This is a genomic window from Erythrobacter sp. NFXS35 (assembly GCF_040148725.1).
Classification (GTDB): Bacteria; Pseudomonadota; Alphaproteobacteria; order Sphingomonadales; family Sphingomonadaceae; genus Erythrobacter.
Genome location: NZ_JAGDEB010000002.1, coordinates 1 through 115,070, shown reverse-complemented (window position 1 = coordinate 115,070; position 115,070 = coordinate 1). Strand labels below are relative to the sequence as shown.

Sequence of the window (115,070 nt, the reverse complement as noted above, 5' to 3'; positions counted from 1 at the left end):
CGGGTCAACGCGCAGATGCAGTTCGACATGTATCACCACTACACGGTCGACGAACACACGATCCGCGCTATTGGGTTGTTGAGCCAGATCGAGCGCGGGCTGCTGTCCGGCGATCATCCGCGCGCCACCCGCGAATTTCCCAAGCTCGCCTCGCGCCGGGCGCTTTATGTGGCAGTGCTACTGCACGATATCGCCAAGGGGCGCGGCGGCGATCATTCGGTGCTGGGGGCGGATGTCGCGCATGAATTGTGCCCGCGTTTCGGGCTGGACGAAAAGGAAACCGATCTGGTCGCCTGGCTGGTGTTGCAACACCTGCTGATGAGCCGCACTGCGCAGAAACGCGACCTTACCGATCCCAAGACGATCGAGGATTTCGTGGCCGAGGTGCAAAGCCTGGAACGGCTGCGCAACCTTGCGATCCTGACCGCAGTCGATATCCGCGCAGTCGGTCCGGGGACGTGGAACAGCTGGAAGGGACAACTTCTGGGCGAGCTTTACGACTCCGCGCAGGAGCGGTTGCGGCTGGGCCACAAGGGCAAGGGCCGCCAACAGCGAGTCGCGGCAAAGAAAGACGCGGTCGCGCGCCTGCTGGGCGAACGCGATCATCTGGTCGACACGATCGGCGCGCTGCTGTCCGACGCCTACTGGATCGCCGAGCCCGAGGACATCATCGCCAGCAATCTGGTGCAATATGATGCGGCGCAGGCAGCGCAGGACCAGCTTTCGATCCATTGCGAGCCGGACGAGACCCGCGGCGCGACCCGCGTCAACGTCATCGCCGCCGATCATCCGGGCCTGTTCTATCGCATGGCGGGCGGCATCCACCTGGCAGGCGCGAACATCATCGACGCGCGCATCCACACGACCAGAAACGGCTTTGCGGTCGATAATTTTCTGGTGCAGGATCAGCACGGCCAACCGTTCCGCGAGGCCGCGCAGATCGCGCGCATCCAGAAAGGCATCCGCGACGCGCTGCTGGCCGAGATCGAACTGGTTCCCCGGCTCGCCGCGCGCCCGCTCGCCCATTCGCGCGCCCGTGCCTTTGATGTCGCGCCACGTGTGGGTTTCGACAATGATGCTTCCAACCACTTCACCGTGATTGAAGTGAGCGCGCGCGACCGTCCGGCCTTGCTCAACCGGCTGGCTCACGCACTCTACAAGGCGAACCTGATCGTGCATTCGGCGCATGTCACTGCCTACGGCGAAGCGGCGGCGGACACTTTCTATGTCACCGATTTGACCGCGGGGAAGATCAAGGCGCCCGAACGGCTCGCCGAAATAGAAGCCGCGCTGCTCGATGCCGCCAGCGACCAGCGGCAGCAACAGCTTGAAAAGGCGTGATTGCAAACCCCCGCAGATAAGAAAGCCGGGAAGGTGTGGCGAGCGTGCTTCATGCTTGCGCAAATGCCCTTTTCCGCTGTGGAGATAGGTTGCAATCGTGTGACTTATTGCTAGGGCGGCCAGCCTCAACTCAGGGAGAGTTAAAAGACATGACCACCGCATCCTCCATGCGGAGCCCATTCCGGCTCGGCAAAATCGCTCTTATGCTCGGCACCGCCGCGCTGACTCCGTTCGCCGCGAACGCCCAGGACGCCGAAGGCGAAGCGCCGCGAGAAGCACGCGCCAGTTCGCTCGACACCATGAACGAAATCCTCGTCACCGGCACCAAGACGCGTGACCCGGAAAACGTGCAGGATGTGCCGCTGGCCATCACCGCGTTCAATTCCGACACGCTGGAAGCCTACAAGATCCGTGACATCTCGGGCCTGTCGTTCCAGGCGCCGACGGTCAGCCTCGACCAGGTCGGCACCAGCCGCGGCACCGCCAACTTCACCATCCGCGGCCTCGGCATCAACTCCTCGATCCCCTCGATCGACCCGACCGTCGGCGTGTTCGTGGACGGTGTCTATCTCGGCATCAACGGCGGCGTGGTGTTCGACCTTTTCGACCTTGAAAGTGTGGAAATCCTGCGCGGCCCGCAGGGCGTGCTGTTCGGTCGCAATGTCACCGGCGGCGCGGTGGTGATCAACACCGGCAACCCGACCGAGGATTTCCGCGGCAAGTTCCGCGCGGCGGTCGACGGCCCGGCGCTCGACGGCGGTCGCGGCGGCCCCAACTACACTGCCAGCGGTGTGATCAGTGGCCCGATCATCGAAGACAAGCTGTTGTTCAAGGTCGGCGCGTATTACAACAAGGACGAAGGTTATTTCCGTAACCTCGCTTCGGAAACCCTGAATGTGCCGGAGAACCACGGGCGTGCGGACACCAAGATCCTGCGCGGGGCACTGGAAGCGCGGCTCGGCGATCTGACCCTGACCGGTAAGCTCGATTACTTCGAAAGCGATGGCGATGGCCCCTCGGCCCAGAACCGCGCGTTGTTCGACCGCAACAGCTTCGACATCGCGATCGACAATCCCGGCGGATACGACAACAAGATTTGGACCGGCTCGCTCACTGCGGAATGGGACATTGGCCCCGGCACGCTGACCAACGTGTTCGGCTGGCGCGATTATGATGCCACCACCGATGGCGATATCGACGCGACCCCGCTGTTTCTGTTCCACTCGACCACCGAGACCGCGCAGGAGCAGTTCTCGAACGAACTGCGCTACGCGATGTCGTTCGACCGGCTCGACCTGACCATCGGCGGGTTCTGGTTCGATCAGGACCTTGCCTATACCGAAGTGCGGCAAGTGCCCCCCGCAACCCCGCTGACGTTCTACGGCGGCGGGCGCCAGAACCACGAAGTGCTCGGCGTGTTCGCCAATGCGCAGTACGAACTGGTCGACAACCTCTCGGTTATCGCGGGGATTCGCTGGAACCAGGAAACCAAGGATGCCGACGTCACCTTCGTGCGGCCGCGTCCCGAATGTTCCGTTGTTCAGGGAACCTGCCCGACCACCGGCACCAACCCCTTCATTCCGACGGAGGGCAACGGCTTTTCCGACCGGATCCGGTTCCGCAACATCTCGCCCAAACTCGGCCTGCAATACGAATTTGCCGATAGTCAGGTTTATGGCCACTGGAGCCGGGGCTTCCGTTCGGGCGGTTACAATTTCCGCATCACCAACGTCCCCGTGTTCAATGCCGCCGTGGCGGCAACCGGCATGCTCGGCTTCGATGAAGAGCAGGTCGACAATTACGAGATCGGCGGCAAGTTCCAGACCGCTGACCGTTCCTTCACGCTGAACGCCGCGGCCTATGTGACCAAGATCGGCAATATGCAGCGCGAAGTGAACCTGGCCGATCCGGGGGCGGGCGTGGTGCAGAACATCCTCAACACCGCCGATGCCACCATCGTCGGCTTCGAAGCCGAAGCGCGGATGCGGGTGTCGGAAGCACTGGTGTTCACAGCCAATATCGGGATTACCGATGCCGAGTATGACGAAGTGCTGTTCGACATTTCGGGCGACGGGATGATCGACGACGCCGATCTGGCGCTGAGCCTGCCGCGCGTTCCCCCGATCACCGTGGGCGCTGGCCTGATCCACGAACTCGACCTCGGCAGCAGCAACATCCTCACGCGGATCAACTACCAGTACCGTGACGAGGCAGCCTATACCGACGACAACCTCGGCTGGCTGAATGCGCTGAGCAACCTCGAAGCCAACGTCACCTGGAACACTCCCGTCGATGGGCTTGCGCTGTCGATCTACGGGCGCAACCTGCTCGACGAAGTGCAGGAAGGCGGCGATACGCAGGTTCCGTTCGGCGGACCGAATTCGACCGGCGTGCGCCAGCCCTTCGCGCCGAACCCGACTGCGGGCACGTTCTCGCCGCTGATGCGCGGCCGGAACATCGGCATCGAGGCATTGTTCGAGTTCTGATTTTCGCACCCCCTACCGGGGGTGCGATTTCCTCGCTCATGCGACCTGAAGGTCGCGTCGCTGCGGGCGGCCGGTCGGCCTTGCGGTCGCTTTGCGACCGATGCTCGCCGCGAAAGATCAGGGGCGCTCCGGCAACGGGGCGCCCTTTTTCGTTCAGCTTTCGGCGGTCGCCAGCAGGAGCGCAATAGTGCTGTCGTCGAAGGCGACGAAGGCCCATTCGATGCTTGCAGTGGTGATCGGGTTCCAGCCGAAATACATGCGGTTAGTGACGATCTGCCGTGTGACGGAATCGAAGCAGGCCAGAAAATCCTCCCCCATCGCCAGCGCGTTATCCTCGCCCAACCAGAGCTGCTGCGCGAACACCATGTTGTGGGCGAAGGCGTCGACCAGCGCAGCGCGGGCGGAGCGCGGGCCTTCCATGCCCACCTCGGCATCGAGCAGTTCCCAGTTGCCGCCGATCGGCGTCAGGCCAAGGCTGGTGACGAAGGCGTCGGCGCAGGAGGCATGCAGCCCCGGCGGGGTCGTGAGCGCATCTGCCGCGATCCGCACCGTGCCTCCATCGGCGTTTAAGCGCAGGTGCCATCTGGCGCGGAACGCGTCGAGCCGGGCGAGCGTGTCGCCCAGCCCTTGCATCACGGGCGTCCGCCGAACAGCGCGGTGCCGACCCGCACATGGGTTGCGCCCAGCATCACCGCGGTCTTGTAATCGCCGCTCATTCCCATGCTGAGTCCGGTCAGCCCGTGATCGGCCGCCAGCTTCGCCAATAGCGCGAAGAACGGGGCGGCTTCGGTGTCGGCGGGCGGGATGCACATCAGCCCGGCGAGCGGGATATCGGCGGCGCGCACCCGATCGAGAAAACCGGGCAGGTCGGCCAGCGCGCAGCCGCCCTTCTGGTCCTCGTCGCCGATATTGACCTGCACGAAGCACGGCACCCGTCGTCCGGCTTTGTCCATCGCCTTGGCCAGCGCCTTCAGCAGACTGGGCCGGTCAAGCGAATGGATATAGTCGAACAGCGCCACCGCTTCGTCGGCCTTGTTCGATTGCAGCTGGCCGATCAGGTGAAGCTCGATATCGGGATATTCGGCGCGCAGATCGGGCCATTTGCCAGCTGCTTCCTGCACGCGGTTCTCGCCGAACACGCGCTGGCCCGCCTCGATCAGCGGCTGGATCGCCTCTGGCCCATGCGTCTTGCTGACCGCGATCAGCGTGACATCGGCTGGCTCGCGCCGCGCGGGCTTGCACACACGGGTGATGTTGCCGCGAACTTCAGCGAGGCGGGAGGCTGTACTATCCATACAGCGGCGCTATAGCGCCGGCATGGCGCAAGACCAGTCCGTACCCGACATCTGGCTGCTTTCGGATGAGCGCAACGATGCGGTGCTCGAACAGGCCATCGGGCGGTTGCCGCCGCAGTCGGGCTTTGTTTTCAGGCACTACCACCTGACCGCTGAGGCTCGCGCGGCCCGCTTCGCGCAGCTTATGCCAATTCTGCGAAGCGCCGGACATTGGGCGATACTCTCGGGCAGTGTCACGATGGCCGAAGCATGGGGGGCAGACGGGGTCTATGGCGCGTTGCGTGCCGCCGCGCCTGCCGGGCCGCGCTGGATCGCCACCGCGCACAATGCCGCCGAAATCGCCGATGCGAACAGATTTGGTGCGAACGCAGTGATGCTCTCACCAGTGTTCCCGACCCGCTCGCATCCAGGGGGCGACACCCTAGGCAGCGACCGCTTCCGCGAACTCGCAGCGCTGTCGGGAATCCCGGTCATCGCGCTTGGCGGCATGACGGCAGAGCGTGCCGAAGCCCTCGATTGGCGGCGCTGGGCCGCGATCGATGGGCTGAGCTAGCGCAAACGCCCCGTCGCACACGGCTTGACCGGAGTCTCCCGAGGATTCATGATGTGTTCCGCTCAGGAGACTCCCGCCATGGCCAGCCGCGCCGTCACGCCCCGTAAAGCTGCCGTTCGCAGCAAGACCGACGCCGAATGGCGCGCGGGGCTGCGGCGTTCGCTCCGGCGGCTGGCGCAGATGGTGGGCGCGGGCGTGCTGCTGGGGGCCACGGTGTTCCTCACGCTGGCGCTCGTGAGCTACACCCAGACCGATCCCAGCGCTTCCACCGCTGCCGATCCGGGGCAGGTCGCAAACTGGATGGGCGCGCCGGGCGCGTGGATGGCGGACCGGGTACTGCTGATGTTCGGCCTGCCCGCAGCGCTGCTTTTGCCGCTGCTCTACATTTCCGCGCGCAAATTGTGGCGCGATGTGGAGAACGGCGACGAAGCGGAAACGACTCCGTGGTGGCTACCCACCGGGTTGCTGCTGATCGCGATGACGCTGCTTTCGACTGTGCTGGCGCTCGCTTTCGAAGGGCCGGGCGGGACGCTTCCGGCGCAGGCCGGGGGGCTTGCCGGTTTGCTCGGCGCAGGCGCGATCGAAGCTGTGGCGGCACGTTTCGGCGGAGAGGCGCAAGGCTGGGTCATCCTCGGCACCGCGCTCGCCTGCCTTGCCATCGGAGTCGCGCTGCTCACCCGGATTTTCGCGATCGACTGGCGGCTGCTGCTGAGCCTGCCCGAATTTCTCGGCGGCGGCTCGCTGGCCGGACTGATGCGCCGCCTGCCGCTGATGGGCCGCGCATCTGCGCCCGCGCTGGCCTTCGCCGGTGACGAGGAGGATGACGACGACGACGCGGCACCCGCCCGCCCGCGCCGCGCCGCCAAGGGCGATGCCGCCATGCCGCCAAGCGCCGAGGCGCCGCGCCGTGCGCCCGAGATCAGCGACCCCTCCGCTCCGCCCAAGCGCGCGCTGCCGACGAAGACGGCGCAGAAGGACATGTTCGCCGCCTTCAACCTGCCCAGCCTCGATCTTTTGGCCGAACCGCCGGTGGACAAGGCACCCAAGCTCGACAGAATGGCGCTGGAACGCAACGCCCGTCTGCTCGAAAACGTGCTCGATGATTTCAACGTAAAGGGTGAGATCACCGCCGTACGCACCGGCCCGGTGGTGACCATGTACGAACTCGAACCCGCGCCCGGGATCAAGGCCAGTCGCGTCGTGGGCCTTGCCGAAGACATCGCCCGCAACATGAGCGCGATTTCCGCCCGCGTCTCGCCGATACCCGGGCGGACGGTGATGGGGATCGAACTTCCCAATCAGGATCGCCAGGTGGTGATGCTGAAGGAACTGGCCGCCTGCGCCGATTTCGCCGATGCCAAGGGCAGCCTGCCGATCATTCTGGGCAAGGATATAGCGGGCGAACCGATCATCGCCGATCTGGCCGCGATGCCGCACCTGCTGGTCGCGGGCACCACCGGTTCGGGCAAGTCGGTCGGGCTGAACGTGATCCTGCTCAGCCTGTTGTATCGCTTCACGCCCAGCGAGCTGCGCCTGATCCTGATCGATCCCAAGGTGCTCGAACTCAAGACCTATGACGATATTCCGCACCTGCTTTCGCCAGTGGTGACGGAACCGCACAAATCCGTGCGCGCGCTGAAATGGGCGGTCGAGGAGATGGAGCGGCGGTACCGGATGATGAGCGCGGTCAGCAGCCGCAATATCCATTCGTTCAACGAAAAGGTCAGCGCCGCGATCGCCAAGGGCAAGCCGCTGGGTCGCCGGGTGCAGACCGGGTTCGATCCCGAAACCGGCGAGCAGTTGTTCGAGGAAGAACAGCTCGATTACCAGCCACTGCCGCAGATCGTGCTGATCGTCGACGAACTGGCTGACCTAATGGTGACGATCGGCAAGGAAATCGAAGTGCTGATCCAGCGCCTGTCGCAAAAATCACGTGCGGCGGGCATCCACCTGATCATGGCGACCCAGCGCCCTTCGGTCGACGTCATCACCGGCGTGATCAAGGCCAACCTGCCCACCCGTATCAGCTTCAAGGTGACCAGCCGGATCGACAGCCGTACCATCCTCGGCGAACAGGGGGCGGAGCAATTGCTGGGCAAAGGCGACATGTTGTATAAGCCCAACACCGGTGCGATGGTGCGCGTTCACGGCCCGTTTGTCTCCGACGAGGAAGTCGAGGCGGTCGCCGATTTCTGGCGCTCGCAAGGTTCGCCCGAATATGTCGATGCCGTGACCGAGGAACCCGAGGACGGCGGCTTCGGCTTCGAGGACGACATGACCGCGTCCGACAATCCCGAAGAACGCAAATACCGGCAGGCGTGTCAGGTGGTGATCGAAAACCAGAAGGCGTCCGGCAGCTGGCTTCAGCGCCAGATGGGCGTGGGCTACAACACTGCGGCCAAGTGGATCGAGCGGATGGAGGAAGATGGCCTCGTCGGCCCCGCCAACCATGTCGGACGACGCGAGATCTACCGCGACCGGGACGGGAACCCGCTTTGATTTTCGCGCAGTGACGCGCGATGCAGACCACCCCCCCCGCCTCCCCACCCGGCCACCAATAGTACCACTATGCTGTGGTGGCCGGGTGGGGAGGCGGGGGGGTGGTCTGCGCCACCACAGGTGGCCGCCACAAGGATGCATTTTGGCAACGTCTCGAAACTGTAAATCGGGGGTAACGCCCCCGTCACGCATCCGTCGCCGCAGCGTCACCATCGACTGCCACGGGAAGGGCCTCTCTCCACCAAGAAGGGCTTTCCCGAATGCTCCGCACCCCGTTCACGCGCGTCTCGCTGATCGCGCTTACCGCCACGCTCGCCGCTGTCCCGCAGGCCGTTTTCGCCCAGGACGCCGTGGCTTCCGAGGCTGACGATCAGGCCTCAGGCAACCAGATCATCGTAACCGCGCAGAAGATCGAGCAGCGCGCGCTCGACGTGCCGATCACCATCTCGGCCACGACCGGCGAACGAATCCGTGAACTGGGCGTGACCGATCTGGACGAGCTGTCCTACTACACCCCCGGCCTGCTCATTCAGGAACAGAGCGCCAACAACCCCGGCATCGTGATCCGTGGCATCACGTCTGACAGCGGCTCCGCGCAGGAAGGCCCGCGCGTCACGCTCTATTACAACGGCGTCGATATTTCGCGGTCACGCGGCTCCTATCAGGCGATTTATGATCTGGAGCGGGTCGAAGTGATCAAGGGTCCGCAGGCGACCCTGTTCGGGACCGCTTCGGCAGTCGGCGCGATCAGCCTCGTTTCGGCCAAACCGCGCGAAGGGTTTTCGGGCGAACTGCGGGGCGGTTATGGTAATTTCAACCAGACCGTGCTGGGCGGTTTCATCAATATCGGCTCGGATGTCATCGCGGCACGCGTTGCCGGTGAATGGCGCACGCGCGACGGCTATGTCGAAAACCTCAGCGCCAATCAGGACGAGGAACTTTATGCGCAAGACCAGCTCGGCCTGCGCGCGTCGATCCGCTACACGCCGAGCGCCGACTTCACGCTCGATGTGATCGGCACCTACGATCAGCAGCGCAACGGCGGGACACCGTTCATCTCGGCGGCCTTCCCGGCTTCGGCGACTTCGCCCGGTGGTCCGGCCAACGCCTTTGTCGACGCCAATCTCGGCGGCAACCCGGCAGGCGCGGCGGCGCTCGGTAATGACCAGCTCGGCCTGAACCGCGAAGTCTACGACCTCAACATTACAGCTGAATACCAGTTCGCCGACGAATGGACGTTCACCACCGTCAACGGCTACCGCGAGTTCGACAGCCGCGAGGTATTCGATGCTGACGGCACGGCTGCGCCCTTCCTCGAATTCGCCGAGAATGCCGACGGCTGGCAGGTCAGCCACGAAGGGCGCTTTTCCTATTCCAGCGACAAGCTGCGCGCCAGTGCAGGCTGGAACCTATTCATCGAAGATGGCGGTCAGGCCGTGCCCTTCTCGACTGAGGAAGGCCTGTTTTTGCAATGCGCCGCCTTTACTCCGGTCGGGCAAGCTGTCGGCATCCCGCAGATCATTCCAGGCCTACCGTGCGTTGCAGCCGACGGCAGCGTGCCTGCGACGGCGGTGACAGCTCTTGCCACCGGCGGTGCGTTCTCGGCCATTCCCTATTCCTCAATGTTTGAAAACCAGGGCCGGAACGAAGCGTATTCGGTCTTCGCCGATGTCACCTGGATTCCGTTTGACGCGCTCGAACTGACCGCCGGTGTCCGGTTGTTGGATGAATACCGCCAGTCAAGTTTCTTCGCGGATGTCCCGGCACCGTTCCTGCCGAACGCCACGCCGGGTGCGCCGTTCACTCCGTCGCTTATCCCCGGACAGACCGACACCAACGGCCAGACCTTTACGGCCGATGCTTCGTTCCAGGCCGTTCTGCCACGCTTCAATGCGCTGTACCGGATCAGCGATGATGTGAACGTTTACGCCACCATTTCCAAGGGGCGCCGCTCACCCGTGGTGCAGCTTGGCGCACGGCCCGACGGAGCCGGTGTGGTCGCCAACCGCACCGATGTGGGCGAGGAAATCGTTTGGAACTACGAAGGCGGAATCAAGCTCGCCTCCGGCCCGATCTCGGCTTCGCTGGGCGTCTATTACCAGGTCTACGACGACTTTCAGGTCTCTGTGCCGGACCCGGATCGGCCGGGAACCTTCATTACCCGCAGCGCAGGCAGCGCCAGCAATCTGGGCGTTGAGGGAGAGCTGGCGGTCGACGTGGCAGAATGGTTCAACTTGTTCGGAAATTTCGGCTATATTGATGGCGGGATCGACGATGACCCGGCCAATGGCATCTTCGCAGGCGCGCGGTTCCGCCTCCAGCCTGAATTTCAGGCGTCCGGCGGCTTCACGATCGATGCGCCGGTCAGCGAAAGCGTGCGCTTTTTTGCAACGCCCAGCGTGACCTATCGCAGCCGGATCGTCTTCGAGCTTCCCTCCCAGTTGAGGCCTGTACCGCTCTCGCAGGACGCAGTAACGCTGGTGAATGCGCGCGCCGGGGTCAGCTTTGCCGATGACCGGTACGAGATCGCTGGCTTCATCCGCAATGCCTTCAATGAAGATTACCTGCTCGACGCGGGCAACACCGGAGGGGGCTTCGGCATACCGACCTTCATTCCGGCAGAACCGCAGTTCTACGGGGTCGAAGTCTCGGCACGCTTCTGATCCGGACCGTTAACGATGTTCACGGGGCGGGAGGCCGGTTGCGGCCTTCCGCCCCTGTTCGTTCGTGGCCCGCGATTATGGTTTATGGATCTGGTTAGGAATTCCTAAACGTTACTACCGTAGCCCTACGTGAATTAACGGGGGCTAACGCCATGAAATATTCCTTTCGCACGCTGTGCGCCCTGCTGGTCGCGGCGTCCGTTACCTTCGCGGCGCATCCGGCGATGGCACAGGAATCCGGCTGGCAGCTGGAACCCGATGCCCGGATCGAGGTGCAGACGGTTAGCGCCCAGACCACCACCCGCGACGATGATCTGGTGATCGATGGCGAGGCCATATCCGTCCGCGCCCGGGTTGGCGCGGCGCTGGAAAAGCGCGGTGTACGGCTGCGCATCGAAGCCGACCGGATCGAGGTCTTCCGACTGGGTGAGGAGCGGCGCGACTTTGCCCGGGACCGCTTTACCGCGACGGTTCAGACCGACATCGAGAAAGACTGGGAGCTGCAGCTTCAGGCCCGCCACTTCGACGACGCGATCTCGGTCGAGGCGATCGACACCGACGAATGGCAAGGCTCGGCGCGCCTGACGTGGGAGCCTGAACGCGCGCACCGGGTGCGGGTGCAAGGCACCTGGCGCGAACGCGAATATGCCAACGGCGCCGCCGCTGAAACCACCGGCGAGGGCGCCCGGATCGATGCGCAATATCGCCGCCGGTTCGGGCGCTATCACTACCTTGCCTTCGATCTGCGCACCGAAGCGATCCGTTCGGACGATGCACGGCGCGGTTACGAACGCGAATCCGCAGGCGTTGCCTATACCCGTCCGATCACGCCCGATCTGCGCGTGCGCCCTGCAATCGAAGTGATCCGTACCCGCTTCGACGGTCGGTTCGCCGATGATGGCGAACGCCGCCGCGACAGCCTGATCGTGCCCGAGGTGGAGCTGTTGTGGTGGCCCGACCGATGGCGGATCGAGGCCGAGGCCAAGTACATCTTTTCCGGCAGCAACGAACCCGTGCGCGAGCGCGAGGGTTACCGGCTGACGCTTTCGGTCGGGTATGCGTTCTAGGCTGATCTCAACCTTTCGGCAGTTCTGGGAACGAGCGACGCCGCAAATCCGGCACCCGATCTATATCGGGATTGTCGTGGGCCTGTGCATCGCTGCGCTGGTCGCATTGGGGTTTGCCAACACCGATACCTTCTTTTCGCTGCCATCGTCATTCAATGGCAAGTCCACGTCGGAAGCAGTGTGGGGGTTGAAGCCGTCCAACCTGCTGATGGTTCTGCCGCTGGGCGCATTCCTGGTGGTGCTGGCGCGCAGCTTTGTCGGCCTCAAGGCGTTCGGCCTGTTCACGCCGATGCTGATCGCCCTGGCGTTCCTGCAGATCGGCCCGATCATGGGGCCGGTGGTGCTGGTTTCATCGGTGGTGGTGGGCATGCTGGTTACGCCCACGCTCCTCAAATTGCGGATGACCCGTGTCGGGTTTCTCGGCGTGCTGATTTCGCTGATCGTGCTGGTGCTGGTTGCGCTGCAGATGCTGCTCGATACCAAGCTTCAGGTGGATGCCTTCCCGGTGATCGTTTGCGGCCTGTGCGTCGAACGGTGGTGGAAGCAATGGGGCAAGGATGGCGCAAAACCGGCGGCGAGGATGGCGCTGAATACCTTTATCCTGGCGGTCGTGATCGAATTCGTGATGGTCAGTGAATTCGCACTGGCGCTGATCGACGCGTCGCCGCTGCTGATGCCGGCGGCAACCGCGATCGCAATCGCGATCCTTGGCCGGTATCGCGGATTGCGGCTTTCGGAAATCGCCCGGTTCGCGCCGATCTGGCTGGAACGAAGGCGGAAAGCGAGAACGCTCGTGCTGCCAGACGATGTGGCCGAGGACCGGCGGCAGGGGTTGCCGGACAAGCGGCGTGTGCCCCAGCCCGCGACCGAGCGAGCGCCGCTCCGGCCCGCGGTTGCTGCAGCGGCCGAAGCTGCCCCGCCCCTTTCCGGCATGTGGGTCATCAGCTCGCGTGCCGAGCTCAAGCGTTTGGCCCGAAGGCGTGTCCCGCAAGCCAGCGCGAATGTAGTCCCCGATCGCGAGGCTCAGTTCGAGCCTCGCATCGCCGCGTCCGGCACCGGCTCTGCCGACTTCACGTCCGGTCGGCCACCAATCCACAATGCCTGGATCATCCGCACGGTAGAGGATGTTTGAGATGTTCATGAGCCTGACAAAGAAGTTCGGCAGAGGCGAGCGGCCGTTCAATCCGCTTGATGAAATCCTCGGCATCAACATGCGCAATGCCCTGATCGCGAAATATAATCCGCGCAGCGCGATCGAGCGGGCGCGCGACAAGGTGGCGGCCAAGGTGGCGCTGGAGGCGGCCGGGATCGCCTGCACCGGGACAGTGGCGGTGATCGACGACCATCAGAAGCTGGGCGAGTTCAAGCCGCTGCGCGACATGCCCGATGCCTGGGCGATCAAGCCTGCGCGCGGATCGCAAGGCGACGGCATTCTCCTCGCAGTCCGGCGGGAAGGCAACACCTGGTTCAAGGGATCGGGCGCCCCCCTGACCGAGGAAACGGTGATGCATCACATCCAGAAGGTCGTCGACGGCGGCTTTTCGGGCGATTCCGCGGCCGAGGACGCGGCGCTGATCGAACCGCTGATCATCGCCGACCCGGCGCTGGCCGGAATCGTACCCGAAGGCCTGCCGGATCTGCGCGTCATCAGTCTGCATTACACGCCGCTGATGGCGATGGTGCGGCTGCCGACCAACGAATCCGACGGAAAGGCGAACCTCCATCAGCGCGCGATCGGGGCGGGCATTTCGCTGGAAACCGGGCGCATAACGCGCGCGGTGGTAAAAGGCGAGGTCATTACCCATCACCCCGATACCGGCGTGCCGTTGATCGGATTCGAAATTCCGGGGTGGGAGCGCGTGCTCGAACTGGCATCGAAATGCGGGCCGGCGGTAGGCTTGGGCTATTGCGGGGCGGACATCGTGCTCGACGTCAATGACGGTCCACTGGTGATCGAGGTCAATGCCCACCCCGGAATCGAAATCCAGAACATCAATCAGGAGGGCTTGAAGGCACGGATCGCGGCTACGGGCGAGGACTTCCGTTAGGGCGCGGTCATGATCGCGGGCGGGGTGAAGGGCCGCTGATCCGGCGCATCGCGCTCGGCCCGTTCCTCCGGCGTGAGCGGGCGAAAGCGAATGGCAATCGGGGTGAAGCTGCCATTATCGCGCTGACGGATCGTCACTATCCCGCGCTGGTCGCGGTCCCGCAGTTGCAGATCGAGCGCGGCAGCGCGGTTCTGATCGAGATAGAGCCGCCCCCGTTCGAGACTGGAGATCCCGTAGATATGATCCGGATCGGCCTTGGCTGGGTGGGCGCATGAGGCAAGATCGGCCTCGGTCGCGACCGGGACAGCACGGTCGAGCCGCGGCGCATCCCCCGACAGGCACAGGAACGCCAGCCCGCTTTCCGTTCCGCTTTCGAGCGGCCAGTCATAGGTGAACTCGACATAATGTCCGCGCAGGAAATCGCGTGGGTCATAGCCTTGGATCGGCACCTCCCACGCGGTGCCTTGCCGGTAGGTATTGTCGCTCTGTGCCCATAGGCCGGCGAGGCCGAGCGCGGGGATCAGCACGGCGGCAAGGCGCGCGATTGCGTGCACGGGGCGGTTCATGTCTCTGCCTCCGGTCGCGGCGCGAAAGCCTTGGACACCCGCACAGCGGCCCATGCCACGCCAAGGATCAGCAGGCCCGAAAGGATCAGACCGAACCCGCTCGCCAACAGATCGCCCGCCAGTTCGAAGCTGAGGATGATGAGCCGCAAGGCGATCACCCCGACGCTTAACTGGAACACCCCGCGCCAGTGCGCCACCAGCGCGGCGGCGGCAATGCCGATCCATAGCGCCATGAACAGCAAGGCAACGGCAAGGGTGAGATCATCCGTGGCATGGGCAAGCGGCATCACGGCGCCTGCCCCGACCATTATCGCACCCGCCATCCGGCCAGACACATCCGGCCGCGCCAGCATGACGCCCAGCCCGGCGAGCGCCGCCACTGCGCCACGCAGCGCCATACCCACGCCTTCCGTCGACAATCCGCCCTCGCCGAAGCCGCCGGCACTCGCCAGCGCACAGGCGAAGGATGCGCCACCCACCGCATAGGCGAGCGCAAGCTGTTCGACCCGCCGCCAGAAATCGCCTCGAATGCTTCGGGCGCGCATGGCCGCTGCCAGCGGCGCGGCCAGCACCGGGAGCGCGCTCACCAGCGCCAGCCACAGATAGGCCGGATCGGTTCCGCCGCCGCCCGCCGATCCGAAGCCGGTATTTGCCCCGACATATTCCCACGCGCACCAGGTCATCCCGCCCATCACCGCCGCCGCCGTCAGCCACCCGCGCCCCATCAGGAGCAGCAGCGGCGCGAACAGCGCCAGCCACACGGCCAAGGGCTGCCAAAGCGGCGAGGACGTTTGATAAACCTGCCCGATATGCCCGAAGAAAGTGAGGCCCAGCGCAGCGGCAACGAACAGCAGCGCCTCGACCGCCCACGGGGATGCCGCCGCCAGCCGCTCCTCACGCCAGAACAGCGCGCCCAGCGCGGTGACGATCAGCGCGAAATGCACGGAAAGCCGCAGCTGGCCGGGGATGTCCTCCCAATTGGCGGCAACCACCGACACCAGCCCCAGCCCGATCGCCAGCGCGCCGATGCCGAATACTGCCCACAACGCCAGTGGGCGGGCGTGCTGCGCCTCGTAGGCGAGCAGCCGGTCGCGCGTGCCTGCATCAATCAGACCGGCGTCGTGCCATGCGGCGATTTTGCGGGCGCTCATGCGGGATGGCTACCGCGCAATGCCCCCGGCCGCAATCGGATGCTTACTCGGCGGCGAGATCCGCGCGCGTAAGGGTGATCTGCTCGGCGACCTTGCGGGCATTTTCCGCCATCGTCTCGGGCGGCATGGCGACCATGCCGATACGTGCCAGCGGTCCATCCTTGCCCCAGTTCTGAACCCATTCGTCCAGATAAGCGCCCAGACCGGGGATGGCGCGCATATGCGCCTTCTTTACATAAACATACAGCGGACGTGCGCCGGGATAGGCGAAGCTGGCAATGTTTTCGTAAGTCGGCTGGACGCCGTTCATCGGAAGCCCCTGCACCTTGTCCGCATTCTCGTCGAGATAGGAAAAGCCGAACACCCCGACCGCGCGCGGATTGCTTTCGATCTTCTGAACGATGAGGTTGTCCTGCTCGCCCTGATCGACATAGGCCCCGTCATCGCGCACTTCAGTGCAGATCTGGTTGTAGCGGTTCTCGTCGCTTTCCTTGAGCGCCTTCATTTCCGGGTTGGACGCGCAGCCGACTTCCAGCACCAGTTCCTTCAGCGCATCGCGCGTGCCCGAAGTGCTGGGCGGGCCGTAGACGAGAATCGGCTCGGCCGGCAGCGCGGGGTCGACATCGGCCCAGGTTTCGGCGGTTTGTTCGCGGCCATAAGGGCTGGCTGCCAGCGCTTCGTAGATCGTCTGCGGCGACAGGTTGAGCATGATGCCATTCCGCGCCGATGCAAAGGCAATCCCGTCCAGCCCCACCTGAAGCTCGATGATCTCCTCGACATTATTGGTGGCGCAACGATCAAACTCGCTTTCCTTCATCCGGCGCGATGCATTGACCATGTCGGGGGTGTTGGACCCCAGGCCTTTACAGAACAACTGGATACCATTGCCGGTGCCGGTGGATTCGATCAGCGGCGAGCGGAAATCGGTGTTCGAACGGGCGAAGTTTTCGGCTATCAGCTTGGCGAAGGGATACACTGTCGACGAGCCGACGGCGTGGACGGTATTGCGCGCACTGCCACCTCCACCGGTGCTGTCGCACGCGGTCAGGGTGAGGGCGGCGAGCGCCAGCGCAGCGCCGGTGCGGGCGAGGACGGAGAGACGACGGGTCATGGCATATCCTGGATTGGGGTAAAGCGTCCGCTAGAGCCGGTTCATGACAACCGCGTGACTCGCGCGGTTCTGCTCAACGGACGGCATTGTGCAGTTTGCGCAACTCCATGAGTTTCAATCAGAATCACTCCGAAATGGAGATAGTCCGCTTAACAGCATCGTAAGGGCTAGCGTGCTAGCAGCGCTGCCATGGCACGATTGCGCCTCACCTTATGGTCATGGATGGCTGCGGCGCTGCTTGCGCTGGGCCTTGCTGCGCCTGCTGCCGCCCATAATCGCGACCGGACGAGCTTTGAGCCGGATTGCCATGCCGTCTCCGGCGCGGACCGCACTGCCAGAGCGATGACAGGCCCCGCGGCGTGGAATTGCAGCGGCACCGGCTGGCAAGCCACCGCCCCGGTCGCCTGGCTACGGTTCGATATGGACAAGTGGAAGGGCACGCCCGCTCCGCGCCAGTTCTTTACCCGCACTTCGCGCCACGAACGGATTACCATCTACGCGCTCGACACCGATGGCACCTTGCGTTCGCGCAGCTTTGCGGAAACTGATGGCCGTCCGTTCGCCAGAGGGCCGGTATTCAGCTTGTCTCTGCCTCCGGTCACGTCCGAGACCGAGGCGGTGCTGGTGCGGATCGACAGTCCGCACTCGATCCCCTTGCTGACCGAGGCGGGGCTGGCGCGCCATCTCGACGATGCGGGGCGATCGGTCGAGGAGATGATGCTGTTGGCGATGGTGCTGGGGATGCTGGTGCTGCCGCTCTTGTTCGACGTCAGTTTCTACCTCGTACTGCGCGAACGTTTCGTCCTGTTCCATGCGGTGATGGTTGTGGCGATGATGGGCTACGTGCTGTTCGCTGGCGGCGTGATTACGGCGGTCGTGAGCCTGCCGGTGGCGTTCCTTGCGGTGATGGCGCCGCTGTGCTGGGCAATCGGATGCGGGGCGGCGCTTTTGTTCCTGAGCGAGTTTCTCGAACGCGGTGCATTGTCGCGCTCCATGCGGCGGATCACCTTCTGGGCGGGATGCTGGACGATTGCGGTGCCGGGGTTCTTAGCGCTGCAATTCCACGCGACGCAGGCCTTCGATGATGCCGCCTATTTCTTCACCATCACGCCTGCCGCGGTGGTGGTATCGGTCGCGCTGATCCATGCGATTCTGCGCGGCAGCCGTTCGGCCAAATTCGTGGCGGTCGCGTGGTTCCCGCTGATCCTGACCTCGCTTGAGCGCCTGAGCCGGGGCTTGGGCGTTTACGCAGGGCCTTCCAGCCTCGATTCGATGATGTTCGTCGCGACCGGGATGGAAGTGGTGGTGATCAGCCTTGCGATTGCCGACCGCTTCCTCGCGATCCGCAACGAGCGCGATGCCGCGCTGACCGAGGCGCGGATGCTGGAGCAGATCTCGACCCGCGATTCGCTCACCGGCCTGATGAACCGCCGCGCGATCGAGGCCCGCTTCGACGAGCTGCTGGCGCAGGGCTTCGATACCTTCGCGCTGGTCGATCTCGACCGGTTCAAGGCGATCAACGATCTGCACGGCCACCAAGTTGGCGACGCCGCGCTGATTGCCTGCGCCAACGCAATTCGCGCCGCCGGGGACCGGGATTCTATCGCGGTCAGGCTCGGCGGGGAGGAATTCGTGGTGCTGCTGCGCGGGGAACGCACGCTAGAACGGGCCGAGGCGATGCGGCAGGCCATTCCGATGCGCATCGCGAAGGATGTTCCGGGGCTGGAACTGCCGGTGACTGCCAGCATGGGGGTGATCATGCTGGCTCGGGCCGCGCGCCAGACCATGCAGTTCGCCGAATTCTACGCTCGTGCCGATGCGCTGATGTATGAGGCCAAGGCTTCGGGCCGCAACCGGCTCGCCTATGAACGACTGACGGTGTTCAGCGAGCCGCCCGCCGGGCGCAGGCGAACGCCGAGCGAGGGCAGGGCGGCATAATCAGGCGCGAAAGGGTGCGAGCACCTCGGGCCGCACCCGTGCGAGCCTGCCGGTTGCGCGATCGAGCATCGCCCACGTCGTCGCCGCACTGACGAGGCGTTTGCCAGCGCTGTCGGTGAATTCCACCCGGCGAAGCGATTTGGCACCCTGCGACGGGTCTTCGATCCAGGTGGTGGCGCTGACGGTTTCGCCCTCGGACACGTTGCCGCGATAATCGATCTCGTGCCGCACCACGACCCAGAAGAACGCCGTCCGGTCTTCCGGACGGGCGACGGCATCCCAGTGGGCGGTGGCCATGTCCTGAATCCACTGCACCCACACGGTGTTGTTGACGTGGCCGAGCGCGTCGATGTGATTGGGCGCTGCGGTAAAGGTGCGAGTGAAGCGACTAGTCACTTCTCCCCCTCCCGTTTGCGGCAGGGGGTCGGGGGGTGGGAGTGAAAAACCATCGCGCGTTTCATGCCCACCCCCGGCCACTCCCGCAAGCGGGAGGGGAGATATTCTACTTCGGGGCCATCCCCATCTGCCACAGGATGAAGGCGTATTCTTCTGCCGTTTCCTTCAGGGAATTCCAGCGGCCAGATTGCCCGCCGTGGCCTGCGCCCATGTTGGTCTTCATCAGCAGCAGGTTGTCGTCGGTCTTCACTTCGCGCAAGCGTGCAACCCACTTGGCCGGCTCCCAATAGGTCACCCGCGGATCGTTGAGGCCCGCGGTCACCAGCATCGGCGGATAATCCTTGGCCACCACCTGATCATAGGGCGAATACGACAGGATATAAGCGAACGCCGCCTTGTCTGTGATCGGATTGCCCCATTCCTGCCACTCGCCCGGCGTCAGCGGCAGCTTTTCGTTGAGCATCGTGCCCAGCACATCGACGAACGGCACATGCGCGACAATGGCGCCATATTGCGCAGGATCCTGATTGATGATCGCGCCCATCAACTCGCCGCCTGCCGACCCGCCGCTCGCGGTCACCATGCCTTCCGCCGTGTAGCCCTGCGCGATCAGCCCGCGCCCGGCGTCGACGAAATCGTTGAAGGTGTTCGTGCGTTCGAACAGTTTGCCCTGCAGATACCAGCGCCTTCCCAGATCATCTCCGCCGCGAATATGCGCAATGGCATAGGCAAACCCGCGATCCACAAGGCTGAGGCGCGAGGTCGAAAAGCCCGGCGGGATGGCATAGCCATAGGCGCCGTAGGCATAGAGATGCAGCGGCCCCGGCCCTTCGATCCCGGCCTTGGCGAGGATCTCCGCGCGATCTTTGCGCATCACCACGCTGACCGGCACCATCGTCCCATCGCGCGCCTGCACCGTCAGCCGCTCGGTGGTATAGAGGCTGGCGTCGTAACCACTGGGGATTTCCTGCGTCTTCAATGTCTCGAGCCCGCCGGTCGCCACGTCGTAGTCATACACCGTGCCGGGCGTCACCATGCTCTGATACGACAGCCGCAGCTTTTTCATGTCGTATTCGGGATTGTTCGAAAGCCCGGCAGAATAGCTCGCCTCGGGAAAGGCGATCGGCGTCACCTTGGCCGGATCGGCATATTGGCGCAGCTGGATCTGGTCGAGTCCGTTCAACCGCCCTTCGGTGACGAAGAAATTCTTGAACAGGTCGAAATCGGTAAGGTAGAAATCGTCCGAACCGGCGATCACTGTCTGCCAGTCGCCCGGCGTTTCCAGCGATGCCTTGGCCAAGCGGAAGTTGATGTGGTCGTCATTGGTCCACACCCACAATTCCCCGTCCCGCACGTCCACGGCGTATTCGACGCCCTTCTTGCGTGCCTTCACCAGTACGGGGGCCGCGGTTGGGGCAGCAGCAGGCACCAGCCGAACTTCGCTGGTCTCGTTGTCGCCGGTGGCAATGATCAGCCAGTCCTCCTGCGCGCTAAGCCCGGTGCCGACGCTGAAGCTCTGGTCCTCTTCCTCATATAGCGTCACGTCTTGGCTGGTCGGCGTGCCGATCACGTGCAGCTTGGCCTCCAGCGTGCGCCATTCCTCGGTCGCGGGGCTATAAACCAGCGCCGTATCATTCGCGACCCAGACCAGACCGCCACGCAGGTTGGTGAGTTCGTCGGGCAGATGCTCGCCGGTCTGCAGATCCTTGATCCGAGCGGTGTACCGCTCCGATCCATTGGTGTCGGTCGAATAGGCCAGATAGCGCCCGTTCTGGCTGACCGAAGCTGCGCCGAGGCTGAAATATTCCTGTCCCTCGGCAAGCGCGTTCTCGTCAATCAGCAATTGCGTCTCGCCGCCAGCCACCGGCTTGCGGTAATGCTTGCGGTATTGCGCGCCTTCCTCGAACTCGCTCCAGTAAAGATAATCGCCGTCCTTCTGCGGCACGGTGCTGTCGTCTTCCTTGATGCGGGCGCGCATCTCGGTGAACAGCGCCTCGGTCAGCGGAGCCTGTGCTGCCATGTGCGCTTCGAAATACGCGTTCTCCGCCTTGACGTGATCGAGCACATTGGGGTCGTCCACCACCGGATAGGATTTGTCGTAGAGCCAGTCATACGGGTCTTCGATGGTGATCCCGTGATGGGTGTACGAATGCGGGCGCTTGGGTGCGACCGGCGGCTGGATTGCACCAGTAGACTTGGGGGCAGGCGATGGGGCAGCGGCGGAAGATTTGGTCACGCGGGTGGAGTCCTCGACTTGGGCCGCCAGTGCGGCGGACGGGGCAAATGTGGTGGCGGCAAGCGCGCTGGCAAGCGCAAGCTGGCTGATCGGGCGAGGCATATGTCGGCGATCCCTGTGAAGCGTCCGGGTGGAAAGTCACGGCCTTTCGGCCTATGTCAGCCGTTCTAACCGGACATTCCCGCGCGGCAAGAGCCTGCGCCGACACCCGAGGATCGATACCATGCTGATGCAGACCCATGAAGCCCGCCTTGCCGCCCTGCGCGAAGAGTTGAAGCGGCGCGGCGTCGAAGGCTTCATCATCCCGATCAGCGATGAGCACATGAGCGAATATGTGGGCGATTATGCCCAGCGACTGAACTGGCTGACGGGCTTTGGCGGATCGGCCGGGTTTGCGGCGGTGACGCTCGATCACGCGGCGATCTTCGTCGATGGGCGCTACACCGTGCAGGTGCGCGATCAGGTCGACGGGCAGTTGTTCGATTACAAGAGCGTGCCCGGAGATAGTCTTGCCGGATGGCTCGCTGAAGTCTGCGAGAAGGGCGCACAGATCGCCTATGATCCCTGGCTGCACACCTGGGCCTGGGTCGAGGCGCTGGAACGTCAGGTCAACCCCAAGGGCATCACGCTGGTGCCCGCCGACAGCAATCCGATTGATGCGGTGTGGGCCGACCGGCCTGCAGCTTCGGCAGCAAAAGCAATCGTGCATGACGATGCGCTGGCGGGGCAATCATCGGCAGAAAAGCGCGCAGTTGTGGCCGATTGGCTCATTAGGGAGGGCCACGATGCGGTGGTGATTCCAGCGCTCGATTCGGTCGCATGGCTGCTCAACATCCGCGGGGCCGATGTGTCGCACACGCCCGTCGCGCTCAGCTATGTTATTGCGCACAAGGACGGCAGCGCCGAATTGTTCATCGCGCCGGAGAAGGTGACGCCGGAGTTGCTGCGTCATTTGGGCAATGCAGTGACGATCCGGGAGCGTAGCGCGTTCGAAGGTGCGCTGAGGGGCGAATTGTCCGGCAAGACGGTTGCGCTCGATCCCGATTTCGCGGTGGTCGGCATCGCGCAAGGATTGCGGGCAGGGGGCGCGAAGTTCGCCTTCAAGCAAGACCCGACAATCCTTGCCAAGGCGATCAAGAATTCCGCCGAGCAGCAGGGCCACCGTGATGCGCAGGCGCGCGACGGGGCAGCGGTTTCGCGGTTCCTGCGCTGGCTGGAAGTGGAAGCGCCCAAGGGCGGGGTGGACGAATTGGCCGCCGCCGCGCGCCTGCAGGCTTTCCGCGAGGAAGACGCTGGCCTGCGCGACCTTTCCTTCGACACCATCTCCGCCGCTGCCGGCCACGCGGCGCTGCCGCACTACAAAGTGGACGAAGACAGCAACATCCCGATCCCGCCCTCCTCGATCTATCTGGTCGATTCGGGCGGGCAGTATCCGGGCGGCACCACCGACATCACCCGCACGGTGTGGGTCGGGCCGGGAGAGCCTTCAGCAGAAATGCGCGACCGCTTCACCCGCGTGCTGAAAGGCCACATCCAGATCGACCGTGCGGTGTTCCCGCAAGGCACCTGCGGCGGGCAGCTCGATGTGCTGGCGCGGCAATATTTGTGGGAAGCGGGCGTCGATTACGCTCACGGCACCGGCCACGGAGTCGGCAGCTTCCTTGGCGTGCACGAAGGCCCGCAACGCATCGCCAAGCCGGGCGGCGGGCAGGCAGGCACCGCGCAGGAATTGTTCGCAGGCATGATCCTCTCGAACGAACCGGGCTATTACAAGGCCAATGCATTCGGCATTCGGATCGAGAACCTGGTGCTGGTGGAGGAGCGGCAGATCGAAAGCGCGGAAGGCCGCTATCTCGGGTTCGAGACGCTGACCTTCGTGCCGATTGATCGCAAGCTGATCGATCGCGGCCTTTTGAACGCCGACGAGATCGCATGGGTGGATAGCTACCACGCCAAGGTGCGCACGCTGCTCGCCCCGCAATTGACGGGCGATGATCTGGCATGGCTGGAGCGGGAGACAGCACCGCTTTGAGCACGCTTGTGCCGCGGCTTCTGTTCTTGTAATGTTCCTGAATAGGCGAGTCGCGCGGCGCGGCACGCGATTCGGGAGGACCAATCATGATCGGTTACGTTACAGTAGGCACCAATGATCTGCCGCGGGCGGCGGCTTTCTATGATGCGATTGCCGTGCATTTCGGCGTCGGACGGATGATGGACAATGATCAGTTCATTGCCTGGGGCGACATGGCATCGCCCAGCGCCGGGCTTGCTGCGACCAAGCCGTTCGACGATCAGCCCGCCAGTGTCGGCAACGGCACAATGGTCGCGCTGATGGTGGACAGCCCGGAAAAGGTGGACGCGGTCTACGCCACCGCGATAGCGCAAGGCGGCAGCGACGAAGGTGCGCCCGGCCCGCGCGGGGATGACGGATTCTATGCGGGCTATTTCCGCGATCTTGATGGCAACAAGCTGAACGTGTTTTGCATGGTCGCGCCGACCGGCTGACCGCAGCGGAGTCAGCGCATCAGCCCGCCGATCAGGTTGCGAACGAAGCGTCCGGCAATCGGCCCTGCCAGATCGGTGGCGATCGATCCGGCGGCAGACGTGATACCCGAGGCCATCGGGTTGGCGCGGCTTTTCCTGCCGAGAATGCTCGACGCGGCCATCCCTGCCGCGCCGCCCGCAGCGACCTTGACCCCGCGCGAGACCGCCTTGCTCCACAGGCTGGTGTGCTTGCGTGAACGCTTGCCGACTTCCTCCTCGCCCAGCTCCTCGACCTCCTCGGCGGTGGCGGCGGCATCGGCGGCCTTGGCGGCGAGCACTTCCTCGGCGCTTTCGCGGTCGATCCGCGTGTCATACTTGCCATCGAGCGGGCTGATCGACTGAATGATCGCGCGCTCCTTGGCGCTCACCGGACCGAGCCGCGAACGCGGCGGCTTGATGAGCGTGCGTTCGACGATCGTGGGCGCGCCGTCCTCGTCGAGGGTCGAGACCAGCGCTTCGCCCACTTTCAGTTCGGTAATCGCGGCCTCGACGTCGAGCTTCGGATTGATCCGGAACGTCTCCGCCGCTGCTCTGATCGCCCGCTGATCGCGCGGGGTGAAGGCGCGCAGGGCGTGCTGCACCCGGTTGCCCAGTTGTCCGGCGACTTCCTCGGGAATGTCGATCGGATTCTGGGTGACGAAGAACACCCCGACCCCCTTCGACCGGATCAGCCGCACCACCCGTTCGATGGTGTCCTGCAGCGCCTTGGGCGCATCGTCGAACAGCAGGTGCGCCTCATCGAAGAAGAACACCAGCTTGGGTTTTTCGGGATCGCCGACTTCGGGCAGGCTTTCGAACAGTTCGGCCAGCAGCCACAGCAGGAAGGTGGCGTACAGCTTGGGGCTGCGCATAAGCTTGTCGGCGGCGAGCACGTTGACGTACCCGCGTCCTTGATCGTCAAGCTTCAGGAAGTCGTCGATCTCAAGCGCGGGTTCGCCGAAGAAATTGTCCGCCCCTTGCGATTCGAAGCTGAGCAATTGCCGTTGGATCGACCCGACCGAAGGCTTGGTGACATTGCCGTATTTGCCCGAAAGTTCCGCCGCGTTCTCGTTCGCCCATTGCAGCATCGCCTGCAGATCGCCGAAATCGAGCAGCAGCAGCCCGTTCTCGTCGGCGTGGCGGAAGATGATCTGCAGCACCCCTTCCTGCGTCTCGTTCAGGTCGAGTAGGCGCGACAGCAGCAGCGGCCCCATCTCGGACACGGTGGTACGGATCGGGTGGCCCTGTTCGCCGTATAGATCCCAGAAGATCACCGGATTATCGGAATAGGCATAATCGCTCATGCCCAGTTCGGCGGCGCGCGATTCGAGCTTGTCGGCGTGCTTGAAGGTCGGCGAACCCGGCATGGCGATGCCCGACAGATCGCCCTTCACGTCAGCGACGAAGACCGGCACTCCGGCAGCCGAAAAGCTTTCCGCAAGGCCTTGCAGGGTCACGGTCTTGCCGGTTCCGGTCGCGCCCGCAATCAGCCCGTGGCGGTTTGCGCGATTAAGGCCGAGCGCCTGCCGCGATCCCGCCGCACCCAGACCCAGGAAGATTTCGGTTGCGCTGTCCGCCATTGCTTGCCCCTTGTCGTATCCCGATCGCCGCGATCGCCCTTCGTGCCGATGTGCAGGGGGTGGGCGCAGCGGTCAAGTTCTCGACTTGCGCGACATTTGCGGTATGGCTGGCGCGCATGGGCCAACCATCACCATTCGTGCTGCTCGACGATGCCCGCGCCGGGGAAATAGCTGCCGATGCGCTGCTTTACGAGGCTCCGCAGGCGCTGTTTGTGGCCACCTGTCCGGATGCGGTCGACAGCGTGCTTGCCGCCGCAGAGGCTGCGCGGCGGGACAGTGGCGGATCGCTGGCGGGCTATATAGCCTACGAAGCCGGGCTGGCGCTGGAGCCGAAGCTCGCCGATCTTGCTGCGGCGCGCTCTGGGGCGGCGGGGCCGCTGGTATGGCTCGGCCTGTTCGATGCGCCCCGGCGGATCGCGGCTGCCGATGTGCAGGGCTGGCTGGCTGACCGGGCCGAGGGGGCTGGTACCATCGGGCCGATGGAGCCGCAGCTGTCGGCTGGCGGTTATGCCGCCGCGTTCGAGCGGCTGCGCGAGGCGATCCATGCGGGCGATATCTATCAGGCGAACCTCACCTACCTGCTCGCCGGTTCGTATCGCGGCGATCCGGTGGGGCTTTACGCGGCGCTGCGCGATGGCAGCCGCGCCGGATATGGCGGACTGATCTTCGACGGGTCGCACTGGCTTTTGAGCTTTTCGCCCGAGTTGTTCGTCGCGCTCGACGGGGGCGATGCCAAGGTCAAGCCGATGAAGGGCACGCGGCCCCGCGCCGCCGACCCGGCGGTGGATCGCGCCATGGCCGAAGACCTTGCCGTCTCGGTCAAGGACCGGGCCGAAAACCTGATGATCGTCGACCTGATGCGCAATGATCTGTCGCGCGTGGCCGAGCCGGGCAGCGTGTGCGTGGATGCGCCCTTCGCGGTCGAAACCTATCCGACGGTGCACCAGATGGTGTCAACCGTGCGTGCGCGTCTTGAACCCGGCAAAGGCGCTATGGATCTGGTGCGCGCGCTGTTTCCATGCGGATCGATCACCGGCGCGCCCAAGATCCGGGCGATGGAATTGCTGGCGGATATCGAGCGTGATGCGCGCGGCCCCTATTGCGGCGCGATCGGGCGGATCGACAGCGATGGCAACGCTGCGTTCAATGTGGCAATCCGCACGCTGCGGCTCACGCCGGTCGAGAACGGGCAGGGCAACGCGGTGCTCGGCATCGGTTCGGCGATCGTGGCCGATAGCGATGCATTGTCCGAACGCCGCGAATGCGAGGTCAAGGCAGGCTTCCTCCGCCGCGCCGCGCCCGACCTGACAGCGCCGATGTGCGACCTGATCGAGACGATGCGGTTCGATCCCGAAAGCGGGATACCGCTGCTCGAACTGCATCTCGCCCGCATGAAGCGAAGCGGGGCAGAACTCGGCTTTGCGCTGGATCGCCATGCCTTGCGCAACCAGATTCAGGCGCTGTGTTTCGAACTGGATGTGCCAGCCAAGGTGCGCCTGCTGGTGGCGCGCAGCGGGGCGAGCGCGCTCGAAACCGGGCCGCTGCCTGCCGCCATGGCCGAGCCGGTGAAGGTGGCCGCGCTGCCCAATCCGCTCGATCCGTCCGACTGGCGGCTGGCGCACAAGACCTCCGATCGCGGCTTTTACGAGGATGCGCTCGCTGCCGCGCGGGCGATGGGCGCGGCCGAGGCTGTGCTGGTGCGGGCGGATGGGCTGGTGACAGAGGGCAGCTATACCAATATCTTTGCCGGCGGGCCGGACGGCGTGCTGCTGACTCCGCCCGCGGCCCTTGGCCTGCTGCCCGGAATTCTGCGCGAACATCTGATCGCCGAGGGCCGCGCGCGCGAGGCGGAATTGACGCTTGATGATCTCAACCAAGGCTTCTGGCTCGGCAATGCCCTGCGCGGGCTGATACGGGCAGAACTGATATGACACTCCCTATTCTTTACGAAGACGGCGAAGCACTGGTGATCGACAAGCCTGCGGGCCTGTCGGTCGATCGTCCCCGCAAGGGCGGACTGTGCCTCGATGACCACCTCGACGCGCTCAAGCTGGGCTTCCTGCGGCGGCCCGTGGCGGTGCACCGGCTCGACACCGATACGTCGGGCTGCCTGCTGCTGGCGCGCAATCCGAAGGCGCTGGCGCGGTTCAACAAGTCGTTTGAGGAGCGTCTGGTCGGCAAGACCTATCTGGCGATTCTGGCGGGCCGCCCGCCGGGGACGCAAGGCACGATCGAACTTGCGTTGTCCAAAATCAGCTCGGCGGAGAAAGGCTGGCGGATGATCGCGGCCAAGAAGGGCAAGACTGCCGTCTCGCACTGGGAGATGGTGGGCGAACTCGGCCCCCACAGCCTGATCCGCTTCCGCCCCGAAACGGGCCGAACCCATCAGCTGCGCGTTCATGCGCTGAGCGGCCTCGGCGCAGCCCTGCTGGGCGATCCTGTCTATGGCGGGGGCAATGCTCCGGGGGCGAAGCGGACGATGCTCCACGCCGAAAGCCTCACCGTCACGCGCCCCGGCAAGACCCCAATCGAAGCCCGCGCCGCCCTGCCTGCCGATTTCCGCGCGCTGGGGGCGCATGATGGATGACGGCGGTGATCAGGGGTCGCCAGAACCGCTGAGCGCCCGCGCCATCCGGCTGGCGCAGGAAAGCTTCCTCGCCGGATCGGGGCCGGGCGGGCAGAACGCCAACAAGGTCGCGACCGAGGTGGAACTGCGCGTGAATATCTATGCGCTGCGCCTGCCGCCGCCGGTCTTCACGCGGCTGCGCGCGCTGGCGGGGTCGAAGCTGGCGGGCAATGGCGATCTGATCGTCACCTCCAAGGCCCACCGCACGCAGGAGGCCAACCGCCAGGACGCCCGCGCTAAGCTGGCCGCACTGCTCGAGGACGCCCAGACCGAACCCAAGCGCCGCGCGAAAACCCGGCTCAACCGCGTGGGCAAGACCGCGCGGCTCAAGACCAAGAAAACCCGCGGCACGATCAAGGCCAATCGCGGCAAGCCGCGACCTTCGGACTGGTAGCGCCGTCTTTTCGCGCGCCTTGACTTTTTCCCGCGATTCGGCGAATGGCGCCAGCGTGAGCGGTGTGCCGGGCCTTCCGGGCGCGCCGCATTTGCTTTTTTGACGCCCGCGTTCGGCAATGCGTGGGCCAATCGATTTGACAGGAAACCGCCATGGCGAAGCCCACCACCGTGAAGATCCGCCTCGTCTCGAGCGAAGGCACTGGCTTCTTCTACGTGACCAAGAAGAACCCGCGCAACATCACCGAGAAGATGAGCTTCCGCAAGTACGATCCCGTCGCGCGCAAGCATGTCGAATTCAAGGAAGCCAAGATCAAGTAAGGCTTCTTTCGCGCCTGCCCGGCTGCCGCGGCGGGCGCGTTAATTCATCGACAGTTCAAGCCAGCAGCCTTAGGCGCGTTGGAATGATCAGAACCCCTATTCCGTTTCGCCCGTTGCTGCTTGGCCTTGGAGCCGGGGCGATGGCTTTCGGCCTTGCGCCCGCCTTGCCTGCCGCGCTTGCGCCGGCGCCGCTCGCCGCGCAACAGGCCACGAGCGACATCGATGCAGTGGTGAACGCCCTGCGCGCGATCAGCACGATGCGCGCCGATTTCAGTCAGACCGACCGGCAAGGCAATGTCATGTCCGGGGTGATGACGCTGAAGCGTCCGGGCAAGATCCGTTTCGATTACGGGAAGAACTCCGATTTCCTCGTCATCTCCAACGGCAAATCGCTCTACGTGGTCGATTACGAGGTTTCGCAGGTCGAACGCTGGCCGATCAAGAATTCGCCGCTCGGCGCGCTGTTCGATCCCGAGCGTGATGTGAAGCGTTTCGGCAAGCTGATTCCGACCGGCAACCGCGATGTCATAAGTGTCGAGGTGCGCGATCCCAAGAAGCCCGAGTTCGGGATGATCAACCTGATCTTCGTTCGCAACGCGTCGGCACCGGGCGGTTGGCAACTGACTCACTGGGTCGCGCTCGATGCGCAGAATCATCGTACCCGGGTGCAGTTGACGAATCAGCGCTATGGCCTGTCGGTGGCTGACAATACTTTCACTTTCCGCGATCCGCGCCGTTCATCTCGTCGTCCCGGCTGAACGACTGGGCCGCAACCGGTTGTAAGAAAGCGACAGAATCCGGCTGTTGTTCATGTTGGTGAAAGGCTGGAACGGCTAATCATTCTCAACAAGGCGGGCCGAAGGGCGGTTTCCCCCCTGTTGCCCACCCTTCCTAAGGGCCTGTCTTGTACAAGCGTGACGAACGCTAAACGGAACCCTCGACCCATCGCCCCCGGGTCGGGGGTTTTGTTTTTTTCAGGTTGGTGACGGACGCGCAATCGACCGGGCGCGCAGCGACCGCAAGGGCGCCAAACAGTCTGGGCGTCCCGCCGCGGCTTATGCCGCGACAGCCAAGCAGGCCGGATGGTCCGCGTCCGGCGCTAACAAAAAACGTTACTCCCAGCCCAAAGCCTTGCGGATGATGGAGTAGATCTCGTTCTGTTCGATCACGCCGCGCGCACGGTCTGCACCCGGCCCGGTCGCGAATAGCGCAACATCCTCGCCCGCGTGGGTTTCGCCCCCGGTGGGCACGGTCGCCTGTTGCTGTGCGGCGATGCCGGTTTCGGGCAACGTCCGCTCGCCGCGCAGCGCTCCGGGGCCATTGGCATAGCCCAGCGTCGTATAAGGCAAGCCATCCGCCGCCAGCACCGGCGTGCGCCCATCCCCGCCATCCTCGCCGCGCCCGGCGGGCGGCACCACCAGCCCGAGAATGTCGTTCCCGCGCTGCGGGTATCCGGCAATGGTGAACACGTGGCTGTGATCGGCGGTGACAAGGATCAGGGTTTCGTCAGGATCGGTCTGGTCGACTGCCCACTGCACCGCCCGCGCGAATTCCACTGCTTCCTCCAGCGCATAGCCTGCCTGTCCGCCGTGATGCGCGTGATCGATGCGCCCGCCTTCGACCATCAGGTAGAAGCCATCGGGATCGGCCTGCAACCGCGCGATCGCCTGCGCGGTCATGTCGGTCAGCGTGGGTTCGGGCGAATCCGGCCTGCGATCGGCCATGTAGGTCATGTGACTGGGGTTGAAGATGCCCAGCACCGGTGTGTCCATTGGTGCGGCGCGCAATTCGGCGGTGTCTTTCACCACCACGCCGCCGCTGCGTGCAGCCCATGCGGCTGGAAGGTCGGCATCCGCCTCACCGCGCCGTCCCCCCTTGTTCTTGCCATAGAACATCGCCGTGCCGCCGCCGAGCGCCACGTCGAAATTGGCCCCGGCCAGTTGCGCCGCGATGTCGGTGCAACCCTGGTCCTGCTGATCGGCGGGAATCGCGGCGTCGGCCTCCCAGTCGCGGTCGGCACTGCGCGCATAGACGCTCGCCGGGGTGGCATGGGTGAGCCGGGTGGTCGTAACGATGCCGAGCGCCAGCCCACGCCGCTTCACTTCCTCGCCCAGCAAAGGCAGCGGATGCGCCAGCGCGTCGGCGCACACGCCCTTTTCCGCCTCTGGACCGATGCCCAGCACGCCGATGCGGGTCTTCACGCCCGAATGCATCGCAGTCGCCGTGCCGGCGCTGTCGGGCACCTGCGCGTTGGTGTTGTAGGTCTTGACCAGCGCGACATTATCGAACTTCTCGAAGCTGAGGCTGTTTTCCTCGCCCGTCTCCCCGCGCTTTTGCGCTTCGTAGATGCGCGCGGCGGTGATGGTGGAAATGCCCATGCCATCGCCGATGAACAGGATGACGTTCTTGGCCATCGGCTCTGCGGGAGCATCTTCGGCAAGGGCCGGGAAAGCAGCGCCGGACAGCAGCAGGGCGGCGAAGAAGGTGCGGGTCATGGGGCGTCTCCGAAAGTGATGCCCCGCCCTATCGCGCCCCAATGCGTCGATAAAGTGAAAGCTAGAAAGACAGCGTTCTTGCCGTCCTAACGCTTCGCTACTTGAGGACTGGTTCACACCCCCCTAAGCCCGCGCGCATGATCTCTGTTGCTACCTGGAACATTAATTCCGCCCGCCTGCGCGTGGGCCTCATCGAAAAGCTGCTCACCGAGGCTGCGCCCGACATCCTGTGCCTGCAGGAAATCAAATGCGAGAGCCACCTGTTCCCGGCCGAGGCGCTGGCGGCGCTGGGCTACACCCATCAGGCGGTGAGCGGTCAAAAAGGCTACCACGGCGTCGCCACGGTCAGCCGCTTGCCCATCCGCGAAGTCACCCGCCACGATTGGCAGGACAATGGCGAGGCGCGGCACATCGGCGTGGAATTGCTGGGCAAGGATGTGTTGGTCGAGAACGTTTACGTCCCCGCCGGCGGCGACGTTCCCGATCGCGAAGTGAACAAGAAGTTCGGCCAGAAACTCGATTTCCTCGGGCGGATGACGCGCTGGGCGGACACTCTCGACCGGTCCACGCTGATCGTCGGCGATTTCAACATCGCCCCGCTGGAAAGCGACGTGTGGAGCCACAAGCAGCTGCTGAAGGTCGTCAGCCATACGCCGATCGAGGTCGAGACTTTGGGCAAGTTCCGCGACGCGCATGGCTGGGTCGATATCGGGCGCGAGCATGTGCCGCATCCGGAGCGCTATTACAGCTGGTGGAGTTATCGTAACCCGAACTGGCAGACCAACGACAAGGGGCGGCGGCTGGATCACATGTGGGCATCGCCAAGCCTCGCCCAGCAGGCGACCGCGCACCGCGTGCTGGAGGACGCGCGCGGGTGGACGCAACCGTCCGATCACGTGCCGCTGATCACGGAGTTCGACATCTGAGCACGCCGTCCCCTGAACGCCGCGCGGCGCAGGCGGTCGACGCGTTGCGCCACGGCTGGCCGCTGGCGTTCGATGGCGGGCCGGTGCTGCTGCCGGTCGAAACCGCCATCGCCAGCGGGGCGAGCGCCAGCCGGATGCTGATTTCCGCCGCGCGGGCGACGACGCTGAAACTCGCCAACCAGCGCGATGCTGCCGTCCCGCACGCTCCGGTGCTGATTACCGGCGGAGAGCCGTTCACCTTGCGCGATGCGCTGCCGATTGCCGACCCGGCGCTCGATTTGGGTAATCCGCTGAAAGGCCCGTTCAAGGCTGTTGCGCTCGATTGGGCCGACACCGCCGCCGCCGCGCTGGAACTGGCGCGAATTGCCGGGATCCTGCCCGCCTTTCTGGTTGATCCGGTGGAAGCGGGCGAGGCGGTGCCGGTCGCCGCAAGCGACCTGGACGCCTACGCCGACGCGGGCGCGCTCAAGATCGTCACCCGCGCCCACTTGCCCGTTTCGGCGTGCGAGGATGCCGAGATCGTCGCCTTCCGCTCCGCCGCCGACCTGCGCGAACACGTCGCGCTGATCATCGGCAAGCAGACGGGCGACCGCAAGCCGCTGGTGCGGCTCCATTCCGAATGCCTCACCGGCGACATCCTCGGCAGCCTCAAATGCGATTGCGGGCCGCAACTGGACGGCGCGCTGCACGCGATGGCGCATGAGGCGCGGGATAGCGGGGGCTGGGGCGTGCTGCTGTATATGCGGCAGGAAGGGCGCGGGATCGGGCTGATCAACAAGCTGCGCGCCTACCGCCTTCAGGATCAGGGGTTCGACACGGTCGAGGCCAACCAGCGATTGGGCCTGCCCGACGAAGCGCGCGATTTTCCGGTGGCGGCGCGGATGCTGGAATTGCTGGGGGCGGGCCAAATTCGGCTGCTGACCAACAACCCGGTCAAGGTGGCGGCGCTGGAAGCTGCAGGGATCGCGGTGAGCGAGCGCGTGCCGCACCAGCTCCCCGAAAACCCGCACAATGCCCGCTATCTGGCGACCAAGCGGGATCGCTCGGGGCATTTGCTGAGTTAGCGCGCCTCGTACTGCGCCAGCCCGTCGGCCAGCCGGTTGCCCTGCATCACGACCCGCTCGCCCGTCCAGTCGGCGAGGAATACGCTGTTGCGCTTCAGGCCGGGGACGAAGCGGGCCTCGTTGTTCTCGATCCTGAGGCCGTCGGATGGGTGCAGGATATCCTCTGCGCCCAGTGCGATGAAGGCCGAGTAGTTCTCCTTGTCGCGCCCCTGCACGAACCAGTTGTCGGCGATCCGTCCGCGCGATCCGGCGGGCAGGTCGATCATGTAATTGGTGGTGCGCCCGTTCGCATCGTCGAAACTGTTGCCCTCGATCGTCACTTCTGCGGCGCGCGCCTTCAGGTAATGGCCGCCGGTGCCACGTTCGAACCGGCTTTCGCGCACTGTCAGCGTGCCGATATCGCCGATATAGAGCGAATGCGCGCAGCCCGCGTCGTTCTCGCAGGTGCCAAGACCGCTGAAGGTCGAGCGGGTGATATAGACGCGCATCGCCGGATCGGCTGCGGTGAGGATGCCCTGCTGGCTGTTTGCGAACCGCGCATAGGCGACATTGAGGCTGCCTGCCTCCAGCCGGATGCCCGCGCCGTTGCCGTCGGACACATTGATGCCGCTGAAGGTCAGCCCGCGAATTTCGGCTCCGGTGCCGCGCAGCACCAGGGCCGCCTTGCCTTCGCAGGCTCTCCCGGCGAGCGTCACGGTGCCGGGCTCGGTAGCTTCATAGACGATGACCCCGGCTTCCTGCACCGCGCACTGCCGGTAGCTTCCCGGCGCAATGCGGATCGTCGCGCGGGTATTGCCCACGGCGTCCACTGCGGCCTGCAGGCTGGCATAGCTGCGCCCGGTCTCGGCCACGGTGAAGGCGGGTTCGCCGCTCTGGGCGAGCACGGCGGCAAATGGCAGGCCGAGGGCAGCAAGGGCGATTGCCGTGCGGAGGCGAAGACGGTTCATGCGGACAAGGCTAACAGGCATTGGTTAAGGCACCATTTGGCGCTTGGCCTTCGCCCCCAAGGTTGGCTACACCCCCTGCAATCGCGCCGGACGCATGACCGTCCGGTGCAGACTGGCGCAGAGGAGAGACTTACCATGAATACCCGCACCACTTTCGCCGCCCTGACCGCCGCCGCACTGATGCTGGCGGCCTGTGGCAGCGCCGACGACGCCTCGACCGAAGCGACCGCCGATACTGTGGAAATGCCCGCAGACGAGGCGCTGGAGGCGATCAGCGACGAGGCGGTGGCCGATCCCGATGCCACTGCCACTGACGCACCGGATGTCGACAGCGAGGCGGGCGCCGAAACAGAAGCCGCCGCTGAAGACGCCGCCGACGCTGCGGCCGCTGTGGCTGCCGAGGCTGCCGCCGCTGCCGAGCAGGCCAGCGAATAGGCGGACGAACCCGTGCGCCGTCTGCTGATCCTCGCCGCGCTCGTCCCCGCTCTCGCCGCGTGTGAGGGCGACGGGGTCGATGCGCCCGGCGGCGTGAGTCCCGGCGAGGCCGAGGCATTGGAGGATGCGGCGGATATGCTCGACGAGCGCCGCCTGCCGCCCGAGGCGCTCCCGCCCGAGGCCGCTCCAACTGGCGCGGTCCCTGCCGAAGCCGCGGGCGACGCTCCGGCGCAAAGCCGCCAGTGAATCGGCCCTGACCTTACCAGCCGGTGCTGCGGCACCGCCCGAAGGATTGTAATTGCCATGAATGCCCCCAGCGCGCTTTCCGCTCCCCTTAATGCCGGCATGGACGAGGAGGTGTTCGCGCAATTCGCCGAGCAGCTCACGCGCTATGTCCGCGAACGGCTGATCCCGGCCGAACCGCAAGTGATCGCCAATGATGCGATCCCGCCGGAAATCGTGGACGAGATGCGCGACATGGGCCTGTTCGGCCTCAGCGTGCCCGAAGAATACGGCGGCGCGGGGCTGAACATGACGCAATATGCGCGCGTGGTTAACATCATGGCCTATGCCGCGCCGGCCTATCGGTCGATCTTCTCGATCAATGTCGGCATGTTTTCGAGCGCGCTCAAGAACGGCGCGACCGAGGCCCAGAAGGCCGAATGGTATCCGAAGGTCGCCGAGGGCAAGATCGCGTGCTTCGGCCTGACCGAGCCGGGATCGGGCAGCGATTCCGCTGGTCTTCAGACGACGGCGGTGCCCGATCCGGACGGTAATGGCTGGATCTTGAACGGCACCAAACGCTACATCACCAACGCCCCCCACGCCGATGTCGCGCTGATCATGGCGCGCACCGAAAAGGAGGCGCTGCCCAAGAACGCGCATGTCTCCGCCTTTCTCGTCCCGATGAACGCAGCCGGTGTTTCAACCGGATCGCCCGACAAGAAGATGGGCCAGTCGGGATCGCACATTTCCGACATCATGCTGGATGATGTGCGCGTGCCGGGTGACGCGCTGCTCGGCGGGGAAACCGGCAAGGGCTTTGTCTTTGCGATGAAGAGCCTCGATAACGGGCGCATTTCTGTGGGCGCTGCGGCGACCGGCTATGCCCGCCGCGCGCTCGATTCGGCGCTGCGTTATGCCAATGAACGCAAGGCCTTCGGTGAACCGATCGCCAATTTCCAGCTGATCCAGGCGATGCTCGCCGACAGCGAGATCGAAATCTACGCCGCCGAAAGCATGATGGCCGATGTCACCGCGCGCGCTGACCGGGGGGAGAACATTCTGGTGAAGGCCGCCGCCTTCAAGGTGTTTGCTTCCGAGATGTGCGGCCGGGTGGTCGACCGGGTGGTGCAGGTCTACGGCGGCGCGGGCTATCTGGCCGAATATGACGCCGAACGGTTCTTCCGCGATGCGCGCATTTACCGCATTTACGAGGGCACCACGCAGATCCTCCAGCTACAGATCGCCAAGCACATGCTGCGCGAGTGGAAGGAGACTGCTTGAGGTGCGGATGCCCACCCCATTGCAGCTAGGTTCGCTGCGCTCACCAAGCTTCATTCCCCTCCCGCAAGCGGGAGGGGCGCGAGACTTGCCAGCTTGCTGGCTAGTCGCAGCGCGGTGGGCCTGAGCGACTGATGTACAACCTCCTCAACGACCTCTCGATCATCGAAGTTTCCAGCTTTGTCGCTTCGCCAACGGCGGGGCTGTATTGCGCGCAGATGGGGGCGGAGGTGATCCGCGTCGATCACACGGCGGGCGGGCTGGATTACAACCGCTACATGCTGACCAGCCAGGGGCGTTCGCTGAGCTGGGAGAACCTCAACCGCGCCAAGAAATCGGTCGCGCTCGATCTGCAATCGGGGGAAGGGCGCGAGTTGTGCGTCGAACTGGCGGCGAAAACCGGCCAGTGCATCACCAATCTGCCGGAACGCAGCTTCCTTGCCCATGCGGCGATGGCGGCGCGGCGGGCGGACATGATCAGCCTGCGCATCATGGGCTGGCACGATGGGCGCCAGGCGATGGACTTCACCGTCAACGCTGCCGCCGGATACCCGCTGATGTGCGGGCCGGAGGACTGGGACCCGGCTACGGCTCCTCCCGTCAATCAGGTGCTGCCCGCGTGGGACTTCATCACCGGGGCTTATAGCGCCTTCGCAATGCTCGCGGCGCTCCACCACCGGGGCCGCACGGGTGAAGGCAGCGAAGTGCGCGTGCCGCTGGGCAATGTCGCGATCGGCACGCTCGCTAATTCGGGGACGATGGCGGAAATGCTCTATCGCGGGGCCGACCGCGAGCGGCTGGGCAACGCGATCTGGGGCGCGTTCGGGCGGGATTTCCGCAGCCGCGACGGGTCACGCTTCATGGTCGCTGCGCTCACGCCCAAGCAGTGGAACGGGCTGGTCAAGGCGTTCGGTGTGGACGCGGGGATTGCCGCGCTCGAAGCCGAACTTGGCGTGCGCTTCGCCGACGGAGACACGCCGCGTTTTCAGCACCGGGCAGCGCTGTTCGCACTGTTCCAACAGGCGGCAGACGGCTTCGACTATGCCGATCTAGCCGCGCGCCTTGCGGCAGAAGGCTGCACCTTCGAGCGTTATCGCACCGCGCATGAGGCCGCGAATGACGCAGAACTGGTGGCAGGCAACCCGCTGTTCGGCCCGTCGCCCGCCAATCCCAGCGGCTTTGCCTATCCCGCCACCCGCAGCTTTGCGAACCTGCCGGGGCGTGAGGCGGGCGATCCCGCGCCTGCGCCCTACCTCGGCCAGCATTCCGAGGAAGTGCTGGCCGAGCGGCTGGGGCTGTCTTCGGGCGCGATCGGCAAGCTGGTCGATGCGGGCACGGTGGCGCTTTCCGACAAGAACAGATAACCCGGACGGAATTGAGAGACCTATGACCAGAAGAGCCGCCATCTGCACCCCGCTGCGCACCCCGGTGGGCAAGTTCCTTGGCGGGCTTTCCAGCTTGAACGCGGGAGAACTTGGCGCGGTGATCCTCGGCGCGTTGATGGACCGCAGCGGGATCGATCCCGCACGCGTTGACGATGTCGTGTTCTCGCAAGGCTACGGCAATGGCGAGGCCCCGGCTATCGGCCACTGGGCATGGCTCGCGGCGGGGCTGCCGATTGAAGTGCCCGGCTTCCAGCTCGACCGGCGCTGCGGATCGGGCGTGCAGGCAGTGGCGACGGCTGCGATGATGGTCGAGACCGGGATGGCCGATGTGGTCGTCGCGGGCGGTGTCGAGAGCATGTCGAACGTAGAACACTACACCCTCGCCGCGCGCGGGGGCGTGCGGATGGGCGACATGGTGCTGCATGATCGCCTCAGCCGGGGCCGGGTGATGAGCCAGCCGGTCGAGCGTTTCGGTGTCATCACCGGGATGATCGAGACAGCAGAGAACCTCGCCAAGGATTACGGCATCACCCGCGAGGCGGCGGACGCGTTTGCCGTGCGCAGCCATCGGAACGCGGCGCGCGCTTGGACCGAGGGGAAGTTTGCCGATCAGCTCGTCCCCGTCGCGATCCCTCAGCGGAAGGGGGATCCTGTCATATTCGACCACGACGAGGGCTACCGCACAGATGCCAGCATGGAGACGCTCGGCAAGCTTGCGCCCATCGACGCAAAGCGCGATCCGCAAGCGATCGTCACCGCGGGCAATGCCAGCCAGCAGAACGATGCGGCCGCCGCCTGTCTGGTGGTGGCGGAGGACAAGCTGGAGGAACTCGGGCTCACCCCGATGCTGTGGTTCGGCGGCTGGGCGGCGGCGGGCTGCGATCCTTCGCGCATGGGTATCGGCCCAGTGCCTGCAGTGGAGCGTCTGTTCGCGCGGCGCGGATATTCATGGGACGATATCGGGCTGGTCGAACTCAACGAAGCCTTCGCCCCGCAGGTGCTCGCCGTGCTGAAAGGCTGGGGCTGGAGCGAGGACGACTCCCGCCGCGAGATGCTCAACGTCAACGGATCGGGCATCAGCCTCGGCCATCCCATCGGCGCGACCGGCGGGCGCATCCTCGCCGACATGGCGCATGAAATGCACCGGCGCGATGTGCGCTACGGGCTGGAGACGATGTGCATCGGCGGCGGACAGGGGATCGCCGCGGTGTTCGAGCGAGCGGAATGAATTACGAGGCGTGGATCGGGCGCGAGAGCCGCGCGGCCGAACGGCTCGATCAAGGGCTGGCGATGCGCTGGCTCGCTACCTTCGACTTGGCCATGCCGCACCCGGCGATCATGCCACAGGGTATCCACTTCGCGCTGTGCCCGCCCGAGGCGCCAACCGCGAAGCTGGGCGAGGACGGCCACCCGGCGCGCGACGACAGTACCGACAGCTTCCTGCCACCCTTTCCCATGCCGCGCCGGATGTGGGCCTCCTCGACAATCGCCTTCAATTCCCCCATCGCCATCGGCGCAGTAATCGAGCGCACCAGCCGGGTTGCTTCGGTGAGCGAGAAGGAAGGCGGATCGGGCCGGCTCGCCTTTGTCGATGTCGAGCACCATACCCGTGCCAACGGCACGCTGGCGGTGGTCGAGACGCAGACGCTGGTCTATCGCGAGGCGGCTGCCTGCGATGCACCGCTCAGCCCGCCGCCGCTCAGCGGGGGTCGCTTCGATCATGCGGGCTGGGATGCTCAGCGCACCATCAATCCCGATCCGCGCCTGCTGTTCCGCTATTCGGCGCTGACCTTCAACACGCACCGCATCCATTACGATGCGCCCTATGCGCACGACGTCGAGCGGTATCGCGGGCTTGTCGTCCATGGGCCGCTGATTGCGAGCCTGCTGCTGCAACTCGCCGCCAGCGAACTGGGCGAGAACCGCTTGCGCTCCTTCGCATTCCGCGGCCTGTCCCCTGCTGTCGCAGGCGAACCGCTGCATCTGGCGATGCGCAAGAGCGAGGAGGGGTATGATCTCGCCGCATTCGCGGATGACGGGCGGCAGGTGACGCAGGCGAGCGCGGCGCTTTAGTCGGTCGGATAATCCGCAATCGGCTTCAGCACGCCATAGCTTTCCTTTGCAGGCTCGCGCCCCAGATCGGGGAAATCAATGCCAGGCGGTTCCTCATGCGTATCGGGAATCCGTCCCAGCAGGTCGCGGATGAGCGTCAGTCGTCCGCGCTTCTGGTCGTTGAAGTCCACCAGCGTCCACGGTGCATGGGGCGTATGGGTTGCCGCCAGCATCGCTTCGCGCGCGGCAGTATAATCATCATACTTCTCGCGCGCGGCAAGATCGATCGGTGACAGTTTCCAGCGCTTCAGCGGATCGTCGAGCCGTTCGCGCAGGCGCGCTTCCTGCTGGTCCTGATCGGTCGCCAGCCAGTATTTGAACAGCAATATGCCATCGTCCACCAGCAGCTTCTCGAACACCGGGACCTGTTCGAGGAACGCTGTGACCTGCGCTGCGCTGGCGTAACCCATCACCTTTTCCACCCCGGCGCGGTTGTACCATGACCGATCGAACAGCACGATTTCGCCCGCGCACGGCAAGTGAGCGACATAGCGTTGAAAATACCACTGGGTCAGTTCGGCTTCGGTCGGTTTGGACAGGGCGACTGTGCGGCACTGGCGCGGATTGAGCTTGGCGCGCACTGCGCTGATCGCGCCGCCCTTTCCCGCGGTGTCGCGCCCTTCGAAGACCACCACCACCCGCGCGCCGGTCGCCCTGACCCAGCGAGCCATGCTGACCAGGTCATGCGTCAGCGGTTCGAGCGCATCATGATATTCACCGCGCTTCATGCCCATTTCCGCCCTCTCCGATTTGTCCTTGCAGCGCGCTGGTGATAGTATCATCTGTAACGATATGGCCACGCTCGCACACCCTGACCCCGACTTCACTACATTGCCCGAAATGTCGGGCGATGTCTTTACCGCGCCGCTCGCAAAGCCCGCCCATGTCGGCGAGGACTGGCTGGAGCCGAAGCAGACCGACTATACCGCCGAGGACCACGCGGTATGGAACGAGCTGTTCGCCCGCCAGATGGAGGTGCTGCCCGGTCGCGCCGCAAGCGCCTTCATGGCGGGTCTGGAAAAGCTCGATCTGGGGCGCGGCGGCATTCCCGAATTCGGTGCGCTGTCCGAAGAGCTCGGTGCGCTCACCGGGTGGAGCGTGGTGCCGGTGCCGATGCTGATTCCCGATCACGTCTTTTTCTGGCACCTCGCCAACCGGCGCTTCCCGGCGGGCAATTTCATTCGCACCCGCGAAACCTTCGACTACATCCAGGAACCCGACGTGTTCCACGATGTGTTCGGCCATGTCCCGATGCTGACCGATCCGGTCTATGCCGATTATATGCAGGAATATGGCCGCGCCGGGTGGAAGGCGATGCGTTACAACCGCCTGAAGGCGCTGGGCGCGCTCTACTGGTACACGGTCGAATTCGGGCTGATCGAGGAGAGCGACGGTATCCGGGCTTATGGCGCGGGCATCCTGTCGGGCCCCACAGAGGCGCGGTTCGCAGTCGAAGCGCAAAGTCCCAACCGGATCGTGCTCAACGTCGACCGCGTGATGCGCACCGATTATGTCATCAGTGATCTCCAGCCGACCTATTTCGTCATTCCCAGCTTTGAAGATCTGTACCGCCAGACGGTGGAGCGCGATTTCGACCGGTTGTACCGCAGCCTTCCGGCGGGCTTCACCTATGCCAACTCGGCGGTGATCGATGTCGACAATGTGCTGCACCGCGGGACGCAGGAATACCACCTGCGCGGCGGGCGCGGCAGCGGGGCGGCGGCGGTTTAGGACTTTGATGATCTAGGCATCGCCAGCTTTGGCTGCACTGCACTGCACTGTGGGCTTGGGGGCTGAACCCGTCAGGCTTCTGCCTTCCGCCGCAGAACCGCGTGGTAAAGCACCAGCGCGACCGCAGTCGCTGCCAGCGCAACGCCAAGGCCGAGGAACGAGAGGCTGCCCAGCATCGTTCCGCCATTGGCTATGACCCCTGCAACCAGCGATACCGTCACGCCGCCCGCGATCTGACGCAAGATTGCGCCCGGTGCTTCGGTGCGTGCGATGATCGAGGCCAGCCAGCCCAGCGTCACGCCCAACATGATCAGCACCAGCAACGCCATCTTCGCTTGAGTCTCCACGGAGTGCGGGCGTGTACCGCCCTGTTCGACTCCCAAACCCCCCTGTGCGCCGGTGGTTCCTGAGCAATGCAGGTCAGCGCAGCATCAGCCACGCAATCGCCGCCCCGCCCACCACGATCCGGTAGTAGCCGAAAGGTGCGAAACCGAAGCGGCCGACATAGGTTACGAAGGCGCGGATCACGACCAGTGCGGTCAGGAAGGCGGCGATCAGACCCAGCGCGATTTCGCCCCAGCCGATCAACCCGCCGCCCGCCAGCAGCTTTTCCGGTTCCGATGCGATCTTGACCGTGGCCGCGCCCAGCATGGTCGGGACGGCGAGGAAGAAGCTGAACTCCGCTGCCGTCTTGCGGCCCACGCCCATCGCCAGTGCGCCGAGGATGGTCGCGCCCGAACGGCTGGTGCCGGGGATCATCGCGAGGCATTGGATGAACCCGATGCCGATCACCTTGGCGAGCGGAATGTCGGCCACGCCGCTGTCCGCACCAGGGCGCACGTTCTTCTCGAGCCCGATCATCGCGATCCCGCCAACGAGCAGCGCCCAGGCGACCACCAACGGGCTTTCCAGCATCACGTCGATCTGGTCTTTCACCGACAGGCCGATGACGGCTGCCGGGATGAAGGCGACCAGCAGGTTGCGCACAAACCGCACCGCCACCTGCTCCCACTTGAGCAGGCCGATGAACATGCCCCACAGGTAGCGGAAATAGGTCACCACCACGGCGAGGATCGCGCCCAGCTGGATGACGATGTTGAACTGCGCCCACTGCGCGGCATCATAGCCGAACAGCTCGCTGGCGAGGATCAGATGCCCTGTCGATGATACGGGGAGGAACTCGGTCAGCCCTTCGAGGATGCCGAGCAGGATCGCCACAATGGTTTCGCTCATGGCCGAGGCGCTTTGACGAGCCGTGCGGCAGTGTCAAACCAAAAGGCCCGCTCCTTTGTGCAGGAGCGGGCCTCCGGGTGGTTTTACCAGATGCGCACGCGCTCTTCCGGGGGCAGATACAGCGCATCGCCGGGCTTTACGTCGAAGGCTTCGTACCATTCGTCCAGATTGCGGACGACGCCGTTGACCCGGTATTCCTCGGGGCTGTGGCTGTCGGTGCGCAGGCGGTTGCGGTAGTTTTCCTCGCGCTGCGCGGAGCGCCACACTTGCGCCCAGGCAAGGAAGAAGCGCTGGTCGCCGGTCAGGCCGTCGATCACGGGCACATCCTTGCCCTTGGTTGCGATCTTGTAAGCGCGGTAGGCCATCGAAAGCCCGCCGACATCCCCGATATTCTCGCCGAGGGTCAGGCGGCCATTGACGCAAGTATCGCCGTTATCGAGCGGGCAGAACGCATTGTATTGCGCCACCAGCCGATCGCCCAGCGCATCGAATGCCTTGCGGTCCTCATCCGTCCACCAGTTGCGCAAGGCGCCGGTGGCGTCGGACTTCGAACCCTGATCGTCAAACCCGTGGCCGATCTCGTGCCCAATAACCCCGCCGATTGCGCCGTAATTCACCGCGATATCGTTGGAGAGCGCGAAGAACGGCTGTTGCAGGATGCCGGCCGGGAACACGATCTCGTTCTTGGTGGAGTTGTAATAGGCGTTCACGGTCTGCGGCAGCATGAACCATTCGGTCCGGTCGATCGGCTGGCCCAGTTTCGCGACATTGTCGGCCAGACCCCACTTGGCTGCGGCCATGCGGTTGGCGATCGGATCGCCCGGTGTGATGGCGAGCCCTTCATAGGTTTCCAAGTTGGGGCGGTAGCCGATCTTGGGGTCGAAACTGTCGAGCTTGGCGCGCGCCTGCGTCTTGGTTTCTTCGCCCATCCAGTCGATCTCGGCGAGCGATTCGCGCAGCGCGATCCGCAGGTTCGCGACCAGTTCGTCCATCGCCGCCTTGTTCTCGGGCGGGAAGTACCGCTCGACATAGGCCTTGCCGATCAATTCGCCCAGCAGGCCTTCGGATTCGCCGATGGCACGCTTCCAGCGTGGGCGCTGTTCGGGCGTGCCGCGCAGGGTCTTGCCGTAGAACGCGAAGCTGGCTTCGTCGAAGCGTTTGGGCAGCACGGCCGCGTTGTTGGACAGGAGTTCGACCGCCATCCACGCCTGCAAGGTAGCCACCGGGGTTTCGCTCAGCAGCGCAAACATCCCCGGCAGACCGGTGCCGATCTTCGCCAGCGTCGCATCATCCAGCCCCAGCGCTTCGATCTCCTCTGCCGTCGGCGGCATCAGGCTGACGACGAAGCCGGGGCTGTCCTCAATCCCGATTGCGGCGAGCATCGCAGGCACCGGCACCTTGCCTCCGATTGCGGCGAGTTCATCGGCGGTCAGCAGGTTATAGGTGAGGTCGCGGTTGCGCCGCACGGTGCGATCCCATGCGACGGTGCGGGCGATCCGGTCTTCGAAGGCATAAACCGCTTCGGCGGCAGCCGCCGGGTCCTGATAGCCCGCCTCGCTCAAAATGAACGTCAGAAATTCCTTGTACTTCGCCTGGATGCTGCGGCCTTTTTCGCTGTCGTCGAGATAGTAATCGCGGTCCGGCAGGCCCAGTCCGCCGAACCCGACCGAAGCGATGTGGCGATCGGGCTGCTTGGCATCCACGCTCACGCCGCCGCTGACCGGGCTGGGAAGGCCCGGCTCGGCCCACAGCATGGCGAGATCATCGAGACTGGTCGCGCTGAAGATCCTGTCGAGATACGGCTGCGCAGGCGCAATCCCTGCCGCTTCAATGGCGGCGGTATCGAGATAGGATTTGTAGGCGTTGACGATCCGCGCTTCATCCGCGCTCAGGCTGGCCGCATCCTTGGCCAGCAATTCATCCATCAGCGCCTTGACGTCGGCGGTGCTTTTCTCGCCGAGCAGGGTGAAGGCGCCGATTCGGCTGAATTCGGACGGCAGCGGGTTGGCCGCGATCCACGGCCCGTTGACATAGGCGTTGAAATCGTCACCCGGCTTCACGTCGGCGGCGAGCAGATCGGGGTCCACGCCCCACTCGCCGAAGCTCATTGTAGGGAGCGCGGATGCAGTGTCTTCGCTGTCGTCCAGCAGCAATTCGATACCGGCTGCGTGACCGTGGGTATCGTCACCGGCGATAGCAGGCGAAGTCAGCGCGAGCGCGAACAGGCTGGCGCCCAAGAAGGCGGCGGTCTTTTGGATCATGTATGAAGTCCCTGAAAAACTGGTGCAGGCTTTAGATAGTGTCACATTAACGCCGCATCAGGCCACAGGTTGCCGTTTATCCGGCGAAAGCGACATTTCGTCGAAAAACGGGCGGGTTCAGGCCGCCGCGTCGGCGAATTGCAGCCGGGCGAGCCGCGCATAAAGGCCGCCCGCCTTGCTCAAGGCATCATGCGTGCCCTGTTCGACGATCCGGCCGTCCTCCAGCACCACAATCCGGTCTGCCGCGCGCACCGTGGCGAGGCGGTGGGCGATCACCAGCGTGGTGCGCTGCGCCATCAGCTTTTCGAGCGCCTGCTGCACCAGCTGTTCGCTTTCGGCATCCAGCGCGCTGGTCGCTTCGTCGAGCAGCAGGATCGGGGCATCGCGCAGCAGCGCGCGGGCAATGGCGACGCGCTGTTGCTGCCCGCCCGAAAGCTGCGTTCCGCCTTCACCCAGATAGGTATCGAGGCCTTGCGGCAGCGCCTTGATGAAGCTTTCGGCGTTGGCGGCGCGCGCCGCGTCCCAGATCTGTTCGTCGGTGGCGTCCCACTTGCCATAGCGCAGGTTGTCACGGGCATTGGCGCTGAACAGCACCCCGTCCTGCGGCACCAGCGCGAGGCGCGCGCGGATATCGCCGGGATCGGCGCTGGTCAGCGGCACGCCGTCCAATCGAATGGTGCCGACCTGCGGATCGTAGAACCGTTCGACCAGCTGGAAAATCGTGCTTTTGCCCGCGCCCGAAGGACCGACGATGGCGACCGTCTCGCCCGGTTCGATCTCGAGCGTGAAATCCTTCAGCGCCGCCACCTCTGGCCGCGCCGGATAGCGGAAGGTGACATTGCGGAAGCTGAGGCTGCCGCGCGCCGGTTCGGGCAGGCGTTCGGGCCGTGCAGGGGCTGCGATTTCGGGCCGGGATTCGAGCAGTTCGGCCAGCCGGCTCGCCGCGCCCGCCCCGCGCAGAAGATCGCCGTAAACCTCGGTGAGCGAACCCAACGCGCCTGCCACGAGAATCCCGACGAAGACGAAAAAGCCCATATCCCCTGGTGTAATCGTGCCTTGATTTACCGCCAGCGCGCCGCGCCACATTGCCAGCGTGATCGCCCCGAACACCAGCAGGATCACCACCGATGTCATCGCCGCGCGCAAGATGATGCGCTTCCGGGCAACCGCGAAGGTTTCCTCCACCACGCCCGCAAATCGCTCGCTTTCGCGCCGCTCCTGCCCGAAGCTCTGCACGATTTTCATCGCCGCCAGCACTTCGGTCACATAGGCACCGACATCCGCGATCCGATCCTGACTGGTTCGCGAAACTGTACGGATCTTGCGCCCGAAAAACACGATTGGCGCAATAACCAGCGGAATGCCGATCAGCAATCCGAGCGTCAGCGAAGGCGCAATAAAGATCAGCAACCCGATCCCGCCGATCGCGGTTAGCGAATTGCGCAGCGCGACGGAAATGGTGGTGCCGACCACGTTCTCGATGATCGCGGTATCGCTCGTCATCCGGCTGGATATTTCTTTGGGGCTGTTGACCTCGTAGAAACCGGGCGAAAGCCGCAGCAGGTTGTGCTGCACCTTCAGGCGGATATCGGCCACCACGCGCTCACCAAGCCAGCTGACGAAATAGAACCGCAGCGCCGTGCCGATGCCGAGGATCACCACGATCATCAGCAGGTACTGGAAGGCGTGTCCGATGCCATCGGGGGTCGCGCCACCACCGAATGCCTCGTCGATAATGACCTTGAACCGCCACGGAATCGCCAGCGTTGCCGCCGATGTGATCACCAACGCCAGCAGCGCCAAAGCGATCTGGCGCGGGTAATGTTTCGCTGCGCCGAATACCATCTGCAAGGGCGCCAGCGAGCGCGAACGCGGCGCGTCTTCGTCCACCGCAACCGCCACATCGACCACAACTTCCGGCAGGGCAGACGGCTCACTGCCGCTATCGGGCTGGTCTTCGGAAGGTCCGCGCGTCTGAGGTTCGCCATGCATATCCGCGCCGCCCTAGCCTTAACGCAGGCGAATTTCACGTGCAAAAATCGGTACGGTGCTGCGCTGTCCCCTGCGCGGTGGCCCTGCGGCTGGCCCGCAGTGGCGCAATTGTGCATTGCACAATAGGGCGCAAAGGGCCATCTGAGGCACCAAGCGCCCCGCCAAGCGGCGCAAATTGTTCGCGATGCCGGAGGGCCACACGATGCTTTACCACGCCTATGAACTGCAGCGCAGCTGGATGAACAGCGCCAGCGCGCTCGCCTCGATCAGCTCGGGCATGCTGTCGAACCCCGCCAATCCGCTCGGTTACATGGGCATGGGGCCGATGGTTGCCAACGCGCTGGAAGTGTTCGCCCATGCGACCGCGCATTACGGCAAGCCCGCGTTCGGGATCGAAACCGTCGAAATCGGCGGCAAGACCCATGCGGTTACCGAAACCACCGCGTTGAAGCGTCCATTCGGCGATCTGCTGCGCTTCCGCGTCGAAGGCACCCCTGAAGATCGCCCGCGCCTGTTGATCGTCGCGCCGATGAGCGGCCATTACGCCACCCTGCTGCGCGGCACGGTGGAACGGATGCTGGAAAGCTGCGAGGTGTTCGTCACCGATTGGGCCGATGCCAAGATGGTGCCGACTGATGCAGGCAATTTCGATCTCGACGAATATATCGATTACCTGATCGAATTCGCCGAACACATCCATGGGGAAGCAGGCGGTCAGCGCATCCACATGATGGCAGTGTGCCAGCCAAGCGTGCCCGCCTTCGCCGCGACCGCGCTGATGAACCTGCACAACTCGCCCGCAACGCCTGCAACGCTGACGATGATGGGCGGGCCGATCGACACCCGCGAATGTCCCACCGCGGTCAACAACATGGCGATGCAGCGCCCGATCGAATGGTTCCGCCAGAGCGTAATCGCGACGGTGCCTGCGAAATATGCAGGTGCGGGCCGCCGCGTCTATCCCGGCTTCATGCAGCTTAACGCGTTCATGAGCATGAACCTGTCTAGCCACATGATGAGCCATTACGAGATGTACAAACACCTCACCGTTGGCGACGATGCGAGCGCGCAGGCGACGAAGGATTTCTACGACGAATATCGTAGCGTGTGCGACATGACGGCGGAGTTCTACCTCCAGACCGTGGAAGAAGTGTTCCAGAAGCATTCGATCCCTAAAGCCGAGTTCCGCCACAAGGGCGAACTGGTCGACATCAAGCAGATCACCGATACCGCGCTGCTCGCCATCGAAGGCGAGCGAGACGATATCTCGGGCCTCGGCCAGACCAAGGCGGCGCTCAAGCTGACGCCGAAACTGCCCGCAGCGAAGAAACGCTATTACATGGCCGAAGGCGCCGGACATTACGGCATCTTCAACGGCAGCCGTTGGCGCACCAAGGTCGCGCCGGTGGTGGAAGAATGGATTGCCGCCCATTCGGGCTAACGGGGTTGGCGGGGTGTCCCGCTGAGCGCATCCGGTGCTGCCGGGCGTCCAGCAGGGCTGCAATCGCGCCGAGTTGCCGCTCCGCGCTTTTCATCCGGGCGAATGCCGGATATCCCGCCGTTCGAGAACGCATGATCAGGGCCGGATACCCGCCCGGTTCCGCGCCGCCTGCGGTGCGCGCCCGATCACGAAGAAATCACCTGAAGGTTGTTCGATGCCAATGATGCTGCGCCTGTCTGTCTGTGTCTCCGTCCTGGCGCTGTCTCTGCCCTTGGGCGCGCCGCTCGCCGCGGAGGAGCAATCGCCGGAGCAGGAGCCGGCCGAAGCCGAAACCAAGCCCGAGATCATCGTGACCGGACGCGGGCTGGAGCCCGCATTGTCGAGCGGGATCTATGCGACCACCATCATTGAACGCGAGACGATCGTCTCCAGCCCCTCGGGCCGGATCGAGGATGTGCTGCGCAATGTCGCCGGCTTCCAGCAATTTCGCCGTTCGGATAGCCGTTCATCGAACCCCAGCGCGCAAGGCGTCACCCTGCGCGCATTGGGCGGCAACGCCACCAGCCGCGCGCTGGTGCTGCTCGACGGGGTGCCGCTGGCCGATCCGTTCTTCGGCTACATCCCGCTGTCGGCGGTTCCGCCCGAAACGCTGGGCCAGATCAGGGTGACGCGCGGCGGCGGCTCGGGTCCGTTCGGTGCGGGCGCGCTGGCGGGCACGATTGAGCTGGACAGCGCCGACCCGTCCGCGACCGGGCCATTCCTCGGCAGCGCCGCCATCAACGACCGCGCCGAAACCGAAGCGAGCGGCGTGCTGACCCAGCGGCTCGGCAGCGGCTTTGCCGTAGCGAGCGGGCGCTGGGACCGCGGGCAGGGGTTCTTCACCACGCCCGAGGATCAGCGCGTCCCCGCCACCGCCCGCGCCGGGTTCGACAGCTGGAACGCCGCCCTGCGCGGGGTCGCTCCTCTGACCGGCGATGTGGAATTGCAGGCGCGCGTCGCCGCCTTCCGCGATACCCGCACGCTGCGCTTCGAAGGCGCGGATTCGCTCAGCGAAGGGCAGGAGGCCAGCTTGCGCATCGTCGGGCGCGGCGAGTGGCAGTTCGATGCGCTTGCCTATGTGCAGGCGCGCGACTTCGGCAATGTGGTGATCTCCTCCACCCGCTTCACCCCGGTGCTCGACCAGCGCCGCACGCCGTCGACCGGGATCGGCGGCAAGTTCGAACTGCGCCCGCCGCTGCTCGAAGGGCACGACATCCGCATCGGTGCCGATTACCGCCGCGCCGACGGGGAGCTGCAGGAGGACGCGATCAGCGCCTTCACCGGCAGCATCACCGAACGCCGCCGCGCGGGAGGGGCGACCGAGAACCTCGGCCTGTTCATCGAGGACGACTGGCAGATCGGCCCGCTGATCGTCAACGGCGGCCTGCGCGCCGACCGCACCAGCATCACCGATGGCTTCTACCGCGCGGTCGATCCGGCAGGCGCGGTGGTCAGCGAGATCATCGCCCCCGACCGCGCCGACTGGACGCTCAGCTGGCGGGCAGGCGCGCTGTTCTACGCCACCCGGCGGCTCGACCTGCGCGTGGCGGCCTATACCGGGCTGCGCCTGCCGACCCTGAACGAGCTGTACCGCCCCTTCGTGGTGTTCCCGGTGGTGACGCAGGCCAATGCCGCGCTGGAGAACGAGCGGCTGGAGGGCATCGAGGTCGGCTTCGACTGGCAGCCGGTCAACGCCGTGGTGTTCTCCCTCACCGCCTTCGATAACGCGGTCGAGAACGCCATTGCCAACGTCACCATCGCCCCCAACCTGCGCCAGCGGCAGAACCTGCCCGCGATCGAGGCGCGCGGGATCGAGGCGAGCGTCGCGGCAAAGGTCGGCGCGGTCAGCCTCGATGGCGCACTCGCCTGGACCGATGCCGAAGTGCGAGGGCAGGGCGCTTCGCTCGATCTCGACGGCAACCGCCCCACGCAAACCCCCGAATTTGCCGCTACGCTCACCCTCGGCTGGCAGCCCGTCGCCGGTTGGCAGGTGGCAGGCACGCTACGCCATGTTTCCGCCCAGTTCGAGGACGATCTGGAAAGCGACGTGCTGCCCGCTGCGACCACGCTGGATGCCTTCCTGGCCGCGCCGCTCGTCGACAAGCTGTCACTCGTGCTGCGGGGCGAGAACCTGACCGACGAGACGATCGTGACCCGCAATCAGGGCGGTTCGATCGACCTCGGCGTGCCGCGCACCGTGTGGCTGGGCCTGCGCTACGGCTTTTGAGGCAGCGCGTTACGATTGCGCCGCTTCTTCGGCGGGCTGGGTGACCGGCGGGCGGAACGGGAACAGCCATTGCTCCCTGATCGACAGCCGTTTGCGATCGTCCTGCCCGACCACCTCGGATTCGCCTTCGCGGTAGGTGCCGAACACTCGGTCCCACAGGATCACGCTGTTGCCGTAATTGCAGCGCGTATCCTCGTAACTCAGCGCAGTGTGATGCAGGCTGTGGTTGCGGATGGTGGTGAAGACAAACCCGAACCAGATCGGCGGATCGGCGCGGACATTGGCGTGGGCATAGGTGGCGATCACGCCGAGGCTGCTGAACGCCGCGAACAGCGCATTGAGATCGACATCGAGCAGCGCGATCACGCTCAGCCCGATCAGGAACAGTTCGATCGGATTGCCGATGAACCCCTTCATCGCGTTCAGCTGCGTGATGTGGTGATGCGGCGCATGGGTCAGCCACAGCGGATGCCAGTTATGCATCGCGCGGTGCATCCAGTACTGGCCGAATTCGAACACCAGCATCACGATTCCGACCTGCACCAGGAACGGCAGTTCTGCCAGCCACGGGGTCGCGATGCCGAGCGACTGCTTCAACTCCATCATCGGTTCGTTCACCAGCAGTTCGCTCAGCGTGCCGATCACGCCGTAACCGAAGGCGACGTAGAAGACATCTGTCGCGAGTTCCTTGCCGGTGATGCGCCAGCTTTCGTGGCGTTCGAACACCAGTTCGAGCAGTTGCACGAAGGCGAGCACGGCAAGACCGACGACGATGATCGTCCACGGCGCTGCGACCCAGCTTTCCGGCGCGAACGCCCAGAAGGCGAGCACTGCGGCGATGGTCACAGGCGGCAGCAGGTTGATGAGGCGCTGTTTCATCGGACGTTCCTTGTCAGAAGGCTTGCCCTTGTCAGAAGGCTTGCGACCATCCCTAGTATTGCACGACCTACCCTATCCATACGCATCTTGCCCACCGGGTCGAGAAGGGGCCGGGTTCCGGCGCCCAGAGCCGTTCATCTGCGGGCCTGTTGGAGACACATGAGACACTGTCCAGAAGCGTAAAAACCGCCCTCGCCAAAGCGCCTTTCGGCGGGCTGACGGTCATGGGACGGAAGGGGCCGATCGATCATGCCAATGAACCTGCCGCCGCCCGGCAAGGTAGGAAAGCGGAGTTTGCCCGCTAGCCGAAAAGCGCGTACGCCGCGGCGGGAAGGGGCGGCACCGCAACAAAACCTGCCGTTCAGTAAACGACGCCATTCGAGGAAGTTGGGTTGATCTGGCACCGGTGGTCAGATCTTGACGAAAAAGCATTCAACACTGATAATTTTGTCTAGCGGTAGTAGGATGCGGACCGTTGGCGCCTAATGGGTGCTGCTCTTGCGAGCGGCTTCGGATTTCCCGTGACAGCGGCTGAGAGGGGTTCAACCGTATCATGTACGGTCGGAGAAAACTGATGAAAATTCCGCTGTTAGTTCTCTCTGCGATAGCTTGCGCCTCATGTGAAAGTGACGAGGTAACGGGGAGGCCGGTAGAAACCGATGACAAGACTTACTCTGAACATCTAAAATTCGACCATTATGAAGCATGCTCCCACGCAGAAAAACTTTATCCTGATTATGATTTGTTATCGGATCGTTCCGCTAAAGCTTATTTGAAGTACCGTTACGAAGGTGAACGAGTTGGCGCGTTCCTAGCGTACAACGAATATTACTGCGCACTTCTGAACAGAAATCTTCAGCAAGGAGCGGAGAGATGCGTTGTCTTTACTCCTGCTTCGGTTGGGTTGGGTGGCTCAGTGAAGTTTTGTATAGATAAGGAGGGAGTGATAACTGAGTTTTTTCAAGCTGCTTAGTAGCTGCAAAAGGAGGAGCGCTCCGTGATCGACGTTCCTGTTTTGGCTTTGCGGACAGTGCTTTTAGCAGCGGTCTTCACCTTTCTCTTCTGGGACCGAAAATCGGCAAAGTAGGTTCTTGAAGGCATCGGATGCGGTTTCATGTCCGCTTCCCACCCACTTTCCGCCATTCGCCGCCATCAGCCCCTCCCCCAGAAGCCGCCGTTTGCCTGCAAGGCCGGTGTGGCAGGCGGGTGACCTTTGGGCCGCAACCTTCGATTTCCCAGGCCCTGATTGCACAGCCTTCGGCGTGATCGCGCCGACTTTGCCCGGTAATTGGGTTGCTGCGTGCGACGCCTGGCCACATCTCACTTGATGCAGGTTGTGGTGCGCGCATCGGGACTGCGGCCTATTGCAGCCTGCATTGCAGGAGAACAGCCGTATGGCCCAGCCCCGCCACCACCCCGGCGCGCTTGAGCCGGGGACACGCTTTCCGGATTATGTCTTTCCCGATCACACCGGGGTGAAGCGGCGATTGTCCGATCTGCAGAGCGACCAGACGATGGTGGTGGTACTCACCCGCGGCGCATTCTGCCCGAAGGACCGGCAGCATTTCCAGGAACTGGTGCGCTTTCACCCGCAGCTGGTGGTCGGCTTCACGCATATCGTTGCGATCACAACCGACGATTGGCACACCGCCAACAATATGCGCCAGCAGCTGGGCGCGCACTTTCCGTTCCTGCTCGACGAGGAACGGCAGGTGCAGCGCGATTTCGGGATCGCGGAATATACCGATACCGAACATGACGTGATGATCCCGCACACGCTGGTGCTGAAGCCGGGGCTGGAAATCCAGTCGGTCTACAATGGCTATTATTACTGGGGCCGCCCGTCGATGGCCGATCTGCACCGCGACCTGCGCGAGGCGACCCGCGCCATACGCGGCGACTGGGATCTGACGAAGCGGGACCTGCGCGAGGCCTGGGACCGCGGCGAGAAGGATCGTTTCTGGCCCTATGGCAGCAAGAGCATGGAGCAGACCCTCGTCGAAATGGCCGGGGCGGTCGATCAATATGCCGGCCGCGCGGGAGACTGAGGAGGAACGCGCCATGTCGATCCCCCGCCTCGCCGCGTTCGACAGCACGCTCGCCTTCAAGCGTGAAGGTTACGCGTTCGTCGGCAACCGCTGCCGCGAAATCGGCGCCGATGCCTTTCGCACCCGCATCATGCTGCGCGAGGTGGTGTGCATGCGCGGCGCGGAGGCTGCCGCGCAGTTCTACGATGGCGAGCACTTCACCCGCAGCGGCGCCATGCCGCCCACCACTCTGCGGCTGTTGCAGGACAAGGGCAGCGTGCAGTCGCTCGACGGGCTGCATCACCGCGCGCGCAAGGCGATGTTACTGTCGCTGCTGACCGGGCCTGCGGTGGCGGCGATCACCGATCGGTTCGAGGCGGCGTGGCACGATGCGCTGCCGGGCTGGTGCGCGCGGCCTTCGGTGGTGCTGCATGACGAGATGCAGCAATTGCTGTGCAAGGCGGCCTGTGATTGGGCCGGGGTGCCGGTGCGGGGCCGCGCGCTGGCCCGCCGCACCGAGGAAATGGCGGCGATGATCGGTTCTGCCGGGGCGATCGGCCCCAGCGTGCTGGGCGCGCTGATGCTGCGGCAGCGGTCGGAAATCTGGGCGCGGCGTGCGGTCCTGACAGCGCGCGAGCGCCGCGAAACCGCCACGCCGGTGGGGGTGCTGGCCCATCATCGCGATCCCGGCGGCAATCTGCTCGATCCCGAGGCGGCAGCGGTGGAACTGCTCAATCTGGTGCGCCCGACAGTGGCGATTGCGCGCTTCATCACCTTCGCCGCGCTGGCGCTGCATCAGCATACGGACGCCGCGCAGTGGCTGGCGGAGGACCCGGAAGCGCGCGCGCCCGCCTTTGCCGACGAGGTCCGGCGCTTCTATCCCTTCTTCCCGGTAATCGGCGGGACGGTGCGCCGGCCGTTCGCATGGCACGGCCACACCTTCGCGCAAGACGACTGGGTGCTGCTCGGCCTCCACGCGACCAACCACGATCCCGCCTTGTGGGATGATCCGCACGCCTTCCGGCCGCAGCGTTTCATTGCTGCCGATCCGTCGTCCTTCGCGCTGGTGCCGCAGGGAGCGGGCGATCACGCCGCGGATCACCGATGTCCGGGCGAATGGTTCACGATCGCGCTGATCGCCCGCGCGGCCGTGCTGCTGGGCAAGGCGACATGGGGCGTACCCCGGCAGGACCTGTCAATCCCGCTCAACCGGTTTCCGACACTGCCCGGGCGAGGGATGGAAGTCGTCTTCGCCTAAGGGCCGGTTTCAGGATCACAGCGCCGAGGGAAACAGGTCGTCCGGCCCTTGCGCCTCCGGTTCGGCTTCGGCCAACGGTTCGAGTGCGCGGGTTGTGTCGAACCAGCAGAAGGCGTCGAATTGCCGGCTCGGCGCGCATTCGACATAGTGGCTCCAGCGCTCGGTCTCGGGCCGGTAGATCACTCCGATGAAGCGTTCGAGCCACGTCTCGGCAAAGCGTTCGGCGAGCGCGGCGTCAGCGCCGAAATCGAGCAGGAAGCGCTCCGCGCCGCTATCGTGGCAATGGCGTTCGAAACTGTCGGCGCGCGAGGGCAGAACGCGCTTGGTCTCGCGCGGGCCGTCCCAATCGCTTGCGGCGGTGACGGTTCCGGTATGCGTGCCGAAGCCGATCAGCGCGGCATCATCGCCCCACCGCTCACGCGCAAGCTGGCCGAGATTGAGTTCGCCGCGCGTGCGTCCCATTCCGGTTGCGCGGGCATCGCCGATATGGCTGTTATGCGCCCAGACCACCGCCTTGGCGCCGTCTCCGCGCGCTTCCAGCAGGTGTTCGAGCGTGTCGGCCATGTGCCGGTCGCGCAGGTTCCAGCTGTCCGACCCGCCGCGATACATCGCGCGGTAATATTGCTCTGCCGAGGCGACCAGGCGGGCGTTCATCGCCGCATCGAAGGCATCCCCGTCTTGCGCTAGCGCACGGCCGAGCATAACGCGGCATTGCTGGATCACCGGCTCCTCGCACGCGGCATAGCCTGCTGCCATCGCCGCGTGGCCATAGCTTGCCGGGTCCTCCTGCCAATGCGCAAGGCAGCCATAACGCTCGCGCGCGGCGGCGGCGGCATCGGGCGCATGCGCGTCGAGATGGGCGAGCACCGCTTCGATCGATGCGGCCATGTTGTAGAGGTCGAGGCCATGGAAGCCGACCTGCCGATCCTCTGGCCGCGGCGCGTTGATCCGTTGCAGCGCCACCAGCAGGTCCGGCATCACCGTGTTGCGCCACATCCAGGTGGGAAAGCGACGGAAGGGCGGGCTCTCTGTTGCGCGCGGCGGCTGGCCGCGGATGAAGCGGTCGTAATGGGCGGCATCGGGCCAGTCCGCCTCGACTGCGACGATGGTGAAACCATGGTGTTCGACCAGATGCCGGGTGATCGCCGTGCGTGCGGCGTAGAATTCATGGGTTCCGTGACTGGACTCGCCCAGCATCACCACGCGCCGGTCGGCAAAGCGGTCGAAGGCTTCGGCGAAACCCGATGTGCCGGGCTGGGGAAGGTGGATCGCGGCACTTGCGATCATTCCGGACAAGGATTGCTCCTCCTCTTTGCCCCCGTCAGACGTATTCTGCGTCATATCGGGGCCGACCATGCCGGATAGCAGCGGAACGAAGCGCACCGGGGTGATCGCCTGCGCCTCCCAGCTCTCCTCACCCGTCCGGGTGATGACGGTGAGTTGCTGCTCGCGCTGGTCGCCCAGCGGCAGCACCAGTCTGCCGCCGTGCGCCAACTGGCGCAGCAGCGCCTCGGGCGCTCGCTGCGCCTGCGCTGCCACGAGAATGGCATCGAACGGCGCTTCCGCTGGCAGGCCCTCCATTCCGTCGCCCGCGATGATGGTGCAGTTGCCGTATCCCAGCGCCCTCACCCGCTCGCGGGCTTCCGATGCAAGGTCGGCGTGGCGCTCGATCGCGAAGACCTCTTTGACGAGGCGCGAAAGGATTGCTGCGGCATAACCGGAGCCCGCCCCCACCTCCAGCACCCGCATCTCCGGATCGAGCATCGCGGCCGCGATCATCCGCGCGACGATATAGGGCTGCGAAATGGTCTGCCCCGATCCGATCGGCAGCGCGCGGTCTTCGTAAGCCTGGTCCTCGCGCGCAGCGGACACGAAAGCTTCGCGCGGCACCTCGGCGAAGGCGGCGAGGATGCGCGGGTCAGCGATCCCGCGACGGCGGAGCTGCCGTTCGATCATGTCCTTGCGCTGGCGGGTCATGCTCATCATGCGGCGGGCAGTCTGCGCGCTGCATGACCGGGCGCACCAACGCAGGCTGGCATCCACCGTTAGGGCCGATCAGGCCGATTGGTTCGCCGCAACAAGCAAAACGGCGCGGGAGTTGTCTCCCGCGCCGTGCCAATTACTTGCCGAGGCGCGCTATTCTCAAAAGACTTCGAACAGGCCGGCTGCGCCCATGCCGCCGCCGACGCACATGGTGACGACGACGTATTTCGCGCCGCGACGCTTGCCTTCGATCAGCGCGTGGCCGGTGCAGCGTGCGCCGGTCATGCCGTAGGGGTGGCCGATCGAGATCGAGCCGCCGTTGACGTTGAGAATGTCGTTATCGATGCCGAGCTTGTCGCGGCAGTAGAGCACCTGCACCGCGAACGCCTCGTTCAGTTCCCACAGGCCGATGTCGTCCATTTTCAGGCCGGTCTGCTTCAGCAGCTTGGGAATCGCGAAGACGGGGCCGATGCCCATTTCATCGGGCTCGGTACCCGCGACCGCCATGCCGACATAGCGGCCGAGCGGCTGAAGGCCCTTTTGCTCCGCCAGCTTCGCTTCCATCAGCACGCTGGCCGACGAACCATCCGACAGCTGCGAGGCGTTACCGGCGGTGATGGTCATGCCCGGACCCATGACCGGCTGAAGGCTTTGCAGCCCTTCCAGAGTGGTGGAGGGGCGGTTGCCTTCGTCCTTGGTCAGGGTGAATTCGTGCTGCGAGACTTCCTTCGTCTCCTTGTCCATCACGTTCATGGTGGTGGTGACGGACACGATTTCGTCGTCGAACTTGCCCGCTTCCTGTGCGGCCGCGGTGCGCATCTGCGATTGCAGGGCGTATTCGTCCATTGCCTCCCGGCGGATATTGTACCGCTTGGCGACGGTTTCCGCCGTGCCGAGCATCGGCATGTACACATCCTTGTGCATCGCGATCAGCGAACGGTCGGGCGCGACGCGCATTTCCGGCGTCTGCACCATCGAAATGGAGTCCTGACCGCCGCCGACGACGATATCCATGTTGTCGACGATGATCTGCTTGGCCGCGGTGGCAATTGCCATCAGGCCGGACGAACACTGGCGGTCGATGGTCTGGGCGGCGACGCCCACCGGGCAACCGGCGCGCAGGGCGACCTGACGTGCGATGTTGCCGGCCTGCGTGCCCTGGGTCAGCACCGTTCCCCACACGACATCGTCGATGGAGCCTGCTTCGATGCCTGCCCGCTCGATTGCGGGGGCAAGGCTGTAGGCGCCGAGCGTGGCGCCCGGCGTGGCGTTAAAGGCGCCCTTGTAAGCGCGCCCGATCGGCGTGCGGGCGGTGGAAACGATGACGGCGTCACGTGCCATGATAGGGGTATCCTTTATTCAGAGGGAGTGAGCCCCCGCGCAGGCGGGGGCCTCGTGAGGGGTGCGCTGGCCCGACTGAGATTCCCGCTTTCGCGGGAACTCACCAATCAGCTTAAACGAAGAACAGCGTCATCCATTCGCAAATCAGGGCGGGCTTGTCCTCGCCTTCGATTTCGATCGTGATCTCGACCGTCTGCTGCCACTGACCGGGGCGCTTTTCGGCCATTTCGAGCAGCTTCCAATGGCCGCGGATGCGCTTGCCCGAACGGACGGGAGCGATGAAGCGGGTCTTGTTGCCGCCGTAGTTGACCGCCATCTTGATCCCGTCGACGCGCGGCATGTCGCTGTTCGCGCTGAGATAGGGGATCATCGACAGCGTCAGAAAACCATGCGCGATCGTCCCGCCGAACGGGGTCATCTTGGCGGCTTCTTCATTGACGTGGATGAACTGGTGATCACCGGTCGCCTCGGCGAACTGGTTGATGCGTTCCTGGCTCATTTCGGCCCATTCGCTGGTGCCGATATTCTCGCCGACCTTGGCGGCCAATTCCTGCGGGGTCATAGGGCTCCTCCTTTTATGTCGAACGGCGGATATCCCGTGCCCGCCGCGCCTCTGTTGCGGGGGCTTCATGGCGCAACAATGGGGGCAGCGCAACGGCCCAGGTTGCCAGCGGGCTATGCCGCTACGGCACCGCGTATCTTGCTGACGATCGCGTCGCGGCGGCGGGCGCTGCGCTCGTGCGATTGCAGCGCCGAATCGATCCGCGCGCAATAGGAATTGAGCCCGATCTGTAGCCCCACCAGCATCAGCATCACCGGCTGGTAGGCGATCCCCTGGAACAGCGCGCCGACGATATAGATCAGCGCGCCCATCTGCAGCGCGGCGGCAAAGGGCGCGATCCACGCCTCCTCCTCGCCTTTCGCGTCCTTCCAGCGGCGATAGATCCGCTCCATCTGCCACAGCCCGAGGCCGTGCAGCACAAGCCAGATCAGCAGCCCCGGCCAGCCCTGTTCGCCCAGCACCTCGAAGATCGCGGAGTGGAAGGCGCGGCCTTCGTCCACCACTTGCTTGTATTCGACCGTGGTGGTGTTCCCGGCGACTTCCTTGACCGGCATGATATAGGCAAAGCGATTGCCGCGATAGGAATCGAACCCGCCGCCCAGCGGCTTTTCGGCGACATAATCCAGCGTCCATTCCCACACCGCCACGCGGGTCGATGCGCTTTCGTCGCCGCCCGGTTCGGCCAAAGTCGCCATGCGATCATAATAGCTTTGCGGCAGGAACGGCAGCGCGGCGAGGCCCAGCACCCCGGCCCCGGCGATGAACAGCATCCTCTTGCGCGTGTAGCGCAGCAGCAGCACGCCGAGCGCCGCGATGCAGAGCAGCCCGGTGCGCGCTTCGGTGCCGATGGGGACGAGCAGGCACGCAAAGGTCAGCGCCACGGCGAAGGCCGTCACCAGCCAGTGCGGACGAAACACCGTGCCATGGCGCGTGAACCACCAGATCATCGGGATCAGCCCGATCGCGACCGTGGCGAGGGTCGAGCTTTCATAGATGCCGCTGTTGTCGTTGACGAAGAACTTGAGGTTTTCATACCCGCCGCCGCCCAGCACGGTCTTAAGGCCGGTGCCGATCACGATGGTCGCCACCGCCAGCACCAGCATCAGCGCCAGCGCCTCGATCCGGGCGCGGGTGGTGAGGGTGAAGGGCAGGAATATCGCGAACAGCAGCGCCTTCCACACCCAGTCCCACTTGGTCGCGGCTTCCTCGGGGAAATCGGCATTGCCGGTGGTCCACCAGCAATAGGCCAGCAGCGCCAGCATCAGCCCTTGCCGAACGGAAAATCGCGCGCCTTCCTTGCGGTCCAGCACCAGCCATCCGCCGAACGCCGCGGCAAAGGCGATCAGCGATACCGGCAGGCTGGTGATCAGCGAATAGCCGATCCGTTGCGGGGCGAGGATGTCGATATAGACATACAGCAGCACCCACAGGAACGGTCGCTTCAGCCCCAGCAGCAGGAGGTAAAAGATAAAGGCGAGGAAAATCAGATCCAGCATCAGGCACTGGCGTCCCCGGCGTCATGCCCCTTGCCGCGTGCCCGGCGCGCGGCGTTCCGTCCCGCTGCGGTGGCAGCCTTGCGGCTTTCTTCCGCGTCGCCCTTGATCTGCGCCAGCAGCGGATCATCGTCCAGATCCTGCCGCATCACCAGCCGCAGCAGTGCAATCGCCATGAGGCCATGGCCGAGAGCAAGCGCGAAATAATCGATCATGGAAGGCTGGCTCCAAACCGCGGGCGGATAGCCAGCTTTACCGTCCGCCGGTTGACGGCGCGTTAAGCACGCCTGCGCTAGGCCACTGACCGATGACCCGCATTCTCCATGTCCTCGATCACTCGCTCCCGCTGCACAGCGGTTACACCTTCCGCACGCGTGCGATCCTGAAGGCACAGGAAGCTCACGGGCTGGAGGTGCGCGGGATCACCGGGCAGCGCCACAACCTGGAAGCGCCGCATGATTGCTCGCCCGAGGAAGCCGACGGGCTGATCTTTCACCGCACGCCGGGGCTGCCCGAAGGCCCGCCCCCGCTGCGCGAATTGGGCGAGGTTTCCGCGATGAACAGCGCGATCCATGCGCTGGCGCAAAGCTGGCGGCCCGACATCATCCACGCCCATTCGCCCGCCCTGTGCGGAGCCGCCGCCCAGCGCGCGGCTCGCGCACTCGGCATTCCGTTCGTCTACGAAATCCGCGCCTTCTGGGAAGATGCGGCGGTCGGCAACCTGTCGGGGACTGAGGGCAATCTGAGATACCGCCTCACCCGCGCGCTGGAAACGCGGGTGGTGCGGCAGGCGGACGCGGTGTTCACCATTTGCCAGGGCTTGCGCGATGACCTGATCGCCCGCGGCATCGCGCCTGACCGCATCGCAATCATGCCCAACGGGGTCGATCTGTCGCTGTTCGGCGATCCGCCGCTGCGCGATGATGCGCTGGCGGCGCAGCTTGGGCTTGCGCCGGATGTCCCGGTGATTGGCTATATCGGCAGCTTCTACGCCTACGAAGGGGTCGACGATCTGATCGCCGCCATGCCCTTGCTGCGAAAGACCCATCCCGATGCGCGGCTGCTGCTGGTCGGTGCGGGGCCGATGGACGCCGCATGGCGCGCCGCCGCTGCCGCTTTGCCCGAACCCGAAGCCGTGATGTTCACCGGTCGCGTGCCGCATGGCGAGGTGGAGCGTTATTACTCGCTGGTCGATATCCTCGCCTATCCGCGCAAATCCCAGCGGCTCACCGATCTGGTCACCCCGCTGAAGCCGCTGGAAGCGATGGCGCAGCGCAAGCTCGTTGCTGCCAGCAGCGTGGGCGGCCACCGCGAACTGATTACAGATGGCGATACCGGCGCGCTGTTCGCGCCCGACGATCCCGCCGCTTGCGCCGCCGCGCTGGCCCGGCTGATCGGCGCGCGCGGCACGTGGGACGCGACCAAGGCACGCGCCGCCGCGCATGTCCGCGCCCGTCACGACTGGTTCGCCAATGCGCGCAATTATCTGTCTGTTTACCATCTCTTGCTAGGCGGAGATCGTGCCAACCCGCTCGGTTTCGACTGCGGCGGAGCAGGGCATTATCGGAAAACAGGATAACAGGCCCATGGCAGGCGAGCGGCAGGACATTGCAGGCAAGCGCAAGCGCGGCGGGAAGGATCGTGGCAAGACACAGCGCTTGCCGCTGCCAGCCCATCGCTTGTTCGTGCCGCTGCTCGGTGTGTGGGGCGCCGCGCTCGGCGGGCTTACGACTTTGGTGCTCCCGCGGCCGATGGTGTTCGATGCTGCCTTCGTGCTCGGGCTGGGAGCTTTGGGCGCGCTTGCGCCTTTCGTGCTTGCCGCCACCGCCGCGCTGTTTCTGGGCGCGGTCATGCTGATGCTGGCGCGCGCGCTGGCACGCAAGGCGGTGCGGCCGGCCGATACGCCCTCGCTCGCGGCGATGGCGATGCGCCATGTGCGAACCATCGACCCGGCGACTGAACTCGGCAGCGGCAGTCTTGACGAACCGGTCGTAACGCAGCCCTTCGCGGCGCGCAGGCGGCAGGCCAAATCCGTGGAGGACCCCCCACAAAGCGATCTTCCCGCGCCCCGCGCGCTCGATCTCGGCGAATTCGCCGCGCTGGCCGGACGCAATGGGGTGTGGGTGGAGGAACCCGCGACCGAGACGTTCGAAGCGGAACACCCGGACCACCCGGAACAGGCGGAAGAGGCGGCGCAACCCGCCCCCGATCCCTATTCCGACCCCGCCAACGAACGTGAGGCTGCGCCTGCACCTGTGCGCGCTGTCAGCCCGTCAGCGATCGAACGCCTGCGCGCGGTGCCGCCCAGCGAACTCAGCCTGGTTCACATGGTCGAGCGATTCGCTGCCGCCATGCATGAACACAAGGCCGCAGAGGCCCTGAAGGGCGACCGCGCCGATCTGTCCGGGCGCGACGCGGCGCTCGCCGAAGCGTTGAAGGCGCTGGCGGTGCTCAGCCACGATGCGCGCGAGAACACGCAGAGCGAGCCGCTGCGCACGGCGATCAGCCGGTTGCAGGAACTGCGCGGCGCGGCCTAGACGCCGCATAAACGGCGCAAATCATGCAAGTCGCGTCGTTGCATGATGCGGAGCGCGCAATCTAACGATAGTCTGGCTAGGCCCGTCGGAAATATTGCTTCGCGCAAACCCATTGCCAAATCCGCTTCCTGTCGGCATTAGGGGGCCGAAACCGGGCACCAGCGGCCGCCCGCGGCCATGCCTGCCCATATGACCTGCCGGTGAGCGCGCGTCGACTTGCGAGCATCATAGCGCGCAAAGCGCGTTTGTCGGCATCTGACAGATCGGACCTTTGCCATGGGATACCCCGTCTCCCAGGGTCTCTATGACCCCCGTAACGAACACGACGCCTGCGGTGTGGGCATGGTCGCGCATATCAAGGGCGAGAAAAGCCACGCGATCATCACGCAAGCGCTGGAGATCCTCGAAAAGCTGGATCACCGCGGCGCGGTCGGTTCCGATCCGTTGCTGGGTGACGGGGCCGGGATTCTCGTCCAGATTCCCGATCCGCTGATCCGCCGCTGGGCCATCGAAAACGGCCATGATCTGCCCGCACCTGGCGATTACGCGGTGGCGATGTATTTCCTGCCGCAGGATGATGCCGCGCGCGATTTCCTGAAAGCGCGGATGGAAACCTTCACCGCCAAGGAAGGCCAGCGCTTCATCGGCTGGCGCAATGTGCCGACGATGATGGATGGCCTCGGCGCGGCGGTAGTCGCCTCGATGCCGGTGATCCAGATGGCGGTGATTGCGCGCGGGGCCAACTGCGCCGATCAGGACGCGTTCGAACGCAAGCTGCTGACCATCCGCAAGCAGGTGCAGAACCCGCTGGCGAGCCTCGCCGAAAAGCACGGCCTGCCGGACCTCGCCGAAAGCTATATTCCCAGCTTCTCCACCCGCACCATCGTGTACAAGGGGCTGCTGCTGGCGACGCAGGTGGGCAGTTTCTACGACGATCTGCGCGATCCCGAATGCGTTTCCGCGCTCGGCCTCGTCCACCAGCGGTTCAGCACCAACACCTTCCCCAGCTGGCGGCTGGCGCATCCCTTCCGGCTGATCGCGCATAATGGTGAGATCAACACCGTGCGCGGCAACGTCAACTGGATGAACGCGCGCCGCCGCACGATGGAGAGCGAGCTGCTCGGCCCCGATCTCGACAAGATGTGGCCGATCATCCCGCATGGGCAATCGGACACCGCGTGCCTCGACAACGCATTGGAACTGTTGATCGCGGGCGGATACAGCCTTGCCCATGCGATGATGATCCTGATCCCCGAAGCATGGGCGGGCAACCCGCTGATGGATCCGGACCGGCGCGCGTTTTACGAATATCACGCCGCACTGATGGAGCCGTGGGACGGCCCGGCGGCGGTGTGCTTTACGGATGGCCGCCAGATCGGCGCGACGCTGGACCGCAACGGCCTGCGTCCGGCGCGCTTCTGCGTGACCAAGGACGATATCGTGTGTCTCGCGTCCGAAAGCGGCGTGCTGCCGTTTGCGGAAAGCGATATCGTGCGCAAGTGGCGGCTGCAGCCGGGCAAGATGCTGCTGATCGATCTGGAACAGGGCCGCATCATCGAGGATGACGAGCTGAAGGCCGATCTTTCCGGCGCGCAGCCCTATGCCAGGTGGCTCGATCAGGCGCAGTACAAGCTGGAAGACATCACCGACATCATCCCCGAACTCAGCGCGATCCCCGCGGAGGATACCACCCTGCTGCAGCGCCAGCAGGCGTTCGGTTACACGCAGGAGGATATCGCCCGTTTCCTCGAACCGATGGCGACCGACGGCGACGATCCGATCGGGTCGATGGGCACCGATACGCCGATTGCGGTGCTGTCGAACCGGGCGCGGCTGCTGTACGATTATTTCAAGCAGAACTTCGCGCAGGTCACCAACCCGCCGATCGATCCGATCCGCGAGGAACTGGTGATGAGCCTGACCAGCATGATCGGCCCGCGTCCCAACCTGCTGGGCCGCGATGCCGGCACGCACAAGCGGCTGGAGGTGCATCAGCCGATCCTGACCAATGATGATCTGGCCAAGATCCGCTCGGTCGAAGAGGCGCTGGACGGCGCGTTCCGCTGCGCCACCATCGATATCACATGGGATGCCGCCACGGGGGCTGACGGCCTCGAAATGGCGATCAAGGAAATGTGCTGGGCCGCGACCGAGGCGGTGCTGCAGGATCACAATATCCTGATCCTGTCCGACCGTGCGCAAAGCGAGGGCCGGGTGCCGATGCCCGCGCTGCTCGCCACCGCCGCCGTGCATCATCACCTTGTCCGGCAAGGTCTGCGGATGCAGACCGGCCTTGTGGTCGAAACCGGAGAAGCGCGCGAAGTGCATCACTTCTGCGTGCTGGCAGGCTACGGCGCGGAAGCGATCAACCCCTATCTCGCGTTCGAAACGCTCGAAGCGCTGCGGGTGAAGCGCCACGCCGAGCTGTCGCCTGAAAAGGTGCAGCAGAACTACATCAAAGGCGTGGGCAAGGGCATCCGCAAGGTCATGTCGAAGATGGGCATTTCGACCTATCAGTCCTATTGCGGCGCGCAGATCTTCGATGCCGTCGGGTTGTCGACCGCCTTCGTGGAGAAGTTCTTCACCGGCACCGCCACCACCATCGAAGGCATCGGCCTGATCGAAGTCGCCGAGGAAGCACTGCGCCGCCACGAACAGGCTTACGGCGACAACCCGATCTATGACGGGATGCTGGATGTCGGCGGGATCTACCAGTACCGGCTGCGCGGCGAGGAACACGCCTGGACCCCGGAAAACGTGGCGCAGTTGCAGCACGCCGTGCGCGGCAACAACCCGAAGAACTACGCCGAATTCGCCGCCAGCATCAACGAACAGTCCGAACGGCTGCTGACGATCCGCGGGCTGCTCGAATTCCGCAAGGCCGACCAGCCGATCCCGCTGGACGAGGTCGAACCGGCGGTGGCAATCGTGAAGCGCTTTTCGACCGGGGCGATGAGCCTCGGCTCGATCAGCCACGAAGCGCATTCGACCATGGCAATCGCGATGAACCGCATCGGCGGGCGTTCGAACACCGGCGAAGGCGGGGAGGAACCGTTCCGCTTCACTCCGATGGCCAATGGCGATTCGATGCGCAGCCGGATCAAGCAGGTCGCGTCCGGACGGTTCGGGGTGACGACCGAATATCTCGTCAATTCGGACGATATCCAGATCAAGATGGCGCAGGGCGCAAAGCCCGGCGAAGGCGGCCAGCTGCCCGGACACAAGGTCGACAAGCGCATCGGCGCGGTGCGGCACTCGACGCCGGGCGTGGGCCTGATCTCGCCCCCGCCGCATCATGACATCTATTCTATCGAAGACCTCGCCCAGCTGATCCACGATCTGAAAAACGTGAACCCGGTCGCGCGGATCTCCGTGAAGCTGGTGTCCGAAGTCGGCGTCGGCACGGTCGCGGCGGGCGTTTCGAAAGCGCGCGCGGATCATGTCACCATCGCAGGCTATGACGGCGGGACCGGCGCTTCGCCGCTCACTTCGCTGACGCACGCAGGGTCTCCGTGGGAAATCGGTCTGGCCGAAACCCAGCAGACTTTGCTGCTCAATGACCTGCGTGAACGGATCGCGGTGCAGGTCGACGGGGGCCTGCGCACCGGGCGCGATGTCGCCATCGGCGCGCTGCTGGGCGCGGACGAGTTCGGCTTTGCCACCGCGCCGCTGATCGCCGCAGGCTGCATCATGATGCGCAAGTGCCACCTCAACACCTGCCCCGTGGGCGTCGCCACGCAGGACCCGGTGCTGCGCGCACGCTTCACCGGTCAGCCGGAACACGTGGTCAATTACATGTTCTTCGTTGCCGAGGAACTGCGGCAGATCATGGCCGAGATGGGCTTCCGCACGGTCGAGGAAATGGTCGGCCGGGTCGACCGGCTCGACACCCGGCGGATGGAACGGCACTGGAAGGCGCGCGGTATCGAGCTCGGCCGTATCCTCCACCGCGTTGAGATGAAGGATGGTGCGTCCTTGCGCAACATCGCGGTGCAGGATCACGGCCTCGAAGCGGCGCTGGACAATGCGCTTATCGCTGATTGCCGCACCGCTATCGACAGCGGCGCACCCGTGCAGATCACCCGCGAGGTTCGCAATGTCCACCGGACGGTCGGCGCGATGCTTTCGGGCGAAATCGCCAAGGCGCACGGGCACGAAGGCCTGCCAACCGATTCCATCCGCATCAATCTCACCGGCGTGGCCGGGCAAAGCTTCGGCGCGTGGCTGGCCCACGGGGTAACGCTCGATCTGGTCGGCGATGCCAACGACTATGTCGGCAAGGGGTTGTCGGGGGGTCGTATCATCGTGCGCCAACCCGAAGCCGCACCGCGTGCGTCCCACGAAAACATCATCGTCGGCAACACCGTGCTGTACGGTGCGATTGCGGGTGAGGCGTATTTCAACGGCGTCGCGGGCGAACGGTTCGCGGTGCGCAATTCGGGCGCCATTGCGGTGGTCGAAGGCACCGGGGATCACGGATGCGAATACATGACCGGCGGTGTGGTGGTGGTGCTCGGCAAGACCGGGCGCAATTTCGCCGCCGGCATGAGCGGCGGGGTCGCGTATGTCTATGATCCCGAAGGCGCGTTCGCCAATCTGGTCAACCATGCGCAGGTCGATCTGTTGCCGGTATCGGCAGGCGTGGACGCCGAAGAAGGGACAGGCCGCCCGGCCCAGCGCCCGCGCAGCGTCAATGACTTCGGCATGGGCGACATGCTGCGGCACGATGCCGAGCGGCTGCGCATTCTGGTCGAACGCCATCAGCTCCACACCGGCAGCGCGCTGGCGGGAGCATTGCTGGCGGACTGGGACGCCGCGCTGGGATGTTTCGTCAAGGTCATGCCGCGCGACTACGCTGCCGCGCTGAAACGGCTCGAAGCGGAACGGATCGAAGCGGCAAGCGTCGCAGCGGAATAAGATTTCAGGAACGAGAATAAAGATATGGGCAAGGAAACCGGATTTCTCGAGCTGGATCGCCGCGAGCGCGATTACCTCGATCCGCAGGAACGGCTGAAGAACTACCGCGAATTCGTCGTCCAGCCGGATGAGGGCACGCTGGCGGGTCAGGCCTCGCGCTGCATGAATTGCGGCATCCCCTATTGTCACACGGGCTGTCCGGTGAACAACCTGATCCCGGACTGGAACCACCTCGTCTACGAGGCGGACTGGAAGCGTGCGCTCGCCATGCTCCACACCACCAACAACTTCCCTGAATTCACCGGCCGTATCTGCCCCGCCCCGTGCGAAGCGGCGTGCACATTGAACATCGTCGACCAGCCGGTGACGATCAAGTCGATCGAATGCGCGATCATCGACCGTGGGTGGAAAGAAGGCTGGGTCACCCCGCAGGTGCCTACGAAGAAGACCGGCAAATCGGTCGCGGTGGTCGGCTCCGGCCCCGCCGGTCTGGCAGCCGCCCAGCAATTGGCGCGCGCCGGGCACAGCGTCACCGTGTTTGAAAAGTCCGACCGCGTCGGCGGGTTGCTGCGTTACGGCATTCCCGACTTCAAGATGGAAAAGCACCTCATCAACCGGCGCGCCCAGCAGATGGAAGCCGAAGGGGTGACGTTCAAAACCTCCAAGGAGGTCGGCGTCGACATCTCGTTCAAGTCCTTGCAGGAGAATTTCGACGCGGTGGTGCTGGCAGGCGGCGCGGAAGATGCGCGCCCGCTGGCGATCCCCGGCGCGGAAATGAACGGCGTGCGGCTGGCGATGGAATTCCTGACCCAGCAGAACAAGCGCGTTGCGGGTGATGATGAACTCCGCGCCGCCCCGCGCGGCAGTCTGACCGCCACCGGCAAGCATGTCGTTGTGCTGGGCGGCGGCGATACCGGCAGCGACTGCGTCGGCACTTCGAACCGGCAGGGCGCGAAAAGCGTCACGCAGCTGGAAATCATGCCCAAGCCGCCGGAAAAGGAAGACAAGGCGCTGACCTGGCCCGACTGGCCGATGAAGCTGCGCACCTCATCCAGCCACCAGGAAGGCGTGGAGCGCGATTGGGCGGTGCTGGCAAAGCGCGTGCTGGGCGACGGCGAGAAGGTCACCGGCCTCGAATGTGTGCGGGTTGAGTGGGTCAGCGGCCAGATGCAGGAAATGGCGGGCAGCGAGTTCACCATCCCCGCCGATCTGATCCTGCTGGCGATGGGCTTTGTCGGGCCGAAAAAGGCCGGCCTGCTCGAACAGGCGGGCGTGGATCTGTCCGAACGCGGCAATGTCGCCGCCGATACCGATCGCTACGCCACCAGCGTCCCGGGCGTATTCGCCTGCGGCGACATGCGGCGCGGGCAGAGCCTCGTCGTCTGGGCGATCCGCGAAGGCCGCCAAGCGGCGCGCGCGGTGGATGAAGCGCTGATGGGGGCAAGCGAACTGCCGCGTTGAGGGGGAAGGTCTGCTTTTGCCAACAACCCGCACGAAGCTGCCGTTCGGCTCTCGACCCCAAAGTTGACGTGCCTCCCACTTCGAATGAGTAGATGGCACTGGTTATTTTGGGGCCGCCACCCCCTGCTTCTTGAATGCTTGATCCAATCGTGATGTATGATCGGTTTGCGCTTCGGAGGGAGGGCAGCGTGGCGGACGTTCGACACCAACTGCTCCGCAAGGAGCTCATTCTCAGCGAGAGCAAGTTTCTCCGGTTGACCGCTGTGGCGCTGTTTTATTTTACCCAAGGTATTCCGCAGGGCCTCTTCTACTTTGCGCTGCCAGCATGGCTTGCGGCCACAGGCGCATCTGCCGCAGCCATAGCCTCTGTGGTCGCAGCAGCCGCACTTCCGCATACGCTGAAATTCGCGACGGGCTTTATTCTCGATCGTTATACATACCTCCCGATGGGGCGCCGGCGCGCCTGGATAATCGGGGCGCAATTGGCGCTGACCGGCACTTTCGTGATCGGGGCGATCATCTCGCCGGATAGTGGAAACATCGCGATCCTCTCGGCTGTCGCGTTCGCATCGTCGCTCAGCTACTCCTTTCAGGATGTCGGCATCGACAGCTTGGCTATCGACCTCATGGAGGACGACGAGCGGGCCAAAGCAGCAGGTCTGATGTTCGGGTCTGCGACGGTTGGGATTTCCCTCATGACCTGGTCCGGGGGACTGTTGCTTGAAAGTTTTGGTAGCGCGGCGGCCTTCGCTGTCGCTGCTTTTGGCACATCCGTGGCGCTGGTATTCGGCATTACTGTCCGCGAGAGACCGGGAGAGAAGCGCGTTCCATGGTCGGCCGGCAGCGCCCATCCGCGGAACGAGGCAATTCAGGTGGAGGCGTGGTGGCCGCTTCTGCGCGATGCTTTTCGCGTGCTCCTCGCCCCCGTCAGTCTGGTGTTCGTTGTCATTCTTGTCGCGCGCGGAATCCCGGCAGGGCTGACCGAAACCCTGCATCCGCTGATCGCGATCCGGGACGCTGGCTGGCAAATGAGCTCGTTCACCAATCTTGTGTCGATCGCCCAGCTTACTGCTGCATTTGCGGCATTGTTTGTCTTCGGTTGGATCGTCGACTTGATTAGTCCCCAACGTGCGCTAATCGCCGGCGCAATCCTTTACATCATACTCTTCGCAGGGATCACCATCGCTCGTCCTCTATGGGGGAACAGCGCGCTGCTAATCGTGTATATTCTCTCCTACGATCTTGTGACGCTCTTTTTCACTGTTGCCCTGATTGCTCTTGCGATGCGCATTTGCACTCCAGCGGTCGCTGCAGCCCAGTTCTCGGTTTACATGGCTGCCGGGAACATGGGGCGCCCGATTGGCGCTGCGCTGATGGGATCGATCGGCGAGGAAAACGCGATCAAGGGATTCATGATCCTTGCGGCTTTGTTTCTGCTGGCGCTGATCATTGCACTCGTCCGCCGCTTCCCGAACAACCGATCTGAGCAAAACCTCGGAAGCGAAGAGAAATAGCAGCTGGCTTCACGGCAGCGATATGAGGTCAGCTAACCACCCAACTTCGGTCATTCGACCGTGACCGTGCGCGCCCCAGAAGCGGACCTTGCGCTTTCCTACCCGTGCAAAAACCGGCAGCACTGCGCGCATGTCCTGCGATTTCCCCCTCCGCTGCCGTCCGACAAGGCCGCACGGTGCGGCAGGTTTTCGGTTCCTGGACAGTGTCTCATGTGTTTCCTAGCCGCGCCGCGCCCAGGCGGCAGACCTGCCTTGCGCCGGCGATGCTGCGTCAGTCGTCCACCCGCTCGATATCCGCGCCGACCAGTTGGAGCTTCTCCTCCAGCCGCTCGTAACCGCGGTCGAGGTGGTAGAGCCGCCGAACCGTCGTTTCACCTTCTGCGGCGAGTGCGGCGATGACGAGGCTCATCGAGGCGCGCAGATCGGTCGCCATCACTTCCGCGCCGGTCAGCCGTTCGACGCCGCGAACGATCGCGGTGCGCCCTTCGGTGGCGATGTCCGCCCCCATGCGCGCCAGTTCCGGCACGTGCATGAAGCGGTTTTCGAAGATCGTCTCTTTCAGCACGCTGGTGCCTTCGGCCTTGGCCAGCAGTGCCATCAGCTGCGCCTGCATGTCGGTGGCAAGGCCGGGATAGGGCGCAGTGGTGAGGTTGGTCGCCTTCAGCGCGCCATTGGCATGCACGTCGATACCCTTGGCATCCCACGTCACGTCGACGCCGATGGCCTGCAGCGCATGAATGGTCGCCATCATCTCGTGCGCGCGTGCGCCTTCCAGCCGCACTTCGCCGCCGGTGATCGCGGCGGCGCAGGCGTAGGAGCCCGCCTCGATCCGGTCGGGCATGACGCGGTAGGTTGCGCCGTGCAGCCGCTTCACGCCGTGGATGGTGAGATCGGACGTGCCGATGCCTTCGATCTCAGCCCCCATCGCGGCGAGCATGTTGCACAGATCGACAATCTCCGGCTCGCGTGCGGCGTTGAACAAGCGGCTGGTGCCCTTGGCGAGCACGGCGGCCATCAGTGCATTCTCGGTCGCACCGACGCTGACCACGGGGAAATCGAAGTCCCCGCCGGGCATCCCGCCATCGGGCTGGTAGGCTTTCACATAGCCCTGCGCCAATTCGATATGCGCGCCGAACGCTTCCAAGGCCTTCAGGTGCAGGTCGATCGGTCGGTTGCCGATCGCGCAGCCGCCCGGCATCGATACCGTCGCTTCGCCGCTGCGCGCCAGCATCGGGCCGAGCACCAGGATCGAGGCGCGCATCTTGCGCACCAGATCATAGGGCGCGACGTTGGAGGTGATCCGCGTCGCTTCCATGCTCATCACCCGGCCGAAATCCTCCGGGCGCGTGCCCTGAATCGAGGTGGTCACGCCGAACTGGTTCATCAGGTGCTGAAACCCGTCGATGTCCGCCAGTCGCGGCAGGTTGCGCAGCGTCAGCGGTTCCTCGGTCAGCAGCGCGCAGGGGATCAGGGTGAGCGCGGCGTTCTTGGCGCCGGAAATCGGGATCGAGCCGGAAAGGCGATTGCCGCCGCGAATGAGAAGTTTGTCCATGCCCGCAGCCTTAGCGAAAAGTGCCCTGCGTGCAACTCGCTGGCGGGCGACCGATGCTGCCTGAGCCGATCAGCGATTGACCTAGGTTATAGCGCAAGGCACGGGGACAGCGGACGCGAGGTACCGACAAGAACCAAACGAGGGCGCTGAATGTCTCCCAAGCCAATCCGTAAAGCCGTGTTCCCCGTCGCCGGTCTCGGCACGCGATTCCTGCCCGCCACCAAGGTGGTGCCCAAGGAACTGCTGCCGGTGGTCGACCGCCCGCTGATCCAGTATGCGGTGGACGAAGCGCGCGAGGCGGGGATCGAACAGATGATCTTCGTCACCGGACGCGGCAAGACCGGCATCGTCGAACATTTCGACATCGCCTTCGAACTCGAACAGACGATGTCCGAGCGCGGCAAGGATCTGAGCGTGCTCGATTGCACCCGCGCCACCCCCGGTGATGTGATCGCGGTGCGCCAGCAGGTGCCCTTGGGCCTTGGCCATGCGATCTGGTGCGCGCGCGCGATCGTCGGTGACGAGCCGTTCGCGATCTTCCTGCCCGATGAATTGATGGTGGCGCGCGAAGGCGGCACCGGCTGTATGAAGCAGATGGTCGAGGCGTATAACGACGTGGGCGGCAATCTGATCTCGGTGCTCGAAGTGCCGATGGAGCAGGTGTCGAGCTACGGCGTGATCGAACCGGGCGCCGCGTCGGGCGCGCTGACTGAAGTGCGCGGGCTGGTGGAAAAGCCTGCAGCTGCTGATGCGCCGTCGAACAAGATCGTCTCGGGCCGCTATATCCTCCAGCCCGAAGTGATGCGGGTGCTGGAAACTCAGGGCAAGGGTGCGGGCGGCGAGATCCAGCTGACCGACGCGATGGCGAAGATGATCGGCACCCAGCCGTTCCACGCCGTCACCTTCGATGGCAACCGCTATGACTGCGGCAGCAAGGTCGGTTTTGTCGAGGCGACCTTGGCGCTGGCGCTGGCGCGGCCCGACATGGGCGAGGAAGTGCGCGCGATTGCGCTGAACCTGCTGAAGTAGGATTGCGGGGGCAGCGTTCCCGCCGCCCCCTTGCGTCGCTTACTCCGCCGCCTCGCCAGCGGGCACATCATCCGCGTCATTGTCGCGGGCGATGGACTTTTGCGGTGCTGACTTGACCGCAGCGGCAGGCGGAGCCGGTTCAGCGACTGTCTCAGCCGCGCCCTTGACCAGCCCGGACAGCGACGATCCGTCCAGCCCCAGCTCCTTCATCAGCCCGTCGAGCACCGGCGCCTGCGCGCGGTAGGCGAGCGCGGCGGCCACCGCGTCGCTGGCGAGATTGCCCGATCCGCCGCCAGAACCGCCGCCAGACCCGCCCGCGTCGTTCGCCGCGCGCCCGCCATTTGTGAGCCCGTCGACCTGCACGATCTTGATCGAGTCGATCGCCTCCATCGGCTTGGCGCTTTCGCGGATGACCTCGGGCAGCACCTTGAGCAGCGCCAGCTTGGTCTGCAGGCTGATCTGGTCGTTCGAGAGGATATTGGCCGCCTCGTTGATTGCCCGCTGGCCCGCTGCTTCGACTTCGAACCGCACCCGCGACGCTTCGGCGCGCAGCTTTTCGGCCTCGGCGTCGCCTTCTGCGCTGCGCCGCACCGCTTCGGCGCGGTTGAGCGCGGCGTCGCGTTCGGCCTCGGCATCGACGCGAATCTTGATCGCGTCGCGCTCGGCCTGCTTGGCGGCTTCGATCAGTTCGATCTTCTTCTGACGCTCGGCAATTTCGCTTTCGCGCGCGGTTGCGACCCGCTCCTCGGCTTCGACCGCCTTAGCGCGGGCATCATCGGCCTCGGCCTTGGCCTGGCTTTCCTCGCGGGACTTGTTCTGCACCGCGATCTGCTGTTCCTGCCGGGCGATTTCGAGTGCGCGCTGCTGATCGATGCGGGCCTCTTCGACCAGGCGATCGGCCTCGATCTGCTGGGCATCGACCTGCTTCTTGGCCTCAATTCGCGCGGCATCGGCTTCGCGGTTGCGTTCGGCCTGCTCGCGGGCGATTTCGGCGGTCTGGCCTGCGCGCCGCACTTCGACTTCGCGTTCCTGCTCCAGACGCGCATATTCCTGATCGCGCGCGATTTCGAAGCTCTTCTGGCTGGCTTCGAGGTTCTTGGTTTCGATTTGAACGCGGGTGTCCTGTTCGATATCGTTGCGCAGCTTCTTGCGTGCTTCGATCTGCTCGGTCAGCTTGGTCAGACCTTCGGCGTCAAACGCGTTGTTGGCGTTGAAGTGTTCGATGCTGGTCTGGTCGAGCCCGGTGAGCGACACCGATTCCAGTTCCAGCCCGTTCATGGCGAGATCGTTCGAGGAGACCTGCTGCACCTTCTGCACGAAGTCGGCGCGCTGTTCGTGCAACTCGTTCATGGTCATGCCCGCCGCGACCGATCGCAGCGCGTCGACGAACTTGCCTTCGACGAGATCCTTCAGCAGTTCGGGCTGCATCGTGCGCTGACCCAAGGTTTGCGCTGCCATCGCAATCGCTTCGGCATCGGGGCGCACGCGAACATAGAACTCCGCCTTCACGTCGATCCTGAGCCGGTCGAGCGTGATCAGCGCCTCGGTATCCTTGCGCACCACCGACAGCACCAGCGTGTTCATGTTGACCGGCATGGTTTCGTGGAACACCGGGAACACCAGCGCCCCGCCGTTCATCACCACCTTCTCGCCGCCCATGCCGGTCCGCACGAAGGCGGTTTCCTTCGATGCGCGGCGGTACAGCCTGACGAGAAACGCGACAAAAATGACGAAGACCAGCAACAGGGCTCCCCCGCCTGCTGCATATGTGATCAAATCAACGGATCCGGTCACATCCCCGGTCGTGGTCAAAGCCATGTGCGTTCCCCTTTAAGTGCCAAGCCCGAGCAACGGGCTTTCGTAATGCACGCCGAAGAAGGTCTGCCCTTCGCGGCGCACCAGCAGGACAGTGTCGCCTGCGTTCAATTCGAGCGTCTGGTCATGCGGTTCGACCATGACGAAATGGGCCTGCCCGTGCCGGTCGATCACCTTGGCACGTGCGGGCGATCCGGCGCGGGCGGTGCCGATCTGGATTTCGGCGTCGCGCCGCACCAGATCATCCAGTCCGACGGCGGTGGTTTCATCCTGCGGCATGATCGCGGCGAGCGGACGCACGGCAATGCCGTTGAGTGGCAGTGCGGCCGCCCCCGCCAGCAACGCGGCCCATCCGGCGGAAAGCGGCGCGCCCAGCACACCTGTCAGCACGGCCTGGCCGATCACGCCGACAGTGGCGAAGGTGAACAGCAGCATCGCCAGCCAGATCAGCAGCGGCACCCGGCCCAGACCCAGCAGCGTGGTCAACGCCTCGCCGAACCCGCCAACTTCCAGCCCGTCGGGCGCGTCGAATTCGCCCGCGCCCTCGACCACTTCGGACACGCCGGTGAGTTGCAGCAACGCAATCACCGCCAGCGCCCCGAACGCGATCAGGAACGGCAGGTTGTGCGGCTCAAGCAAGGTCATGCCGCCGACCCGGATTGTTCAAGGCGAATGAGAATCCCCATGCCCTGAAAACTAGGACAAACTGCGACGGGACAACAGGAAAATCGGATCAACCGGGTTCGATTTTCAGGCAGGCGTCACCCGCAACGGCAAGCTTTTCAATCCGCCGACAAAGGTGCTGCTCGCCCGCTTGGCCTCTCCCGCCGGTTCGACGGCCGCCACCCGGTCGAGCAGCGCTTCGAACAATATCCGCATCTCCAGCCGCGCCAGGTGCAGGCCGAGGCATTGGTGCGCCCCTGCTCCAAACGCCAGATGCCGGTTGGGCGACCGGGCCGCGTCGAAGCGGCGCGGGTCGGGGAATTGCGCGGGGTCGTGGTTGGCGGCGACGTAGTTTATCATCAGCCAGTCGCCCTTCTTGATGGCCTGCCCGCCGAGTTCCACATCCTCGGCCGCCGTGCGCATGAAGTGCTGCACCGGGGTGGTCCAGCGGATCGCTTCCTCGACAATGCCGGGAAGCAGTGAACGGTCGGCGCGGACGCGGGCGAACTGCTCCGGATCAACGCTGAGCGCCTGCATCGCGCCCGCCGTGCTGGCGCTGGTCGTGTCGTGTCCCGCGGTGGCGACAATGATGTAATATCCCGCCATGTCGCGCGGGGGGAGCGGCTGCCCATCGACAAGCGCGTTGGCGATCACGCTGGCGACATCGCCTGTGGGGTTGCGGCGGCGGGCTTCGGCTAGCTGCGCGAAGTAACCCTCGAAGGTTTTCACCGCCCCGGCGACGATCTGCACCACCTGTTCGGGCGTCATCTTGTCCATGCCGCTGCCCGACAGATCCTTGTCCTGCCCCCCGAACAATTGCTGGGTGAGCATCTGCATCCGCGGTTCGTCCTCGGGCGGGACGCCGAGGATCTGCATCACCACGCGCAAGGGATAGGGGCCGGAGACGAGCTTGACGAAATCGACTTCCGGCCCGGCCGCGATCATCCGGTCAACCGTCGCCGCCGCCAGTGCGCGCAGTTCGCCTTCGAGCCGCGCAAGGTTCCTCGGCATGAACCATTCCTGCGTCAGCTTGCGATATTTGGGGTGGATCGGCGCGTCGAACACCACCAGCGAATCGACCAGCATGTTCGATCCGGTCGCCGCGCGGCTGAACGCGATCGCCTGATTGAAGCTGAAAACCACCGGGCGCGGGTTGTTGAGGAAGGCGGCGTTGTCCTTCGAAATCCGCATCACGTCGTCGTACCGGGTGACGAGCCAGAACGGATCGAACAGACCCGGCGTATCCGGCTGCACCTTCGCCACCGGTGTGTTGGCGCGGATGTGGTCGAAGGTATCGAGCAGCCCGTCCCATGCGGCATAGGCATGCGGATCGATCACGCGGCGCGCCAGATCGCCGGGCAGCACCGCCTCACCGCTCACGCTGCGTCCGCCCCTTCGCGGGCCCTGGCGGCAAATTCGTCACGCAATTCGCGCTTGTAGAGCTTGCCATTGGCCTCGCGCGGCAATTCGGGGCGGAAATCGAACAGCTTGGGCATCTTGATCTTGGAGAGGCTCACGCTGAGGAAATCGCGCAGTTCCGCCTCCAGTGCAGGCCCCGCATCTGCCATGTCCTTGGGCTGCACCACCGCGACCACCTTTTCGCCCAGATCAGGGCAAGGCGCGCCGATCACGGCGGCATCCATCACCTTGGGGTGGGTGACGAGCAGGTTCTCGATCTCCTGCGGGTAGATGTTGACGCCCCCGCTGATGATCATGTGGCTCTTGCGATCGGTCAGGAACAGGAACCCGTCTTCGTCCAGATGCCCGATATCGCCCAGCGTCATCCAGCCTTGCGGGTGCATGGCCTCGGCGGTCTTGGCCGGATCATTGTGGTAGGTCGGCAGCAGGGTATTCTCGAAATAGACCAGACCATCTGCGCCGGGCGGCAGTTCCTCTCCTTCCGGCCCGCAGATATGCAGGGTGCCGTAGATCGCCTTGCCGACGGTGCCGGGGTGGGTGAGCCAGTCTTGGGACTTCACCATGGTCATGCCGATGCTTTCGCTGCCCGCGTAATATTCGTTCACGATTGGCCCCCACCATTCGATCATTTCGCGCTTGATCGGCACCGGGCACGGCGCAGCGGCGTGGAGCGCGCGTTGGTGGCTGGACAGGTCGTAGCGGGTGCGCACCGCCGGATCGAGCTTGAGGAAGCGCACGAAATGGGTCGGCACCCACTGGCTGTCGGTGACCTTGTAACGTTCGATCGCCTTGAGCGCTTCCTCGGGATCGAACTTCTCCATCATCACGATCGTTCCGCCGAGGCGGTGGACGACCGAGCACCAGCCAATCGGCGCGGCGTGGTAGAGCGGGGCAGGGGACAGATAGATCATCGAACCATCGGTCGGCATGCCTGCGCCCATGATCGCAAGGCCCACCAGCGGCACCATCGCCTGCGGATCGGGGTCTTCGGGCGGCGCGGGGCGGATGCCCTTGGGCCGCCCGGTGGTGCCGGATGAGTAGAGCATCACCATCCCGGCGCTCTCGTCGGCAATCGGGTCGGCAGGCTGCGCGGCGAGCGCGGCGGTGAAGTCTTCTGCGTCGCCTGCATCCATCACCAGCACCGTCAGGCCGGGGCAGGCGGCGCGGATATCGCCCAGCACGCCTTCGAAATACCGCGAGGTAATCAGCAGCTTCACCTGCGCATCGCGGATGATATAGGCGGCTTCAGGCGCGGTCAGGCGCGAGGAGATCGGCACCAGCATCGTGCCCGCGCGTTGCGAACCCCAGATGAGCGTGAAATATTCGATCCGGTTTTCCAGCAGCACGGCAAATGCATCGCCCGGACCGATGCCGTGGGCGCGCAGCAGGTGGGCAAAGCGGTTCGATTCCGCGTCCATTTCGCCATAGGTGATCTGCTTGCCCGATCCGGTCATGATGACAGCGGGACGATCGGGGCTGTGCGCGGCGTGCGCCGTCGGGTGCAACGACATAGTCTCTCTCCCATGCGGCGGCGCTTTCAAATGCGGCCTGCCGTTTCTCTCTCAGTCAGGGAAACTAGCGGGAGAGAGGCGGCTCGCAAGCAAAAACAGTATGGGAATTGCTACCGATTGCGGGTGGGGAGATGGCATGGGCGCCGGGCAAGAAAAAAGGCGGCGGGTAAACCCGCCGCCATGTTCGGACACCCTCTCCAATGTCCGGCTCGCTTACAGCGAGCAATCTCTTGGGCTTGCGCCTTCGCCTTATTCGCCACCTTGGCCAGTCAGCCGGGCATCGCGGGCGTAAGCAAGCTGTGCTTCGCTTTCTACCATATACGGAATCGGACTGACTGCAAGCCCGTCAATGCGGACTTCGTAATGGAGGTGCGGGCCGGTCGAACGGCCGGTCGATCCGACGTAACCGATCAGGTCGCCCTTCTTCACATTGTCGCCCGCTGCCACTGCAAGCCGCGACAGGTGGGCATAGCGCGTTTCCATGTCGGCGCCGTGATCGATGCTGATGTAGAGGCCATAGCTGGAAAACCAGTCGGCGCGGCCGATGATGCCGTCAGCCGTGGCATAGACCGGGGTGCCGGTCGGCGCAGCGAGATCGATGCCGTTGTGGCGGCGACGCCCGCCGAGCACCGGATGGGTGCGCATTCCGTAACCGCTGGTCAGCTGCGCGCCTTCGAGCGGCATCCGCGACGGAACAGAAACGGTCGGCGCGATGAAGGGCGCGGAATAGGCGGTTTCGGCCATGCTACCAGCCGTGGGGCTGGTGCGCTCGATCGCGGTCCAGTTTGTGAACAGCGACTTGAACCGATGATCGCCATTGGCCAGCGCATCGGCTTGGCTTTCGCGCACCGGCTCGACAATGTCGGCGCTGGCGGTGGCGGAGTTGGCAGTGTTCGCAAAAGCAGGAACAGAACCGGCGGCGGTCAGCAAGAATGCAGCGCAGCACTGGGCGGCGAGCTTCGACATTTGGCGCGCGGCAAATTTCATAGTGACCCGGGTCCCGATTTTCGGCTTTTGCCGCTGGAATTCGAAGCACGTCTTGTGCGCGCCTTTGTTGAGCCGTGGTTATGCGGGTGAGTCGTTAATGCGCAATCTCTGCATAGAATCCCCGCGACAAACCGGCTGCAAGACGCGCCGAGTCGTTGAATGGCGGCTTAATTGTCCCGTGAAAGTGCTGTTTTACGAGGCTCTGCCATAGGGATTCGGGATTCGACCGCGCCATTTCGGCACAGCGCAAAAAGTGCTTGGTGCCCACACCGACGTGGCGGATTTCGTCGTCAAGAATACGTATCAGGATTTTCGCGCCGCCGGAATCGCCGCTCGCCTGCACCCGTTCGATGGTGGCCGGGGTCACGTCGAGTCCGCGCGCCTCCAGCACCATCGGCACCACCGCTAGCCGGGCGGCGACATCGCCCTTGGTGTCATGCGCCGCCTCCCACAGCCCCCCATGGGCCGGGAGCGCGCCGTAATGGCTGCCAAGGCTTTCCAGCTTGCGGGCGAGCAGCGCGAAATGCATGGCCTCGTCCGCTGCCACGCCGAGAAAGTCGCCGACGAATTCCTCGCCCATCGCCGCGCCGAATCGCCCCGCCATATCGAGCGCGAGGTCGATCGCGACGAATTCGATATGCGCCAGAGCGTGCCACAGGGCGAGCCGCCCGCTTTCCGAGCTGCCCTTGCGGCGCTTGGGCATGTGACCCGGAGCGAGCAATTCGGGTGCGTCCGGCCATGCAGGCTGATTCGGCATGGCGACATCGAACCGCCACGCCAGCGCGCCTTTGCGCCAATCGCGCGCGACCTGCCGCGCGGCAAAGCATTTGGCGCGCGGTTCTGCGGTCAGCAGTGCGGTGCGGATAGCCGATACGACGCTGTTCATGCGGGACGTCAGAGCGCCTTGGCGGCAGCAAGCACGTTCTCGGCGTGGCCTTTCACCTTCACCTTTTCCCAGACCTGCGCGATCTTGCCGGCTTCATCCACCAGATAGGTGGTGCGGACCATGCCCATGTAAGTCTTGCCGTACATCTGCTTTTCCGCCCACACGCCGAGCGCATCGGACAATCCGCCTTCTTCCGGGTCGCTGGCGAGCGGGGCTGTAAGGCCATGCTTGGCGATGAACTTGGCGTGCTTCTTCGCCGGATCCTTGCTCACGCCGAGCAGCTTGGTGCCCGCCGCCGCGAACTGATCCTGCAAGGCGGAGAAGTCCTTGTTCTCGGTGGTGCAGCCGGGGGTGTCGTCCTTGGGATAGAAGAAGATCACCAGCTTGTGCCCTCGGAAATCCGATGGCTTCACCTGTCCGCCATCGGGGGTTTCCATTGCGATGTCGGGGATCGGGTCGCCCACTTTCGGAAAGTCGCTCATCATCTTGCCTCCTGTTCGCTGTCGAGAATGTCCGTCCCGAGGATTTGTTTCCATGCCTGCGCGATCCTCTGCCGCGCCGCGCTGAACGCCTGCAACAGGCCTTCGTAGGTTTCGCACCGGCACGCCCGCGCCAGCGCCCGCGCGCCGCCGGCGGGCGGTTCGCGGCCATCGGGAGCAAGCAGCCGTCCGGCCACCAGCATCCGGCTCATCAGGTCATAGGGCGCAGCAATATCGTCCGGCAGCAGTCCGGCGGTAACCAGTCCTTTGATCGCCACCGCCAGATCGGGGTCGAGCGCTTCCGGCACATTCTCGCCGAGCGGGATGCCATCGGCGGTCACGCCTTTCAATTGCAGGTAGTGCACCAGGAATTCGCAATCGACCAGGCCGCCGCGCAGCAGCTTGGCATCTACCGGTCCGCCGGGGTGTTTGTGCCGCGCCATCTCGGCTCGCATCGCCAGCACCGCCTCGCGCAGCACCGCCTTGTCGCGCGGGGCGTGGAGCACGTCGGTCAGCACGCCTTCCAGTTCGCGCCGCGCCGCGTCCGAACCGAACAGCACCCGCGCGCGGGCGAGCGCCATATGTTCCCATGTCCACGCAGCCTCGCGCTGATACTTGCCGAAAGCCTCGCAACTGACCGCCAGCGGGCCTTGGCTGCCCTGCGGCCGCAGCCGCGTGTCGACTTCATATAGCGCGCCTTGCGCGGTCGGCACCGAGAGCGCGGCGCTGACCCGGCTGGCAAGGCGGTTGTAGTAGACCGTCGCCCCCAAGGGGCGCGGCCCGTCCGATTTCGCGGCGAAATCGCCGGTGAACAGGTAGACGATGTCGAGATCGGACGCATGGGTCAGCGCTCCGCCGCCGAGCCGCCCGAGGCCGAGCACCACCAGTTCGCTGCCGGGCACGCGTCCGTGCTTGGCAACGAATTCGGCGATCGTCCCCTGCGTCGCCAGCCGCAGCGCCGCCTCGGCGGTGCGCGACAGGGCGCTGGCGATATCGAGCGGATCGGCCAGCCCTTCGATCAGCTGGATGCCGAGTGCAAATCGGATTTCGCCGGTTACCACCCGGATCGCGTCCAGCAGCGCCTCATAATCGTCGCGCATCGCTGCGCCGTGCATCCTTGCGGCGAGATCGGGGATGGAACCGGGAAGCTCGCGTGCGCCGCGATCGAGCAGCGTGTCGAGCAGTTCGGGCTTGCGCGCCAATTCGTCCGACAGCACCGGGGCAAGCGTGAGCGCCGCGACCAGCCGGTCGATCAGATGGGGACGGGCGACCAGCAGGCGGAAGGTGGTGATCGCGGACGGGACGCTTTCGAGGATGCGTTCCCAGCGGGTGATCGCGCGCAGCGGATCGTCGCTCGCCGCAATCGCTTCCAGCAGTGCGGGACGCAGGCGCTTCCACGCCGCCACCGCTTGCGGCGAACGGATCGAAGGTTGGCGCCCGTCGCTCCAGGTTTCGATCCGTTCGGCGAGCGCCTCCGGCTCCTCGAAACCGAGCGCGCCAAGCTGCTGCGCAAGATCGCTGGCTTGCGCTACGGGCGCGGGCGATGGCTCGGGAGCGGCGATCAGTTCGTCGTATATGCGGGCAGTGTGCGCTGTCAGTTCGGTCAGTTCCGCCACCAGCGCCGCGCCATCGGCCAGCCCGTCCAGCTGCGCGACATTGTCCAGCGCCTCGCCATCGGGCAGCGAATGCGTCTGGCGATCATGCACCATCTGCAATCGGTGTTCGAGCTGTCGCAGCCGGTCATACGAGTCGCCCAGCACAGCGGCGTTTTCCGCGCTGATGCAACCGGAAGCGGCCAGCGCATCGAGCGCCCCGCGTGTTCCGCGCACGCGCAGCGAGGTGTCGCGTCCGCCGTGAATCAACTGGTGGGTCTGGGCGTAGAACTCGATCTCGCGGATGCCGCCGCGCCCGCGTTTCAGATCGAAGCCGGGGCCGGGCGTAGGCGGGCCTTCATGGCTGTCGCGAATCCGCTGTGTCAGCGTGCGAATTTCCTCGATCGCGCCGAAATCGAGCTGGCTGCGCCACACGAACGGGCGGATCGCGGCAAGGAAATCCTCGCCTGCGGCAATATCCCCGGCCGCGGCGCGGGCGCGGGTGAAGGCGGCGCGCTCCCACGCCAGCGCCTGCCCCTGATAGTGCTTCATGGCTGTGCCGACCGGAACGCTGAGCGGGCTGATCTCGCTCGCCGGTCGCAATCGGAGATCGACCCGCAGCGCATAGCCATCATCGGTATTGGCCGAGAGCAGGTTCACGATCTTTCGCGCATAGCGCTGCGCCGCCTCGCCCGGATCGTCGCTGGCGCGGCGCGGCAGGCGTTCGCGATCATAGAGGAAGATCGGGTCGATATCCGAGGAGTAATTGAGCTCGCCCGCTCCCTGCTTGCCCAATGCCAGCGCGATGAACCCCGCTGCATTGCCCGCATCGCAGCGCTCGGCAATTGCGGCGTGGATTGCCCGGTCGAGAGCGCGGTCGGCAAACCCTGTGAGTTCCGCCACCACCCGGCTGAGCGGAAATGCGCCCGCCAGATCGCCCACCGCTACCGCCGCCGCCAGCGCCAGCCGTTCCCGCCGCAGCGCGATTTCGACGTCGGAATGCTGGCCCTGGGTGCGCGCCCATGCCAGCGCCGCCTCGCCATCTCCTGCCGCCAGCAGTTCGGTCAGTTCCGGCTGGCGATCGAGCGCACGGGCAAGGAACGGCGCATGCCCACGGGCGCGGTGCAGCGCGTTGTCCCAATCGGGGTTGCCACAGTCTTGGCTGGTCGTCTGTCCCATCGCCTGCCTCTCTGGCGGCGCGCGGGCCTCCTCGCAAGGGCGCAAACTTGCGCGCCGCCCCGCGCTCTGCAATTGAGGCGCGAATTGGCTGAAGACACCGGCAAGGGATCATTGAAATGACGAAACGGTTTGCGGCTTTGGGCGCAGTTGTAGCGGGCGCCTTGGCGCTGGCGGCCTGCGAAGCGATCCCCGGCATGGGCGGGGACGAAGCCGCGCTCGACATTCCCGAAGTGGAGCCGGTCGCCATCTCCGAAGACACCATGAAGGATGTCACCCGCATCCTTTCCAGCGACGCATTCGAAGGGCGGATGCCTGGCACCATCGGCGAGGAAAAGACCATCGCTTTGCTGACCGAGCGGTTCGCGGCTGCAGGGCTGAAGCCGGGCAACGGCGATTCCTGGCTGCAGGAAGTCCCGCTGATCGAGATCACCGGCAAGAACTTCGCTCCGCTAACGATCACCAATGGCGACACCGATCTGGTCTATGACTTCGGCGATGAATGGGTCGGCGTGACTTATCGCGAGGATGCGAAAACAACGCTCGCCAACAGCGAGTTGGTGTTCGTCGGCTATGGCATCAACGCGCCCGAGCGCGGCTGGAACGACTACGAAAGCGTCGATGTGAAGGGCAAGACGGTGGTGATCCTCGTCAACGATCCCGACTGGCAGACCGAAGGACTGGACGGCCCGTTCGGCGGCAAGGCAATGACCTATTACGGCCGCTGGACCTACAAGTATGAAGAGGCCGCAAGACAGGGTGCTGCGGGCGCGCTGATCGTGCATGACACCGCGCCTGCCAGCTATGGCTGGAACGTGGTCGAAAGTTCGTGGTCGGGCGCGCAGGCCTATGCCCAGCGCGGCGACAATGCGCCGCCGCTGACGCAGATGAACGGCTGGGTCCAGAAGGATGTCGCCCGCGAGATTCTGCAGGCCGCCGGTCAGGATCTCGACGCGCTCAGCGAAGCCGCCAAGCAGAAGGGGTTTGAGGCCGTGCCGCTGGGCATGACCGCATCGACCAGCTTCGAAAGCGATTTCCGCAGCTTCACCTCGAACAACATCATCGGCATCCTGCCCGGCAGCGAGGCGCCGGACGAATATGTACTCCACACCGCCCATTGGGATCACCTCGGTCGCTGCACGCCTGCGCCCGACGGGGACGACATCTGCAACGGCGCGGTCGACAATGCCACCGGCACCGCCGCGCTGGTGGCGCTGGCCGAAGCCCACGCCAAGGCTGGACCGCCGCGCCGCAGCCTGGTGTTCCTCGCCGTGACGGCGGAGGAGTCGGGCCTGCTCGGCGCCTATTACTACGCCGCGAACCCGGTCTATCCGCTCGACAGGACAGTGGGCGGGATCAACATGGATGCGTTTCAGGTTGCTGGCCCGGCCAAGGATGTGACCGTGGTCGGCCCGGGCAAATCGCAACTCGACCGCTTCCTCGATGCAGCGCTCAAGGCCGATGGCCGTGTGGCGACCGCCAATCCCAAGCCGGAAGCAGGCTATTACTACCGTTCGGACCACTTCGCCTTCGCCAAGGAGGGCGTGCCAATGCTCTATATCGACGGGGGCGAGGATCTGGTCGAAGGCGGGCGCGCAGCCGGGGCAGCTGTTGCGGCGGACTACACCGAGAACCGCTATCACGGGCCGAAGGACGAATATGACCCGAACTGGGACTGGTCGGGTGTGATGGCCGATCTGCAACTGTTCTACCGCATCGGCCGCAGCATGGCGATGAGCACCAGCTGGCCGAACTGGAACGAAGGCGACGAGTTCCGGGGCGTGCGCGACGAGGCTTGCGCCGCGTCCGAGGCCGGTTGCTGATCGCATCATGAGCGCGTTGATGCCGCCCGAATGGGCACCGCAGGACTGGCTGTGGATCGGCTTTCCGCATCTGGCCGAGGAGTGGCCGGGCTGGCTGGAACCGGCGCAGGAGCAGATGGCGGCGTTCGCCAATGCGGTGGCGGAAAGCGGGCAGGCGGTGCGGCTGCTGGTGCGCGACGAAGCTAACGCAGCGCGCGCCCGCCAGCTTGTCAGCGGGAAGGTCACGCTCGAACGGCGGGTCTATGGCGATGTCTGGCTGCGCGATACCGGGCCGTTGGTGGTGTTCGAGAACGGTGCGCGCACCGCGCGGCGGTTCGGGTTCAACGGCTGGGGCGGGAAGTATCTGATGCCGGGCGATCAGGCAATCGGCGCAGAACTGGCAGATGATGCGGGGCTTGCCGTCAGCGCTTCGCCGATGATCCTCGAAGGCGGCGCCGTGGACGGCGACGGCACCGGAGTGGTCGCCACGACCGAACAATGCCTGCTCAACCCGAACCGCAATCCGGCGATGAGCCGCGCCGATATCGAAGCGGAACTCGCGGCGACGCTCGGTTTTACCCGCGTGCTGTGGCTCGGCGATGGCCTCATCAACGATCACACCGATGGCCATGTCGATAACCTCGCGCGGTTCGTCGCGCCGAACAGGCTGGTGGTGCCGCAAGCTAAGGGTGCGGACGATCCCAACGCCGCCATCTACGCCGATGCCGCGGCGCGGGCCGAGGCGTTCGGGGTCGAGGTGGTGCGCATCCCCTCGCCCGGACGGACCCTGCGCGACGGGATCATCGAACCGGCCAGCTATGTGAACTTCGCCATCACCTCGCATCTTGTGGTGGTGCCGACCTTCGGCAGCCCCCACGATGAAGCAGGCGTTGCTGCTATCGCCGCGCTGTTCCCCGACCGCGCAACCATCGGCCTGCCGGGCGAGGCGGTGCTGGCGGGCGGCGGCGGGTTCCACTGTGCCAGCCAGCAGATGCCCGCCGCGCTGCGCGCCGCTTAACCTTTCGTTAGCAACTTGGGGCGATGGTGCGGCGCATGAACCGTGCGATCGCCTTTGCCATCCCCGTCGTCCGCTCAGCCGCTGGCTCCAGCCGGGCCGACCTGCTCGACCGCGCGCGTGGCATGATCGTGATCGGCTGTGCGGCGGCACTGATCCTCGCGCGCCAACCGCTGCCGTTCTGACCTAGAACAATCGCACCAGCGCGCCTAAAGCCGCGCCGCCCAGCACCAACCCAATCGCTGCCCGCCACACCGGATCGCTGATCCGGCCCGAAACCGCGAGGCCCAGGCGGTTGCCGATCAGGATGACCGGCAGTAGCAGCACCGCGAACACGGCCATGTCCATCCGCAGGATGTCGAGCCAAGCGGCGCTCGCCAGCCCCGCTCCGGCTGCGATGGTGAAGATCAGCAGCATCGAAGCCTTGATGGTGATGCGCGGCAGCGCGCGGCCCGCATAATAGGGAACCACCGGCGGCCCGGGCATTCCGGCATAGCCGGTCATCAACCCGCTCAGCACGCCGACACTGCCGGTGACGATCCGCCCAGGCATGCCCGATCCGCGACGGGGCAACAGGATCGCGAGGAAGGCGCTGAACGCGATCAGCGCGATAACCAGCCGCGCGACATCCGCCCCGGTCGCCGCCAGCGCCAGCAATCCGAGCGGGGTGGTGACGATCACGATTGCGCCGATCACCCAGGCACTGCGCTCGGCTTCGCGCACCAGCATCCGCACTTCGGTTGCCCCGATCAGCAGCGACAGCGCATTGCCCAGCACCACCGCCTCGACCGGCGGCAGCGCCAACGCGAGGATCGGCACCAGCAGGATCGCCATGCCGAAGCCGGTCAGCCCGCGCACAAAGGACGCGCTCAGCGCCGCGGCGAGCGCGACCGCGATCTGCAGCGCGGTAAACCCGCCGATCAGTTCCATGCGCCCGCTATGCTTCCTGCCTGAGATGCAAGAGCGGGTAGGGGCGTCCGCGATCGTCGCACGGACTGCGCCCGGTTTCGATGAAGCCGCGCGCGAGGTAGAACGACAAGGCATTGTCGGCCTGAAGGTTCGCATCGACCGACAGAGGCTGGCCGACCGCGGCACGGGCGTGGCGTAGAAGCGCTGTCCCGACCCCGCGCCCGTGGTTGGGCGCAGCGACGAAAAGCGCTTCCACCTTCGCGCCGTCGCGGATCAGAAAGCCGAGCGGAGTTCCGCTATCGTCGCAGGCGAGCACCATCGGCACGTGAGGCAGAAACGCCGCGACCTCGGCTTCGATCGTCGCCCGGTCTTCTGCCGACAGAAAACCGTGCGTTGCATCCACCGCCGAACACCAGACCGCGAGCGCAGCATCCGCGTCGGCAGGGGTCGCTTCGCGCAAGATCATGATGCGAGATCGGGCGGCATGCCCACTGCGCGCAGCATCGCGATAGCATCGGTCAGGCTCATCACCTTCTGATGCTCCGCGCCGAGCGTGCGAACCGCAACAGTGCCTTCCTCGGCCTCGCGCTTGCCGACCACCAGCAGGTGCGGAACCTTTGCCAAGGAATGTTCGCGCACCTTGTAGTTGATTTTCTCGTTGCGCAGATCGGTTTCGACCCGGATGCCCGCCGCCTTCAATTGCGCCTCTACCTCATGGGCGTAACCATCGGCCTCCGACACAATCGTCGCGACCACCGCCTGCACCGGAGCGAGCCACGCGGGCATGCGCCCAGCGAAATGTTCGATCAGGATGCCGATAAAGCGCTCGTAGGAACCGAAGATCGCGCGGTGCAGCATGACCGGACGGTGCTTGTCACCATCCTCGCCGATGTAATGCGCATCGAGCCGTTCGGGCAGCACCCGGTCGGACTGGATCGTGCCGACCTGCCAGGTGCGCCCGATCGCGTCGGTCAGGTGCCATTCGAGCTTGGGCGCATAGAACGCGCCTTCGCCGGGGAGTTCCTCCCATTCGAGGCCGTTCGCGGTCAACGCATCGCGCAGTTCCTGTTCGGCCTTGTCCCAATCGGCGTCAGAACCGAACCGCTGATCGGGGCGCAGCGCCAGCTTGATGTCATAGGTGAAGCCGAAGTCGCGATAGACCGAATCCGCCAGCGCAAGGAAGTCCTGCACTTCGGCCACGACTTGCGCTTCGGTGCAGAAGATATGCGCATCGTCCTGCGTGAACTGGCGCACCCGCATGAGGCCATGCAGCGCGCCGTGGGGTTCATTGCGGTGGCAACAGCCCATCTCGCCCAGCCGGATCGGCAGGTCGCGGTAGGACGTAATGCCCTGCTTGAACACGAGCACGTGCGCCGGGCAGTTCATCGGCTTCAGCGCCATCCATTCGGCCTCGCCGCTGATGACCGGGCCGTCGTCATCGACGTTCGGCACCTCGTCGGGGATCACGAACATGTTTTCGCGGTACTTGCCCCAGTGGCCCGATTGCTCCCACTGGCGCGCGTCCATCACCTGCGGGGTCTTGATCTCGCGGTAGCCTGCACCATCCATCTTGCGGCGCATATAGGCTTCCAGTTCGCGCCAGATGCGGTAGCCCTTGGGGTGCCAGAACACGCTCCCATGGGCTTCTTCCTGCAAGTGGAACAGGTCCATCTCGCGCCCCAGCTTGCGGTGGTCGCGCTTGGCGGCTTCCTCCAGCCGGGTGAGGTGGGCGTTCAGCTGCTTCTTGTTGAGCCAGCCGGTGCCGTAGATGCGCGTCAGCTGCGCATTGTTCTGATCCCCGCGCCAATAGGCCCCGGCGACCCGCATCAGCTTGAACGCATCGGGATCGAGTTTCCCCGTCGAAGGCAGGTGCGGGCCGCGGCACATGTCCATCCACGCGTTTTCACCATCCGGTCCGTTTGGATCGCCCGACCAGTAGACTGTCAAATCCTCGAAGTCAGGAAGTGCGTGCGCCCATTCGGCCTTGAAGGTCTCGCCGAGCGCCTCCCACCGCGAAATCAGCTCTTCGCGCGTCCATTCCTCGCGGATCAATGGCTTATCGGCGCGAATGATCTCGCGCATCTTTTCCTCGATGGCCGGAAGATCGTCCATGCTGAACGGCGCACGGCTGTCGGGCGCTTTGACGTCGTAATAAAAGCCGTCGTCGGTCGAGGGGCCGAAGGTGATCTGCGTGCCGGGGAACAATGCCTGCACCGCTTCGGCCAGCACGTGCGCGTAATCGTGCCGCGCGAGTTCGAGCGCGTCGGCTTCGTCCCGCGCCGTCACCAGCGCGAGGTTCGCGTCGCCTTCGAAGGGCCGGGTCAGGTCGCGCAGTTCGCCATCGACGCGCGCGGCGAGCGCGGCTTTGGCAAGGCCGGGGCCAATCGCAGCGGCAATGTCCGCGGGGGTGGAACCGGGAGGCACTTCGCGCACCGATCCATCGGGCAGGCTGATCTTGAGCAGTTCGGTCATCGTCGCACATCCGTCTCGTTTGGGCGCGCCTTAAGGCAAAGGAAGGCGCACCGGAAGAGCGGTGTTGAACGTGTCGGTCAGGGGAGAACACCGCGCCGCCCCGAACCGGGCGGCGGGCACTGCGCTTAACGCACGGCCCTCCGCCCCCGGATAGTCCGGGTGGTGGTGGCAATGGTGGTCAGCAGTTTGGCCATGCCGGGCGAAATACGCGCCCTACAGGGTGTTGTCACGCGCAAGTTGATGAAACCCCTTCGGCAAGGACGGTTTCGACGCGCAAAATGGAAAGCGAGCTTGACAAGATGGCTCCAGAATGACAAGTATGCTTTCCATAAGTGAAAGGAAGCTTGTCTTATGGCCAACATCGTCAAAGCCCTCGTGTGGGCCGCCGCCATCCTGATCGTCGCCCTGTTGAAGTCGCGCGGGATGATCGCGGAGGATACAGCAAAGCTGTTCATGTTCCTGCTGCCGATCCTCGCTGTGCTGTCGCTGCGTGATTCGCGCTCGGGCACGTGCAGCCGGAAAACCGCATCGTGACCGGCGACACCGCAAATCCGGGCGTGATGGGCCGCGGGCTGCTGTTCTGGGGCGGGCTGATGCTGGCCAGTTATCTCGTCGTAGCCGCGCTCGGCACGACCGGCGCGGTGGACGGCGCGGCGCTGAACATATTGGTGATCCTGCCCTTTGCCCTCGTCATGCCGATGATCGCCGCCGCCAACCGCAGGAGCGAGGCGCGAGCGGCAGGCTGCGGGGCGAAGGGAGAAGCCCAGCGCCGTTACATGAAGCGAGTCGCGGTGTTCACCTTCCTCTATCTGGTCGTGCTGGGGATCATGACCTTTGCCATCAAGCAAGGCGATGTTCACCCCGTCCTGCGAACCTTCCTTGCGCTGTTGCCGGGGCTCGCCGTGGTCGGCATCTTCTGGTCGGTCGGACGCCTGATCGTCGAGGAGCAGGACGAATTCCTGCGGATGCTGGTGATCCGCCAGTCGCTGATCGCCACCGGCTTTGCGATGTGTGCAGCGTCGGTCTGGGGCTTTCTCGAATCCGCCGAAGTCGTGCAGCATCTTGACGCCTATTGGTGGGCGGTGGCGTGGTTCTTCGGCCTCGGCCTCGGCGCAGCGGCAAACCGGCTGCGTTACGGCACCTGGGGTGCGGTGTGATGAAGACGGTTTCTCCCGCCATGAAGCGCTATATGCAGCGACTTGCCGTGTGCATGGTGATTTATGTGGTGCTGATTTTCGCCGTCGGCTTCCTGTTCCGCCTCGCACCCCCCCAAGGGCCGCTGGCATGGGCCGCGGCGGTGCTGCCTGCATTGCCGATCCTTGGCGTCTTCTGGGCGATTTTCCGCCTGCTGATCGAGGAAACCGATGAATTCATGCGAATGATGCTGGTGCGACAGACGCTGATTGCGACCGCGTTCTGCCTGTCGGTGATGACCGTCTGGGAATTCCTCCAGAATTATGACGTTTTGCCCGATGGCACCGGCGGATTCGGCACCGCATTCGTCTGGTTTGTCGGCCTCGGGCTTGGCGCAATCTGGAATACGCTGGCGCTGCGGCGCGAGGCTGGTGAGGAATGAACAACCGCCTCAAGGTGCTGCGCGCCGAACGTGACTGGTCGCAGCAGGATCTCGCCGACCGGCTGGGTGTCAGTCGTCAGAGCGTCAACGCGATCGAGAAGGGCCGCTACGATCCCTCACTCCCGCTGGCCTTCACCATCGCCGATTTGTTCGGTCTGCCGATCGAGGCAATTTTTCTGAGAGACGGAGAACCCGCATGAACCTCGCCCGCCCGTTGTTCGCCGCGCTTGCTGCGCTGATCCTGCCCTGCGCCGCGCTGGCCGAAGGCGCGCCCGCGCCCTGCCCGCCGTTCGAGGTGGTCGGAAACGGCTCCGATCTGGTGCTGGTCCCGGGCCTCGGCTCCGCGCCCGCGGTGTGGGACGGGGTGCGTGACAGCCTCGCCAGGGATTACCGCCTGCATCTCGTCCACATCGCAGGCTTTGCCGGGCGCGCGGCGGAGGGCGATCCCGCAACGCTGATCGAGCGCACCAAGGCCGAGGTGATCCGCCACCTCGATTGCCAAAAGGTCGCCAGCGCCGCCTATGCCGGACATTCGATGGGCGGGTTTCTGGGGCTTGCGCTTGCTGCCGACCACCCGGACCGAATCGCGCGCGTGGTGGTGGTGGATTCGCTGCCGTTCTTCCCGCTGATCTTCAACCCCGCCGCCACTGCCGAACTGGCGGCCCCGCAGGCGGCCGGGATGCGCGCGCAAATCGCAGCGCAGGACGATGCCGCCTTCGCTGCGAGCCAGCGCATGGGCGTGCAATCCCTCGTGCGCGATCCGGCCTATCACGCGCAGGTGGTGGACTGGTCAGTCACCAGCGACCGGGCAACGTTTGCCGGCGCGATCCATGCCTTGATGACCACCGATCTGCGTCCCCGGCTGGGTGAGATCGCCGCACCGGTCACGGTGCTGGCAGCCGCCAATCGGTTTGCACCGCGCGAGCGGGTCGAACCGCTCTATCGCTCCGCCTATGCAGGCTTGCCAAACGCCGACATCACCCTGATCGAGGACAGCTACCACTTTATCATGTTCGATCAGCCTGCAGCCTTTGAAACCGCGTTACGGGCCGGGCTGGCCGATTAGATCGCGAGCGTTCCGCTGCCCTTCTCCGTGGTGATCCGCTTGGTCCCGGCCAGCCTGGTCGAGCGTTGCTTGACGTTGCCGGTGAAGCGGTACTCGGTCACCGCGCGGGTCGGGGTGAGATCGACCACCATATACCCGCGCTGCGACGTGTCGGCCCATTTGAGCTGGTCGTTCTCCGCCACCAGTGCGCCTGCCAACGTGTCCGGCTTGAGGAACGACAAGTAGCTTTCGAACCCCGGCGAGGTCACCGAGCATACGCCGAGTTCCACGCCCACCTTCGCGCCTTCGTGCGCGAGGTCAAAAGCCCAGCCATTGTGGGTGTCGCCTGCCAGCACCAGCAGGTTGGCATCGGCGGCGAGCGCGGCTGCGAACACCCGGTCGCGCGCCGCAGGATAGCCGTCCCACGCGTCCATGTTGAGCGGCAGACCGGCGGCACTCGCCAAGGTCGCCGCCATCAGGCGCTGGCGGATATAATCGGGCAAGCCGTCGCCCAACTGGCCGGCGAGTGCCTGCGGGCTTTTGAGCTGGCCGATCAGCACCTGCTGCACCAGCACCTGCCACGCGGTGCCGGCGGTGGCGGAGGCGACGAGGCCATCAGCCAGCCAGTCTTCCTGTGCCTGCCCCAGCAGTTGGCGCTCCGGATCGGCCCAGTCGCCATTCTTGAATTTCGCCAGCGCCGCCATCGCGGCTTGCGGATCGTTCTGCCCTTCCAGCACCTTGCCCAGATCGAGCTGTTCGTCACGCCCTTCGAGCCTTGTGTCTAGCCGGAACAGAGTGGCGAGATCCCCGATCTGGTAGGCGGCATAGGGTTCATCCGAAACCGGCATCCATTCGCGGTACACCCGCTTGGCGATGTCCTTGCGCACCTGCCATTCGCCTTCGGTATCGCTCTGGTGGTTCTGCGCCCCGTCCTTCCAGCTGTCATTCGCGCTTTCGTGATCGTCCCACACTGCGATCATCGGCAGCACCTGATGCAGGCGCTGGCAATCGGGGTCGGCGCGGTAGGTGGCGTAGCGCAGGCGGTAGTCGGTGAGCGTCACGATCTCGCTGGCCGGGGCCAGCATCCGCCCGCCATTGGCCTGTGCGGGATCGGGATAGGTGCCCGCGCCATATTCGTAGATGTAATCGCCCAGATGCACGGCGAGATCCGCGTCGTTCGCCTCGGCTGCGTGGCCATAGGCGTTGAACCAGCCGAACCCGTAATTGGAGCAGGAAAACACTGCCAGCTTGACTGACTGGGTGCCCGCTTCGGGCAGGGTGCGGGTGCGGCCGATAGGCGATGCGGTGCCATTGGGCGCGACGAAGCGGTAGAAATACCAGCGTCCCGGCGCGAGGCCCGCGGCGATCCCCTTGGCGCACCAGTCGCGGCTGTCGCTGGCGCGGACGCTGCCTTCGGCGACGGTGGCCGAAAAATCCTCGCTTGCGCTGACCTGCCATGCAAGGTCGACCGCCTGATCGGCGACATAGCGCGTCCACAGCAGCACGCTGTTTGCGCTCGGCTCACCGCTGGCGACCCCGTGTGTGAAGCCGCTGCCGAAGCTGCGCGCGGCGAGCGGCGTCGCCGCCAGCGCCGCCGAAGCGCCTGCCAGAGTGAACAAGCCGCGGCGGGTGAGCGCGGAAGGCGAAGCAGCCGGAAGGCCGGCGAGCGGATCGGTTTTCATCATGGTTGCGCGCTTATCCCTGAACCGTTGCGGTGCTGTGACAGTGCTTGCACAGGCCCGCTTTCGCAAGGCATGGTGGGCGGCATGAGCGAAGTTATGCATCACACGCTGTACGATGGCCGCCGCATCGCCTTCCGCTACACCCATGGGACCGGTCCGCCGCTGGTGTTCCTGCCCGGCTACATGTCCGACATGGATGGCAGCAAGGCGACCGCGCTGTTCGCCGAGGCCCAGGCGAAAGGCCGCGCCTGCCTGCTGATGGATTATTCGGGCTGCGGACAGAGTGCCGGGGACTTCGCCGACGGCACGCTGTCGCGCTGGCGGGACGAGGTGCTGGCGCTGATCGAAAGCTATGCGTTCGGGCCCGTGCTGCTGGTGGGTTCGTCGATGGGCGGCTGGCTGATGCTGCTGGTGGCCGAGCGAATGGGTGGTCGGCTGGCAGGCATGATCGGCATCGCGCCCGCACCCGATTTCACCCGCTGGGGCTACACCGAAGCCCAGCGTGCGCAGCTGGCGGCGGGCGAGACCGTGTTCGAGCCGAACCCCTACGGCCCCGAACCGACGCCAACCTATGCGAAGTTTTTTGCCGATGCCGAATGCCATGTTCGGCTGGAGGGTGAAATCGACCTCGCCTGCCCGGTGCACCTGCTCCACGGGAAGTGCGATGACGATGTGCCGTGGGAGGTCAGCCTGCGCCTCAAACAGGCGCTGCGTTCGGACGACGTACAGGTGAGCCTGATAGAGGACGGCGATCACCGCCTGTCGCGCCCCGCCGACATCGAACTGCTCAAGGCCGTTGTGGCCGGATTTTACGGATAGACCGCAATATGTCCCTGCTTCTCGCCATGCTGCTACAGGTCGGCCCCGATCCTACGGGCGGGGGGATGCAGGGCGATGATCTGGTGCGCGACCGTCCGCCGCGTCCCGCTGCCGAGGAACCCGCCGAACCCGAAATGCTCAACCCCACCAGCGCGTGGCTGGTATCCTGTCTCGACCAGTTGGCGAGCGACCCGGCCCGCGCGCACACCACCGCGCAGATCCGCCGCAGCGAGACCACCGGGCCTGACCGCGTGCTGGCCAATCACTGCCTCGGCACGGCGGCGACCGAGCTGGGCCTGTGGGACGATGCCCGCGCCGCCTTTATCTCCGCGCGCGCCGAGACGCCCGCAGATGAAGCGCGCACCCGCGCCCGGTTCGCGTTGATGGCCGGCAATGCGGCCTTGGCGAGCGGGGATGCGGAAGGCGCGCTCGATCTGCTGGGGCAGGCGGCGGATGATGCGCGCGCTGCGCAATCCGCGCCGATGCAGGCGCTGGCCGCGATCGACCGCGCGCGTGTGCTGGTGACGCTGGGCCGCGGTGACGAGGCGCTGGCGGCGCTCGATACCGCGACCACGCTGGCACCCGACCGCAGCGAAGGCTGGCTGCTCAAGGCGACGTTGCTGCGGCGGCTTGAACGGCTGGCGGAGGCGCAAGCCGCGATCGAACAGGCGGCAGGGCTCGCGCCGACCAATCCTGAAATCGGACTGGAGGCGGGGGTCATCGCGGTGCTGGCGGGGCGCGAGGACGCCGCGCGGCAAAGCTGGCAATCGGTGATCGACCTTGCACCCGAAAGCCCGGTCGCTGCGACGGCGCGGGATTATCTCGCTCAGCTCTCCCCGCTGGAAACGGCGCCGGAATCTGTACCTGCGCCTGCGCCTGCGCCGGAACCCGAAACTCAATCCCAACCGGAGCCGCGCTGATGACCGATTTTGCCGTGCTCGATCTGGTGCCCGTACGCGAGGGCGGGACACTGGCCGAGGCGTTCGCCGCCGCCACCGATCTCGCCCGCGCCGCCGAAGCTGCGGGAGCCAAGCGGTTCTGGGTGGCGGAACATCACGCGATGGACGGGATCGCGGGCGGGGCGACATCGGTCGTGCTGGCCCACATCGGCAATGCCACCAGCCGCATCCGCATCGGTTCGGGCGGGATCATGCTGCCCAATCACACCCCGTTCCAGATCGCCGAACAATTTGGCACGCTGGACGCGCTGTTTCCCGGCCGGATCGATCTGGGGCTGGGCCGCGCTCCCGGCGCCGGGCCGGAATTGCAGCGCGCGCTGCGCAAGAATCTCAACCAGGCCGCCGAATACTTCCCGCAGGACGTGGTCGAACTGCGCGCCTTGCTGACCGGCGACATCGACCTGCCGATCCACGCCACGCCGGGGCTGGGCGCGCAGGTGGAATTGTGGATGCTGGGGTCGAGCCTGTTCGGCGCGCAATTGGCCGCCAAGCTGGGCCTGCCCTACGCCTTCGCCGCGCACTTCGCGCCCGATCACCTCGACGCGGCGCTGGCGGTTTACCGCCGCGATTTCCAGCCGTCCGCTGCGCTGGATAAACCGAATGTGATGGTGGCGATGAACGTGTTCGCGGCCGATACCGAGGCCGATGCCCGCCTGCTTGCATCGAGCCAGCAGCAAAGCTTCGTGCGGCTGCGCACCGGCAATCCCGGCAAGCTGCCGCCGCCGGTGGCGGATTACAGCGATACCCTGCCTGCTCCAGCGCAGGCGATGCTCGCCCATCTGGGACAAGCGGCGGCAGTCGGCACGCCCGCGCAGGTGCGCCAATCCATCGCCGAGTTCGTCCAGCGCACCGGCGCCGACGAGATCATGCTGTGCGGCGCAACCTATGACCCGGCGGCGCGCATTCGCTCGCTCGAACTTACGCTGGACGCCTGCGAAAACGCGCTGGCCGGATAATATCGGGTTATCATCGCGCTTGCGCGGGGTGGGGGGAAAGGCGTATCGCGCCGAACACGATAACAACAACCCGACATAATATTATTGCTCGATATCAATGCCGGAAAAGCAGGATGGCGGGAGCCGCTGATGGGACCGAAGACCGCTGGCAAAACGCCGGAACACAAGTTGCAGACTGCGCTTCAGGCGCATCTCCAAGCTTCGCTGCTGCCGGGCGATGGCCCGTTCGAAAAGGCGGCCTTGAGCGAGGCGGCGGATTATCTGCTTGCCGCCGCACACACCCGCCCGACCAGCGCGCCGATGGTGCAGATCGCATCGGCCAGCGGCGAACGACGCCGCCTGCGCATCGCGGTAATCAATGACGATATGCCGTTTCTGGTCGATTCGGTCGCGTCCACCATCGCCGCGCAGGGGCTGGCGATCGACCGGCTGCTGCACCCGGTGGTGGCGGTCACGCGCGACGCGGACGGCGCGATTGCCGCGATCGGCAAGCCCGGCGGGACGGTGACTGGCGGCACCGCCGCACCCGGATCGAACGAATCGCTGATCTATGTCGAAACCCCGCGGGTCGACGCCCGCCAGCGCCGCGAATTGCGCGAAGCCCTGCAGGCGACCCTGGCCGATGTGCATGCCGCCGTCGCCGATTGGCCGCTGATGCAGGCCGCCATGACCACGGACGCTGCGCTTGCCGCCGCGCACGATCAGGAGGCGGCCGCGCTGCTCGGCTGGCTCAATGGCGGGATGCTGACCCAGCTCGGCCATCTCACCCGCCACCGCGACGGACGCGAGGAGGCGGTGCTCGGTATCTGCCGCGGTTCTGCGCGCGAATTGCTGGCCGAAGCCTCGATTGCGCGGGCGTTCGAATGGTTCGACGGCGAAGATGCCGCCGGCAACCCGCGCACACTGCTGGTGATCAAGTCCAACGTGCAGTCCCGCGTTCACCGTGTCAGCCCGCTCGACCTGTTCATCGTGCCGCTGCGCGACGATCGGGGGAAGGTCACCGCGCTTTCGATCCATGCCGGATTGTGGACCAGTGCCGCGTTGAGCGCCCGCCCCAGCGAAGTCCCGGTGCTGCGCCAGACGCTGGCCGAACTGACCGGCAAGCTCGGCTTCGACCGCGCGGGACATAATGGCAAGGCGCTGGTGCATGCCTTCACCAGCCTGCCCAACGACCTGCTGATCGCCTTCGGGCGGACGCGGGTGACGGAACTCGCCACCACCAAGATGGCGCTGATCGACCGTCCGCGCCCGCGTGTGGTGATGGTGCAATCGACGCTGGAGCGGCACGTCTTCGCCTTCGTCTGGCTGCCGCGTGATCAGCTTTCCACCGATGTCCGGATGCAGATTCAGGCGATGCTGCTGGACGCGCCGGGTGCGGGGTTGCTCGACTGGAGCCTCGAAGTCGAAGGCAGCACGCTGGCGCTGCTGCGGTTTCTAATCGATGTGCGCGGCTGCGACAGTCTGGCCGATCCGGCGAAAATCGAAGCGCAGTTGGTCGATCTGCTGCGCGGCTGGAACGAGGCGGTCGCGACCCATCTGGCCCATGGCGAAGACACAGGCCGCGCCGCCGCCATCGCCGCTCGCTATGCCCCCGCCTTCCCGACCGCCTATCGTCTAGCCTACGGTGCGGCCGAGGCCGCGCGTGACATCGGGCGGCTGCGCACACTGGCGCTGACCGAGAGCGAGGATCCCGCCGCCGCCGCCCGGCCTGACCGCGCGACACGGCTCTACCGTCTCGGCAGCGATGCCGCCGATAGTCTGCGGCTCAAGATCTATTGCGGGCGCGGCGGGTTGGCCTTGTCCGATGCCGTTCCGGCGCTGGAGAATTTCGGCTTTCGGGTCGACGCCGAACTGCCGACCTTGTTGACCGATCCTGCATTGGGGTCGATCCACGATTTCATCCTGACCGTCCCTGCCGGGATGGATGCGGCCGCGCTGCTCGACCGGGCGGGGCTGATTGAGCAGGCCATGGCCGACGTGCTCAACGCCGCAGCCGAGGACGATCCGTTCAACCGGCTGGTCGCTGCCACCGGGCTCGCCCCGCGCAGCGCAAACTGGCTGCGCGCAATCTATCGCTATCTGCGCCAGACCGGGGTCAGCTACACCATCTACACCGTGGTCGATGCACTGGTGGCGGCCCCGCAGGCGACGCGCGCGATGATCGATCTGTTCGCCGCGCGCCACGATCCGGCCTTCATCGGCGACCGCGAGGAAGCAATCGCCGCTGCGCAGGGCGCCTATGCCCGCGGCCTGTCCAAAGTCACCGCGATCAATGATGACCGGCTGCTGCGGCGCTATCGTGCGGTGATCGACGCGATCCTGCGGACCAACGCCTTTGCACCCGCTGCCGCCGAAGCGCTGGCCTTCAAGATCGACAGCCATTGTGTGCCCGGCCTGCCCAAGCCACTGCCGTGGCGCGAAATCTTCGTCTATTCGCGCCGGGTCGAGGGTATCCACCTGCGCTCGGGCGCGGTGGCGCGCGGCGGGCTTCGCTGGTCCGACCGGCGCGACGATTTCCGCACCGAAGTGCTCGGCCTGATGAAGGCCCAGCGGGTCAAGAACGCGGTGATCGTGCCGACGGGCGCGAAGGGCGGGTTCTATCCCAAGCAGCTGCCCTCGCCCGCATTGGACCGCGAAGGCTGGGCCGCCGAAGGGCGCGCCAGTTACGAGGTGTTCATCCGCACCTTGCTGTCGATCACCGACAATATCGTCGATGGCCGAGTGGTGCATCCGACCTGCGTGCAGGTGCGCGACGGGGAAGACCCCTATTTCGTGGTCGCCGCCGACAAGGGCACTGCGACCTTCTCCGACATCGCCAACGGGATCGCGCAAAGCCGCGACTTCTGGCTCGACGATGCCTTCGCGAGCGGCGGATCGAACGGATATGACCACAAGGCAATGGGCATCACCGCGCGCGGCGCGTGGGTCAGCGTCCAGCGCCATTTCCGCGAGATGGGGATCGATGTGCAGTCGGACTCCGTCACGGTGGCAGGCTGCGGCGATATGTCGGGCGATGTGTTCGGCAACGGGATGCTGCTGTCCAAGACGCTGAAGCTGGTCGCGGCGTTCGACCACCGCCACATCTTCATCGACCCTGCGCCCGACCCGATGACCAGCTGGAAGGAACGCAAGCGTCTGTTCGAGCTGCCCCGGTCGAGCTGGGAGGATTACGACGCTAGCCTGATTTCCAAGGGCGGTGGGGTGTTCTCGCGCGCGTCCAAACGCATCAAGCTGCCCAAGCAGGCGCGTGAACTGCTGGGCATCGCGGAAAAGGAGATCGAGCCCGATGCGCTGATTTCCGCGATTCTGCGCGCCCCTGTCGACCTGATGTGGTTCGGCGGGATCGGCACCTATGTGAAGGCGCCGCAGGAAAACCATATACAGGTCGGCGATCCGGCCAATGATGCCCTGCGTGTCGACGCGGACGAGGTGCGCGCGCGGGTGATCGGCGAGGGCGCCAATCTGGGCGTGACGCAGGCGGGGCGCATCGCGTTCTCGCTCAAAGGGGGCGATGGTTCGGGCGGCCGGATCAACACCGACTTCATCGACAATTCCGCCGGGGTCGATTGTTCCGACAACGAGGTCAATATCAAGATCGCGCTGGCCGCTGCCATGCGCGATGGCAAGCTGACCGAGAAGAAGCGCAACACGCTGCTGGCCGCGATGACCGACGAGGTCGCCGCCATCGTGCTGGAGGACAACCGCCTGCAAGCGCTGGCGCTGTCGATCGCCGAAGCGGGCGGAGCGGGGGCGACGCCGGCCTATGTCCGGCTGATCGAGCGGCTGGAGGAAATCAGCGATTTCGACCGCCGCACCGAAGGGCTGGCCGATGGCGAGGCCTTGCTGCGCCGCGCGGCTGACGGGCAGGGGCTGACCCGGCCCGAACTGGCGGTGCTGCTATCCTCGGCCAAGCTGGCCTTGCAGGACGCGATCGAGGCGAGCGGGCTGGTCGATGATGCAGTGCTCGAACCGGTGCTGCTGGCGCGCTTCCCTTCGGCGATGCGCAAGAACTACGCTGCGCAGATACGGGGCCACCGGTTGCGGCGCGAGATGATCGCAACCAGCCTGTCCAACCGCATCGTCAACCGGCTGGGCATGGTGCATCCGTTCGAACTGGCCGAGGAAGAAGGCGTGGGCCTTGCCGATGTCGCTGCGGCGTTCGTCGTGACCGAGCGATTGTTCGGGCTCGACCCGCTGTGGCGCGAACTGGACGCAGCGCAAATCCCCGAAGCCGCACGGCTTGCGCTGTTTGACCGGCTGGCCGCTGCGGTGGGCAATCTCATGTCCGACGTGCTGCGGACGGCAGCGGGCAAGGTGGCCGCCGGGACGATGGTGGCCGAACTGGGATCGGGCGTGGCCGTGCTCGCCGATGCCCGCGAGGAACTGCTCGCCGCCGAGCCGCGCGCGCGGTCACGCGAACTGCGTGCCAGCTTCGTTGCTGCAGGATCGCCCGATGCGCTGGCGGCGCGGGTCGCCAACCTGTTCGATTTCGACGGGGCGGTGGGGCTGTCGAAGCTGGCGCTGGAGACCGGGATTGATGCCAAGCTGCTGACCCATGCCTTTGCCGGGATCGGCGGGCGGCTGGGGCTGGACTGGGCGCAGGGCATCGCTGCGCACATGTCGCCTTCCGACGTGTGGGACAGGTTGCTGGTGTCGGGCCTCGCCCGCGATTTCCAGCAGATGCGGCTGGAATTCCTGCGGCGGCTGATGCGGCGCAAGACCGGCAAGGACGACCCGCCGGCTGCGGTCGAGGAGTGGGCGGTGCGCAATAGTCAGGCCGTGGCGCAGTTCCGGTCAATGATCGCCCGGGCGCAGTCGCGCCCCCCCGTCAGACCGGCAATGCTCGCCCAGATCGCCAGTCAGGCGCGGAATTTGCTCGAACGGTAATGGCTGACGATGTCGGCAGGTTGACCCGGCGTGCGTTTGCGGCAAGTCAATGGCCGCAAAACGCAGAACGGACATAACGAGGCCATGGCAACATCATCTTCCCCCCAATCGCCGCTGCACGCCGACGTGGTGATCGTCGGCACCGGCCACGGCGGCGCGCAGGCGGCGATCGCCTTGCGTCAGCAGGGGCACGAAGGTTCGATCCTGATGATCGGGCGCGACGCTGCACCGCCCTACGAACGACCGCCGCTGTCGAAGGAATATCTCGCCGGTGACAAGGGGTTCGATCGGATCATGATCCGGCCGGAGAGGTTCTGGGCTGACAAGGGCATCGATCTCAAGCTGGGGGCGGCGGTGTCGAAGATCGATGCGGCTGCGCACCGGCTGTCCCTGACTGACGGCAGCAGCGTCACCTATCGCAAGCTGATCTGGTCGGGCGGCGGCGATCCGCGCCGGTTGCCGGTGCCGGGCGCGGTGCTCCCGGGTGTGTTCTATGTCCGCGACAAGGCTGATGCCGATGCGATGATGGCCGCGCTGGCAAGCGGGGCAAAGCGCGCCGTGGTGATCGGCGGCGGCTATATCGGGCTGGAAGCGGCAGCGGTGCTGCGCAAGCTCGGCTGCGAGGTTACGCTGGTCGAAATGCTGCCACGCCTGCTCGCACGGGTCGCGGGTGAGGAAATGTCGGATTTCTTCGCCTCCGAACACCGCAGGCAAGGTGTCGACGTGCGGCTTGAAACCGGCGTGCGCGCTGTGCTGGGCGAGGATGCGGGCCATGTCACCGGCGTCGCATTGGAAAGCGGCGAGGAGATCGCCTGCGACATGGTGGTGGCAGGCATCGGCATCGTTCCTGCGGTTGCGCCGCTGATTGCCGCCGGGGCCGCCGGGTCCAACGGCGTGGACGTGGATTTCGTCTGCCGCACCACACTGGATGATATCTATGCCATCGGCGACTGCGCCGCGCACGTGAACCCTTACGCCGATAACGCGGTGATCCGGCTCGAATCGGTGCAGAACGCGCACGACATGGCGGGCACCGTGGCGAAGGCGATCATGGGCGAGAAAGAGCCTTACAACGCGCTGCCGTGGTTCTGGTCGAACCAGTATGACCTCAAATTGCAAACCGCGGGCCTCAGCCTCGGCTTCGACGCAACCGTGCTGCGCGGCGATCCCGAAACCCGCAAGTTCACCGTGGTGTATCTGAGGGACGGCAAGCCGATCGCCTTCGACTGCGTGAACACCATGAAGGATTATGTGCAGGCGCGTAAAATGCTCGAAGGCGGGGCGAGCCGGATCGATCCGGCGCTGCTGGCCGATCCCGAAGTGCCGATCAAGGACATGAGGTAAGCCGCGCCAGCGCCCACCGTGCGGCGTCGGCCACCACCGGATCGGGATCGTCCGTCAGCGCCGCGACCTGCGGGATCAGCCCCGCATCGCCACTATTGCCCGCCGCATAAAGGCAGTTGCGCACTAACCGGTCGCGCCCGATCCGCTTGATCGGCGATCCGGAAAACAGCGCCCGGAACCCGGCATCGTCCAGCGCCAGCAACTCCGCCAGACGCGGCGCGACCAGTTCTGCGCGGGGGAGGAAGTCAGCGATAGCCTGCGCTTCTGATGCGAACTTGTTCCACGGACACACCGCCAGGCAATCGTCGCAGCCATAGATGCGATTGCCCAGCGCCTCGCGGAATTCCTCGGCGACCGGTCCCTTGTGTTCGATGGTGAGATAGGAAATGCAGCGCCGCGCATCCAAGCGGTAGGGCGCGGGGAAAGCATCGGTCGGGCAGGCATCGAGACACGCGCGGCAAGACCCGCATTGGTCGCGGTGAGGTTCGGCCGGGGCGAGGTCGAGCCCGAGCTCCAGAGTCGTGTAGATCGCGCCGAGAAACAGCCAGCTTCCATGGTCGGGGCTGACGAGGTTGGTGTGCTTGCCCTGCCAGCCGATCCCCGCCGCCTCGCCCAGCGGTTTTTCCATCACCGGCGCAGTGTCGACGAAAACCTTCACTTCCGTCCCCGGCACTTCGGCCACCAGCCAGCGGGCGAGCGCCTTCAGCCGCTTTTTCACGACGTCGTGATAATCCTTGCCTTGCGCATAGACCGATATGCGTGCGCGGTCCGGCGCCGCCTCCAGCGCCAGCGGATCGTGCGCCGGGGCGTAGCTCATGCCCAGCGCGATCACGCTGCGCGCTTCGGGCCACAGGTCTTGGGGCGAGCGGCGTTGATCGGCCCGCGCTGCCATCCATTCCATGCTGCCGTGGTGGCCCTCGCCCAGCCAGGTCTCCAGCCGCGCAGCGCGCACAGGGTCTTCGGCTGCGCTGGCGAACCCGCAGGCGGCAAAGCCCAGCGCACGCGCCTGCTCGGCAATCCGCGCGTTGAGATCTGCGGGCAGGTCAGACCTTGCCGGGGCGTTAACCATGTTTGGAGAGGCTCCCGTTTAATCCTGCGCACTAACCGCGTAAGCCATGGACATGGCGGTAAGCGATCACTCATTATCGGGCAATCACGCGGATGGCTTCAGCGCCGTTCCCGCAGATACCCGCCCGCTCGCAATCGAAGCCCGCGGACTGGTCAAGAGTTTTGACGGAACGCGCGCGGTCGACGGGGTGGATATATCGATACCCGAGGGCGCGATCTACGGCATACTCGGTCCCAACGGCGCGGGCAAGACGACGACGCTGCGGATGCTGCTGGGGATCATCGATCCCGACGAGGGCGTGCGCCGGGTGTTCGGGCATGACCGTCCGCATGATATCGGCCGCTTGATCGGCTATCTGCCCGAAGAACGCGGGCTGTATCCTTCGATGAAGGCGGTGGAGGCGATTGCCTTCATGGGCGCTTTGCGCGGATTGACGCTGAAGGAAGGGCGCGTGCGGGCGGTCGAACTGCTGGAACGACACGGGCTGGGCCATGCCGCGAACCGCCAGATCCGTCAGCTTTCCAAAGGCATGGCGCAGACCGTCCAGCTGCTCGGCACGCTGGTGCACCGGCCGCAGCTGGTGGTGCTCGACGAGCCGTTTTCCGGGCTCGACGCGATCAATCAGGGCAAGCTGGAAGTGATGATCCGCGCGCTCGCCGACGAAGGCGTGACGGTGATCTTCTCCACCCACGTGATCCACCATGCCGAACGCCTGTGCGAAGGCGTGGCGATCATCGCCGGGGGCAAGGTGCCTTATGCCGGAAGTGTCGAGGCCGCGCGGGACCGGATTCCGGCGCAGGTGCGGCTGGAAACGCGGGCGCGCGAAGGGGCGTGGCTTGCCGCGCTGCCTGCCGACACCCGCCGCAACGGCGATTTCCTGCAGTTTCCGCTGCCCGAAAGCGGCGTCGAACCGCTGCTGCGGCAATTGATCGAAGGCGAGGCAGGCATCCTGTCGCTCTCGATCGAGCGGGCCGGGCTGCACGATGCCTTCGTCGCCATCGCAGGTGAGGCTGCCGCCCGCCAGCTTGAAGCCGATGCAGCAGAGGGTGCCCGCGCATGAACCCCGCCGACACGATCCGCCCGCGCCTCTCCTCGCTCGAAGCCGCATGGGTGATCGCCCGCCGCGATTTCCTCGCCGTGTTGCTGAGCCGCGCTTTCCTGTTCTTCCTGATCGGGCCGCTGTTCCCGGTGCTCGTCGGCGGGCTCGCCGGAGCGATCGGCGGTGAGGTGCAGCGCGATGCGGTGAATGTCGAGATCGGCCTTGCCATGGATGCGCAGGATAACGCCGCGATGCTGGCCTCGGCCGCGCGGCTTGCCCCGCAATTGGGCGGCGCGCTGCCGAATTTGCGCCCAGTGCCCGAGGCGGCGACCGAGCCCGCGTTCGATGCGCGTGCTTTCCTCGAATCGCGGCGCGGCAATTACGCCGCGATCGTCAGCGGCACCCCGGCCCGCCCCGAACTGGTCGGCACCGAAGGCCAATTGGCCCGCTGGCAAGGCCCGGTCGGGCTGATCGCCGAACAGGCGCTGAAGACCGAACCGAGCGTGTTTCCGCAGGTCGTCAGCGAAGTCGTTACCACCAGCGCCGCCGCCGAACGCTCCAGCCGGATCCAGACCGCGCAAATCGCGCAGATGGTGCTGTTCCTGCTGACGATGCTGCTGGCCGGGATGGTGCTGTCCAACCTGGTCGAGGAAAAGGCCAACAAGATCATCGAAATTCTTGCCGCCGCGATCCCGATGGATGCGGTGTTCATGGGCAAGCTGTTCGCGATGCTCGGTGTGTCCTTCGTCGGCATCGCGGTGTGGGGGCTGGCGGGCTTCGGGTTGTGGAGCATCGGCAGCGATGCGCTCACCGGCAGCACCGGCTTCGACATCACCCGCCTGCCTGCGCCGGCTGTCGGCTGGCCGCTGTTCCTGGTGCTGGGCGTCATCTATTTCGCGATGGCCTATCTGCTGCTTGGTGCGCTGTTCCTGACGATCGGGGCGATGGCCAACACGGTGCGCGAAGTGCAGACGCTGTCGATGCCGGTCACCATGATGCAGTTGATGGTGTTCTTCCTTGCCGCCTACACGATCAAGCAGCCGGGTTCGGGGCTGGAACTGGCGGCGGTGATCTTCCCGCTGTCGTCGCCCTTCGCCATGCTGGCGCGCGCGGCGATGGAGGAAAGCCTGTGGGTGCACGCCGCCGCGCTGGCATGGCAGGCGCTGGCGGTGCTGGCGCTGGTCAAGGGCGGTTCGCGCCTGTTCCGCAAGCGGGTAATGAAATCGGGCAATGCCGGGCGCGCGCCGCGCGGACGCCGGTGGTGGACGCGAGGGCCGTTGCGCGAACCAGCGGAATAGGTTCCAATTCGCAACCCACTATTGACATAGCTGTCAGCCAAGGCAGGATGCGACTCGGACGATGCGGCCCGCCAAGGAGGTCGCCGGACGGGAGAGAGACATGGCCACCATCGCCGCCCCGCAGCGCCCACAGGTGCGCCGCGAACCGACCGCTTACGATGCGCTGAAGGCCCATTTCGCGGCCCACCCGGAAGAACGCGTCACGCATACCCATCCTTGGGACGTCAGTCGCTCTGACATCTATTTCGAGGACACCTGGCAGCCGGTCTTTGCCGAAATGCGCGCCGCCGGGCCGCTGCACTGGATCCCCGAAAGCCCGTTCGGACCCTATTGGGCAGTGGTGGGCCACAAGGCGATCCAGCATATCGAGGCGCTGCCCGAGGTCTTCTCGTCGAGCTGGGAATATGGCGGCATCACGATCCTCAACCGGCTGACCGAGGAAGAGGCCGAAGCCGCCGGGGTCGACACCCGCGAACTGCCGATGTTCATCGCGATGGACCGCCCGCAACACACCGGCCAGCGCCGCACTGTCGCGCCCAAGTTCACGCCCAGCGCGGTGGTCGACATGGAGGCCGAAATCCGCACCCGCACCGGCGAAGTGCTCGACCGCCTGCCGCGCGGCCAGACCTTCGACTGGGTGGAGAATGTCTCGATCGAACTGACCACCGGAATGCTGGCGATCCTGTTCGGATTTCCGTGGGAAGACCGCCGCCTGTTGACCCTGTGGTCCGATTGGGCGGGCGATACCGAACTCGCCACCGTGCGTTCGCTTGATGAAACCCGCTGGGGCTTCCTCCAGGAAATGGGGGCCTATTTCCAGTCGCTGTGGGTCGAGCGCACAATGGACAAGGAGCCGGGCAATGATCTCATCTCGATGATGCTCCACTCGCCCGCGATGAACCAGATGCGGCCGGAAGAATTCATGGGCAATCTGGTGCTGCTGATCGTCGGCGGGAACGACACCACCCGCAACACCATGAGCGGCATCATCCACGCCATGGACAAGTTCCCCGATCAGCGAAAACTGTTCGAGGAACAGCCTGACCTCATCCCCAACGCGGTGCAGGAATGCCTGCGGATGCAGACCCCGCTCGCACATATGCGCCGCACCTGCACCGAGGATACCGAGGTGTTCGGCCAGACCATCAAAAAAGGCGACAAGGTGGTGCTGTGGTATCTCAGCGCCAACCGCGACGAGGACGTGTTCGACAATGCCGACAAGCTCGACATCACACGCGACAACGCGCGGCGGCATCTCGCCTTCGGTTACGGCATTCACCGCTGTGTCGGTGCGCGGCTCGCCGAATTGCAGCTGAAGGTGCTGCTGGAGGAAATGCACAAGCGCCGGATGCGGGTGCATGTCGCGGGCGATGTCGAACGGGTGCGGGCCAATTTCGTCCATGGCTTCCGCAAACTCGAGGTCGAGATCACCGAGTTCTGAGCCGGGCAATCACGCGGACGTGAAACTTCCGGGCCGTTTCGGACGTATTCAGGGGAGCCAGTCTATACCCTGATGATGGAACAACGCCCGATGCTCACCCGCCCGTTTCACCGCCGCACCATTCTTGCCGCCGCCGGGATCGGCGTGGCCATGCCGCTGGTCGCGTCCTGCGGCGCGTCCGAAGCCCAGGCGAAATCCTACCCTGTCAGCAAGACCGAGGCCGAATGGCGCAAGGTTCTGACCAGGGACCAGTTCTACGTGCTCCGGCAGGCCGGAACCGAGCGCGCCTACACTTCGCCGCTGGACAAGGAAAAGCGCAGGGGCACCTTCGTGTGCGCGGGCTGCGGCAACCGGGTCTATGCCTCGGCGCACAAATACGACAGCGGCACCGGCTGGCCCAGCTTCTGGCAAGCAATCGACAAAGGCGCCGTGGGCACCAGCACCGATTACAAGATCGGCTATCCCCGCACCGAAGTGCATTGTGCGGATTGCGGCGGGCATCTGGGCCATATCTTCGGGGACGGGCCGAAGCCCACCGGCAAGCGGCACTGCATCAACGGGGCGGCGCTGAAATTCGTGCCGGCGTGATTAGCGGCTTTCAGCCTTCCAGCAGCGCCGGCGCCTGAAGCCGCGCTGCCAACCGCGCGAATTCGCCCAGCGCGAACGTATCGTCGAACACCACGCCGTAATTCTGCTCGCGCCGCCAGCGCACCTTGGCGCGCACTTCGCGCATCGCGCCCGACGCATCGGGCGCCTCTATCCGCACGGTCTGGTCGATTGCCAGTAGCGCAGGGCATTCGAACCGCGCGCCTTGCTGGGACAGGTTCTCCACCACCGCTTCGCAAGTCTGCGTCAGCGTGCTGATCTTGACCGGAAAGCACAGGCCCAGCCGCAAACCGCGCTTGGGGTATTCGGCTGATTCGTGGATCAGTTTGGCGACATCGACGCTGTCGGCAAAGGCAAAGCCCGCCTCGTTGTCGCGGTTCCATACCCGGTTGATCAGGTACGCGCCGCCAGCGGGCATGTGCAGTTCGAATTGCTTGCAGCTGGGCAGTCCATGGAACAGCCGCACGCTGACGCCGGTTTCGGATACGTCGCGGATCACGCAGACGAATTCGCCCTGGGCCGACACCAGTTTAGCGGCCCGGATCAGCAGCGTGAACCGCGGCGCGGCGCGCAATTCCGGCCCCGCCTGTTCCGGCGGGTCATGGAGCTGTGCAGTTGTCGCAGCCTTGTCCATATCCGTTTCGCACCCGCTGCGCTGAAGGCGGCAAACCACCTGCCTTGATGATTGGATGGAATCCATAAAGTGCATCGGGTTAAGCACGTGATAATGCCGTGCACCGCCTTCTACCGGAGGGGGAAGGGCAGACTTTGCCTCCGACGACGCCCTGCGCGCCATCTGCGCACGGCCAAGGCAGGCGCGGGCCGGGTATCGATCCCGCAGTGCCGGATCAGGCCCGGCAAATCTCGGGAGCAATCCTTGCCTTGCAGGAACCCGATATGTGGTGCGGTCGAGAAGACTCGAACTTCCACGGGCTTTCGCCCACAACGACCTCAACGTTGCGCGTCTACCAGTTCCGCCACGACCGCACTCGGGTTTGTCGGGGCAGCGAATGGCTGGCCCCGCGGTAGGAGCGGGCCACTAGCAAGGGCCTCTGCCCCGCGCAAGCTCTTTGAGGAGCGATGCCGGGCTGGCGGTGAAAAAGCCGCCCGCCCGCGTTTCAGCGCGGCGCCCAGCCGAGATCGGCGACGGCAGCGCCCGGGGGAATATTGGCAATTGCCTCGGTGACATTCACGCTTTCGCCCGGCGCGAGTTCGCGCTTTGCGGGCACCACCACCCAGTCGCCGACCTTGCGCTCGCGCGTGTCGCTGAACACCACCAGCAGATTGGGAACCGCCAGCGTATCGCGCGCCACATTGCTGATGGTGCCGCGCACGCGGAAGATCTTCTCACCGTTTTCCAGCGTCTCGCTACGCTGATTTTCCTTGGGGAAATCGAGTTCGAGTCCGGGCTCGCCGATCCCGAAAGTCGGGCGATCGAACGGCGCCCATTCGGGTAGGCCGTAATAATTGACGGCAACCGCAGTGCCGCCCGCAAGCAGGGCGAAGATCACCGCCGCAATGGTCCATATCCGCAGCGTGTTGCGCCGCCGCGTGAAGGGGGCGCGGTAATCGAATTGCGATACCGCGTCGTCATCCTCCCCAGCATCTTCCTCGAACGGGGGTTCCGGTTCGTCGAAACGCGGATTGGCGGCCTCTGCCGGGGGCGGCCCGGAGAAGGGCGCAGGCGCAGGCGCGGGCTGCTGATCGTCCTGCCCGCGCTGGGCGAGGCCCCGGCGCAGCGCCCGCGCGGCCATGGTCGATTCTGGTTCGGTTGGGGGCGCCGCATCGGGACGATCGCTTGTGCGCCAACGGTTGATCGAAGGGCCGGTGTCTTCCGAACTCGGTACAGCGGCGGGGGAATCCACCGCTACGGTCGCTTCGGGCCCGGGCTGTGCATCACGTTCCGGCGCGGACGGTGCGACCGGCGTGGTCAGCTCCAGTTCGGGCGAATCCTGAAACCAGCTGTGCTTGCATTTGGCGCAGCGCACGGTTCGGCCTTCGCTGCCGATGGCAGCATCTGGCACCGCGTAGCGGGTATTGCAGGCGGGGCAGGCGATAATCATTGCAGTATTCGGCATAGTCTTCGGACTAGCGCGCACAAGAGCAAGCAAGCTGAACTGCGTCGATTCGGTGCTTTTTTCCACATTGCGGGGCCACTATAGGTCATAAGACCATGTCCGACTTCCCCCCGTCCGGCACCCCTGTTAGGTGCGAGCGATGAACGATCGCAGCACCGAAATCGTGAAATTCGACAATGTCGGGCTGCGTTACGGCACCGATCCCGAGGTGCTGAGCAATCTCAGCTTCACGTTTTTCCCCGGCAGCTTCTACTTTCTGACCGGAGCGAGCGGGGCGGGCAAGACCAGCCTGCTCAAACTGCTCTACCTCGCCCAGCGGCCTTCACGCGGGGCGATCCGGATGTTCGGCCAGGATCTGATGACCATGCCGCGCGAACGCCTGCCCGATCTGCGGCAGCGGCTGGGCGTGGTGTTCCAGAACTTCCGGCTGGTCCCGCACCTGACCGCCTTCGACAATGTCGCGCTGCCGCTGCGGCTGGCCGGAGCGCCCGAGGCGCGGGTGGTGAAGGCGGTTTCCGACATGCTGGAATGGGTGGGCCTCGCGCATCGCGGGCAGGCGATCCCGGCCACGCTTTCCGGCGGCGAGCAGCAGCGCGTCGCCATTGCCCGCGCCGTGATCGCTCGGCCGCGCATGCTGATCGCGGACGAACCGACCGGCAACGTCGATCCCGACATGGCGCTGAAACTGCTGCGCCTGTTCGAGGCGCTGAACAACCGCGTGGGGACGACCGTGGTGGTGGCGACCCATGATGTCCACCTGCTCAAGAAAGTGCCGGATTCGCTGATCATGCGGCTGAACAAGGGCGAATTGTCCGACCCCACCGGGGCGCTGCGTTATCCGCCGCGCCCGGCTGCCGGGCCGGAGCGCGCATTGTGAGTGTGCCGCCGCTGCCAGATGCGCCCGATGATGCGCCCGCGGCGATGTCCCCCCCGCCGCGCGCCGCACGGCTGTTGCCGCAGGCGCGCATGGGCGGGCTAATCCCGTGGGTGATCGCAATCCTGATCGCGCTGGTGGTGATCGCTGCCGCAGGCGGCCTTGCGCTGCGCAATCTTGCCGAGACCGCCCGCGCCGATCTCGCTTTGGCGGTGACCGTTCAGGTGATCGAGCCGAACCCCGATCTGCGCGACCAGCGCGGACAGGCTGCCGTGGCGGTGCTGCAGGGCATGGACCTGGTCCGGTCGGTCAGGCTGGTGCCGCAAAGCGAGCTTGCCGCGCTGCTCGAACCGTGGCTCGGCACGGCGGCGACCAGCGGCGATGTGCCGATCCCGGCGCTGATCGATGTCGAACTGGTGCGGCGTGCCTCGCCCGCAGAGATCGCGGCGATCGAAACCGCGCTGGCGGGCGCCGTGCCCGATGCACGGGTCGATGCGCAGGGCGATTGGCTGCGTCCGGTCTACCGCGCGCTGGCTGCGCTGCAATGGCTGGCGCTGGGCCTGATCGCGCTGATCGCGCTGGCGACTGCGGCGGCGGTGTGGCTGGCATCGCGCAATTCGCTGGCCCAGCACCGCGAAACGGTGGAGATCATCCACCTGCTGGGCGGCACCGACCGGCAGATCACCCGCACATTTCTGGCGACAGTGCTGCGCGAGGCGGCCTTCGGGGCAATTCTTGGCACCGCGTTCGGGCTGGGGGCGGTATGGCTGCTCGGCCAGCAATTCGCAGCGCTCGATGCCGGGATGACGCGAGGCGGCGGGCTGGGTGTGCGCGATTGGCTGGTGATTGCGGCTGTGCCGCTGGGCGGTGTGCTGCTGGCACTGGCGACCGCACGCATGACCATTGCACTTGCCCTTCGCAACATGCTTTAGGGCCGCGATGATCCGCCGTATCCTTTCCGTGCTGTTCCTGATCTGGGTGATCGGCTTCCTGTGGTTCGTGGTCGCGCTGCCGCGTCCGGCGGCGACCGACGCCGCAGTGACCGATGCGGTGATCGTGCCCACTGGCGGGGCGGGCCGGATCGCGCGCGGGCTGGAGGTGCTCGATACGGGGCTCGCGGGCAAGATGCTGGTCAGCGGGGTCGATCTCGAAGTGAAGTCCGGCGAATTTGCAGCGCAATTCGGGGTCGAACCCGAACAGATGGAATGCTGCGTCACGCTCGGGTTTGCGGCGGTCGATACCCGCTCCAACGCGGCCGAGACCGCCAAGTGGGTGGCGCAGAACGAGGTGCGATCCTTGCGCCTGGTCACGACCGACTGGCACATGCGCCGCGCTGCGGGCGAGCTTGACCGGACGCTGCCCGATCATGTCACGGTGATCCGCGATGCCGTGCCATCGCAGCCGCCGTTCGGCACGCTGTTCCTCGAATATCACAAGCTGCTCGCCAGCCGGGCGGCGGGACTGGCCGACCTTTGAGCCTGCTCCTCGCCGCGCTGCGCAGCCTTGTGTTCTACGTGCTGTTCTATGGCGGCAGCGCGCTGCTGGTGGTCGCATCGGTGGTGGCGGTCGTCGCGCGCAAGGCGTGGCTGCGCGGGGTCGTGGCGCGCTGGGGGCAGTGGCACCTGTGGTGCGTGCGCCATCTGCTCGGCATCGAGGTGGTGATGGACGGCGCGGTCCCCGACATGCCGGTGCTGATCGCGATGAAGCATGAAAGCTTCTTCGAGGCGATCGATACCCCGCGGCTGTTCGCTTTCCCGTCGGTATTCGCCAAGCAGGAGCTGTTCGGCATCCCCGGCTGGGGCCGTTCGGCGCGCATCTATGGCCTGATCCCGGTGGCGCGGGGGGACGGGGCCAAGACCCTGCGGCAGATGCTGGCCTTGGCCAAGCAGCGCGTGGCCGAGGGCCGCCCGCTGATCATCTTTCCCGAAGGCACCCGCGTTGAGCACGGCGCGCAGCCGGGGCTGCAGGCGGGTTTCGCAGGGCTGTACAAGCTGCTGCGCCTGCCGGTGGTGCCGATCGCGGTGGATAGCGGGCGGGCCTATCATCATGTGGTGAAGCGGCCGGGCCGGATCACCTACAAGGTCGGCGAGACGATCCCCGCAGGCCTGCCCCGCGAGGAGATCGAGGCGCGGGTGCACGCAGCGATCAACACGCTGAACGCCTAGCCGTCATTCCTGAGGGGCAGACCCGGCGGCGGCCACGAACAGCGCACACCTGTGCGGCAGTTTGCGGGAGGTCAGGTTGATGGCCTCTATGCCGGGAAGCTGGTGGAAGGCGGCCTTCTACACACCTGAACCGGCCAAGCCTTCATTCATCTGCTCGTCTGCGCCTGCTGATCGGTAACGAGACGGATTTGGTGGAGCCATGGCGGGTCGCCGGAAGGAGATTTGTTGCGTCAGCGAGTGCCGACCGCCTTTATCCCCTGCCGAATGACATTCAAAGCATGCTCCGGCTCGTCCCAGATCAAGTAATGGCCGCTATCATCGAACCAATGAAAGCTCGCGCCCGGGAACGCTGCTTTCGCGCGCTGCGCCTGCACGGGAAAGCAGAGGCGATCATGTCGCCCCCAGGCAATCGTGACCTGCGGCGTCGCGGGTGCAGCGGGCCCTTCCTGCATCGAAGCCGCAGCGAGATCCCTGACGAGGGCCGGAACGTGTGATGGGGAGGCAAAGCTGAGCAACTCCGCTTCCACTTCGTCCCCATCCAGTGTCCAGGGCCGCGCCGACAATTGCGCCAGAACCGCCGAGCGGGTGACGGCATTGTGGGCAAGTCGCGGTACGAAACCTCTAAGCAGCCGCAACGCGGAGACAGATGAAAGGAGTGTCCACTTGAGATAAGTGCGTTCCCACCCGGCCCAAAATCCCCCGGGGCTGAGAGCCACAACTGAACCCGCACGACCGCGGCGAGCCAGCTCAAGCACGAGCCGGCCTCCAAGCGAGAAGCCAACCATATCCACGCCATTCAAACCTTGTGCTTCAAGAAAGGCTTCAAGGCTCGTGACCAGACCGGAAAACGTTGCGTCCTCTTGCCGTGCTGGCGATTGGCCGTGGCCCGGAAGGTCGACGGCAATGATAGTGCGGTCGCTTGCCAGCGGCGGCAGAAAGGGCAGCCACACGCGGCTGCTGCTACCAATGCCGTGCACCAGCAGAAGCGGCTTGCCTTGGCCTTCAGAGCGAAAGTGCACGTCGTTCTCCACGGAAGCTGCTGTGGCGGCGGTCCCTGGGTTTTAACGACGCTTGCTACCTATCTGTTCCAAATCCCTTGCGAATGATCAACCCGGCGCAGTTCCGCGCTCGATCCCGAATGGCGGTTATGGGTCCGGTTGCTGAATGTCGGCTGCTGGCGAGAAACCCAATGAAGCTGCCCGGCAGCTTTCGGGTCCGCCCACCGGCTCCGCTCATGGCCGTAAGTGGGTGGATTCCAGAAGGTCGGCTATGGCGCGACCGTAGCTCAGCCTGCAACTGAAGAGGCGAGCTGGATCATCGATAGCTTCTCATCGACTACGTCGGCGTAGCCAAGTTCCTCCCTGATCTT

The 115,070-nt window shown here is 65.1% G+C and carries 95 protein-coding genes and 1 tRNA gene (1 of these 96 running past the window's edge); 57 read left to right on the top strand and 39 right to left on the bottom strand.

Annotated elements, in window-relative coordinates; genetic code table 11:
- Together J3454_RS08005 and J3454_RS08000 are read left to right on the top strand one after the other, a co-directional pair.
- On the top strand, nucleotides 1–1,341 hold the 3' end of the coding sequence (locus J3454_RS08005; RefSeq protein ID WP_349513247.1) for a [protein-PII] uridylyltransferase. The gene continues 1,419 nt to the left of window position 1, outside the view; only the last 1,341 of its 2,760 coding nucleotides appear in the window; the start codon falls outside the window, past its left edge; the stop codon is at nucleotides 1,339–1,341.
- 149 nt (nucleotides 1,342–1,490) lie between these two features.
- Nucleotides 1,491–3,827: a TonB-dependent receptor gene (locus J3454_RS08000; protein WP_349513246.1), complete on the top strand. Its 2,337-nt coding sequence runs from the start codon at nucleotides 1,491–1,493 to the stop codon at nucleotides 3,825–3,827.
- A 153-nt stretch (nucleotides 3,828–3,980) separates the two neighbouring features.
- Here the strand turns inward: J3454_RS08000 and J3454_RS07995 are convergent, their stop codons facing one another.
- On the bottom strand, nucleotides 3,981–4,460 hold the full coding sequence (locus J3454_RS07995; RefSeq protein ID WP_349513245.1) for a hypothetical protein: 480 nt from the start codon (nucleotides 4,458–4,460) through the stop codon (nucleotides 3,981–3,983).
- Complete coding sequence (locus J3454_RS07990) at nucleotides 4,460–5,122, bottom strand: YggS family pyridoxal phosphate-dependent enzyme (RefSeq protein ID WP_349513244.1); 663 nt, start codon at nucleotides 5,120–5,122, stop codon at nucleotides 4,460–4,462. Before J3454_RS07990 ends, J3454_RS07995 begins: the two co-directional genes overlap by 1 nt.
- Before the next feature lie 22 nt (nucleotides 5,123–5,144).
- On the opposite strand from J3454_RS07990, the gene J3454_RS07985 reads away from it, so the two are divergent.
- The 6 genes from J3454_RS07985 (at nucleotide 5,145) to J3454_RS07960 (ending at nucleotide 13,952) form a co-directional block, all read left to right on the top strand.
- The gene (locus tag J3454_RS07985) at nucleotides 5,145–5,675 is read left to right on the top strand and encodes a thiamine phosphate synthase (RefSeq protein WP_349513243.1); all 531 of its coding nucleotides are present in this window, start codon (nucleotides 5,145–5,147) and stop codon (nucleotides 5,673–5,675) included.
- Between the two features lie 78 nt (nucleotides 5,676–5,753).
- Entirely contained in the window at nucleotides 5,754–8,174 is a 2,421-nt protein-coding gene (locus J3454_RS07980; RefSeq protein ID WP_349513242.1) for an FtsK/SpoIIIE family DNA translocase, read from the top strand.
- Nucleotides 8,175–8,434: 260 nt separating this feature from the next.
- Nucleotides 8,435–10,837: a TonB-dependent receptor gene (locus tag J3454_RS07975; protein WP_349513241.1), complete on the top strand. Its 2,403-nt coding sequence runs from the start codon at nucleotides 8,435–8,437 to the stop codon at nucleotides 10,835–10,837.
- Between the two features lie 152 nt (nucleotides 10,838–10,989).
- Nucleotides 10,990–11,904, top strand: coding sequence for a hypothetical protein (locus tag J3454_RS07970; protein ID WP_349513240.1), 915 nt, complete (start codon nucleotides 10,990–10,992; stop codon nucleotides 11,902–11,904).
- Nucleotides 11,894–13,036, top strand: coding sequence for a 7TM domain-containing protein (locus J3454_RS07965; protein WP_349513239.1), 1,143 nt, complete (start codon nucleotides 11,894–11,896; stop codon nucleotides 13,034–13,036). The genes J3454_RS07970 and J3454_RS07965 overlap by 11 nt, the downstream gene beginning before the upstream one ends.
- 7 nt (nucleotides 13,037–13,043) lie before the next feature.
- Complete coding sequence (locus J3454_RS07960) at nucleotides 13,044–13,952, top strand: sugar-transfer associated ATP-grasp domain-containing protein (RefSeq protein ID WP_349513238.1); 909 nt, start codon at nucleotides 13,044–13,046, stop codon at nucleotides 13,950–13,952.
- On the opposite strand, the gene J3454_RS07955 is transcribed toward J3454_RS07960, so the two are convergent.
- The 3 genes from J3454_RS07955 to J3454_RS07945 are packed head-to-tail and all read right to left on the bottom strand — an operon-like array spanning nucleotide 13,949 to nucleotide 16,780.
- Nucleotides 13,949–14,518 (bottom strand): GDYXXLXY domain-containing protein, encoded by a 570-nt coding sequence (locus tag J3454_RS07955; protein WP_349513237.1) that lies wholly within the window; start codon nucleotides 14,516–14,518, stop codon nucleotides 13,949–13,951. The two genes, J3454_RS07960 and J3454_RS07955, sit on opposite strands and share 4 nt — an antisense overlap.
- The gene (locus tag J3454_RS07950) at nucleotides 14,515–15,669 is read right to left on the bottom strand and encodes a DUF2157 domain-containing protein (protein ID WP_349513236.1); all 1,155 of its coding nucleotides are present in this window, start codon (nucleotides 15,667–15,669) and stop codon (nucleotides 14,515–14,517) included. Before J3454_RS07950 ends, J3454_RS07955 begins: the two co-directional genes overlap by 4 nt.
- A 43-nt stretch (nucleotides 15,670–15,712) precedes the next feature.
- Nucleotides 15,713–16,780, bottom strand: coding sequence for a substrate-binding domain-containing protein (locus J3454_RS07945; RefSeq protein ID WP_349513235.1), 1,068 nt, complete (start codon nucleotides 16,778–16,780; stop codon nucleotides 15,713–15,715).
- Between the two features lie 189 nt (nucleotides 16,781–16,969).
- On the opposite strand from J3454_RS07945, the gene J3454_RS07940 reads away from it, so the two are divergent.
- The gene (locus J3454_RS07940; protein ID WP_349513234.1) at nucleotides 16,970–18,718 is read left to right on the top strand and encodes a sensor domain-containing diguanylate cyclase; all 1,749 of its coding nucleotides are present in this window, start codon (nucleotides 16,970–16,972) and stop codon (nucleotides 18,716–18,718) included.
- Here the strand turns inward: J3454_RS07940 and J3454_RS07935 are convergent, their stop codons facing one another.
- A complete protein-coding gene (locus J3454_RS07935; protein WP_349513233.1) occupies nucleotides 18,719–19,114 on the bottom strand; it encodes an acyl-CoA thioesterase in 396 nt (131 codons plus the stop codon). It abuts the gene before it with no gap.
- A gap of 106 nt (nucleotides 19,115–19,220) precedes the next feature.
- Complete coding sequence (locus J3454_RS07930; protein ID WP_349513232.1) at nucleotides 19,221–21,452, bottom strand: S9 family peptidase; 2,232 nt, start codon at nucleotides 21,450–21,452, stop codon at nucleotides 19,221–19,223.
- Nucleotides 21,453–21,573: 121 nt separating this feature from the next.
- Between J3454_RS07930 and J3454_RS07925 the strand changes: the two genes are divergently transcribed.
- The gene (locus J3454_RS07925; RefSeq protein ID WP_349513231.1) at nucleotides 21,574–23,382 is read left to right on the top strand and encodes an aminopeptidase P family protein; all 1,809 of its coding nucleotides are present in this window, start codon (nucleotides 21,574–21,576) and stop codon (nucleotides 23,380–23,382) included.
- 86 nt (nucleotides 23,383–23,468) lie between these two features.
- A complete protein-coding gene (locus J3454_RS07920) occupies nucleotides 23,469–23,855 on the top strand; it encodes a VOC family protein (protein ID WP_349513230.1) in 387 nt (128 codons plus the stop codon).
- A gap of 11 nt (nucleotides 23,856–23,866) precedes the next feature.
- On the opposite strand, the gene J3454_RS07915 is transcribed toward J3454_RS07920, so the two are convergent.
- Nucleotides 23,867–25,453: a helicase HerA-like domain-containing protein gene (locus J3454_RS07915; protein ID WP_349513229.1), complete on the bottom strand. Its 1,587-nt coding sequence runs from the start codon at nucleotides 25,451–25,453 to the stop codon at nucleotides 23,867–23,869.
- A gap of 116 nt (nucleotides 25,454–25,569) precedes the next feature.
- Here J3454_RS07915 and pabB point away from each other — a divergent pair, with 116 nt between their 5' ends.
- From pabB to J3454_RS07890, 5 genes are all read left to right on the top strand, one after another.
- Nucleotides 25,570–27,384 (top strand): aminodeoxychorismate synthase component I, encoded by a 1,815-nt coding sequence (gene pabB, locus J3454_RS07910; protein ID WP_349513228.1) that lies wholly within the window; start codon nucleotides 25,570–25,572, stop codon nucleotides 27,382–27,384.
- Nucleotides 27,381–28,040, top strand: a complete 660-nt coding sequence (locus J3454_RS07905) for an RluA family pseudouridine synthase (protein WP_349513227.1) — start codon at nucleotides 27,381–27,383, stop codon at nucleotides 28,038–28,040. Before pabB ends, J3454_RS07905 begins: the two co-directional genes overlap by 4 nt.
- Complete coding sequence (gene arfB, locus J3454_RS07900; RefSeq protein ID WP_349513226.1) at nucleotides 28,033–28,473, top strand: alternative ribosome rescue aminoacyl-tRNA hydrolase ArfB; 441 nt, start codon at nucleotides 28,033–28,035, stop codon at nucleotides 28,471–28,473. The genes J3454_RS07905 and arfB overlap by 8 nt, the downstream gene beginning before the upstream one ends.
- A 152-nt stretch (nucleotides 28,474–28,625) precedes the next feature.
- A complete protein-coding gene (gene rpmG, locus J3454_RS07895; RefSeq protein WP_017664380.1) occupies nucleotides 28,626–28,793 on the top strand; it encodes a 50S ribosomal protein L33 in 168 nt (55 codons plus the stop codon).
- A gap of 83 nt (nucleotides 28,794–28,876) precedes the next feature.
- On the top strand, nucleotides 28,877–29,551 hold the full coding sequence (locus J3454_RS07890) for a LolA family protein (protein ID WP_349513225.1): 675 nt from the start codon (nucleotides 28,877–28,879) through the stop codon (nucleotides 29,549–29,551).
- 354 nt (nucleotides 29,552–29,905) lie between these two features.
- On the opposite strand, the gene J3454_RS07885 is transcribed toward J3454_RS07890, so the two are convergent.
- Complete coding sequence (locus J3454_RS07885) at nucleotides 29,906–31,288, bottom strand: alkaline phosphatase (protein ID WP_349513224.1); 1,383 nt, start codon at nucleotides 31,286–31,288, stop codon at nucleotides 29,906–29,908.
- Between the two features lie 137 nt (nucleotides 31,289–31,425).
- Here J3454_RS07885 and J3454_RS07880 point away from each other — a divergent pair, with 137 nt between their 5' ends.
- Together J3454_RS07880 and ribA are read left to right on the top strand one after the other, a co-directional pair.
- A complete protein-coding gene (locus J3454_RS07880) occupies nucleotides 31,426–32,214 on the top strand; it encodes an exodeoxyribonuclease III (protein WP_349513223.1) in 789 nt (262 codons plus the stop codon).
- Nucleotides 32,211–33,278 carry a GTP cyclohydrolase II gene (ribA, locus tag J3454_RS07875; RefSeq protein WP_349513912.1) on the top strand — a complete coding sequence of 356 codons (1,068 nt, stop codon included), beginning with the start codon at nucleotides 32,211–32,213 and terminating at the stop codon, nucleotides 33,276–33,278. The genes J3454_RS07880 and ribA overlap by 4 nt, the downstream gene beginning before the upstream one ends.
- On the opposite strand, the gene J3454_RS07870 is transcribed toward ribA, so the two are convergent.
- The gene (locus tag J3454_RS07870) at nucleotides 33,275–34,225 is read right to left on the bottom strand and encodes a right-handed parallel beta-helix repeat-containing protein (protein ID WP_349513222.1); all 951 of its coding nucleotides are present in this window, start codon (nucleotides 34,223–34,225) and stop codon (nucleotides 33,275–33,277) included. The two genes, ribA and J3454_RS07870, sit on opposite strands and share 4 nt — an antisense overlap.
- Before the next feature lie 135 nt (nucleotides 34,226–34,360).
- On the opposite strand from J3454_RS07870, the gene J3454_RS07865 reads away from it, so the two are divergent.
- The 6 genes from J3454_RS07865 to J3454_RS07840 all read left to right on the top strand — a co-directional run bounded on the left by J3454_RS07865 (nucleotide 34,361) and on the right by J3454_RS07840 (nucleotide 39,621).
- Nucleotides 34,361–34,660 (top strand): hypothetical protein, encoded by a 300-nt coding sequence (locus J3454_RS07865; RefSeq protein WP_349513221.1) that lies wholly within the window; start codon nucleotides 34,361–34,363, stop codon nucleotides 34,658–34,660.
- Nucleotides 34,661–34,672: 12 nt separating this feature from the next.
- The gene (locus J3454_RS07860; RefSeq protein WP_349513220.1) at nucleotides 34,673–34,906 is read left to right on the top strand and encodes a hypothetical protein; all 234 of its coding nucleotides are present in this window, start codon (nucleotides 34,673–34,675) and stop codon (nucleotides 34,904–34,906) included.
- 57 nt (nucleotides 34,907–34,963) lie between these two features.
- A complete protein-coding gene (locus J3454_RS07855; protein WP_349513219.1) occupies nucleotides 34,964–36,166 on the top strand; it encodes an acyl-CoA dehydrogenase family protein in 1,203 nt (400 codons plus the stop codon).
- A 131-nt stretch (nucleotides 36,167–36,297) separates the two neighbouring features.
- Nucleotides 36,298–37,527 (top strand): CoA transferase, encoded by a 1,230-nt coding sequence (locus J3454_RS07850; RefSeq protein ID WP_349513218.1) that lies wholly within the window; start codon nucleotides 36,298–36,300, stop codon nucleotides 37,525–37,527.
- A gap of 22 nt (nucleotides 37,528–37,549) precedes the next feature.
- A complete protein-coding gene (locus J3454_RS07845; protein WP_349513217.1) occupies nucleotides 37,550–38,776 on the top strand; it encodes an acetyl-CoA C-acetyltransferase in 1,227 nt (408 codons plus the stop codon).
- Nucleotides 38,773–39,621, top strand: coding sequence for an HTD2 family dehydratase (locus tag J3454_RS07840; RefSeq protein ID WP_349513216.1), 849 nt, complete (start codon nucleotides 38,773–38,775; stop codon nucleotides 39,619–39,621). The genes J3454_RS07845 and J3454_RS07840 overlap by 4 nt, the downstream gene beginning before the upstream one ends.
- Here J3454_RS07840 and ppk2 read toward each other — a convergent pair.
- Nucleotides 39,618–40,394, bottom strand: coding sequence for a polyphosphate kinase 2 (gene ppk2 / locus J3454_RS07835; RefSeq protein ID WP_349513215.1), 777 nt, complete (start codon nucleotides 40,392–40,394; stop codon nucleotides 39,618–39,620). The two genes, J3454_RS07840 and ppk2, sit on opposite strands and share 4 nt — an antisense overlap.
- Nucleotides 40,395–40,452: 58 nt before the next feature.
- On the opposite strand from ppk2, the gene phhA reads away from it, so the two are divergent.
- Nucleotides 40,453–41,391 (top strand): phenylalanine 4-monooxygenase, encoded by a 939-nt coding sequence (gene phhA / locus J3454_RS07830; protein ID WP_349513214.1) that lies wholly within the window; start codon nucleotides 40,453–40,455, stop codon nucleotides 41,389–41,391.
- Between the two features lie 71 nt (nucleotides 41,392–41,462).
- Here the strand turns inward: phhA and J3454_RS07825 are convergent, their stop codons facing one another.
- The 4 genes from J3454_RS07825 to J3454_RS07810 all read right to left on the bottom strand — a co-directional run bounded on the left by J3454_RS07825 (nucleotide 41,463) and on the right by J3454_RS07810 (nucleotide 46,877).
- Nucleotides 41,463–41,738 (bottom strand): hypothetical protein, encoded by a 276-nt coding sequence (locus J3454_RS07825; RefSeq protein WP_349513213.1) that lies wholly within the window; start codon nucleotides 41,736–41,738, stop codon nucleotides 41,463–41,465.
- A gap of 73 nt (nucleotides 41,739–41,811) precedes the next feature.
- Nucleotides 41,812–42,624: an undecaprenyl-diphosphate phosphatase gene (locus tag J3454_RS07820; protein WP_349513212.1), complete on the bottom strand. Its 813-nt coding sequence runs from the start codon at nucleotides 42,622–42,624 to the stop codon at nucleotides 41,812–41,814.
- A gap of 83 nt (nucleotides 42,625–42,707) precedes the next feature.
- Nucleotides 42,708–44,885: a M13 family metallopeptidase gene (locus J3454_RS07815; protein WP_349513211.1), complete on the bottom strand. Its 2,178-nt coding sequence runs from the start codon at nucleotides 44,883–44,885 to the stop codon at nucleotides 42,708–42,710.
- Between the two features lie 117 nt (nucleotides 44,886–45,002).
- Nucleotides 45,003–46,877: an ABC transporter transmembrane domain-containing protein gene (locus tag J3454_RS07810; RefSeq protein WP_349513210.1), complete on the bottom strand. Its 1,875-nt coding sequence runs from the start codon at nucleotides 46,875–46,877 to the stop codon at nucleotides 45,003–45,005.
- 202 nt (nucleotides 46,878–47,079) lie between these two features.
- Between J3454_RS07810 and J3454_RS07805 the strand changes: the two genes are divergently transcribed.
- Nucleotides 47,080–48,318 (top strand): polyhydroxyalkanoate depolymerase, encoded by a 1,239-nt coding sequence (locus J3454_RS07805; protein ID WP_349513209.1) that lies wholly within the window; start codon nucleotides 47,080–47,082, stop codon nucleotides 48,316–48,318.
- A gap of 220 nt (nucleotides 48,319–48,538) precedes the next feature.
- Nucleotides 48,539–50,584, top strand: coding sequence for a TonB-dependent receptor plug domain-containing protein (locus tag J3454_RS07800; RefSeq protein ID WP_349513911.1), 2,046 nt, complete (start codon nucleotides 48,539–48,541; stop codon nucleotides 50,582–50,584).
- Between the two features lie 9 nt (nucleotides 50,585–50,593).
- Here J3454_RS07800 and J3454_RS07795 read toward each other — a convergent pair whose 3' ends face one another.
- Entirely contained in the window at nucleotides 50,594–51,463 is an 870-nt protein-coding gene (locus tag J3454_RS07795; RefSeq protein ID WP_349513208.1) for a sterol desaturase family protein, read from the bottom strand.
- Nucleotides 51,464–52,037: 574 nt separating this feature from the next.
- Between J3454_RS07795 and J3454_RS07790 the strand changes: the two genes are divergently transcribed.
- From J3454_RS07790 to J3454_RS07780, 3 genes are all read left to right on the top strand, one after another.
- The gene (locus J3454_RS07790; protein ID WP_349513207.1) at nucleotides 52,038–52,436 is read left to right on the top strand and encodes a hypothetical protein; all 399 of its coding nucleotides are present in this window, start codon (nucleotides 52,038–52,040) and stop codon (nucleotides 52,434–52,436) included.
- 421 nt (nucleotides 52,437–52,857) lie between these two features.
- Entirely contained in the window at nucleotides 52,858–53,511 is a 654-nt protein-coding gene (locus tag J3454_RS07785; RefSeq protein WP_349513206.1) for a redoxin domain-containing protein, read from the top strand.
- Between the two features lie 13 nt (nucleotides 53,512–53,524).
- Nucleotides 53,525–54,748 carry a cytochrome P450 gene (locus tag J3454_RS07780; RefSeq protein WP_349513205.1) on the top strand — a complete coding sequence of 408 codons (1,224 nt, stop codon included), beginning with the start codon at nucleotides 53,525–53,527 and terminating at the stop codon, nucleotides 54,746–54,748.
- A gap of 15 nt (nucleotides 54,749–54,763) precedes the next feature.
- Here the strand turns inward: J3454_RS07780 and J3454_RS07775 are convergent, their stop codons facing one another.
- The 5 genes from J3454_RS07775 to J3454_RS07755 form a co-directional block, all read right to left on the bottom strand.
- Nucleotides 54,764–56,734, bottom strand: coding sequence for a protein-L-isoaspartate(D-aspartate) O-methyltransferase (locus tag J3454_RS07775; protein ID WP_349513204.1), 1,971 nt, complete (start codon nucleotides 56,732–56,734; stop codon nucleotides 54,764–54,766).
- Between the two features lie 156 nt (nucleotides 56,735–56,890).
- Nucleotides 56,891–58,072, bottom strand: a complete 1,182-nt coding sequence (locus J3454_RS07770) for an acetyl-CoA C-acyltransferase (RefSeq protein WP_349513203.1) — start codon at nucleotides 58,070–58,072, stop codon at nucleotides 56,891–56,893.
- A gap of 112 nt (nucleotides 58,073–58,184) precedes the next feature.
- Entirely contained in the window at nucleotides 58,185–58,634 is a 450-nt protein-coding gene (locus J3454_RS07765; protein ID WP_072674165.1) for a MaoC family dehydratase, read from the bottom strand.
- 113 nt (nucleotides 58,635–58,747) lie between these two features.
- On the bottom strand, nucleotides 58,748–60,130 hold the full coding sequence (locus J3454_RS07760) for a DUF5935 domain-containing protein (RefSeq protein WP_349513202.1): 1,383 nt from the start codon (nucleotides 60,128–60,130) through the stop codon (nucleotides 58,748–58,750).
- Nucleotides 60,130–60,342, bottom strand: a complete 213-nt coding sequence (locus J3454_RS07755; protein ID WP_349513201.1) for a hypothetical protein — start codon at nucleotides 60,340–60,342, stop codon at nucleotides 60,130–60,132. Before J3454_RS07755 ends, J3454_RS07760 begins: the two co-directional genes overlap by 1 nt.
- A 92-nt stretch (nucleotides 60,343–60,434) precedes the next feature.
- Between J3454_RS07755 and J3454_RS07750 the strand changes: the two genes are divergently transcribed.
- From J3454_RS07750 to J3454_RS07730, 5 genes are all read left to right on the top strand, one after another.
- A complete protein-coding gene (locus tag J3454_RS07750) occupies nucleotides 60,435–61,706 on the top strand; it encodes a TIGR04063 family PEP-CTERM/XrtA system glycosyltransferase (RefSeq protein WP_349513200.1) in 1,272 nt (423 codons plus the stop codon).
- A gap of 7 nt (nucleotides 61,707–61,713) precedes the next feature.
- Nucleotides 61,714–62,664: a hypothetical protein gene (locus J3454_RS07745; protein WP_349513199.1), complete on the top strand. Its 951-nt coding sequence runs from the start codon at nucleotides 61,714–61,716 to the stop codon at nucleotides 62,662–62,664.
- Between the two features lie 276 nt (nucleotides 62,665–62,940).
- Complete coding sequence (gene gltB / locus J3454_RS07740) at nucleotides 62,941–67,581, top strand: glutamate synthase large subunit (RefSeq protein WP_349513198.1); 4,641 nt, start codon at nucleotides 62,941–62,943, stop codon at nucleotides 67,579–67,581.
- A gap of 24 nt (nucleotides 67,582–67,605) precedes the next feature.
- Entirely contained in the window at nucleotides 67,606–69,042 is a 1,437-nt protein-coding gene (locus J3454_RS07735) for a glutamate synthase subunit beta (RefSeq protein WP_349513197.1), read from the top strand.
- A 134-nt stretch (nucleotides 69,043–69,176) separates the two neighbouring features.
- Nucleotides 69,177–70,556 carry an MFS transporter gene (locus tag J3454_RS07730; RefSeq protein ID WP_349513196.1) on the top strand — a complete coding sequence of 460 codons (1,380 nt, stop codon included), beginning with the start codon at nucleotides 69,177–69,179 and terminating at the stop codon, nucleotides 70,554–70,556.
- 271 nt (nucleotides 70,557–70,827) lie between these two features.
- Here J3454_RS07730 and murA read toward each other — a convergent pair whose 3' ends face one another.
- Nucleotides 70,828–72,108 (bottom strand): UDP-N-acetylglucosamine 1-carboxyvinyltransferase, encoded by a 1,281-nt coding sequence (murA, locus tag J3454_RS07725; RefSeq protein WP_349513195.1) that lies wholly within the window; start codon nucleotides 72,106–72,108, stop codon nucleotides 70,828–70,830.
- Nucleotides 72,109–72,258: 150 nt separating this feature from the next.
- On the opposite strand from murA, the gene J3454_RS07720 reads away from it, so the two are divergent.
- Entirely contained in the window at nucleotides 72,259–73,137 is an 879-nt protein-coding gene (locus tag J3454_RS07720) for a UTP--glucose-1-phosphate uridylyltransferase (RefSeq protein WP_349513194.1), read from the top strand.
- Nucleotides 73,138–73,176: 39 nt separating this feature from the next.
- Here the strand turns inward: J3454_RS07720 and J3454_RS07715 are convergent, their stop codons facing one another.
- The 8 genes from J3454_RS07715 to glnE all read right to left on the bottom strand — a co-directional run bounded on the left by J3454_RS07715 (nucleotide 73,177) and on the right by glnE (nucleotide 83,668).
- Nucleotides 73,177–74,955, bottom strand: a complete 1,779-nt coding sequence (locus J3454_RS07715; RefSeq protein WP_349513193.1) for a flotillin family protein — start codon at nucleotides 74,953–74,955, stop codon at nucleotides 73,177–73,179.
- 12 nt (nucleotides 74,956–74,967) lie between these two features.
- Nucleotides 74,968–75,597 (bottom strand): OB-fold-containig protein, encoded by a 630-nt coding sequence (locus J3454_RS07710; RefSeq protein WP_349513192.1) that lies wholly within the window; start codon nucleotides 75,595–75,597, stop codon nucleotides 74,968–74,970.
- Nucleotides 75,598–75,702: 105 nt separating this feature from the next.
- Nucleotides 75,703–76,995 carry a cytochrome P450 gene (locus tag J3454_RS07705; RefSeq protein WP_349513191.1) on the bottom strand — a complete coding sequence of 431 codons (1,293 nt, stop codon included), beginning with the start codon at nucleotides 76,993–76,995 and terminating at the stop codon, nucleotides 75,703–75,705.
- Complete coding sequence (locus J3454_RS07700) at nucleotides 76,992–78,545, bottom strand: acyl-CoA synthetase (protein ID WP_349513190.1); 1,554 nt, start codon at nucleotides 78,543–78,545, stop codon at nucleotides 76,992–76,994. Before J3454_RS07700 ends, J3454_RS07705 begins: the two co-directional genes overlap by 4 nt.
- A gap of 249 nt (nucleotides 78,546–78,794) precedes the next feature.
- Entirely contained in the window at nucleotides 78,795–79,532 is a 738-nt protein-coding gene (locus tag J3454_RS07695) for a M23 family metallopeptidase (protein ID WP_349513189.1), read from the bottom strand.
- Between the two features lie 94 nt (nucleotides 79,533–79,626).
- Nucleotides 79,627–80,418: a ferritin-like domain-containing protein gene (locus J3454_RS07690; protein ID WP_349513188.1), complete on the bottom strand. Its 792-nt coding sequence runs from the start codon at nucleotides 80,416–80,418 to the stop codon at nucleotides 79,627–79,629.
- An 8-nt stretch (nucleotides 80,419–80,426) separates the two neighbouring features.
- Nucleotides 80,427–80,900: a peroxiredoxin gene (locus J3454_RS07685; RefSeq protein ID WP_349513187.1), complete on the bottom strand. Its 474-nt coding sequence runs from the start codon at nucleotides 80,898–80,900 to the stop codon at nucleotides 80,427–80,429.
- Nucleotides 80,900–83,668 (bottom strand): bifunctional [glutamate--ammonia ligase]-adenylyl-L-tyrosine phosphorylase/[glutamate--ammonia-ligase] adenylyltransferase, encoded by a 2,769-nt coding sequence (glnE, locus tag J3454_RS07680; protein WP_349513186.1) that lies wholly within the window; start codon nucleotides 83,666–83,668, stop codon nucleotides 80,900–80,902. Before glnE ends, J3454_RS07685 begins: the two co-directional genes overlap by 1 nt.
- Before the next feature lie 116 nt (nucleotides 83,669–83,784).
- On the opposite strand from glnE, the gene J3454_RS07675 reads away from it, so the two are divergent.
- The 3 genes from J3454_RS07675 to J3454_RS07665 are packed head-to-tail and all read left to right on the top strand — an operon-like array spanning nucleotide 83,785 to nucleotide 86,667.
- Entirely contained in the window at nucleotides 83,785–85,488 is a 1,704-nt protein-coding gene (locus J3454_RS07675) for a M28 family metallopeptidase (RefSeq protein WP_502878572.1), read from the top strand.
- A gap of 7 nt (nucleotides 85,489–85,495) precedes the next feature.
- Nucleotides 85,496–86,485 carry an agmatine deiminase family protein gene (locus J3454_RS07670; protein ID WP_349513185.1) on the top strand — a complete coding sequence of 330 codons (990 nt, stop codon included), beginning with the start codon at nucleotides 85,496–85,498 and terminating at the stop codon, nucleotides 86,483–86,485.
- Nucleotides 86,486–86,520: 35 nt separating this feature from the next.
- Nucleotides 86,521–86,667, top strand: coding sequence for a hypothetical protein (locus J3454_RS07665; RefSeq protein ID WP_349513184.1), 147 nt, complete (start codon nucleotides 86,521–86,523; stop codon nucleotides 86,665–86,667).
- Nucleotide 86,668: 1 nt separating this feature from the next.
- Here the strand turns inward: J3454_RS07665 and J3454_RS07660 are convergent, their stop codons facing one another.
- From J3454_RS07660 to thrS, 3 genes are read right to left on the bottom strand one after another with little or no spacing between them, the layout of a single operon-like run.
- Entirely contained in the window at nucleotides 86,669–87,412 is a 744-nt protein-coding gene (locus J3454_RS07660) for a sulfite exporter TauE/SafE family protein (RefSeq protein ID WP_349513183.1), read from the bottom strand.
- A gap of 7 nt (nucleotides 87,413–87,419) precedes the next feature.
- A complete protein-coding gene (locus J3454_RS07655) occupies nucleotides 87,420–87,857 on the bottom strand; it encodes an acetyltransferase (protein ID WP_349513182.1) in 438 nt (145 codons plus the stop codon).
- Entirely contained in the window at nucleotides 87,854–89,863 is a 2,010-nt protein-coding gene (gene thrS / locus J3454_RS07650) for a threonine--tRNA ligase (protein WP_349513181.1), read from the bottom strand. The genes J3454_RS07655 and thrS overlap by 4 nt, the downstream gene beginning before the upstream one ends.
- A gap of 351 nt (nucleotides 89,864–90,214) precedes the next feature.
- Here thrS and J3454_RS07645 point away from each other — a divergent pair, with 351 nt between their 5' ends.
- Genes J3454_RS07645 through J3454_RS07625 form a run of 5 tightly spaced genes read left to right on the top strand, consistent with a single transcriptional unit; the run spans nucleotide 90,215 to nucleotide 92,505 of the window.
- A complete protein-coding gene (locus tag J3454_RS07645; protein ID WP_349513180.1) occupies nucleotides 90,215–90,397 on the top strand; it encodes a hypothetical protein in 183 nt (60 codons plus the stop codon).
- On the top strand, nucleotides 90,394–91,020 hold the full coding sequence (locus J3454_RS07640) for a hypothetical protein (RefSeq protein ID WP_349513179.1): 627 nt from the start codon (nucleotides 90,394–90,396) through the stop codon (nucleotides 91,018–91,020). Before J3454_RS07645 ends, J3454_RS07640 begins: the two co-directional genes overlap by 4 nt.
- A complete protein-coding gene (locus J3454_RS07635) occupies nucleotides 91,020–91,439 on the top strand; it encodes a hypothetical protein (RefSeq protein WP_349513178.1) in 420 nt (139 codons plus the stop codon). The genes J3454_RS07640 and J3454_RS07635 overlap by 1 nt, the downstream gene beginning before the upstream one ends.
- Entirely contained in the window at nucleotides 91,436–91,639 is a 204-nt protein-coding gene (locus tag J3454_RS07630) for a helix-turn-helix transcriptional regulator (protein WP_349513177.1), read from the top strand. The genes J3454_RS07635 and J3454_RS07630 overlap by 4 nt, the downstream gene beginning before the upstream one ends.
- The gene (locus tag J3454_RS07625) at nucleotides 91,636–92,505 is read left to right on the top strand and encodes an alpha/beta fold hydrolase (RefSeq protein ID WP_349513176.1); all 870 of its coding nucleotides are present in this window, start codon (nucleotides 91,636–91,638) and stop codon (nucleotides 92,503–92,505) included. The genes J3454_RS07630 and J3454_RS07625 overlap by 4 nt, the downstream gene beginning before the upstream one ends.
- Here the strand turns inward: J3454_RS07625 and J3454_RS07620 are convergent.
- Entirely contained in the window at nucleotides 92,502–94,169 is a 1,668-nt protein-coding gene (locus J3454_RS07620) for an alkaline phosphatase D family protein (RefSeq protein ID WP_349513175.1), read from the bottom strand. The genes J3454_RS07625 and J3454_RS07620 overlap by 4 nt on opposite strands.
- Before the next feature lie 81 nt (nucleotides 94,170–94,250).
- Here J3454_RS07620 and J3454_RS07615 point away from each other — a divergent pair, with 81 nt between their 5' ends.
- From J3454_RS07615 to J3454_RS07595, 5 genes are all read left to right on the top strand, one after another.
- Entirely contained in the window at nucleotides 94,251–94,985 is a 735-nt protein-coding gene (locus tag J3454_RS07615) for an alpha/beta fold hydrolase (RefSeq protein ID WP_349513174.1), read from the top strand.
- A gap of 8 nt (nucleotides 94,986–94,993) precedes the next feature.
- A complete protein-coding gene (locus J3454_RS07610) occupies nucleotides 94,994–95,905 on the top strand; it encodes a tetratricopeptide repeat protein (protein ID WP_349513173.1) in 912 nt (303 codons plus the stop codon).
- A complete protein-coding gene (locus J3454_RS07605) occupies nucleotides 95,905–96,900 on the top strand; it encodes an LLM class flavin-dependent oxidoreductase (protein ID WP_349513172.1) in 996 nt (331 codons plus the stop codon). The genes J3454_RS07610 and J3454_RS07605 overlap by 1 nt, the downstream gene beginning before the upstream one ends.
- A 129-nt stretch (nucleotides 96,901–97,029) precedes the next feature.
- The gene (locus J3454_RS07600; RefSeq protein ID WP_349513171.1) at nucleotides 97,030–101,787 is read left to right on the top strand and encodes an NAD-glutamate dehydrogenase; all 4,758 of its coding nucleotides are present in this window, start codon (nucleotides 97,030–97,032) and stop codon (nucleotides 101,785–101,787) included.
- An 84-nt stretch (nucleotides 101,788–101,871) separates the two neighbouring features.
- Nucleotides 101,872–103,131 carry an NAD(P)/FAD-dependent oxidoreductase gene (locus J3454_RS07595; RefSeq protein WP_349513170.1) on the top strand — a complete coding sequence of 420 codons (1,260 nt, stop codon included), beginning with the start codon at nucleotides 101,872–101,874 and terminating at the stop codon, nucleotides 103,129–103,131.
- Here J3454_RS07595 and queG read toward each other — a convergent pair.
- The gene (queG, locus tag J3454_RS07590; RefSeq protein WP_349513169.1) at nucleotides 103,115–104,200 is read right to left on the bottom strand and encodes a tRNA epoxyqueuosine(34) reductase QueG; all 1,086 of its coding nucleotides are present in this window, start codon (nucleotides 104,198–104,200) and stop codon (nucleotides 103,115–103,117) included. The two genes, J3454_RS07595 and queG, sit on opposite strands and share 17 nt — an antisense overlap.
- Nucleotides 104,201–104,246: 46 nt before the next feature.
- Between queG and J3454_RS07585 the strand changes: the two genes are divergently transcribed.
- From J3454_RS07585 to msrB, 4 genes are all read left to right on the top strand, one after another.
- Nucleotides 104,247–105,260 carry an ABC transporter ATP-binding protein gene (locus tag J3454_RS07585; protein ID WP_349513168.1) on the top strand — a complete coding sequence of 338 codons (1,014 nt, stop codon included), beginning with the start codon at nucleotides 104,247–104,249 and terminating at the stop codon, nucleotides 105,258–105,260.
- Nucleotides 105,257–106,537, top strand: a complete 1,281-nt coding sequence (locus J3454_RS07580; RefSeq protein ID WP_349513167.1) for an ABC transporter permease — start codon at nucleotides 105,257–105,259, stop codon at nucleotides 106,535–106,537. Before J3454_RS07585 ends, J3454_RS07580 begins: the two co-directional genes overlap by 4 nt.
- 100 nt (nucleotides 106,538–106,637) lie before the next feature.
- Nucleotides 106,638–107,978, top strand: coding sequence for a cytochrome P450 (locus J3454_RS07575; RefSeq protein WP_349513166.1), 1,341 nt, complete (start codon nucleotides 106,638–106,640; stop codon nucleotides 107,976–107,978).
- 72 nt (nucleotides 107,979–108,050) lie between these two features.
- Nucleotides 108,051–108,566: a peptide-methionine (R)-S-oxide reductase MsrB gene (msrB, locus tag J3454_RS07570; RefSeq protein ID WP_349513165.1), complete on the top strand. Its 516-nt coding sequence runs from the start codon at nucleotides 108,051–108,053 to the stop codon at nucleotides 108,564–108,566.
- A gap of 10 nt (nucleotides 108,567–108,576) precedes the next feature.
- Here the strand turns inward: msrB and J3454_RS07565 are convergent, their stop codons facing one another.
- The 3 genes from J3454_RS07565 to J3454_RS07555 form a co-directional block, all read right to left on the bottom strand.
- On the bottom strand, nucleotides 108,577–109,218 hold the full coding sequence (locus tag J3454_RS07565) for a PilZ domain-containing protein (protein ID WP_349513164.1): 642 nt from the start codon (nucleotides 109,216–109,218) through the stop codon (nucleotides 108,577–108,579).
- Between the two features lie 266 nt (nucleotides 109,219–109,484).
- Nucleotides 109,485–109,571: transfer RNA gene (locus tag J3454_RS07560), tRNA-Leu, on the bottom strand.
- Between the two features lie 131 nt (nucleotides 109,572–109,702).
- On the bottom strand, nucleotides 109,703–110,662 hold the full coding sequence (locus tag J3454_RS07555; RefSeq protein ID WP_349513163.1) for a zinc-ribbon domain-containing protein: 960 nt from the start codon (nucleotides 110,660–110,662) through the stop codon (nucleotides 109,703–109,705).
- A 139-nt stretch (nucleotides 110,663–110,801) separates the two neighbouring features.
- On the opposite strand from J3454_RS07555, the gene ftsE reads away from it, so the two are divergent.
- From ftsE to J3454_RS07535, 4 genes are read left to right on the top strand one after another with little or no spacing between them, the layout of a single operon-like run.
- Entirely contained in the window at nucleotides 110,802–111,539 is a 738-nt protein-coding gene (ftsE, locus tag J3454_RS07550; protein ID WP_349513162.1) for a cell division ATP-binding protein FtsE, read from the top strand.
- Nucleotides 111,536–112,468, top strand: coding sequence for a cell division protein FtsX (locus J3454_RS07545; protein ID WP_349513161.1), 933 nt, complete (start codon nucleotides 111,536–111,538; stop codon nucleotides 112,466–112,468). The genes ftsE and J3454_RS07545 overlap by 4 nt, the downstream gene beginning before the upstream one ends.
- Before the next feature lie 7 nt (nucleotides 112,469–112,475).
- Nucleotides 112,476–113,012 carry a YdcF family protein gene (locus J3454_RS07540; protein ID WP_349513160.1) on the top strand — a complete coding sequence of 179 codons (537 nt, stop codon included), beginning with the start codon at nucleotides 112,476–112,478 and terminating at the stop codon, nucleotides 113,010–113,012.
- A gap of 2 nt (nucleotides 113,013–113,014) precedes the next feature.
- A complete protein-coding gene (locus tag J3454_RS07535; RefSeq protein ID WP_502878587.1) occupies nucleotides 113,015–113,701 on the top strand; it encodes a lysophospholipid acyltransferase family protein in 687 nt (228 codons plus the stop codon).
- Between the two features lie 230 nt (nucleotides 113,702–113,931).
- On the opposite strand, the gene J3454_RS07530 is transcribed toward J3454_RS07535, so the two are convergent.
- Nucleotides 113,932–114,732 carry an alpha/beta fold hydrolase gene (locus J3454_RS07530; RefSeq protein WP_349513158.1) on the bottom strand — a complete coding sequence of 267 codons (801 nt, stop codon included), beginning with the start codon at nucleotides 114,730–114,732 and terminating at the stop codon, nucleotides 113,932–113,934.
- Nucleotides 114,733–115,070: the final 338 nt, after the last annotated feature.

Excerpts from the sequence above, each read along its gene's own strand:
- J3454_RS07540 (WP_349513160.1), top strand. The coding sequence starts at position 112,476 with ATGATCCGCCGTATCCTTTCCGTGCTGTTCCTGATCTGGGTGATCGGC.
- J3454_RS07905 (WP_349513227.1), top strand. The coding sequence starts at position 27,381 with ATGACACTCCCTATTCTTTACGAAGACGGCGAAGCACTGGTGATCGAC.
- J3454_RS07635 (WP_349513178.1), top strand. The coding sequence starts at position 91,020 with ATGAAGACGGTTTCTCCCGCCATGAAGCGCTATATGCAGCGACTTGCC.
- J3454_RS07815 (WP_349513211.1), bottom strand. The coding sequence starts at position 44,885 with ATGATCCAAAAGACCGCCGCCTTCTTGGGCGCCAGCCTGTTCGCGCTC.
- J3454_RS07800 (WP_349513911.1), top strand. The coding sequence starts at position 48,539 with ATGATGCTGCGCCTGTCTGTCTGTGTCTCCGTCCTGGCGCTGTCTCTG.
- J3454_RS07720 (WP_349513194.1), top strand. The coding sequence starts at position 72,259 with ATGTCTCCCAAGCCAATCCGTAAAGCCGTGTTCCCCGTCGCCGGTCTC.
- J3454_RS07990 (WP_349513244.1), bottom strand. The coding sequence starts at position 5,122 with ATGGATAGTACAGCCTCCCGCCTCGCTGAAGTTCGCGGCAACATCACC.
- J3454_RS07940 (WP_349513234.1), top strand. The coding sequence starts at position 16,970 with ATGGCACGATTGCGCCTCACCTTATGGTCATGGATGGCTGCGGCGCTG.
- J3454_RS07750 (WP_349513200.1), top strand. The coding sequence starts at position 60,435 with ATGACCCGCATTCTCCATGTCCTCGATCACTCGCTCCCGCTGCACAGC.
- J3454_RS07885 (WP_349513224.1), bottom strand. The coding sequence starts at position 31,288 with ATGACCCGCACCTTCTTCGCCGCCCTGCTGCTGTCCGGCGCTGCTTTC.
- glnE (WP_349513186.1), bottom strand. The coding sequence starts at position 83,668 with ATGGGACAGACGACCAGCCAAGACTGTGGCAACCCCGATTGGGACAAC.
- J3454_RS07855 (WP_349513219.1), top strand. The coding sequence starts at position 34,964 with ATGAATGCCCCCAGCGCGCTTTCCGCTCCCCTTAATGCCGGCATGGAC.
- J3454_RS07950 (WP_349513236.1), bottom strand. The coding sequence starts at position 15,669 with ATGAGCGCCCGCAAAATCGCCGCATGGCACGACGCCGGTCTGATTGAT.
- J3454_RS07785 (WP_349513206.1), top strand. The coding sequence starts at position 52,858 with ATGGCCCAGCCCCGCCACCACCCCGGCGCGCTTGAGCCGGGGACACGC.
- J3454_RS07810 (WP_349513210.1), bottom strand. The coding sequence starts at position 46,877 with ATGCATGGCGAACCTCAGACGCGCGGACCTTCCGAAGACCAGCCCGAT.
- J3454_RS07970 (WP_349513240.1), top strand. The coding sequence starts at position 10,990 with ATGAAATATTCCTTTCGCACGCTGTGCGCCCTGCTGGTCGCGGCGTCC.
- J3454_RS07605 (WP_349513172.1), top strand. The coding sequence starts at position 95,905 with ATGACCGATTTTGCCGTGCTCGATCTGGTGCCCGTACGCGAGGGCGGG.
- J3454_RS07675 (WP_502878572.1), top strand. The coding sequence starts at position 83,785 with ATGACGAAACGGTTTGCGGCTTTGGGCGCAGTTGTAGCGGGCGCCTTG.
- J3454_RS07615 (WP_349513174.1), top strand. The coding sequence starts at position 94,251 with ATGAGCGAAGTTATGCATCACACGCTGTACGATGGCCGCCGCATCGCC.
- J3454_RS07730 (WP_349513196.1), top strand. The coding sequence starts at position 69,177 with ATGCTTGATCCAATCGTGATGTATGATCGGTTTGCGCTTCGGAGGGAG.
- J3454_RS07695 (WP_349513189.1), bottom strand. The coding sequence starts at position 79,532 with ATGAAATTTGCCGCGCGCCAAATGTCGAAGCTCGCCGCCCAGTGCTGC.
- J3454_RS07780 (WP_349513205.1), top strand. The coding sequence starts at position 53,525 with ATGTCGATCCCCCGCCTCGCCGCGTTCGACAGCACGCTCGCCTTCAAG.
- J3454_RS07760 (WP_349513202.1), bottom strand. The coding sequence starts at position 60,130 with ATGCTGGATCTGATTTTCCTCGCCTTTATCTTTTACCTCCTGCTGCTG.
- J3454_RS07585 (WP_349513168.1), top strand. The coding sequence starts at position 104,247 with ATGGACATGGCGGTAAGCGATCACTCATTATCGGGCAATCACGCGGAT.
- J3454_RS07890 (WP_349513225.1), top strand. The coding sequence starts at position 28,877 with ATGATCAGAACCCCTATTCCGTTTCGCCCGTTGCTGCTTGGCCTTGGA.
- arfB (WP_349513226.1), top strand. The coding sequence starts at position 28,033 with ATGGATGACGGCGGTGATCAGGGGTCGCCAGAACCGCTGAGCGCCCGC.
- J3454_RS07960 (WP_349513238.1), top strand. The coding sequence starts at position 13,044 with ATGAGCCTGACAAAGAAGTTCGGCAGAGGCGAGCGGCCGTTCAATCCG.
- J3454_RS07995 (WP_349513245.1), bottom strand. The coding sequence starts at position 4,460 with ATGCAAGGGCTGGGCGACACGCTCGCCCGGCTCGACGCGTTCCGCGCC.
- J3454_RS07980 (WP_349513242.1), top strand. The coding sequence starts at position 5,754 with ATGGCCAGCCGCGCCGTCACGCCCCGTAAAGCTGCCGTTCGCAGCAAG.
- ppk2 (WP_349513215.1), bottom strand. The coding sequence starts at position 40,394 with ATGGGCATGAAGCGCGGTGAATATCATGATGCGCTCGAACCGCTGACG.
- J3454_RS07565 (WP_349513164.1), bottom strand. The coding sequence starts at position 109,218 with ATGGACAAGGCTGCGACAACTGCACAGCTCCATGACCCGCCGGAACAG.
- J3454_RS07710 (WP_349513192.1), bottom strand. The coding sequence starts at position 75,597 with ATGACCTTGCTTGAGCCGCACAACCTGCCGTTCCTGATCGCGTTCGGG.
- rpmG (WP_017664380.1), top strand. The coding sequence starts at position 28,626 with ATGGCGAAGCCCACCACCGTGAAGATCCGCCTCGTCTCGAGCGAAGGC.
- J3454_RS07595 (WP_349513170.1), top strand. The coding sequence starts at position 101,872 with ATGGCAACATCATCTTCCCCCCAATCGCCGCTGCACGCCGACGTGGTG.
- msrB (WP_349513165.1), top strand. The coding sequence starts at position 108,051 with ATGATGGAACAACGCCCGATGCTCACCCGCCCGTTTCACCGCCGCACC.
- J3454_RS07715 (WP_349513193.1), bottom strand. The coding sequence starts at position 74,955 with ATGGCTTTGACCACGACCGGGGATGTGACCGGATCCGTTGATTTGATC.
- J3454_RS07630 (WP_349513177.1), top strand. The coding sequence starts at position 91,436 with ATGAACAACCGCCTCAAGGTGCTGCGCGCCGAACGTGACTGGTCGCAG.
- J3454_RS07600 (WP_349513171.1), top strand. The coding sequence starts at position 97,030 with ATGGGACCGAAGACCGCTGGCAAAACGCCGGAACACAAGTTGCAGACT.
- J3454_RS07805 (WP_349513209.1), top strand. The coding sequence starts at position 47,080 with ATGCTTTACCACGCCTATGAACTGCAGCGCAGCTGGATGAACAGCGCC.
- J3454_RS07625 (WP_349513176.1), top strand. The coding sequence starts at position 91,636 with ATGAACCTCGCCCGCCCGTTGTTCGCCGCGCTTGCTGCGCTGATCCTG.
- J3454_RS07945 (WP_349513235.1), bottom strand. The coding sequence starts at position 16,780 with ATGACCCGTCGTCTCTCCGTCCTCGCCCGCACCGGCGCTGCGCTGGCG.
- J3454_RS07845 (WP_349513217.1), top strand. The coding sequence starts at position 37,550 with ATGACCAGAAGAGCCGCCATCTGCACCCCGCTGCGCACCCCGGTGGGC.
- J3454_RS07840 (WP_349513216.1), top strand. The coding sequence starts at position 38,773 with ATGAATTACGAGGCGTGGATCGGGCGCGAGAGCCGCGCGGCCGAACGG.
- J3454_RS07795 (WP_349513208.1), bottom strand. The coding sequence starts at position 51,463 with ATGAAACAGCGCCTCATCAACCTGCTGCCGCCTGTGACCATCGCCGCA.
- J3454_RS07670 (WP_349513185.1), top strand. The coding sequence starts at position 85,496 with ATGAGCGCGTTGATGCCGCCCGAATGGGCACCGCAGGACTGGCTGTGG.
- J3454_RS07920 (WP_349513230.1), top strand. The coding sequence starts at position 23,469 with ATGATCGGTTACGTTACAGTAGGCACCAATGATCTGCCGCGGGCGGCG.
- J3454_RS07965 (WP_349513239.1), top strand. The coding sequence starts at position 11,894 with ATGCGTTCTAGGCTGATCTCAACCTTTCGGCAGTTCTGGGAACGAGCG.
- J3454_RS07665 (WP_349513184.1), top strand. The coding sequence starts at position 86,521 with ATGAACCGTGCGATCGCCTTTGCCATCCCCGTCGTCCGCTCAGCCGCT.
- J3454_RS07700 (WP_349513190.1), bottom strand. The coding sequence starts at position 78,545 with ATGTCGTTGCACCCGACGGCGCACGCCGCGCACAGCCCCGATCGTCCC.
- J3454_RS07870 (WP_349513222.1), bottom strand. The coding sequence starts at position 34,225 with ATGAACCGTCTTCGCCTCCGCACGGCAATCGCCCTTGCTGCCCTCGGC.
- J3454_RS08000 (WP_349513246.1), top strand. The coding sequence starts at position 1,491 with ATGACCACCGCATCCTCCATGCGGAGCCCATTCCGGCTCGGCAAAATC.
- J3454_RS07850 (WP_349513218.1), top strand. The coding sequence starts at position 36,298 with ATGTACAACCTCCTCAACGACCTCTCGATCATCGAAGTTTCCAGCTTT.
- J3454_RS07660 (WP_349513183.1), bottom strand. The coding sequence starts at position 87,412 with ATGGAACTGATCGGCGGGTTTACCGCGCTGCAGATCGCGGTCGCGCTC.
- J3454_RS07880 (WP_349513223.1), top strand. The coding sequence starts at position 31,426 with ATGATCTCTGTTGCTACCTGGAACATTAATTCCGCCCGCCTGCGCGTG.
- J3454_RS07745 (WP_349513199.1), top strand. The coding sequence starts at position 61,714 with ATGGCAGGCGAGCGGCAGGACATTGCAGGCAAGCGCAAGCGCGGCGGG.
- pabB (WP_349513228.1), top strand. The coding sequence starts at position 25,570 with ATGGGCCAACCATCACCATTCGTGCTGCTCGACGATGCCCGCGCCGGG.
- J3454_RS07690 (WP_349513188.1), bottom strand. The coding sequence starts at position 80,418 with ATGAACAGCGTCGTATCGGCTATCCGCACCGCACTGCTGACCGCAGAA.
- ftsE (WP_349513162.1), top strand. The coding sequence starts at position 110,802 with ATGAACGATCGCAGCACCGAAATCGTGAAATTCGACAATGTCGGGCTG.
- J3454_RS07925 (WP_349513231.1), top strand. The coding sequence starts at position 21,574 with ATGCTGATGCAGACCCATGAAGCCCGCCTTGCCGCCCTGCGCGAAGAG.
- J3454_RS07790 (WP_349513207.1), top strand. The coding sequence starts at position 52,038 with ATGAAAATTCCGCTGTTAGTTCTCTCTGCGATAGCTTGCGCCTCATGT.
- J3454_RS07770 (WP_349513203.1), bottom strand. The coding sequence starts at position 58,072 with ATGGCACGTGACGCCGTCATCGTTTCCACCGCCCGCACGCCGATCGGG.
- queG (WP_349513169.1), bottom strand. The coding sequence starts at position 104,200 with ATGGTTAACGCCCCGGCAAGGTCTGACCTGCCCGCAGATCTCAACGCG.
- J3454_RS07655 (WP_349513182.1), bottom strand. The coding sequence starts at position 87,857 with ATGATCTTGCGCGAAGCGACCCCTGCCGACGCGGATGCTGCGCTCGCG.
- murA (WP_349513195.1), bottom strand. The coding sequence starts at position 72,108 with ATGGACAAACTTCTCATTCGCGGCGGCAATCGCCTTTCCGGCTCGATC.
- J3454_RS07645 (WP_349513180.1), top strand. The coding sequence starts at position 90,215 with ATGGCCAACATCGTCAAAGCCCTCGTGTGGGCCGCCGCCATCCTGATC.
- J3454_RS07775 (WP_349513204.1), bottom strand. The coding sequence starts at position 56,734 with ATGATGAGCATGACCCGCCAGCGCAAGGACATGATCGAACGGCAGCTC.
- J3454_RS07735 (WP_349513197.1), top strand. The coding sequence starts at position 67,606 with ATGGGCAAGGAAACCGGATTTCTCGAGCTGGATCGCCGCGAGCGCGAT.
- J3454_RS07580 (WP_349513167.1), top strand. The coding sequence starts at position 105,257 with ATGAACCCCGCCGACACGATCCGCCCGCGCCTCTCCTCGCTCGAAGCC.
- J3454_RS07865 (WP_349513221.1), top strand. The coding sequence starts at position 34,361 with ATGAATACCCGCACCACTTTCGCCGCCCTGACCGCCGCCGCACTGATG.
- J3454_RS07685 (WP_349513187.1), bottom strand. The coding sequence starts at position 80,900 with ATGAGCGACTTTCCGAAAGTGGGCGACCCGATCCCCGACATCGCAATG.
- J3454_RS07755 (WP_349513201.1), bottom strand. The coding sequence starts at position 60,342 with ATGATCGATTATTTCGCGCTTGCTCTCGGCCATGGCCTCATGGCGATT.
- J3454_RS07765 (WP_072674165.1), bottom strand. The coding sequence starts at position 58,634 with ATGACCCCGCAGGAATTGGCCGCCAAGGTCGGCGAGAATATCGGCACC.
- J3454_RS07985 (WP_349513243.1), top strand. The coding sequence starts at position 5,145 with ATGGCGCAAGACCAGTCCGTACCCGACATCTGGCTGCTTTCGGATGAG.
- J3454_RS07930 (WP_349513232.1), bottom strand. The coding sequence starts at position 21,452 with ATGCCTCGCCCGATCAGCCAGCTTGCGCTTGCCAGCGCGCTTGCCGCC.
- J3454_RS07610 (WP_349513173.1), top strand. The coding sequence starts at position 94,994 with ATGTCCCTGCTTCTCGCCATGCTGCTACAGGTCGGCCCCGATCCTACG.
- J3454_RS07915 (WP_349513229.1), bottom strand. The coding sequence starts at position 25,453 with ATGGCGGACAGCGCAACCGAAATCTTCCTGGGTCTGGGTGCGGCGGGA.
- thrS (WP_349513181.1), bottom strand. The coding sequence starts at position 89,863 with ATGACCGAACTGCTCAAGATCAGCCTGCCCGATGGATCGGTGCGCGAA.
- J3454_RS07955 (WP_349513237.1), bottom strand. The coding sequence starts at position 14,518 with ATGAACCGCCCCGTGCACGCAATCGCGCGCCTTGCCGCCGTGCTGATC.
- J3454_RS07620 (WP_349513175.1), bottom strand. The coding sequence starts at position 94,169 with ATGATGAAAACCGATCCGCTCGCCGGCCTTCCGGCTGCTTCGCCTTCC.
- J3454_RS07975 (WP_349513241.1), top strand. The coding sequence starts at position 8,435 with ATGCTCCGCACCCCGTTCACGCGCGTCTCGCTGATCGCGCTTACCGCC.
- gltB (WP_349513198.1), top strand. The coding sequence starts at position 62,941 with ATGGGATACCCCGTCTCCCAGGGTCTCTATGACCCCCGTAACGAACAC.
- J3454_RS07575 (WP_349513166.1), top strand. The coding sequence starts at position 106,638 with ATGGCCACCATCGCCGCCCCGCAGCGCCCACAGGTGCGCCGCGAACCG.
- phhA (WP_349513214.1), top strand. The coding sequence starts at position 40,453 with ATGGCCACGCTCGCACACCCTGACCCCGACTTCACTACATTGCCCGAA.
- J3454_RS07555 (WP_349513163.1), bottom strand. The coding sequence starts at position 110,662 with ATGCCGAATACTGCAATGATTATCGCCTGCCCCGCCTGCAATACCCGC.
- J3454_RS07820 (WP_349513212.1), bottom strand. The coding sequence starts at position 42,624 with ATGAGCGAAACCATTGTGGCGATCCTGCTCGGCATCCTCGAAGGGCTG.